We start from the raw sequence: 115,343 nt of genomic DNA, 5'->3' as shown, positions 1-115,343 counted from the left end.
TGCCGTTTCGTATCCATGCCATGAATTCGCGGTCGAATTTGAAATCCGCTCCGCACTGCGCAAGAAGAAAGCGCCGGACATTCTGCGTGTTCCTGTAATGATCATCGACTTGTGTTGCGCGTGAAATGTCTCCACCGTGCCAATCAAATGCCATCGTCAACCTTTCCTCTTATCGAAAACGCCTGCAAAGCCGGTTAACCATAGCGATCAATCGAAAAATCTCATGCCGTCGTAGGGTGCTCGTCTGCATGCTGCCAGTCGCGATGCGAGCGAGCCGACATGCGCCTCCAATTGGTGGCCGTCAGGATCAAGAAAATAGAAGGATTGCCCTTCGCTGCTATTGTTCTGCCATGCCTTCACACCGCAGTCCAACAGCGTATTTCTGAATTCGTCGAAGTCCTCGGGGCGGATTGAAAATGCATAGTGAGTATATTCCGCGGTCTGCTTTGAGAGCGCCTCCTTCGACAGTGAAAGGCATAGCCAGAAATCGCCCATAGTGAGGTAAGCCCCGGTATTCCAGATGGCTTCTGGTTTGAAGCGAAGCAGCGTCGCGTAAAAATCGACACTGCGTGAAAGGTTGCCCACAGAAAGCGTCAGATGGTTAAAACCGGTAAGCATGGAAAACCTTGCTGTGGTATTTACGAAAGCGCTATCTTAACAATGCGCGGGTGACAATGCGCTCGGGCTACGCCAAAACGACTGATATACGCTGTATTCATTTGATCCTTACGCTTTTGGATAGGTTTAACTCTGGGGTGGGAACTGCCCCAGTTGCAGAAACAGGCCGAACCAGTCCTCCATATGCCAAGTGGTGGTGACCAGGCCGTTCGCGACCGTGTGAAACTCATGCAGGCGGAAGCTTACCTTCTTGCCGGTCGGCGCGATGCCGAACAGCGCACCTTCATGGGTACCACTGATTTCAGCGCGCACAGCGACCTTGCCAGGCTGCTGGATGGTGTCATGGATGGTGATATGCACGTCGGGAAAGGCGGCGGCAACCATGCGGATAATGGGTTTGATGCCGGCGGGGCCGGCTTCCTGGCCGGGCGCGAGAGGAATATCGTCCCAGTCAGGGGCCAGCACGCTGTCGACAAGATCGGGGTTCTGTTCGCTGAAAGCGCGGTACAGGGTCATGACTGCGGCAAGCTCAGTCTGCAATTGCCGGGACATATCAGTTGTTGAGGTATGCATGATGATTGTTCAGTAGTGGACGAGCGGCCAGTGTGTGCTTTGCAGTAGAATTCGTCCAACAAATAACCGATATAGATAACTATACGAATTATGGATTTTCATGGTATCGATCTGAACCTGCTCGTTGCCTTTGATGCGCTGATGAAAGAGCGCAACGTCACGCGTGCGGCAACCCAGGTCGGCGTCAGCCAGCCGGCAATGAGCGCGGCCTTGTCGCGCCTGCGTATTTTGCTGGGCGACCCGCTGTTCCAGCGCAGCAGTGCCGGGCTCACTCCGACGGCACGTGCGCGCGACCTGGCGTCGCCGATCGCCGCTGCACTGCGCCAGATCGAATCGGCCATGCTTAGCCAGCCCGACTTTCAGCCCGAGATGGCATCCATCACATTCAAACTGGGCCTGCAGGACTACCCCACGCTGGTGCTGCTTCCGGCACTGCTGGAGGCACTTGAACAAACCATGCCAGGCATTGCATTGAATGTGCTTGCCTATAATGACCGTAATGACGCCGTCGACCTGCTCGATGCAGGGGCAATCGATGTGGCAATTGGCGTGTCGCCGATCAATACAGACGCCCGCATCCTGACGCGGCCGCTGATGCGCGATGAATTTGTCACCATCGTATCGAGCGACAGCCCGGCCGCCAGGCAAGCGATGGACCTGAACACGTATCTGGGCCTCCAGCACGTGCTCGTGTCGCCCGAAGGAAAGCTGCACGGCCTTGTCGATCAGGCCCTCGCGCAACAAGGCAAAAGCCGCAAGCTGGCTTTGACGTTGCCGCAACTGTTTGCCGTACCGGCAGTTGTCGCTCGCACCAGCATGGCGGCCACCATCCTCAAACGGGTCGCGCTGCATGCGCAGGCCAGCCATCGGCTTACCCTGTTTGCGCCACCGCTGGCGCTGCCGGATATTGTTTTTCACCTGATCTGGCACCGGCGCAGCGACCATCACCCCGCTCAGCTGTGGTTCAGGAATTTTATTGCGCAGCAATCAGAAGTTCTGTCATCAGCATCGGCGGATGAAGACATTATTTGAAGACCAGGTACCGGCTTGATGGCACATTCCAGCTGATGGCAACACCGCGCAAGACCTGGCGTGCGGAAAACACCTCGCTGAGGCCATAATGCGCGGTCAAACTTGAAAGGATTTATCCCATGCCGCACATCCCAAACGACATCAGGCTTGAACGTGTAGCCCATGCCGACCTGCCCGCGTTCAAACGCGGACTGCAGGAAGCGTTTGCCGCCGGTATCGCAGCAGCATTCGGCGCACCGCCAGACGAAGCTGTTCCGGCTGAAGAGGATATCGACGAGTCGTTGAACCACCCCGACGCCGTGGCCTGGCACTTCATTGCCGCAGGCGAACCGGTAGGCGGCGCCGTGGTGCTGGTCAATGAACTAACGCAAAAAAATTCGCTCGACTTCTTTTTCGTTTTGCCACGCGTGCACGGGCTGGGCATCGGCTACCGTGCCTGGGTGGCAATCGAGAAGGAGTATTCCGACACCACAGTGTGGGAGACGCACACGCCCTACTTCGACAAGCGCAACATTCACTTTTATCTGAACAAGTGCGGCTTCAAGATAGTCGAATTTCATCATGCGCGTCATCCGGACGCGCATATGCCTGAGCTCGGCATTCCGCCCGGAAAAGAGGACCAGGACGGCATGTTCAGGTTTGAAAAGGTGATGCCGCCAGGAAATGAAGGAGTTTCACCGGCGTAGCGCCAGACAGACGTTCCGGCTGGCAGGCGCCATATCGCGTCCGATGACGCTGGCCCGCACCAGGCGGGCCAGACAGTTCGACCTACTTGCTCATCAGCCAGTCATGCGCCGGGTCGTTCTTGAACTGCCAGATGCGCTTGGGCCCCGCCATCACGTTCAGATAGTAACCGTCGTAGCCATACGGCACGGTGACCGGATGGTAGCCGCGCGGCACCATCACCACGTCGTGGTTTTCCACCGCCAGCGCTTCGTCGAGCGAGCGGTCGTCGGTGTAGACGCGCTGAAACGCGAAGCCCTGCTCGGGGTTGAGGCGATGGTAATAGGTTTCTTCCAGCGAGCTTTCTTCGGGCAGGTTGTCGCTGTCGTGCTTGTGCGGCGGGTAGCTCGATGAATGGCCGCCGGGCGTCACCACTTCCACCACCAGCAGGCCGTCGGCTTCGGCCGTCTGCGGCAAAATATCGCAGACATAGCGCGTGTTAGCGCCCTTGCCGCGCACCGAGCGCGCCATGCTGGACGGTTCGATCAGGCGTGCCGGCCGGTGCGTAGTGGCCGGCGCGCTGCACAGTGCCACTTCGGCCGAACCGCTGGCTGTCACGCTGACGCGCGTTTCCAGCGGCACATACACCGCATACGGCGCGCGCTCTTCGAAGACGCTGCTGCGCCCGCCGATGTCCTGCCAGACCTGGTCGCCTGCCATGACCGTCACAGTGCCGCTCAGCACCACGATACACAGTTCGCGCGCGCCCGTATCGAGTTCGACGGCCTCGCCGGGCGCCAGGCGATGGGCGGCAAAGCCCACGTGGGTCCAGCCGGCCGACTCGGGCGTGACTTCGACGATCTGCCGGCCAGCCTTGCTGGCCTTGACTAACAGGCTCATGCTGCTTCCTTTCCCAGCGACGGGATTTCGCGCACCAGCCGCGCCAGCGTGTCGTAGCCCATTTTCGCGTACTGGTAGCTCGGCGCCACGGCCGGGTCCTGCTCGGCTTCGACTACCAGCCAGCCTTCATAGCCGTGGCGGTACAGCGCCGTCAGGATGGCTGCAAAGTCGACGCTGCCGTCGCCGGGTACGCTGAAAGCGCCATTGATCACCGCCTGCAAAAAGCTCCAGTTGCCGTTGCGCGCCAGTTTCACCACGTTAGCGCGCACATCCTTGCAATGCACATGGCAGATACGGTCCAGATGCTTGTTGAGCACGGTCAGTGCATCGCCGCCGGCAAAGGTGATATGGCCGGTATCGAACAAGAGGCCCACCGACGGGCCGGTTAGCGCCATCAGCTGGTCGACATCGGCCGGCGTTTCCACGTAGGCGCCCATATGGTGGTGATAGGCCAGGCGCACGCCGTGCTTGAGCAGATGGTCGGCAAATACGGTCAGCTTGTCGCAATAGGCCTGCCACTGCTCGCGGCTCTGGAAGCGCGGACGCTTGTAGAGCGGGCGCGGCTCGCCCTGGATGGCGTCGGCCACTTCACCGTACACCATCACGGTAGCGCCGCTGTCGGCCAACAGGCGCAGGTGCGGTCCCACCGCCTCGATTTCCTCTTCGGCGCTGCGATGCGCCAGACGGCCCGAATACCAGCCCGAGATGCAGGCCAGGTCGTATTTGCCCAGCACGGCGCGCAGCGAAGGCGCGTCTTTCGGAAACTTGTTGCCGAGCTCGAAACCCTCATAGCCGATTTCGGCGCCCTCTTTCAGGGCCGTTTCCAGTGGCGTTTCGCCGCCCAGCGATGGCAGGTCGTCATTCATCCAGGAGATCGGGTTGATACCGATGCGCACATTCCATGTAGTCATTTCAGTCCTTTCAATTGCGTTGTTGCAGACGCTCGGTTTCATAGCGGGCACGCGCGGCGCGTACGCCTTCCTGGGTCGATACTTCCGGCACGGCTACCTCCCACCAGCAGCCGCCTTCGCTGGTGGTGCGCTTGTCGTCAGTGTCGATGCAGATCAGGTAGGTGCGGCTGGCGGCGCGCGCGCGCAGCAATGCCTGCTCCAGTTCGGCAATCGAGTCCACATGCTCGGACAGCGCACCGAGCGACCTGGCGTGCAGCGCAAAGTCGATGGCCGGTGCGCCCTCGCCTTCCTGGTAACAGTCGACCAGCATATTGTTGAACGGCGCATTGCCGCAGGCCTGCTGCAGGCGGTTGATGCAGCCGTAGCCACGGTTGTCGAGTACCACGATAATCAGTTTTTTATCGAGCATGACCGAGGTGGCGATTTCCGAATTCATCATCAGATAGCTGCCGTCGCCCACCATCACGATCACTTCGCGGTCCGGTCGGGCCATTTTCACGCCCAGGCCGCCGGCAATTTCATAGCCCATGCACGAATAGCCGTATTCCATATGGTAGCCACCGGGCGTGGCGGTGCGCCACAGCTTGTGCAGTTCGGCCGGCAGCGTGCCCGCTGCGCACACGGCGATATCGTTCGTGGTCGAATTGAGGCTGGAGCGCTGTACGGCGCCGATTACCTCGCCGTCATACGGCAGGCCAGCCACCTCGCGCTTGCCGGTAATGGCCAGCACCGTTTCGCGCCAGCCATGCGACTGCTGCTCGGCGCGCTCGCGCCAGGCCGCATCACTGTGCCAGCCGGTCAACAGCTGCGACAGGCCCTGCAAGCCCAGCGTGGCGTCGGCCTGCACGGCCAGGCCGCGCCGTTTGAGCGCATCGAAACCATTGACGTTGATGCTGACCAGTTCGGCTTTGGCAAACAGCGAATTGGAACCGGTAGTAAAGTCCTGCAGGCGCGTGCCGACCGCCAGCACCAGGTCGGCCTCGAACGCCAGCGCATTGCCGGCTGGCGAACCGGTCACGCCGATGGCGCCCAGTTGCAAAGGATGGTCCCACGGCAAGGCGCTCTTGCCGGCCTGGGTTTCTGCTACGGGCACACCATGCTGCTCGGCAAACGCGCGCAGCGCAGCGCCAGCCTCGCCATACAGCACGCCGCCGCCGGCCACGATCAAAGGCTGCCTGGCCTTTTTGATCAGTGCGGCCGCCTCTTCCAGTTCGTCGGCTACCGGCGGCAGCGCGCGGAAACGCACGATGCGCGGCGCAAAGAATTCCTCGGGATAGTCGTAGGCCATGGTCTGCACGTCCTGCGGCAGCGACAGCGTCACCGGGCCGCAGGCAGCCGGATCGGTCAGCACGGCAATCGCACGCGGCAAGGCCGTCAGCAACTGCTCGGGGTAGACAATGCGGTCGAAATAGCGCGACAGCGGCTTGAACGCATCATTGACCGACACGCTGCCGTCGACCGGATCTTCAAGCTGCTGCAGCACCGGGTCCGGCGCGCGCGACACAAACACATCGCCCGGCAGCAGCAGCACCGGCAGGCGGTTCACATGAGCCAGCGCGCAGGCCGTCAGCAAATTGGTGGCGCCAGGTCCGATCGAGCTGGTGACAGCCATCATGCGCCGACGCATATGCGCCTTGGCGTAGGCAATCGCTGCATGCGCCATGGCCTGTTCGTTATGCGCGCGGTAGGTCGGAAAATGTTCTTTGTACTGGTACAGCGCCTCGCCCAGGCCGGCCACGTTGCCGTGGCCAAAAATGGCAAAGGCGCCGCCGAACAGCGGCTGGCCGTCTTCGACTTTGAGCGCCGCCAGATAGCGCACCAGCGCCTGGGCCATGGTCAAACGGATGGTCTTGCTCATGCTGCACGCTCCAGTTGCACATTGTTCTGACGCGTGCGCTGCCACAGCCCGATCAGCTGCTCGAAATTGGCGCGCACGGCAGCAATCAAGGCTGCGTCGTCGATCTCGCCGGCCAGCCAGCGGCGGCTCGGCTCCTGGAAGATGGTACGCCCGACCATAAAGCCGCGGCAAGTGGTGCTGTGGCGCGCTTCTTCAAAGCTGGCGGCCAGTTCGGCAATCGGCGCATTCAGGCCCAGCAGCACCACGCCACGGCAATACGGATCGCGTTCCTGCACCAGCGCATCAATGGCCCGCCACTGGCTGGAGCTCAAACCTTCGAGCTTCCACCATTCAGGATAGATGCCCAGATTGTACAGGCGCTTGACGGCGCGCAGCACGGTGTCGTCGCCCTGCGGCAGGGACTCGGGGGGAATGATTTCCAGCAGCAGTTCATGGCCGCTGATCTGCGCCGCATCGTACAGCGCCTTGATCTGTGCTTCCTGTTCCAGCCGGTTGGCCACCACATCGTCCGGATGCAGTTGCACCAGGCATTTGATCACGTGCTCCTTCGGCCAACTGACCAGGTGCGAACCGATCGAGCGGCCCCAGTCGAACTGCAGCGGATTCGAGCCTGGCAGCTCGACCGGGCGGCCAATCCACCAGCCGCGGCCGGTTGCGGCATTAAGCGCATCGACGCCATAGCGGCCATCGATCAGCACGCCCGTGCGCCCGGCCAGGCCCAAGGACGTTTCGGTCTGCGCCACGGCTTGCACCAGCAGCTGCTTGAGCGCGGAAATCGACGCTTCGGGCGCGCCGGCCTGCTGCGCCAGCTCAAAAAACTGGGTGCGATGGTCGAACGCAAACACGCACAGTTCGTCCCACTGCTTGCGCGCCACCGTAGTGCGGTGCAATCGCGCCAGCGTGGCGTCCTGATCCGGCTGGGTGAGCCTCGCGGCATGGGCCAGGAAGTAATCGAGTTCTGCCGGCGACGGCATGGCCGGTGCGCAGCCATGGCGCGACACCACCAGCGCGCCGCACGCATTGGCGTAGCGGCAGCAGGCGTCGTAATCTTCGCCGCGCAGCCAGCCTTTGAGAAAGCCCGAGATAAAGGCATCGCCGGCGCCAAGCACATTCAACACGTCGACCTGCACGCCACGGTAGTTGAACGCATCATCGAGCTTGCCCGGAATGGCGCCTTCGATCACGGCGCAGCCGAGCGGGCCGCGCTTGACCACCAGCGTGGCGCCGGAGACCGCGCGCACCGCCTTGAGTGACGCGATAATGTCATCGCCGCCGCCGGCAATCATGAACTCCTCTTCCGTACCCACTACCAGGTCGAACTGCGGCAAGATGCCTTGCAGATGGCGCGTGACGGCGTCGCTCGATACAAAGCGCGTTTCGCCATCGGCCTTGCCCGACAGTCCCCACAGCACAGGGCGATAATCGATATCGAGCACGGTGCGCACATTGTTGGCACGCGCCAGCGCCAGGGCCTGGCTGCTGACGGCGTGCATGGCAGCGCTGGAAAAATGCGTGCCGGTAATCAGCAACGCCTTGCTTGAGCCGATAAAGCCGGCGTCGAACGAGTCCGCCTCGATGGCCATGTCGGCACAGTTCTCGCGAAAGAAAATCAGCGGAAACGTATCCTTGTCCTTGATGCCCAGCATCACCAGCGCCGTCAGGCGCTCAGGGTCGATGGCCACATGGCTGACGTCGCAGCCTTCCTTGCGCAAGGTGTCGGTCAGGAAACGGCCCATATGGTCGTCACCCACTTTCGACAGCATGGCCGATTTGAGGCCCAGGCGCGCCGTGCCGAAGGCGATATTGGCCGACGAGCCGCCCAGGTATTTGGCAAAACTGGTGGCGTCTTCCAGCGTGCTGCCGATCTGCTGCGCGTACAGGTCCACCGCCAGGCGCCCCAGGCAGATCACGTCGAGCGCGCGGCCACTGGCAAAATGTGCATTGTTTTTCATGGGTTTGTCCTTAGATCGTCACACCGTCGAGTTCACTCATCAGCGTTTGCATTTCCGCGCCGCCGGCCATCATGTCGAGCAGCTCGTCCTTGGTGACCGTGTCCTTGGTAAAGGTGCCGAGCGAGCGGCCACGGTTGAGCAGCGTGAACGAGTCGCCCACCGGATAAGCGTGGTGCACATTGTGGGTAATGAAGATCACCGAAATGCCGCGCTCACGCGCCTTGTAGATCAGTTTCAACACATTGAACGACTGCTTGACACCAAGCGCTGCCGTCGGCTCGTCGAGAATCAGCACGCGGGCACCGAAGTGGATGGCGCGGGCAATGGCCAGGCACTGCTTCTCGCCGCCGGACATGGTGCCGATCGCCTGGTGCGGGTCGCGCACCATGATGCCCATTTCGGCCAGTTTGGCGCGCGCCGTGTCGGCTGCGTAATCGATATCCATCACCCGCACCATGCCGAACAGCTTTTTCATCGGCTCGCGGCCCATGAAGAAATTGCGCGCCACCGACAAGAGCGGCACCAGTGCCAGGTCCTGGTAGACGGTGGCCACGCCCATGTCGAGCGCCTCGCTGGGCGAATTGAAGATCACCGGCTTGCCATCGACCATATACTGGCCATCGGTGGGCTTGTGCACGCCGGCCAGGGTCTTGATCAGGGTCGACTTGCCGGCGCCGTTGTCGCCCAGCAGGCAGTGAACTTCGCCTTCTTTGAGGCGCATGGTGACGTTCTGCAGCGCCAGCACCGAGCCGAAACGTTTGCTGACATTTTCCAGTGCAAGTATATGCTCGCTCATGATTACCTCGCTTCCGTGACGCGGGAGCGCACGAAGTTATTGAACAGCACCGCGATCAACAGCATTACGCCGAGGAACACGCGGAACCAGTCCGAGTTGATATTGGTATAGGTAATGCCGATCTGTACCACCCCGAAGATCAGGGCGCCGAAGCAGGCGCCAACTACCGAGCCGTAGCCGCCGGTCAGCAGCGCGCCGCCGATCACCGCTGCAATAATGGCTTCGAATTCCTTCTGCATGCCGCGGTCGGCAGCGGCCGAACCGATATCGCATACCTGCAAGGTGGCAAACAGGCAGGCACAGAATGCAGTAAAGACAAACAGCGAGACCTTGACCTTGCGCACCGGCACGCCGACGTTCTTGGCCGCGTTGGCGTCGCCGCCGACGGCAAACATCCAGTTGCCGGCACGGGTACGCGACAGGACAAACGCCGCACCGGCAGCAAGCGCCACCCACCAGCCGATCACCTTGGGAATGCCTTTGACCAGCGGCGTGCCATCGTCAAGCATGGCGATCCAGCCTTGGCTGCCCATCCAGTGGAACAGGCCGGTGGCGAAATTACCGTGGAACAGCAGGCTGGCCAGCCAGTCCTGGGCTGCCAGTTCGCCCACGCCGGACACGATGGTGCGGTTGGCAAACATGATCGACAGCGCCAGCGTCAGGCCGCGCAGGATAAACAGGAAAGCCAGCGTGACGATAAACGACGGCAGGCGCGTCTTGATCACGATATAGCCGTTGAGCCAGCCCAGCGCCATCGAGCCGGCAAAGGCAAAAATAATCGCCATCCACAGCGGCCAGTGGAAATAAATGGTGGGAATGGCGATCATCATGCCGGCAAAGCCGATCATCGAGCCGATCGACAAGTCGAATTCACCGGCGATCATCAACAGGCAGGCGCCGATGGCGATAATGCCCAGGTAGGAAGCCACCTGCATCCAGTTGACCACGCCATCGAGGTTGAACATGCCGGAGTCGCCGGCGGTAATGATGAAAAACGCGAAGACCAGCACGGTGCCGGAAATCGAAGCAAATTCGGGGCGGCCAAAAAAACGCTTGACCCAGCTGACGCTGCCCACGCGCTCATCGGTGGCGGCGGCGGCAGGCCGGCCGGCTTTGGTGTCTGTCGGGGGCTTGGCGCCGGGGGTGGCCAGGCTGGTTTCGAGCACAGTCATACAATGTCCTTTCTGAGTACCTTGCGCCAGGCGTGCGCGTCCCGCCCGCCGCCCCTGCTACGTGGGCGGCGATGGAACCGGCCTGCATCGCAGGCCGCTGGCAAAGCTGATGGTAAGAGCCGGATTAGCGGTATTGCCCGGCGTACTTCTCGACCTTGGCGATGTTGTCCTTGGTCACGAAGCCTGGGCCGGAGCTGATATGGCGCGGGCCATAGATGGGGGTGAGACCGTACTCAGCCAGGCGAGCCTGGTATTTCGGATTGGCGATCAGGATTTCCTTGACCTTGGCCAGGTCAGTAATCTTCTGCTGTTTCATGATGGCCATCACGGCAACCGGGATATAGCCCTGCAGGTAAGGCTGCTGGTCGATCGCAAACTGGATCGAGCCGTCCTTGATGCCTTTGGTAATTTCTTCGGACAGGTCAAAGGTGGCAAAATACATCTTGCCTTTCAGGCCCATTTTTTCTACCGCGCGCATGGCAGGCGGCGCCGAATCGGGGCCCAGCGCCAGCACCGCCTGGGTTTTCGGATTGCTGCGCAGATAGGCGCTGACCTTGCTTTCAATCACGCCAGGATCGACGCCGTTGGTGTCAAGCGTGGACGACTTGAAGTCCACGCCCAGCGCCTCGGCAAAGCCGCGGCAGCGCTCGAACGACGAGGCATTCATCGCATAGTGATTCACGCACACGAACGACTTGATGCCCGCTTCCTTGGCGCGCTTGCCGGCGCCGTAGCCGGCGTCGTATTCAGGCTGGCCCACGTGCATGATGGCTTTCAGCTGTTCGCTCTGTTGCAGCGTGCCCGAGTTGATGGTCACCAGCAGTATCTTCTTGGCCACCACCGTGCCCAGCGGCTTTTGCAGCACGCTGAAGTCGGCGATGTCGGCGATCAGGCCGTCGTAGTTGCGCGCCGCCGATTGCTCGATCAGGCGGGCCATGTCGGCCAGGTCGCCATTGGGCGGATTGCGGTAGTCGACGGTCACGTTAAAATCGTCGCCGGCCTGCTTGATGGCGTTCTTGATGGTGTTCCACCAGGAATCGGAGTCCGGCGCATGGCTGACCATGACGAATTTCTCGCCCGCTGCATGGCTGACGCCGGCGCTCAGACCGAGACCCAGACCGAGGCTGGCGATGGCCAGGCACTTCAACAAACCCTTGCCTTTATTGCTTTGCATGAATGTCTCCTAAACGGAATAATTTTTATAGTTGCCAGCTTTTATGAAGGGTGACACCGGCTCGCTTGTCAACATGCAAACCGGTGCACTGCGCACAGATTAGTCCAGGTAAAAAGCAAATGCAATGAAAATTTCAAAAATAATTTAAATAGAAAATCGTTTCTATTTTTTCGTTTCACTCCTATAATTCTCGCCATACCAACCCACCTTGCCGTACACCGGATACGCCGTAGGTCGGATTAGCCCACCGGGCGTAATCCGACATGCAAGCAATATGTCGAATCAGCCCAAAGGGCGACATCCGACAAGCAAGCGTTTCGCAGGCACAAAAAAGGATCAGCAGCATATGGCAGCCACCGCCCCCATCGAGCAACTGATGCAGCAGATTGCCACCGAGTACGACAACCTCTCGCGGCAGCTCAAAGTCATCGCCCAATACATCGAAAAACACCGTGCCAGCCTGATGCTCGAGCGCATCAGCGACATTGCCGCCGCCTGCGACGTGCAGCCGTCGGCCATCGTGCGCTTTGCGCAGCGCTTCGGCTACACAGGTTTTTCTGAAATGCAGGATGTGTTTCGCCAGGCCTATACCGAACAGGCTGGCGCCGCGCCCGACTACCAGCAGCGCATCCGCAAGCTCATCTCCACGCGTGACGCCAAGCTGAGCGCCGGCGACCTGACGCGCGAATTTGTCGGCGCCAGCCGCGCCGGCCTCGACGACCTGGCCGCCGGCCTCGACGATGCGCAGCTCGAAGCGGCCGTCAATCTGCTCTTGAAAGCAGACAATATCTATGTGATCGGCGTACGCCGGTCCTTTCCGATCGCCTCCTATATCGCCTACGCGCTCGAGCACACCGCCAAGCGCGTGCACCTGGTGACAGGCCTGGGCGGCATGCACCGCGAGCAGATGCGCAGCGTGCGTGAACGCGATGTGGCGATCGCCATCAGTTTCTCGCCTTACGGCAAGGAAACCCAGCAGTGCATCAAGGTGGCGCAGGACAAGGGCGCCAAGGTCTTGGTCATTACCGACAGCAAACTGGCGCCACTGGCGCGCACCGCCAGCGCGTTGTTGACCGTGACCGAGGGCAGCGCCTTTGCCTTCCGCTCGCTGACCAGCACCATCTGCCTGTGCCAGGCGCTGTTTATCGCCCTGGCCTACAAACTAGAGCTCGACATCGAAGAAATTCATACCCCAGGAGACCAAGATGATTGAAGTAGCGTTGTTCGGTGCCGGACGCATCGGCAAAATCCATGCAGCCAACCTGGCTGCCCAACCAGGCGTGCAGTTCAAGTACGTCGTGGACGTCAACCAGGAAGCGGCCGCCTCCCTGGCCGCCCAGCATGGCGGCAGCAGCGCCAGTGTGGAAGCGGCGCTGGCCGACCCGGCCATCAAGGCCGTGGTGATTGCCTCGAGCACCGACACCCACGCCGACCTGATCCTGCGCTCGGCCGCTGCCGGCAAGGCCATCTTCTGCGAAAAGCCGGTCGACCTCACCATCGACCGTGCGCGCGCCTGCGCCGCCGCCGTCAAGGAAGCGGGCGTGCTGTGCATGCTCGGTTTCCAACGCCGCTACGATCCGACCTTCAATGCCGTCAAGCAGCGCATCGCGGCCGGCGAGATCGGCACACCCGAATTGCTGGTGGTCACCAGCCGCGATCCGGGCCCACCACCGGTCAGCTATATCAAAGTATCGGGCGGCATCTTCAAGGACATGCTGATCCACGACTTCGACATCTTCCGCTGGATACTCGACGATGAAGCGGTCAGCGTGCACGCCACCGGCAGCTGCCTGGTCGACCCGGCCATCGGCGAAGCAGGCGACCTCGACACAGCCGTGGTCACCATCCGCACCGCCAAAGGCCGCCTGTGCCAGATCAACGCCACGCGCCGCGCCGCCTATGGCTACGACCAGCGTTTCGAGGTGCTGGGCGACAAGGGCATGCTGCAGGCCGGCAACCACAAGCCGACCGAAGTGACAGCCTATGGCGCCGTCAATGTCAGCGTCGACAAACCGGAAGACTTCTTCCTGGAACGCTACCGCGTGGCTTACGCCCAGGAAATGGCGCATTTCTTTGACGCCCTGACCAACGGCACGGCGCTGCGCACGACTGTGCACGACGGCCTGAAAGCACTGGAACTGGCCGAGGCGGCCACGCTGTCGTGGCGCGAGCGCCGCGTCGTTGAACTGTAAATAAAAAATAAAAAAGATTGGAGACCTGATGTCATCGCCTGTTTTGAATATCGGCATAGTCGGCCTGGGCCGGCTCGGCCAGCGCCATGCGCGCAACCTGGCCCAGCGCGTGCCGAACGCCCGCGTAGTAGCCGCCTGCAGCCCCCTGCAAACCGAACTGGACTGGGCTGCCGCCACGCTGGGTATCACCAGCACCTATGCCGACTACGACGCCATGCTGGCCCACCCCGGCCTGGACGCCGTCTTTCTCGTCACGCCGACTTCGCTGCATGCGCAGCAGATCATCGCCGCCCTGCGCGCCGGCAAGCATGTATTTTGCGAAAAGCCGCTATCGCTCGACCTGGCCGACTGCCTGGCAGTGGAAGCGGAGGCGGCGCGCCATCCGCAGCTGACGGCCATGATCGGCTTTGTGCGCCGCTTCGACGCCAGCTACCATGACGCGCAGCAAAAAATCGCGCGCGGCATGATCGGCAAGCCCTATCTGGTACGCTCGCAAACGTGCGACCAGAACGACCCGAGCGGCGCCTTTATGCGCTTTGCCCCGACCAGCGGCGGCATTTTCCTCGACTGCAGCGTGCACGATATCGACCTGGCACGCTGGCTCCTGGGCAATCCGGTACCCAAGCGCGTGTATGCGAGCGGCACCAACGCCATCCACAAGGGCCTGCAGGCATTTGGCGATGTCGACAATGGCCTGGCCACGGTCGAGTTTTCCGACGGCAGCATGGCCACCTTCCTCGCCTCGCGCACGCTGGCGCATGGCCATGAAACGCTGACCGAAGTATTTGGCACCGAGGGACGGCTGGCGGTGGGCAACAACCCGCGCCTGAACCGCGTGGAAATTTCCGACGTGCACGGCGTACGCAACGAATGCACGCCCGACTTCTACGCCCGCTTTGCCGACGCCTTCCTGGTCGAAGCCCAAGAATTCGTCGACGCAGCCTTGGGCCAGGGCCAGCTGACCCTGCGCCTGAACGACGCCACCGAAGCCACCCGCCTGGGCCTGGCCATGACGCAGGCCATGCGCGAAGCGCGGATTGTAGAGTTCTGACCTGGCGCATAGCGCAATCACGTAGGTCGGATTAGGCGCGAAGCGCCGTAATCCGACAACATTGTTGGCTTCACCGGTGTCGTCGGATTACGGCCCGAAGGGCCTAATCCGACCTACGCTCATCTGTCCTTCCCCCTACCTTCTGAGCAGCGCCAGCAATCAGCCAAACGTGTTCAAATCGCAATACGTTCCGCACTCCGCGATATGTCATTGTGCTCTACGTACGACTACTTAATTCACAACTGTAAATTACATTTCTGAAATTTAATGTAGTATTTCTACATATTGCACTCTCTTAACAGCCAAAGGAGCATCATGAAAGTCATCGGCATATCGCCGCAGCGACGCAATTTCCTGCGCAAGGCAGTCGTTGCCGTGCCCGCTGCAGCCGTAATCGGCGCGGTCGGTACGGCAGGCACTGTACTGGCAGGCGGCGATCCTGCAGCCAAGCCCTACCAGCCCAAATACTTCACCGCGGCCGAATGGACCACCTTGTGCGCGCTGGTTGATCGCCTGATCCCGGCCGACGCGGAAGGCCCGGGGGCGCTGCAGGCCGGCGTGCACGAATTCATCGACTTGCAGATGAACACGCCCTACGCCTACGGCAAGCTCTGGTATATGCAGGCGCCGTTTGTCGACGCACCGGATGAGTTTGGCTATCAGTTCCATATGGCGCCGCGCGAACTGTATCGCAGCGCCCTGCCCGGCTTCGCGCAGGCAGTCGAAAAGAAAACCGGCAAGGCGTTTGCCGACCTGCCAGCTGCCGAGCGCGACGCGCTGATCGCGCAACTGGAAAAAGGCACGCTGCCGATCGGCGACGTGCCGCCCGCGCTGTTTTTCAAGCAACTGCTGCAGAACACGCGCGAAGGCTATTTTTGCGACCCCGCGCACGGCGGCAACAAGGACATGGCCGCCTGGCGCATGATCAATTTCCCGGGCGCGCGCGCAGACTATATGGACTGGGTGGAACAGTACGGCGTGAAGTACCCGCTACCACCGGCTTCGATTGCTTGAGGATCACATGACAGACATCAAATTGAAACCAGTCGACGTCGTCATCGTCGGCTTTGGCTGGACCGGTGCCATTATGGCCAAGGAGCTGACGGAAGCGGGCCTGAACGTGCTGGCGCTCGAGCGCGGCCCGTACCGCGATACCTACCCGGACGGCGCCTACCCGAAAACGCTCGACGAGCTGACCTATATCCAGCGCAGCAAGATTTTCCAGGACATGTCGAAAAGCTCGTTTACGTTTCGCCACGACGTGAAAGGCAACGCCGTGCCCTACCGCCAGATCGGCGCGTTCAAACCCGGCACCGGCGTCGGCGGTGCGGGCCTGCACTGGTCGGGCCAGCACTGGCGCGTGCTGCCGGAAGAGCTGCAGCTGCGCACTCACTACGAAAAGCGCTATGGCAAAAAATTCATCCCGGAGGGCATGACTATCCAGGATTTCGGCGTGACCTATGAAGAGCTCGAACCGCATTTCGATTTCGTGGAAAAAGTCTTCGGCACCTCGGGCCAGGCCTACAAGGTCAAGGGCGTGATCGTGGGCGACGGCAATATCTTTGAAGCCGACCGCTCCGACAATTTTGCTCTGCCGCCACAGAAGGTGCCGTACACGGCCCACCTGTTCCACCTTGCAGCAAAGGAAGTGGGACTGCACCCGTTCGTTGCCGCCTCCTCCAACGCCTCGCAGCCCTACACCAATCCGTACAACTGCCAGATGGGGCCGTGCAATTTCTGCGGCTTTTGCTCGGGCTTTGCCTGCTATAACTATTCCAAGGCGTCGCCACAGGTCAATATCATGCCGGCGCTGCGCCTGGCGTCGAACTTCGAGCTGCGCGCCAACTGCAATGTGCTGCGCATCAACCTCGATGGCAGCAAGCAAAAAGCTACTGGCGTCACTTATGTCAACAGCGACGGCAAGACGGTCGAGCAGCCGGCCGACCTCGTCATTGCCAGCACCTTTGCCTACAACAACGCGCATCTGCTGCTGGTATCGGGCATCGGCAAACCGTATGACCCGGTCAGCAACGAAGGCGTGGTCGGGCGCAATATCGCCTACCAGACCATGTCGACCATCCAGATGTTTTACGAACCGGGCAAGAACACCAACGGCTTTATCGGCTCTGGCGGCAACGGCGTGGCCGTGGACGACTACAACGGCGACAATTTCGACCATGGTCCGTTGGGCTTTGTCGGCGGCTCGCCTGCCTGGTGCAATCCGGCCGGCGTCAAGCCGATTGCCGGCATTCCGGTACCGGACGGCACGCCATCGTGGGGCGCCGGCTGGAAAAAGGCGGTCAAGGACAATTACACCAGCACCGTGTCGTTCGATGTGCACGGCGCCAATATGGTCTACCGCGACTGCTATGTCGACCTCGACCCGACCTATACCGACACCTTCGGCCAGCCCCTGCTGCGCTTTACCTTCGACTGGAAGGAAAACGACATCAAAATGAGCCGCTATGTGACCGGCAAGATGACGGAAGTGGCCAAGGCCATGAAGCCCAAGTCGATCCATGTGTCGGTAAAGAACTTTGGCGACCATCTGGACCTGCGCAACTACCAGACCACGCACTGGGCCGGCGGCACAGCCATGGGAACCGACCGGCGCACCAGCGTCGTCAACCGCTACCTGCAAAGCTGGGATGTCTCGAACGTCTTCGTGGTCGGTTCCAGCGTCTTCCCGGTTGGCATCGGCTACAACCCGACAGGGCTGGCCACCGCACTGACCTACTGGTCCGCCAAAGCCATCCGTGAACAATATCTGCACGACCCGCGGCCACTGGTCGCTGCCTGAGGACTGTCCTATGAAAAAAACCAAGACCTTCGTGGCCGGCCTGGGCTTGCTGCTGGCCGCCGCCAGCCACGCCGCCCCCGACCCGCAGCAGATCAAGCAAGGCGAATACCTGGCGCGCGCCGGCGACTGCATTGCCTGCCACACTGCGCCCAAGGGCAAGCCATATGCCGGCGGCCTGTCGATGGCTACGCCGATCGGCAAGGTGTATTCGACCAACATCACGCCCGACAAGGAGCACGGCATCGGCAACTGGAGTTTCGAGGACTTCGACAAGCTGATGCGTACCGGCGTGACCAAACACGGTTACACCGTCTACCCGGCCATGCCGTACCCGTCGTACTCGCGCCTCAGCGATGCCGACATGCGGGCGCTGTATGCCTACCTGATGCATGGCGTACCGGCGCAAGCGACGTCCAACCGCGACGCCGATATCCCCTGGCCGCTGTCGATGCGCTTCCCGTTGACGATCTGGCGCTGGGTGTTCGCTCCCAAACCGGCGCCCTACACGCCAGCGGCCGGCGACCAGCAACTGCTGCGCGGCGCCTATCTGGTCCAGGGCCTGGGCCACTGCGGCGCCTGCCACACGGCGCGCGGCATCGGCATGCAGGAAAAAGCCTTGACCGAACTGGACGGCACAGCCTACCTGGCCGGCGGCGCGGCCATCGACGGCTGGGTTGCGCCGTCGCTGCGCAATGAACATGGCGGCGGCCTGGCACGCTGGAGCGAAGCCGATATTGCCGAGTTCCTCAAAACCGGCCGCAACAGCCATAGCGCCTCGTTTGGCGCCATGAACGACGTGGTGGCGCATTCGATGCAATACATGAGCAGCAGCGACCTGGCCAGTATCGCCAGATACCTCAAGTCGCTGCCGCCGGCCAACGCCAGCGCAAAGCCGTTTGTTGGCGACGACAAGGTGGCCAAGGCCCTGTATGCAGGCAAGGTCGACAGCAACGCCGCATTGCTCTACCTGAACAACTGCGCCGGCTGCCACCGTTCGGACGGCAAGGGCTACAGCAAGGCCTTCCCTGCGCTGGCCGGCAATGCGGTATTGCAGACCAGCGACCCGACATCGGCCATCAATATCGTGCTCTCGGGCAGCGCCGTGCCCGCCACGCATACGGCGCCGTCGTCCCTGGTGATGGGCGGCTACGCCAAGACGCTAAGCGACCAGCAGATTGCCGACGTGGTCAGCTTTATCCAGACCAGCTGGGGCAACCATGGCAGCCCGGCCACCGCCGCGCAAGTGGCCAAGCTGCGCAAGACGTTTGTCCCGGTAGCAGGCACGACGGAAGCGTCGTTTGCGCCAGGACGCAGCGGCACTCTGCCGCCGGCGCCAAGGGCCAACGTGGTAAAGCCTTGATAACGGCACTGTAAACAAAAGCCCCCCGCGCCATTTACAGGCGCGGGGGGCTTTTTTTATGTCTGATGCTGAAAAGCTTAGCGGTTGTTGCCATTGCTCCAGTAGCTGCCGCCGCGCAGGCGGTCCTGCTTGCGCATGCGGAACTCCAAGTCATAGCGATCGGTTGCTTCGGCCAGATCCGCATCTTCTTCTTCGCGCTGACGCTCTTCGACACCCTGGGCAAAGAAATTGTGCACGTGCACAATCGCTGCATCGACGGTGGCGCTGGCTTTGGCCAGTACGCTACGCAGGCTGTTGACGGTATTGAAGGCTGGCGATGACAAAAGTGTATGGGACATGATGAGCTCCTGTTAGATAGTGCGCAACAATTGTGTTGCAGTGCAATATCATCATAGCCGTTTCAAGATATAAAGATACTTTCAATTTCAAATACCAGTTATCCGTATCATTGATATTAAAGGCGTCAGCCTCAAAAGAGCCGTGTGTCGCTCATATGATTTACAACAGCGCCAGCCTTGCTATACTGTTTTTTTGCTTCCTAGATGACAAGACCATGAAACTGCCAGCTGCCGCATCCGATTCGCTCGACCTGATTGCCGAACGCTATGTGCGGCTGGTATTGGCCACCGGTCAGCACGATACCTACTATGTCGACGCCTATTACGGTCCAGTCGAGTGGCAGCAGCAGGCGGCCAGCGAACAGCTGTCAATGGCGTCGATTGCCGAAGGCGTCAGGCAGGCGCTGCAACTGCTAAATGAAATAGAAGCGGAAGCAGAAGCGGCCCCGCTGGAGCAAGCCAGCGCGCTGCGCGCCGCCAGTTTGCGCAAGCAACTGCAATCGATGCAGACGCGCCTGGCCATGCTGGGCGGCCTGCGCCTGTCGTTCGAGGAAGAAAGCGCGCAGCTGTATGACGCCGTCTCGCCGCGCCATGAGCGCGACTGGTATGCGTCACTGGTGGCGCAGATCGACACCCTGCTGCCAGGCAGCGATTCGGTCAGCGCGCGCGTGCAGGCGTTTCGCAGCCAGTTCGTGATCGCACCCGAACGGCTGCACGATGTGATGACCGCCGCCATGGATGCCGGACGCAAGCGCACGCTTGAGCATTTTGCGCTGCCGGCAGAAGAAGCGTGCCTGCTGGAATTTGTGACCGGCAAATCCTGGAGCGGCTACAACTGGTACAAGGGCAACTACCAGAGCGTGATCCAGATCAATACCGACCTGCCCATCTATATCGACCGCGCGGTCGACCTGGGCTGCCATGAAGCCTATCCCGGTCACCATGTCTATAACGTGCTGCTTGAACGCGAACTGGTGCGCGGACGCGGCTGGCTCGAATACAGCGTCTATCCGCTGTTTTCACCGCAGTCGCTGATCGCCGAAGGCACGGCCAACTACGGCATCGAACTGTGCTTCTCAGCCGAAGAGCGGCTTCAATTCGAGCAGCAGGTACTGTTCCCGCTGGCCGGGCTGGACCCGGCGCTGGCACCGCAATACGCGCACCTGAACCGCCTGCTGGCCATGCTGGCCTATGCCGACAACGATATTGCGCGCCAGTACCTCGATGGCAGCCTGGACCGCGCAGGCGCACTGGAATGGCTGGCCGAAGCGCGCCTGTACCCGATCGAGAAAGCCGCGCAGCGCCTGCAGTTCTACGACGAAATGGGCGCTTACGTGATCAACTACAACCTGGGCCAGGACATGGTCAAGGCCTATATCGAGCGCCAGGGCGCAACCCGCCAGGCACAGTGGGCGGCGTTTCGCGAGCTGATGAGTTTTCCGCGCGTGCCCAGCGCGCTGCGCTAGTGTGTTCAATCCCTTACGCGCAGCAGCCGACTCCCCCAGCATCGTCATGGCAACAAAATCGGCTGCGCGCACAGGTTCTGCGACAGCCGATGGCATCGAGAAACGCCTGCACTCGCCCGCTTGTCAGCCGCCGTCTGCGCCGCTGCGATCCGCCATTCACGAACGCAGGCGTACCGATGCTGCCGCCCGTGGTTGCCACGCTGGCGCTGATTGCGTTCGCCATTGCACTGGCAGCACTGCGCTTCGCCTTCCCTGCCGGTCACCACACCGGGCAAAAAGGCTGAAGGACTTGCAGTTTGTTTTCAACACAGGGCAACAGGCAAGCATGCGGATAGCCTCGGGCACTGCTTATCCTTTCAAACCAGGAGAAACACCTGACGTTTGCGCGCAGATTGCGTTCCATACAACAGCGTCAAGCGGGATTACTCTTCACCAGTCAATGACGGGTGAGGTGCGAAACCAAAGGACAGAAGACTTCCATTCACTTCCATTGAAATGCCGGGCATTTGAGTGGGCTTGATAAGGCAAAGCTGATGAACTGGAAAAATTGCAATCGTTACAATTGAATAGTATCAATGCTATCGTTATTTCGTAAGATTAGTCCTACACAAGGCAGCAAGTCATGGCTATTCGGAAATGATCCCGCAATAAACGCGGTCAGAAACAGAGCAGTAATGGATCTGTTTTCCTCCTGGCACAGTTTTGTGATGATACATCCCGACGAAATACTTCGACTGAAAGCGATACGACGATGACTGACTTGACACGCGCCAATGCCTGGAGCGAAGGCGGCACCTTCGATAATGCCGACCTTCTGTGGTACGCCAGGGGTGTTGCAAAGATGATGACGCGGGAGCTCAATGACCCGGCCAGCTGGTGGTTTTTCGCGGCCATCCATGGTGAATACGTCAACCCCGCAACTGCCTGGTATCCATCGCCGCCAGCCTATCCTGCGTGGGGGTTTGTCAGCGGCGAACCTGCTGTGCCCACCTCGCCTTTGCCAAGCCAGCTAACCCAGGACAAGTTCTGGAACCAGTGCCAGCACGGTACCTGGTATTTCTTGCCGTGGCATCGCGGTTACCTTTTTGCACTGGAAGCCCAGCTGCGCGTGGATATCGTCAGCCTCGGCGGACCGGAAAGTTGGGCGCTGCCGTACTGGAACTATTTCGGCGGGGTGCAAGGCGCCCAGGCGGCGATGCCGCCGGCATTCAGCGAGAAAACCCTCCCCGATGGAACGCCTAATGCACTGTATGTAACGATGCGTTTTGGCCCTGACGACAATGGCACGATCTATATTCCCACGCCCGACTGGGTTGCGCACCATCCAGACACGCCCAAACACCAGTACAGCGACGTGACCGATATCTGCCTGCAAGAAGATTTGTATACCGGATCGAATGCCGCCACGCCACTGCCTGGCTTCGGTGGACCGGATACCGGCTTTTCGCATCCCGGCGATACACCGCACGGCAATCTGGAAAGCAATCCGCATGACCTGGTACATGTCTACGTTGGCGGAAATGTCAGCAGTCCGGATTATGGCGTGATGGCCGATCCCGGTACGGCGGCGCTTGATCCGATCTTCTATCTGCACCACTGCAATATTGATCGCATGTGGGCAGGCTGGAACGATGCCGGCAACGTCAATCCAGACAATCCTGAATGGCTCAGCGGACCAGCGCAGCAATTCGTGATGCCCATGCCTGGCAGCGAGCCTTGGGTCTACACGCCAGAAGAAGTGCAAAGCATTTCCAGCCTGAACTACGTGTATCAGGAGGCCACAGTGCCGCAGAAAGCCGCCGGCAATCCGCTGGTCAAGCGTCTGCAGACCCTCAATGCGTTCAGCGTCACCGATGGCCTGGCACAGGTGCACAACATCATGCCGCAACCCAGGGCAGCCGAGCTGTTGGGAGCCAACTTTGGCCCGCTTGAAATCTCGAAAGCCGGATCCGCTTCGGTTGACGTGACGCTCCATCCGGTCGTGCAAAAGAGTATGCTGAAAAGCCTGCAATTTGCCTCGGTCAATGCACTGCCGGACCAGTTATATCTGAAACTGGAAAACGTGCGTGGAACCCAGGATGCCACGGTGCTGCGCGTCTATGTCGACCTGCCGCCACAAGCAGACCAGGATACCCGGCGCTCGCAGTTCGTTGGCAGCGTCGGCCTGTTTGGGCTGCGTCGTGCAAGCGTCAAGGATGGTGCGCATGTCGGCGCTGGCCTGACCTTCATTCTCGACATATCGCGCTTTGTCGATACCTTGTTTATTGAGAACAGGTTGTCTGCCGAGACGATCAGGGTCAATGTCGAAACGGCAAGCGGGGCGGCGCAACCAAGCCCGATCGAGGTGGGACGCGTGAGCATTTATCGGCAGCCGATTTAAGCCGCCGCGCTGATGTTCTACAATAAAAACGTAGCCAACAGGATACAGCGGTATCTTTTCGCTGTGAGCGGCGTGGCGTTGCTTGTCATCTTCGCGCCTTCTCTCTGGGCTGGGCCCGAGCCGGTAGCCATCATGTGTGGCTCAGGCTGGATTGCTGGCTCAAAGGCAGACTGGATACTGTCGGCAGGCACGGGCTGGCTGTTGATGGTCGTTGCCATGATGACCCCATTGAATCTCCAGCCCATCCTGCATATTCGTATCAGCTCGTTCAGTGACAGGCAATGGCGTAGCACCCTGATCTTCCTGGCGGGATACCTGGCGATTTGGTTGCTTGGCGGCTACGCCATCAAGGTGCTTGAATTGATGGTGAGCAGAAGCGTCAGGGAGGTATCGGTCCAGGCCGGCGCTTTTGCCTTGATCGCGTGTGTCTGGCAGGCTTCGCCCTTCAAGCAGAAATGCCTGAATGCATGCCATTCGCACCGCCCGCTGGCCGCCTTTGGGCGCGCTGCGGACATCGATGCGCTGCGCTTTGGTCTGGAACACGGCATGTGGTGTCTCGGATCATGCTGGGCGCTGATGCTGTTTGCCGATTCGCTGGTGCAGTGGCATCTTGCTGGCATGATTGCGGTGTCTCTGCTCATGTATTGCGAACGCATGGACGCGCCCGCCTATCCTGCGTGGAAACTGCGGGGATTTCAAGCCGCGTGCCAGCGCCTTCGCCACGGTTTTCAGGTATATCGCCACAGGTCCAGTTCGTCACCTGCCAGGCGCTCCCACTGACCACAAAGCTGCCTCGTGCATCGACCGATATGAACCTGAAAAGCGACACGCCAGAGCCAACATCAACGATGACGCTGGTCGCATACTGCAACGACACAACAACCGTTGGCGCCAGCGGAGTCGAACTGCGCTTGCACATTGCCGATGCAGAGATGGCCAGGCGCATGTTGAGCAGCGCTGTCGCCGGGACGGTACGTCTCTATATTGCGCTTGAGGGCATACGGGGAACTTTCGATGCAGCAGTGCTGCGCGTGTTGCTGCTCTCCTCGGCTTATGCACACGGAAAGGCTGGCAACGAGGAGTTCCTGGGGAGCGTTGCCCTGTTTGGGCTAAGAATGGCCAGCCTGGCTGGTGCTGGCGGGCAACGCGCCGGGATGACGAGCTACCTCGATATCGCCACCAAAGCGGAACGGTTCGAGCAAGAAGCGTTACTGGACAATGCCCATTTCCAGATAGCGATACGTCCGCATAACAAGCTGCCGGAAGGCATCGAGATTTCAATTGGACGGGTGCGTATCTATGCCGAGCCTGTCCCTCATAGATAGGGAACAGCTAAGGTAGTGGCTCAGCATGGTTACACTGGCAAAGCAGTCGCTTTGCCAGTTTTGCATGAGCCATCAATTGTAGTGGTATGTATCAGCCTGCCGGGCGCCTGATGACTGATTCAGGGGCTCAATTTATCCTGAACGCCCCCCCCACACCATCACCAGGAGACGCCATGAAACAGAACATCATCTTCAACCTGCCCGTCCAGGACGTGGAAAAATCCAGGGCTTTCTTTGCCGCCCTGGGTTTTCGACCCAATCCCCGGTTCAGCAACGAACAGGCTGCCTTCATGGATATCGTCGACGGCATGCACGTGATGCTGTCGAGCGAGACCTTTTTCCAGTCGCTGATCAACAAACCGGTGGTCAATGCCAGGCAAGCAAACGAAGTCGTGATCTGCCTGAGCTGCGACAGCCGCGAGGAAGTCGACAGCCTGATCGCCAGGGCTGCTGCCGGCGGCGCGCGCATTGCGCATCCGCCGGAAGACCACGGTTTCATGTACGACCAGGGCTTTGAAGACTTGGACGGCCACTTGTGGAATCTGGTGTGGGTCGAGGCCAGGGACTGACAGCGCTTCAGCACGGCTGCGCTGGCAGCCCCAAGCGCAACGGCTGCCTCGACATTGCGCCGGCCAGGTCGGCTTGTGTTTGACGATGCCTTGCCAAGCACATAATAACAAGGCACGCAGAACAACCATGCGTCGCCTTAAGCTGTGTCAGTGGCAGGGCCGAAAGCCTGACGCTTGCGCCAACGTCGTCTAGTTTGAAATGGTACCGGCCTCACCGCCGTGATCAATTCATCCTGTTCCGCGAGGCGATAATGAAACGTCTGAACCGTTTTTTGTTGGGCTTGCATCTGGTCGCCGGACTGCTGTTCGGCACCATCTCGCCGGTTGCGCTGGCGTGTCCCGAATGCCAGTACGAAGTCTGTATCTTTGGCGCCTGCGCCTGCGTGCCAAAAAGCGGATGCATAGTCGGCCCTAACCTTCCCGATCCCGGCGTGCTGACCGAGCGGGTCAAGAAAGACCCCATCGGCGCCGCCATCAACCCGCTGGGCACCTACAATCCTACCGGCATACCACAGCTTGGCGATGTGGTTGAATTTTCGATCAAGCATCCTGATCAGCTTTTTGAAATGGCCAGCGACCCGGGAAAAATTGCCTATGCCCCCGTTATCGCTGCAATCATTGCCGGGCGTAACGCCGTTATTGCCAACAATGGCCGCCCGATCCCCGAGCACATCAAGCCGTTCCTGCTGCGCTGGCACACGCCGGAGCTGATCGATTCCGTACGCTGGACCAGCAACTGGGGGCCATTGAATCAGACGCTGCAGGCAGCACAGATGCGGTTCAATCACAATACGCGGGCCATTGCCCTGCTCAACGCCGTGGTGTTTCGCGACGCTGCCGCAGCCAATGATCCGGCCTTGTGGGCGCATGAAATGGTCCATATCCAGCAGTATCGAGACTGGGGCGTCGCCGATTTTGCGCGGACCTGGGTCAACGACTCCTCTGACGGTGGCCCCGTCGAGTCGCCGGCCTACCGGCGTGGCGAAGAAGCCAACGCGGCGTTGAATGACGCCGGTAATGGCAACCATGCGAATAGCATGATCACGCAAGCGAGCGCCAGTCAGAAATTCCCGCCAGGTTTCATGCTGGGGCAATGCGGCTGCTGGGGCGCAGTCAATGCCAGCGCCATGGCACCCGCCCCCATGTGCGCCTCCGGCATGGAAGGCCCCGTCGCCTGCGGCCCGATGGGCCCATGCAACGGCGGCGCCCCGTGGGCCCGCGCCTGCAAATAAGGTAACAAGTATCAGCACCCCGGCGCAAGCGGCCCGCCCCGAACTGGCCAGGCTGCTCGCCTGGTCGGCGACGTCATCCAGCGCACCGCCGGCATCCTGGCGCCGAAGAAATACTGGCGCTGGCCGGCGCGCGCGCAGCCGCGCCGTTGCAGCATTCGAGGAAATGGTGCGATGTTGCACCGCCCCGACAGGTCATCAAGTTGACATATTTCCCCGTTAGCATGTCCGCACTTTTTACAAGACACCACGGGAAAACCATGCAACAGCCTCAACGCGCCTTCGCAAGCCACTGTATTCGCACCACCCTGTCGATTTCGCTGGCCCTGATGCTAGGTACCAGCCTGGCTGCCTGCGGCGGCAGCGACAACCACGACAACGCCAGCGAGCCGGTGGCGTCGGCGCGCATCATCAGCGTGGTGGCGGCTACCGGCAAGGCCGTTGCGGGCACCGTCGTGACCGTGTATGACGCCAACAAGGAAAAAGTCGGCTTCAGCGCCACCGCTGCCGACGGCAAGGTCAATATCGCCATGACGGCCGGAGCCAAGGCGCCGTTCCTGATCGTCGGCAGCACCGCCAGCGGCACGCCGCTGTACGCCGTCACCCTGCAGGAAAAATCGGTCAACCTGACCCCGCTCACTTCGCTGATCGCCACCCAACTGCTGGGCGCTGCGCCGGCCAGCGCCACGGCGGCCAGCCTGGCTGCCATCGATGCGGCCAAGCTACAGGCAGCGCAAACCCAGCTGGCCACGGCGCTGGCGGCCCCGCTGAAAACACTGGGCCTGGCGGCCAACTACGACTTCATCAACGGTCCCCTGACGCCTGACAGCAAGGATCCGGCTGACGTACTGCTCGACAATATCCAAGTCAAACAAAGCGGCACCGATATCGACCTCGTCAACGCCAGCGGCAACATCGTGGCGCAAAGCGTGGGCGGCGCAGCCCTCATCGCCACCGGCAAGACCGTGCTGGAAACGGCGCCGGTGCCAAGCGCGCGCCAGCAGGAACTGATGGCGACGGTAGCCGGCACCGACGCCACGCCGAAGTTCCTGCAAGTGTCACTCGACGAACTGCATCCGACCCAGCCGGCCATCGGCTACGACCAGGTGTACTACAAGCTGGGCCGCTACAGCGCCGAAGACCTGATCATGGCCAAGACCAACAAGCCGAAGAAATTTGCCGAACTGTGCGAGGCGAACGGCCAGGACGACGTGGTCAGCAAGAGCGCCAATATCGACGGTGCGATTTTGAGCAATCCGCCGAAAACGTTTGAATGCAAGTCGCCCGTAGGCACCAAGGCCGGCGACATGAAAACGGTGGTGATCGGCCCGAACGGCACGCTGTACCTGACCGATGGCCACCATACTTTCAGCGCCTTCTGGGATGCCGACAGGGGCCAGAACCACCAGCTCAAAGTGTGGGTCAAGGTGACTGACAATTTCAGCAACCTCAATGAATACGATTTCTGGGCGCAGATGAAAAAGGCCAACAAGGTCTGGCTGAAAGACGGCGCCAACAAGGCTATTGCCACCAGCCAGTTGCCCGCCTCGATCGGCCTGAAGTCGCTTGGCAACGATCCTTACCGCGCACTGGTCTACTTCACGCGCGACGCCGGCTATGTGGTGCCGTCGACGGCCACCGAATTTCTCGAATTCTACTGGGCCGACTGGCTGCGCAAGCAGGGCTCAATCGACCTGGCCAAGGTCGACACCACCGATGTGAGCAGCTATCTGGCCACCATCAAAACCGCTTCGCAGGCGATGGCGGCGCTAAAGGCGACCGATGTCGTCAGCGGCGGCGTCACGGCGCAGACGCTGGGCTGGACCGGCGTGTTCGACCAGGCAGCGCTGGACGACCTGGTCAAGCCGACCGGCAAGCTGACGTACTCGATCGCCTACAAGAAATCGCTGGGCAAATAGGCGGCATAGCGCCGGGGCCATGCCTGCTATTATTCAGTCGTGATGTTGTTCAGTCGTCCTGACGCATCAGCACCCAGCGCACCGAGAGGCCGCCCAGCGCAAAAGGCATGCGCTGGCCTTTTTTGCGTATCTTGGTGTAGCTGCCTTCGGCCTCAAGCAGCCAGCGCCCGCTGGCGGGGGCGGCAGCACCGCTCCAGGCCCAGGCCGGCCCCCCGTCGCCTGCCGTTGCCGAACTTTCAGGGTGCGAATGGCGCGGATCGATAAATTCATAGTGCGCCTCCTCTTCCGGCACCACGCCATCGCGGTAGCGATCCTCTTGCCACAACAGGCGCCAGGCCATGTGCAGCTTTTCAGCAGGATGGGCACTGTCGCTGTCGCGTTCCAGGCTGATGGCAGGCGCGAAAGAACGGTTGTTGAAGTAGCACATGGGGCCTACGACGACGAACGGCGCAGCCGGCTTCCAGGCACCGGTAAAACGGTCGATCAATGAACTGGCCGGTGCAGCAACCGGTTCCCAGATGCCAGCGCAGGGCACGATGCGGTCGGGCCGTGCAAAGCGGTTGACCTGCGGGTCGGGCACCGCCGGCAATATTGAAGGCGCGGGCGAAACAGGCAGGTCGCGGCGCAGCGCCAGGTTGTAATACCAGAGGCCACCAGGAAAATAGCCACGTTGGGCAAGATGAATCGAGCACTCCTGCCACACGTCATGGGCGTCCGACATGGCCTCGCAATACTCCTGCCACAATGGCGTGTGCGCCTCGTTGATGCCGTTTTCGCCATCGTCGATGCGCCCCAGCACGCTCAACTGGATGCCCAGGCGCCTGCGCGCCTCGGACAGTTCAAGAAAAGGCGGCGTATCGAACTGCTTGAAATTATCCTTTTCCATGATCGCCAGGGCCTTGTCGAACTCGGCCAGCCCCCCGCTGACGTACTGGAGCTCCGATGCGGGCAGCGATGTGGTCAGCGCCCAGCCCTGTTTGGTCGCTTCCTGCAAGCTGCGCTTGGTTACGTCGACCCAGACCTTGTAGTAGGCATGGGCACGGCGCCAGGCGGTGATCGAACTGATTTTCCTGAGCAGGTAAAACAGCTGTTGGCGCTCCGCCTGGTTCGGCACCAGCAGATCCTGTGGCGAGATGGTGTCACTCAAGGTGCTGGCTGCGTTGCTGTTCGAGCGCACGGTTGACCACTCCCGCAAGGTCGGTCAGCTGGAATGGCTTGCGCAGGACCGCGTTGCTGCCGATAACATGGTCGATGGCTTCCATGTCGGCGTAGCCGGTAGCGATAATCATCGGCAGGCCGGGAAATTCGCGATTGGCCAGGCTGACCAGTTCGGCACCGGTCATGCCAGGCATCAGGTAATCGGTAATCATCAGGCTCGGTAGCTGCTCGCGCAATTGCTGCAAGCCTGCTTCGCCATTGGCGGCCTGGCTGACCTGGTAGCCCAGTGCCTGCAGCGATTCGACCATCAATTGTCTGACGGCGTTGTCGTCTTCCACCACCAGAATATGCTCGCCTGCGCTGGCCGCTTCGAGTGGTGCTGCTGGCTGCGCGGACGGCTCCTGGTTCTGATCGGCCAGCTTGAGCCAGATTTCAACCGTCGTGCCTGTGCCGGGCTGGCTCAGGATGCGCGCCGTTCCGCCAGACTGCTGCGCCATCCCATAGACCTGGCTCAGGCCCAGGCCGGTGCCTTTACCGACGCCCTTGGTGGTAAAAAATGGCTCGAACACCTTGCCCAGCAGTGCTTTTTCAATTCCCTGTCCGGTATCGGTGACGGCAATCACCCCATAGCTGCCTGCTGGTAGAACACCTTCGGGCGCTTCGTCGCAACGGGCACTGACGCGCAGCGTACCGCCGTCCGGCATGGCGTCGCGTGCGTTGATGGCCAGGTTAAGCAGCGCCATTTCCATCTGGTTACGGTCGGCCATCACCTGGCAGGACTGGGCGACCTGGTCGTCCAGTTCAAACTCCAAGATAATGCCCGAACCGAGCGAGCTGACCATCAGTTCCCGGACCCCGTCAAACAGGCTGGACACGTCGAGCGCTCGCAGGTCGAGCCGCTGGTTGCGTGAAAACGCCAGCAGCTGGCTGGTCAGCTTGCCGCCGCGCTCGCAGGCGCGGCGCGCCACCTCGGCCTTGCGCCTGGCATTCTCATCTTTGGACAGGTACAGGATCAGATCCATGCTGCCCTGGATCACATTGAGCAGGTTGTTGAAGTCATGCGCAATGCCGCCCGTCAGGCGCCCGATCGCTTCCATTTTCTGCAGCTGCACCAGCGCCTGCTGCACGCGCTCGCGCTCGAGCACCTCGTTCATCAGCCGGTCGTTGGCCTGCGCCAGCGCGCGCGTGCGCTGCTCGATGCGCGATTCGAGCGTCTGGTTCAGCTGCAGCAACTGCGCCTGGCTCTGGCGCAGGGTTTCGGACGCGGCAACGCGCTCGGCCAGGAAATCGCGCGCCTGGTACTGGCGCCGGCGGCCACGCAGCGCAGCGGCTGCCGCGCTGCACAGGGTTTCTGCATTCAAGGGACGCTCCAGCAGCACCACATTGCCCAGCTGGTCGAAGGTGCTGCGCGCGGCGCGCGCGCCGGCGCCATGGCGTTTTGAAATCAATACGACAAAGGGAAAATCGGACCATGGCTGCTGCGCGCGCAGCCATGCCAGCAACTGCAGCACGCCCGGGTTCTGCAGCGCCTCCTCGGCAATCACACAGGCGCCGGCACCGGCGTCAAGTTCGCCTGTCATGTCTTCAAAACCAGCCAGGATCGTGCCCGCAAAGCCGTTGCGCGCCAGTACCTGATGGATCACTTCGGCATCGCGGCCATGCGGTGCCAGGATCAGCATGCGTTCGTCGTGCGCGCTGCTACTGTTCATCATCGCCAACTGCCACCATCATCGGGGTGGCGCCGCGATACGTTGGCAGCCCTGTCAATACACCTTCAAAACCTTCGAGTGCCGCACCGATCACAATGCCGCCAGCGCCCAGTTGCAGCTCATGGATGGTCGAGGCATGGTTTCTGGTGCGGCTCTTGATCACGGTAATGGCGCGGCGCAGTTTGCCGTTCGATTCGAAAAAGCGCAGCAGCACGGTGCTGTCGCTCAGGTAGCTGAGGTCGACATCGGTGCGCACCTCGCCGACCAGGCCGTGCTGTGCCAGCACCAGCATGGTGGTCACGCCTTTCTGGTTCAGGTAGGCCAGCAGTTCGTGCATCTGCAAGGTCAGGTAGCGCTCACCGGGCATCGCCTGCAGATAAGCGTTCAGGCTGTCGATGACGATAAAACGCACGCCCTCGAGCTCGACACCGTCGCGCAGCATCTGGGCAAACTGACCCGGCGCCAGTTCGGCCGGATCGATATGCTGGACGTTGAGCTGTCCGTTCGCCACATATGGCTGCAGGTCCATCTGCAGCGAAGCGGCGCGCGCAAAAAATGTCGCCAGCCCTTCGTCGAACAGGTAGAACGAGGCCTTTTCACCGCGTTCAAGCGCCGACAGCATGCAGCGCGCGCAGGCGGTCGTCTTGCCGATGCCGGACGGGCCGACGATCAGGGTATTGGTGCCGGCAGCGAGCCCGCCGCCGAGCAGCGCATCAAATGCCGGCGATCCGGTCGAACTGACATGGGCGGCGAAGTTGCCGGTATGTTCGGCTGCAATCAGGCGCGGAAAGAATCGCAGGCCGCCGGTGTCGAGCGTGTAGTCGTGAAAACCGCCGCGAAATTTGATGCCGCGCATCTTGATGATATTGACGCGGCGACGCTCCTTGCCAAACTCCTGCGCCATCTGCTCCAGGCTGATCACGCCATGGGCGATGCTGTGCAGCTGCTGGTCGGGCGCGTTCGATTTGTCGTCGAGCAGCAGCACGGTGCAGTCGCGTGCCGAGAAAAACTGTTTCAGCGCCAGGATCTGGCGACGATAGCGCAGCGGGTCCTGCGCCAGCAGGCGCATCTCCGACAGGCTGTCGAACACGATGCGCAGCGGCTTGAGGCGGTTCACTTCTTCCATCACGCTGCTGGTGGTTTCACCGAGTTCAAGCTCGGAAGAATGGAACACGGACTGCTGTGCATCGGGGTCCAGTGTGCCGTCGCTGGCCAGCTCGAATACCGAAATCGCCCCGATATCCCAGCCATGACTGTCGGCGACTGCGTCGAGCTCATCGGCCGTTTCCGACAGCGTGATATAAAGACCCGGCTCGCCACGCGCCACGCCGTCGAGCAAAAACTGCAACCCGAGCGTGGTCTTGCCGGTGCCGGGCGTGCCTTCAACCAGATACACACGCTGGGCGGTCAGGCCGCCGCACAGAATATCGTCAAGACCCTCGATGCCGGTCGACATGCGGGTGGTGGGCTTGCGCGCTGGGCGCTCGTTGGCTAAAGGCGTTTTATCAGTCATAGGTTGTCAACTTCAAGGAACAATAAGGCATCGATGGGATAGATGTCGAGTGTCACTGCATTGTTCAGGGAGTGTGCGCTGACCGCTATTGGTAAGCTTATTCTAGGCGAACACCGCAAAAAAGAGTGTTCGGCAGCGAACATAGCTAATTGAAAAGCCATAAAAAAGGCCCGGCGCTGTGCAGCAGCCGGGCCATGTCGCTACGTGATCAGCGCAATCAGGCGATGCGCTCGCCGCTGGCAGGGTCAAACATTGCCGCTTTCGACAGATTGAACGACAGCTGCATGGTCTGGCCCGGCAGCACGGCTTCCTTCGGATGCGTACGGCAGGTCACAGCTGCGCCGTTCAGACGGGTCGTCAGCAGCGTGTCGGGACCGGTCGGCTCGACCAGGTCGATCAGGCAGCCCAGCTCCTGGCCCACGTCGCCATGCGCGCTGCTGATGTCGGTAATCTGCTCCGGACGCACGCCCAGGACCACCTCGCGCCCGACATGGCTGCGCAGCTTGTCGGCTGCGAACGGCAGCGCCAGGCGCATGCTGTTGCCACCATTCTCGATTGCCGCAAACACCTCATTGCCTTCGATGACAGGCTTGACGGTGATGAAGTTCATCGACGGCGAGCCGATAAAGCCGGCCACGAACAGGTTGGCCGGATTGTCATAGATGTCCTGCGGCGTGCCCAGTTGCTGCACCACGCCGTCCTTCATCACGGCGATCAGGTCGCCCATGGTCATCGCTTCGATCTGGTCGTGGGTGACGTAGACGATGGTGGCCTTCAGGCGCTGATGCAGCAGCTTGATCTCGGCGCGCATTTCCACGCGCAGCTTGGCGTCCAGGTTCGACAGCGGTTCATCGAACAGGAACAGCGACGGCTTGCGCGAGATGGCGCGGCCCATGGCCACGCGCTGGCGCTGGCCGCCGGACAATTGCGCCGGACGGCGGTCCAGCAGGTGCGTGATCTGCAGCGTTTCGGCCACCCGTGCAACGATTTCCTGCTGCTCGGCTTTCGGCACTTTCTTGACGTTCAGGCCGAAGGCGATGTTTTCGCGCACCGTCATCGACGGATACAGCGCATACGACTGGAACACCATGGCGATGTCGCGGTCCTTCGGCGGCAGGTCGTTGACCACCTTGCCGTCGATCAGGATCTCGCCCGAGGTGACGCTTTCCAGGCCGGCCACCATATTGAGCAGGGTCGACTTGCCGGAACCGGAGCCGCCCACCAGGATCAGGAACTGGCCATCCTTGATTTCAATGTCGATGCCCTTCAGGACTTCGGCGCCGTTCGGATAGACCTTGCAGATATTGCGTATCGATAAGCTAGACATGTTTTTCCTTAACCTTTGACTGCGCCTGCGGTCAGGCCGCGCACAAAATAACGGCCTGCGACCAGATAGACCAGCAGGGTCGGCAGCGCGGCAATGACTGCCGCGGCCATGTTGACGTTGTATTCCTTGACACCGGTGGAGGTGTTGACCAGGTTGTTCAGGCCGACCGTGATCGGCTGCGACTCGCCGGCGGCAAACACGATGCCGAACAGGAAGTCGTTCCAGATCTGGGTGAACTGCCAGATGATGCAGACCACGAAAATCGGGCCCGAAATCGGCAGCACCACCTTGCGGAAGATCAGGAAGAAGCCTGCACCATCGATGCGCGCTGCCTTGATCAGCTCTTCCGGCACGCTGGTGTAGTAGTTACGGAAGAACAGCGTGGTAAACGCCGTGCCATAGACCACGTGCACGAACACCAGGCCGGTGGTGGTATTGGCCAGGCCGAATTCACCGAGCAGACGCGCCATCGGCAGCAGCACGACCTGGAACGGAATGAAGCAGCCGACCAACAGGGCCGCAAACAGGATTTCCGAACCGCGGAAGCGCCAGTGCGCAAACACGTAGCCGTTGAAGGCGCCGATAAAGGTCGAGATCAGCACGGCCGGCACGACCATCTCGATCGAGTTCCAGAAGAACGGCTGCAGGCCGTTGCAGGTCACGCCGGTACAGGCCGAAGACCAGGCCTTGCCCCACGATTCGAACTGCCATACGTGCGGCAGCGCCAGCAGGTTGCCGCTGCGGATTTCATCGAGCGACTTGAACGACGTCGACAAGGTTACGTACAGCGGCACGATGTAGTACAGCGCGAACAGCACCAGCAGCAGGTACAGGACCACCCGTCCGAGGGTGAGGCGATTATTGCGTGTCGGTGTCATCTCATTGCCTTTGCGCTGCGTGTTTCCAGGTACATCAGCGGCACCAGTACCGCCACGATGGTCGCCAGCATCATCATGGCCGACGCCGAACCGAGGCCGAGCTGGCCGCGGGTAAACGAGAACTGGTACATGAAGATGGCCGGCACGTCCGAGGAGTTGCCGGGGCCGCCCGAGGTCAGTGCGATCACCAGGTCGAAACTCTTGATGGCGATATGCGACAGGATCAATATCACGCTGAAAAACACCGGACGCATGGCCGGAATAATGATTTTCCAGTAAATCGTTGGCAAGGACGCGCCGTCGATCTGTGCTGCCTTGATGACTTCGTCATCGATGCCGCGCAGGCCAGCGAGGAACAGCGCCATCACGAAGCCCGACGACTGCCAGACACCGGCGATCACCACCGTATAGATCGACATGTCGGAGTTGACCAGCCAGTCGAACGTAAACGACGTCCAGCCCAGGTCGTGCATGACCTTTTCCAGGCCCAGGCTCGGATTGAGCATCCATTTCCAGGCAGTGCCTGTGACGATGAACGACAGCGCCATCGGATACAGGTAGATTGCGCGAAGAAAGCCTTCGCCGCGGATTTTCTGGTCGAGCAAAATGGCCAGGAACAGGCCGATGGCAATCGACAGGCCGATAAACAGGACGCCGAAGATGCCAAGATTGGTCAGCGAAGTCCACCAGCGTTCGTTCTCGAACAAGGTATGGTATTGCGTCAGGCCGGCGAACTCGAAGTTCGGCATCATGCGCGATTCGGTCATCGACAGATAACCGGTCAGGAAAATGAAACCATAGACGAATACCAGGCTGGCCAGGAGCGTGGGCCCCAGTACCAGTTGTGGTATCCATCGGTCAAAATGCTTGCTTATGGACATAGGACAGCCGTAGAAGTAGAACTGCGTATGGCGCCCGTCCGGGCTGATGCCGGAGGGGGCCTGCGTTACATGCTTTGCATGCGGTGCATGCAGCGCCGGCGGGGAGCCGGCGCTTCGGTGATTACTTCACTTTGGCGGCTTTGGCCAGTTCGGCAACAGCGTCTTTCGAGCTCATGTTGGTGTTCATGAACTTGGCGATCACGTCGGTGAGCGCGCCTTGCGTGGCCGAAGGCACTGCCATGCCGTGCGCGAACGATGGCACCAGGCCGCCGTTTTTGCTCGATGCATCCATGTCTTCCATCGACTTCAGTGCGCAAGCGTCAAACTTGTCTTTCGACACGCCCGAACGCACTGGAATCGAACCCTTGTTCAGGTTGAAGATCGACTGGAACTTCGGATCCATGATGGCCGTTGCCAGGGCCAGCTGGCCTTTCTTGGCGTTGGCATCTTTTTGCGTGAACATCGCAAACGAGTCGATGTTGTAGGTGTAGGCTTTTTCGCTGCCTGGCGCGGCCACGCACAGGTAGTCCTTGCCCGGTACTTTGCCAGCGGCGGTAAATTCGCCTTTGGCCCAGTCACCCATGAACTGGAACGCTGCCTTGTTGTTGATGACCATCGCCGTTGCCAGATTCCAGTCACGGCCAGCTGCATCCTTGTCGATGTAGGTCTTGACCTTGCCCAGGGTGTCGAACACCTTGATCATGGTCGGACCGGTCAGCTCTTTCTGGTCCAGCTTGATGATGGCTTTCTTGTAGAAGTCAGCGCCGCCGACGCCGAGCGCCACCGATTCAAACACGGTGGCGTCCTGCCATGGCTGGCCGCCATGGGCGATCACGATGGCGCCCGATTTCTTGATCTTGTCTGCGGCTTCGAAGAACGCTGGCCAGGTGGTCGGGGTGGTGGTCACGCCGGCTTTTTTCAGTACTTCAGGGTTGACCCACATCCAGTTCACGCGGTGCACGTTGACTGGTGCGGCAACATAGTGACCTTTGTATTTCATGCCGTCAGCAACCACTTTCGGCAGCACGGCATCCCATTTGCCTGCCTTGGCGGCTTCATCGATATTGGCCAGCACGCCTTCTGCGCCCCATTCCTGGATCGATGGGCCCTTGATCTGGGCTGCCGTCGGCGGATTGCCGGAAATGACGCGGGTTTTCAGCGCGGTGGTGGCGTTTTCGCCGGCGCCGCCTGCCACTGCAAAGTCTTTCCAGCCAAAGCCGGCTTCCTTGACCATCTGTTGCAGCTGACCTACCGACTTGGCTTCGCCGCCCGAAGTCCAGTAATGCAGCACTTCCACGTCAGCGGCGAAAGCGTTACCAGCGAAAGCAATGGCGGTCAGTGCTGCCAGTTTGGATAATTTCAATTTCATCTCCACATTCCTTTTTTTATCAAGCTTTTAGGGGGCATCGGCGAAAGTGCCGAAAAGTTCAGATTGCGCCTGTCTCGGCACTCTTTAGTCGATGTCAAACTGGCGCCACGGCCCATGTTCATGGCGTGGCGCCTTCCAACGCATCGCGAGGATGCGTCAGCTTACAGCATTACTGCATCAGAACCAGGTTTCAACCTGGAAACCATACGACGTGCCGCTGGTATTGTTGTTGTAGATCGGGCCGCCGTTGTTGGACGCGTTGACCGACGCGGTTGCCGCATCGTTCCATTTGCCGTAGGTCACAAAGGCGCGCAGTTCAGGACGCGACCACAGGCCAGGACCGGCCGAGATGGTCGGTGCAATGGTCAGCTTGGTCAGGCGCTTGGCCGGGCCACCCGATTGCGTCACGCGGTCGGTGCCGATTTCACCAACGAGCTTGAAGTTGTTGGTGAAAGCGTACACAGGACGTGCACCGATCGAAGTCCAGGTCGACGAACCGGTGGCGTTCGATTCGTCTTTTTGCCACAGGGCGACGAATTCCATGCCGAAGTTTTCCATTGGCTGGATCGCCATGTCATTGAACACGCGGGTACGCTTGCGGTCCGAACCGTATGCGGTGTCGCCTGCTGCGCCCATCTGGCCGCCGCCGTCCTTGCCGATGCCAGGGCCAACGCCGTATTGCACGCCGAAGGTATTGCCGCCACCAAAGACCTTGCCTTGACGATGGAAGGCCGATACTTGCCAGCCGTTATGTTTCGGGCCGTAGATATCGGTATCTTTGCCTTCGCCGATGATGTAGGTGGCAGCCAGGTCCAGCGTGCCGTTGGCGTTGACCGGAATGTCGCCCCAGATAAAGTTCTGGCGCACGGCCGATTTGGTGCCAAGGATCGCGCCGGTGACCGGATCGCGCGAGTTGATGTCGTTGTCCTTGAAGAAGGCGTACGAGAATTTGCCTGGGCCCATCGGAATGCGGTCCAGACCGGCACCGGTACCGTTCATGTTGATGTACTGCAGGTCCAGCATATGGATGTCAGGACGGTAGTAGAAACGCTTACCGATCCAGGCCGTGCCGCCGTTCAGGAAGTCCAGGCCTTGTGCTTCGACGTAGGCTTTGACGATGCCCAGTTTGTTGTCGCCGAAGTCCGAGTTCGGTGCGTAGGCATTGACCCACACGGTGGCCAGGTAGTTCACGTCGCCGACTTTGGCGACCGACTTGGTGTAGCCGAATTCTGCGTAGGCGTCGCACTCGTTACCGAGGCGGTATTTCATGGTGTTGCCGCCCAGGCCGAAGCAGCCTTGCGAACCGCCGTCACCGGAGGTGTTGCTGCCGGCGCCAGCGCGCAGGTAGCCGTGGAAGCCTTCGGAGTCGGATGGGTACATTGGGTCTGCCATAGCGGAACCGCTGGCAATGGCTAAAACGATGGCAGCAGGCAGCGCTTTCAAAGCGGCCTTCATCATGGTGCGATGCAACATGTAAGTCTCCTCAGTATCGATTGTTTTTATCTAGTTATTCGTGGCCGAATCAACTGGCCAGAATTTGTTCCAGCAGGGACATAGTAACTATACTACGAACAAATATCAACATATTATGTTGTAATCCTACGACTGATTTTTTCGCTCTTTCATCGCCTGCTTTTCACTGGTATTTTCATTGCATGCACAGCGCAGCGTATACTCTTTACAATTCCTGCTTTCACCATAACGACAGTTGCCCGGCAACGACCGAGCACACAATACGAGACCGGCATTACCATGAGAATCGATGAAAGAACAGAAGTAGCGGGCGGCGAAGCGGCCGACCGTTTCAGCGACGGCCCGCGCCTGCTGGCCGATATCGGCGGCACCAACGCCCGCTTTGTACTGGAAACGCGCCAAGGCCATCTGGAAGCGATATGCGTGCTGCCCTGCGACGACTATGCTTCGCTGCTCGACGCCATCAACGCCTATATGCACAGCGAGGACGCGCGCGCCGCCGGTTCGGCCCGCGTGCGCCACGCCGCCATTGCGATTGCCAATCCGATCGACGACGACACTATCCGCATGATGAACCACCACTGGTTCTTCTCGATCGAAGCGATGCGCGAGGCGCTGGGCCTCGATACGCTGCTGGTGGTCAATGACTTCACGGCGCTGGCGATGGCCCTGCCCTACCTGCGCGCCGACCAGCGCGTGCAGATCGGTGGCGGCATGGCGCGCGCCGACAGCGTGATCGGCCTGCTCGGCTCGGGCACGGGCCTGGGCGTATCGGGCATGATCCCGGCTGAAGACCGCTGGATTGCGCTGGGCAGCGAAGGTGGGCATGTCAGCTTTGCGCCGTGCGACCAGCGCGAGATGGACGTGCTGTCCTACGCCTGGCGCGAACTGTCGCATGTGTCAGCCGAACGGCTGGCCTCCGGGCGCGGCCTGGAACTGATCTACCGCGCGCTGGCCGAGCGCGCCGGCCAGCCCGATGCGCAGCCGCTGCTGGCCTTTGAGATCACCAGCCGCGCCTTGGCGGGCGACTGTGAAATCTGCATCGAAGCGATCGACTGTTTCTGCGCCATCCTCGGCTCGATTGCCGGCAATGTCGCCATGACGCTGGGCGCGCTGGGCGGCATCTACATAGGCGGGGGCATCGTGCCGCGCCTGGGGCCGCTGTTCGAACGCTCGCAGTTCCGCGCCCGCTTTGAACAGAAAGGGCGTTTGAACGAATACCTGGCGCAGATTCCCACCTTCCTGATCACGGCCGAACTGCCGACTTTTCTCGGTATCGCCGCGATCCTGGCGCAAAAACTCAAACGCGCCAATTCGGGCGCGCCGGTACTCGAATCGGTGCGCCAGGCGCGCGGGCGCATGAGTCCTTCGGAATGCAAGGTGGCCGACTGGGTGCTGAAAGAGCCGAACGCCATGCTGACCCTGCCGATTGCCGAAATCGCCCAGCGCGTGGGCGTCAGCCAGCCCACCGTGATGCGCTTTTGCCGCTCGATCGGCGTGCAGGGCCTGGCCGACTTCAAGCTCAAGCTGGCCTCGGGCCTGACCGGCGGCGCCATTACGGTATCGCACTGCCATGTCGAGATATCGGACACCGATGCCGAACTGGCGCGCAAGGTACTGGGCAACAATGCCTCGGCCGCGCTGGCCATGCGCGACATGCTCGACGTGAAGGCGCTGACCGAAGCGATCGAACTGCTGCGCGGCGCCAACCGGGTGGAACTGCTGGCCGTGGGCAGCGCGCGCGTAGTAGCCGACGACATGCAGCAAAAGCTGCTCAACCTGGGCATCGTCAGCAGCTTTTTTGCCGATCCGCAGGCGCAGGAAATGAGCGCGGCCATGCTCAAGCCGGGCGATGTGGCGCTGGTCATTTCGCGCTCGGGCGCCCTGCCCGACCTGCTGCGTACGGTCAAGGTGGCGCAGGCCTGCGGCGCGCGCGTGCTGGCCATTACCGCCAGCGGCTCGCCGCTGGCGCGCGTGGCCGATGTGCTGCTCACGCTCAACCACCCGGAAGGCAGCCTCAATTTCGTGCCGATGATCGTGCGCCTGCTGCAGCTGATGGTACTCGACATCCTGTCGGTCGGCCTGGCGCGGCGCGATACGGCCCACCGTACCAGTGCCAGCACCAGCGCAGCCCTGCCCGAAGCGGGGCAACTGCACGGCATGCGCATCAGCGGCAAGCTGAAATTCGGCGGACACCTCGAATAAATGACGGCGCCATCGACTCCCGACACCCCGGCCAGCGCCACCGTGCACGACGTGGCGCGCGCCGCCGGCGTGTCCGCCATGACGGTCTCGCGCGTGATCAATGGCCGCGCCAGCGTCAGCGACGCCACCCGCAGCAAGGTCGAAGCGGCGATTGCCGCGCTGCGCTACGAGCCGAACCTGGCAGCGCGCGAAGCGCGCACCGGCACGCTGCGTATTGGCCTCTTGTACAGCAATCCGAGCGCGTCGTTTCTCAGTGAATTTCTGGTCGGCGCGATGGAGCAGTGCCGCCGCGGCGGTGGGCAGTTGATGCTCGAGCGCTGCGACGACCTGGCCAGCCAGCTGGCCGCCATCGACAGCCTGGTCGAGTCCAGCGTGGACGGCATGCTGGTGCCGCCGCCGCTATGCGACGATCCGGCAGTGCTGGCGCAGCTGAAGCAGCGCGGCATTCCGGTAATTGCCGTGGCCACCGCGCGCCCCTCGCCCGGCGCCTCGGCCGTGCGCATCGACGACTACCAGGGCGCGCTGGCCATGACGCGCCACCTGCTCGATCTGGGGCACCGCGATATCGCCTTTATCCAGGGCGACCCGGCCCATACGCCGGCGCTGCTGCGCCAGCAAGCGTTTTGCGACGCCATGCGCGAAGCGGGCATCGATGTGCCACCGGAACGCATCGCACAAGGCTATTTTACTTACCGCTCGGGACTCGATGCGGCGCGCCAGCTGCTGTCGGCACAGCCGCTGCCGACGGCGATCTTTGCCAGCAATGACGACATGGCCGCCGCCGCCCTGGCCGTGGCGCACGGCATGGGCCTGCAGGTGCCGCAAACGCTGAGCATCTGCGGCTTCGACGATACGCCGGTAGCGACCATCGTCTGGCCCGAACTGACCACCATCCGCCAGCCGATCGCCGACATGGCGCGCGCCGCCGTTACCCTCGTGCTCAATGAAATCCGCCAGCGCCGCGCCGGCGAACACCGCCCGGCCGTGCATCGGCTGATGGAGTTCAGCCTGGTCGAGCGGGCGTCGACGGCCACAGCACCACGTAGGTCGGATTAGGCCCTTCGGGCCGTAATCCGACAATACCGCTGACGCCAACACCTCATGCGCCAACAATGTTGTCGGATTACGCCGCTGCGCGGCCAATGGCAGCACCTCATTCGCCAACAATGTTGTCGGATTACGGCCCCCTTTGGGGGCCTAATCCGACCTACGCGCCCTACCCGACCGCATCGCTGGTTATCCCAGCAACTGCTCGATCAACGCCACCGACGGCGGCGCCGCACCGGCTGCAAGGCAGGCGCCGGCGCCGGCCGCCACGGCAAAGCGCAGGTGGCCTTCGCCGTCCTGCTCTGGGCGGTACATCAGGCTGTAGAGCAGGCCGCCGATGCTGGCGTCGCCGGCGCCGACGGTGTCGACTACCGTGATCTTTGGCGGCGCGGCCTGCCACACCTGCTCGCCCCGGTACAGCGCGGCGCCCTTCTCGCCACGCGTGTACAAATAAGTGGCGTCCGGGTTCCAGCTGCGCAGGGTGGCAAAGGCGCTGTCGATATCGTCATGGCGGAACAGGCCGGCCAGGTCTTCGTCGGACACTTTCACCACGTCGGCCAACGCCGTCATGCGCACCAAAGTGGCGTCGTAGCGCTCGTCCATCATCACGCGGAAGTTCGGATCGTAGCTGATCTTCACGCCGGCCGCCTTCAGTGCTTCGGCCAGGGCGACCAGTTTGCCGGCCAGCGGTTCGCGCGCCAGGCTGATGCCGCCAAAATGCACCCATTGCGCGCCCGCCATCCAGCCTTCGGGCAGTACGCTGGCGTCGAAATGCAGGTCGGCGCTGTCGTCGCCGATAAAGTAGTACGTCGGCGGGTGCAGTTCATGCACGATGGCCAGCAGCGGCGACCTGGCATAGCGCTGCAGGAAACGCCCATCAAGACCGGCAGCATCGTTGGCGGCGGCCAGCGCATCGCCAAACACGTCCAGGCTGACGGCGCCGGCAAAGGCGCTCGGCACGCCCAGGCGCGCCATCACGCGCGCCACGTTCCAGGTCGAGCCGCCAACCTGGCTGCTCCACTGGTCGGCGCCTGTCCTCAGCATGTCGGTCAGCGCTTCGCCGGCCGAGACGAAACGCGGGAAGGTGACTGGCGCGTTCATGCTGCACCGCCGATCACGTTCAGCACTTCATAGCAAGCGCCCATGGTGTGGTAATCGGTCTTGCCGGCCGGGCTTTTCTCGTTGCTGATCTTCTGGTTGTCGGGCGTGAGGATGCGGTACCAGGCGCCATGGTTGTGGTCGACAAAATGCTGCCAGCTGTAGCCCCATATCTTGTCATAGCTCTGCCAGTAGCCCTCTTCGCCCGTGCGCGCGGCCAGCACGGCAGCGGCGGCAAAGCTTTCGGCCTGCACCCAGAAATATTTGTCGCCATCGCAGATTTCATCCTGGGGACCGAAGCCGTAATGGATGCCGCCATGCTGGCCGTCCCAGGCCTTGGCCAGCGCCGTATCGAACAACTGGCGCGCGCGCGGCAGCAGCCAGTCGGACGGGCCGGCCATGAATTTGGCGTGGCGCTCCATGATCAAAAGCAGCTTGGCCCACTCGGTAAAGTGCCCGGGCTGGTAGCCCCACGGACGGAAGATATTGCTCTTGTCGTGCAGGTTGTAGTCCCAGTCGATCGACCAGTCGGGACGGTAGTGTTCCCAAATCATGCCGTCAGCCAGGCCAGCCTGGCGCACCGTGATATTGTGCGCCAGCGTTTCGGCGCGGTGCAGATAGCGCGCCTCGCCGGTCGCCTCAAAGGCCGCCAGCATCGCCTCGCAGGCATGCATATTGGCGTTCTGGCCGCGATAGCCATCGAGTTCAGACCAGTCGGCGCTGGCCACGTCGGCATACAGGCCATGCTCGGGCAGCCAGAAGCGCTGCTCCATCAGTTCAAACGTTTCGTCCAGATAGGCGCGCGCTTCCTGCATGCCGGCCGCCAGCGCATGGGCGTAAGCCAGCAGCACGAAGGCCAGGCCGTAGCAGTGATTGGCGCCGTCCGTTACCGTGGCCGCACCATCTTTCCAGCTCAGTTGCCAGGCATAGCCGCCGGTGTCGGCATTGCGGTGCGCGTCGCGCAAAAAGGCCACGCCATGGCGCAGCGCGGCCTGGTAATCGTCGTCGCCGAACTGGCGGTAGGCCATCGCATAGTTGAACACAAAGCGCGTGCTGCTGACCAGATGGCGCGTGCTGGCGTCGTAGACGCTGCCATCGTCGAGGAAAAAATGATAGAAGCCGCCGCTCGGATCGATCGCGCGCGGATGGTAAAAGCGCATGGTATGCAAGATGTGCTCGGTGAGCATGCGTTTGGAGCGGAAATCAGGTGTCATGGTGGCGCGTGTCTCTGGTGTTGTGGCGTGGTTTGTTATCGATAACAGCGCGAACATCATAGCATGCCGCCTTGCGCCCGTCTGCGCGCCAACGGGCATTTTTACTGCGTTTTTTGCAGCAGTTTGCTCTGCCACAGGCGCGCCTGGGCCGCATCGGCGCTCTGGCCCAGCTCACCGTTCCGATAGACCTTGACCAGCCGTTCGATGGCCTCGGTATCGCCCTGCTGCGCCGCCAGCAGATAGAGCGCGAATGGCGCTGGCGCCGGCCCCTGGCGCGTGGGCCCGCCACGGCCCTGTTCGAGCAGGCGCGCGAGGCCGGTCTGGCCCGGCGGGCTTTTGGCAATCGCCGCCAGCTCGTACCAGCCCAGCGCCGCCTCGTCGCTTTGCACCACGCCCTGCCCCACTTCGTAACTGTAGGCAACGTTGTTCAGGCCAGGTGGATCGAGTGCCTTGGCCGCCCTCATGTACCAGCCAAACGCTTCCTTGCGCTGGGCATCGTCGCGGGCCGTCAGCATCAGACGATAGCCAATTTCATTGTAGGCGGGGATAAAGCCGTGCTCGGCAACCACCTTCAGCCAGTGCAGCGCATGTGCCTGTTCCTCGGGGCTGCTGTCGATCGACTCGTAATGCATGGCCAGCGTGGTGTGCGCCAGCTCGATATCCTGCGCTGCACCCTTGCGCGTCCAGTACTCGCCCAGCTGGCGGTCCTGTGGTGCGCCGTTGCCCAGCGTATAAGCGGCGCCCAGGAAAGCCTGCGCCGGGCCATGGCCGTTTTGTGCCGACCTGGTCAGCCAGGCCAGCGCCTGTTCGCTGCTGCGCGCAACGCCGACGCCGTTGCCATACAGCTGCGCCAGATCCTGCTGCGCTTCGGCATTGCCACCTTGCGCCAGCTCAAGCGTCTGCCTGAAGCGGGCGACGCTTTCCGGCGACAGGTCATCGGGCCGATTGACGATGGCGTCGACCCTGGCGCGCATCGCGGCCAGATCGGCCTTCACCTCGGAACTGGCGTCAAGCAGCGCCGGATGCTGCTGGGCCAGCAAAGGCAGGTGCAGGGACAAGGGCAGCAAGGCCAACAAAGCAATTTTTCTGAACATGAGGACGGCAAAAAAACAGACTGGCAGCAATGTTAGCGCATGCAGCCACTGCAACAGCGCACAAGCGCATTTGACAGTGTGCCGCCGGCCAGCTTACATTGCCATGGCCTACCCCACGACAAGGACTGCCATGACACGCCATACCCGCCTGGCCCTCGCCTTTACACTGTGCCTGTCTGCTGCTACCGCCAGCAGCGCCTCGGCTGCAAGCGAACTGGCCGGCTGCGCCGCCAAGCGCGAAAGCATCCGCAGCGAACTGCGCGACGCGCAGCAGATGGGCAATACCAACAAGGTTGAGGGCCTGTCGCGCGCGCTCGACGAAGTCAACGCCAACTGCCGCGACGACCGCCTGGTGCAGCGCCACAACGAAAAAATCATCAAGGCGCAGGCCAAGGTCAACCAGACCGAACGCTCGCTGCGGCTGGCGCAGGAAGCCAACAAGGAACCGAAAAAAATCGCCAAGCTCGAAGGCAAGCTGGAAAAAGCCAGGGCAGAGCTGGCGGCGCTGCAGTCGAAACAGCCCTAAGCCACCGTCTGCCGCCAATGCCGCTAAGTTAGCGTCCTAGCGCCACCAGCACACCAGTAAGGCGACAATAGTCCAGACGCCGGCAAAGGAGTTTCGGGCCAAGCGAGCCTGAAAAATGTCGAGGGCAAGGCGCAGCGACGAAGACAGTACGCCAGTACGGCGAGGAGCTGCAACGCCGCCATCGGCATTTTCTCAGGCTCGCGTCTCCGGCCCGCCATTTGGTCGACTTGCGACTTCCAATGCTTGAAAAAGCTCAACTTAGCGCCATTACCGTCAGCCAGCACGTTCGAGCGCCTGGCAGGTGGTACACACATACGCCAGGCGCAACGCGTGGGCAGCTCCCGGGCGCGCCAGATAGGCGTCGAGCAGCGCGGCCGGCAGGTCCAGTCCCAGCGCACGCAGGCTGGCGCCATGGCGCGCCAGTTCGCCCGCCATTCCGGCCTCGAGCCGTGGCCGCCCGCTGCGCGCCTGCAAGGCGAGCCGGTCCAGCACACGGGTCAGCAGCAACGCTGCCTGCGACGGCAGCGTCAAGGTCAGTGGCGCCGGCTTCCTGCCTGCCAGGCTTTTGAAAAAGCGCGCCAACGCCGACGGCAGCGTGCCGGCGCCAAGCTCGAAGTCGAGCGACACCACCAGCAGCGCACTATTTTTGGCGATCAGCAGCGATACCGGCTGCCAGCGATCGCTGTCGTCCGGGTCGCGCCGCGCCAGCACGGCGCGTATATCGGCGCCGTCGCTGACCGCCTGCTGCAACCGCGTGATGCGCTCGCGCTGTTCGAGCAGCGCCGGCACCGTCAGTGTCCATGGCGCTTCGTCACGGTCGAACAGCTGCCAGGCCAGCGTCTGCGTCACTTCATCGATCTGCGGCGCCGACACGGCCTGCGGACGCAACACGATGCAGTCGATGCTGTCGGCTGCCAGGCCCACGCTTTGCCTGATATGGCCAGCCAGCGTTGTCCAGTCATCAAAGCCCAACTGCTGCCAGCGCGCATCGTCGAGCGGCCATAAAGGCAGGCTGCTGGCCTCGACCTGGCCGCCCTGCGCCAGGCGGCCATCAGCGGACAGCGCCGCGCCGACCAGGCGCAGGCCCTGCCGGCACAGGCGTTCGGCGCTGCCGCCGCCCTGCCACAGGCTGACCGCATTCCAGGCCGACTCGCGCGTGAAGGAACGATCGCTGCCATCGGGGCGTGCCAGCACGGCCTGCACGATGCGCGCATCCACATGGTCCCAAAACGACAGCGTCAGCCCGCGCGCGCCGCCGCGCGTTTCCCACCAGTAGGCGCCCAGCGGCAGCAGGTCCAGCGCATCATCCTGGCCGGCATCGCCTTCGCGTGCATCGCGTGCATCGCGTACATTAAAGCGCCGCCGGGTGCGCCCGCGCAGGCGCTGCAAGGTATCGCCTTTGGCGCATTCGAGCGCCGCGCACAGCGCATGGATGGTGGCCATCTCGTCAAAGGCCTGGCGCTCGCTGGCCTGGTAGTCGCGCTGCACCAGCAGCTCTAACGTGCCGCCCAGGGAGCGCAGCAGCGCGGCCAGGCGCGGCAGGTCTTCCGCGCGGGCCGACATGTTCAGCGCGCGCAGCATGGCGCCGGTAATCGCGCTGGCGTGCGACAGGCCGTTGTCATACAGCTCACCGAGCAAACGCTGCACTTGGGCCACGAACAGCAGCTCGCTGCTGCTCAAGCCATCGGGCGCCTCGGACAGCGCCGTTTCCAGGCCAGATGGCCACGGCAGTTCCTGCCCATGCGCGCGCCATACGCAGGCCAGCGCAGTCAGATGCAGCGCCTTGCGCATGGCGGCCGGCACGTCGGACACCATGCCATCAAAACCGGCGCCGCGCACATAGCTGCAGGCCAGTTTCAGCGCCGGCAGTTCGATCTGCAAGCGGCCGCCGATCACCTGCACCTGCGCCTCGGCGCTATCGGCCAGCCAGGCCAGCGCCTGGCGGCAAGCCGGCTTGCCGGCCTGCTTGCACAGCGCCGCGCCATCCTGGGCCAGCACTTCGTCGAGCACGCTGGCCGCTGCAGGCGGCGCTTGCGCGTCATCAAGCGGCAGCTGGCGCAGCCACACGCTGGCGGCCAGGATATGCTTGCAGATGCCGGGCGCCGGGCAATCGCAGCGGCCCTTTTGCGGGCCGCCGCCATCGAGCAGCACCTGCTGGCCATCGGCGCGCAAGGCGCCGCCAGGCTCGCCCTGCCAGCCAACTTTGCCTGCCTCGACATCTTTCATGGCGCGCCGCAGCAAGCCGGCATTGGCCAGCGTGACCAGGCTGTCGTCATCGAAACTGCGGTAGACATCGTGCCAGCTCACGCCATCACCTCGGCCAGCCACTGCGCAAAATGCTGGGGTGTCAGCGCCGCCACGTGCATGCCCTGGTTGGCCAGGCGCTGCGCCATGCCCTGGTCGTAGACGGGCTGCGCGCGCTCGTCGAGCGCGGCCAGGCCCAGCAAGGTTACGCGCGACTCGGCCAGGCGCTTCAGGCACGCCAGCAGCGGTCCTGGCGGCGCGCCCTCTTCAAAGTCGCTGATCAGCGCCAGCACGGTGCGCTGCGGATTGCTCACCAGCTGTTCGCAGTACTGGACGGCGCGGCCGATATTGGTGCCGCCACCCAGCTGCACCGTCAGCAGCACTTCGACCGGGTCGCTGGCCAGGTGGCTCAAGTCGACCACGCTGGTATCGAACACCACCAGGCGCACATTGACGCCCGGCAGGCTTGAGAGGATGCCGGCCACCACCGCTGCGTAAATCACCGAATCCATCATCGAGCCGCTCTGGTCGACGCACAGGATCACGTCCCATGGCAGACTGCGCTTGACGCGCGCATTGAAGTACGGACGCGCAATCACCAGGCGGCCGCTGGCCTGGTCATAGTGCTTGAGATTGGCCGCTATCGTGGCGCGCCAGTCGAAGTTCTGTGCGCTTTTGACCTGCGTGCGGCGAAAACGGTTGCGCCGCCCGACAATCGCATTGACAAAGTCCTTGCGCAGTCGCTCGGTCGCTTCCTCGACCACGCGTTGGATAATGGCGCGCACCGCATCGTGCATATTGGCGCTGAGGCGCCCGCGCATGCCGATCAGCGCCTTGGCCAGCGCCTGGTTGGGCTCCAGGCTGGCCAGCACGGCCGGATCGCGCAGCAGGCCGCTCAGCTCGTAGCGCTCGATCGCGTGGCCCTGCACCCGCTCGTACACCTCCTGCGGAAACAGTTTTCTGGCCTGCTGCAGCCAGTCGATGGCGCGCAGCTGGCTGGGATCGAGCGAGCCGCCGCCACCGGCGCCGCCACCGGCGCGCAGCATGCCCTTGCGCTCGTATTCGCGCCCGTACAGATAGTCGAGACTGGCGTCCATGCGGCCATCGTCCTGGCTCCAGTCTCCGGTTTCAAGCGGCTTCGCATAGCGTCCCAGCACCAGGCGCCAGCGGCGCAGCAGTTGGTCGGCGTTGTCGGTGTCAGCCATGGGGCGTTTCCTGTTTCAAATCGGTCAGCCAGGCGCCCAGTCCATCGCGCTGCAGGCTCGCTGCCAGCGCCAGGTTCAGTTGGCTGCCGGCCAGCATATCGGTTTCACTGACGTCGTATTGCACCTCGAGCTGCAGGGCGTCGGGCGCGGCGCCGTTCAGTACCGCCAGCGTTTCGGCCAGCTCGCTCGTTTCCTGCGGCTTCAAGCCCGTAAAGGCCAGCCGCAGCTCGGGCAGATAGGCGATAAAGCTGCGCTCGTCCCAGCTGCCCAGCATGCGGTTGAAGCTGCGCCGCAGTTGCGGCTGCGTCAGCAGCAGTTCGGGCGCCGCCGCCATCAGGCCCGACAAAAAGCGCACGGCCTGGTCGGGCTGGGCGCCAACGCCGAAACGCTGTTCGAGCAGCTGCGCCAGCTGGTTTTCGTCCCAGGCGCCATCGAGAAACAGCAGCGCGCAAGCGGCACCGGCGATACCCGGGGCGCCGTCGCGCTGCGTCGCCAGGCCAGCCAGATGGGCATGCAGCTGTTCAGCCTCAAAGGCCAACCCGGCCTCGCTGTCCGGCAAGGCACTGCGCGCCGCACGGCCGAATTCACGCAGCGACAGCAGCTGCGCCACCTGCGCGCTTTCCGCCTCGGCGCTGCTGTTGGCCAGCGCCGGCAGCAGAAACAGGGCCGCCGGCCAGACGGCGCGCATCAACGCCAGCACCTGTGACTGCACTTCTGGCGCATCGCGCACGCCCAGCGGTTCGCGCGCGCGCCACAGCGTGACCAGTGCATGGCCGCAGGCCAGCACCGACACCAGCTGCGGGTCTGCATTGAGATGGCGCGACAAATGGCCGAGCAATGCAGGAAGGCGCTCATGCAGGCCGACCAGGCAGGCGCGCACCAGCAGGGCAGCAGCACCGCCGGCCGAACCGGCCTGGCCCTGCTCAAGCAGCGCCTGCTCGTCGCGCAGCAGCCGCGCCAGCGCGACTTCTGCCAGGCTGGCGCCGTCGGCAGAGAGCTCGATCAGACGCGCTTCGACCAGCGGCGTCCATGCATAAGTCCACTCCTCGAACAGCAGTTCAAGACCGCTGCCGGCCAGGAAATCAGGGCCGGACTGCCAGCGCGCCATGCCGCTGCCCAGGTAATGCATCAGGTGAAAATAGCGACTGCGCTGGCGGTGCCGGTCCTTGCGGTACAGGTCGAGGCGCGCCGTGCGCCGTTCGCTGTCATCGAGGCGCAGGCCATGGCGGCGCGCCAGCGCGCGCGCGTCTTCCACCAGCGGCGGAGAGCCGGCCGAGGGTGGAATGTCGCCCAGCCGGCTGCCCGTCAGCAGGCGCCGCATATCGTCCAACAGGCCCTGCGCGCCATCGTCGATGGCGCCCTTGACAAAGCACGACTGCATGGCGTCGAGCAGGTCCTGGCGTCCCGGCCCGGCATGGCCGCGCAAGGCCGCCAGGCGCGCCGCCTGCAGCACGGCCGCCTGCACTTCAGCCGTCGAGATGCGCTGCTGCAAGTCGCGCGCGCGGCTTTGCTGCGCCAGCGTTGTCAGGGTGTCGAGCGCAACATGGTGCAAGGCGCTTTGCGGCCTGGCCTGCAAAGACTCCCACATGGCCTGGTAATAGGCCGGCGCCGGCATGCCGGCAGCATAGCCATTGAGGGCGTCGAGCCGCTCGAAGCTGTAGCGTATCAGCCAGCCCGGCGCATCTGCCGATGCCCGCTCTGCTATCGCCTTGTGCTTGCCCTTCGTCAGCAAATCGATCAGCGCGCTGGTATGAAAGCCGCCGGTTACCACCACGATGGGCCCGTCGATCTTGGCACGCCAGTGGGCGATATGCGCAGCCATATGGCGTTCGCGCGGCAGGCTGCCTTCGGCCTCCAGCACGGCCGGCTCGTAGTCGAGCCGCGCCATCGCGCAATAGGCAAAGACGTCGCCGAACAGCGCGCGCCAGTCGGCCAGCCGGGCAGCGTCGCGCACCTCGAACAGATGGTCCCACAGCTCGTCGTGGTCGCGGCAGCCGGCGCGTGTCGCCAGCGCATTGAGATAGCGGCTGTGCGCGAGATAGCGCTCGGCCATCAGGCTGTCCGCCTGCTCGCCGTCGCTGCCGCCATGCTGGCGGTCGCGGTCAGCGCGCGCCTGCCACGGCAGGTCGATAAAGGCCACCTGCGCGCCGAGCGCCGCACCTTCGCGCAGCGCCACCCATTCCGGGCTGTAGTGGCAGAACGGGAAAAACGCCGACTGCGTGCGCGGCGGCTGGCCGGCTACACCGGCCGGCAACGTCGTCTGGCTCAGCAAGGCTACCGGCGGCTGCGTGCGTTCGTCCAGCAACAGCGGCAGCATCTGCGTAAAACCTTCCGGACCTTCGATCAGCACGGCGGCCGGACGCAATTCGCGCAGCATGGCCTGCAGCGCAAACGCGCAGGCCGGGCTGTGGTGGCGCAGCGGCGCAAAGTACACCTGCGGTCCGAACAGCTGCGCGCGCGCCGCCTGCACGCTGGCCGGCAAGGCGGCCGCCTGGCCCGGCGCTACAGCCACAGCTTGCGCGCCGCGTCGTGGAAATCTTTCCACAGATCGTCGCGGCGGCCGCGCTCGCGTACCACCGTGTCGAAATAGTGGCGCACGCGCTTGATGTCGTCGGCGTTATCCTTCAGCACCACCCCCTGCAGCTGATTGGCCAGTTCGCGCGGACGCAGCGTGGCGTCGCCGAAATGCAGCGCTTCGAGCGAAGCGGCGTACACCAGGTTGACCGCCTCGGCGCTCGACATCACCGCGTCCGGCGTCTTGATGGCCGTGCCTTCGCGCGTCTGGCCGGCACGCAGGTCCTGGAAGGTGGTGACCAGCAGCTCGACCACGTCGCGCCCCACCGTCACGTTGGCGCCGATGGCGGCCAGTTCGCGCTGCAGCTGCTGCATCACCAGCTCGACTTCAAAGCCATGGTCGCGGATCGGCTTGACGGTTTCAAAGTTGAAGCGCCGCTTGAGCGCCGACGACATCTCGTGTACGCCACGGTCGCGCAGGTTGGCGGTGGCGATAATGTTGAAGCCGCGCCGCGCATGCACGCGCGCATCGCCCCCCAGTTCAGGCACCATCATCTGCTTTTCCGACATCAGCGAGATCAGCACGTCCTGCATCTCGGGCGCGCAGCGCGTGATTTCCTCGAAGCGCACCAGCCGGCCCTGCTCCATCGCCTGGTACAACGGCGACGGCACCAACGCGCGCCGGCTCGGCCCTTCGGCCAGCAGCAGCGCGTAATTCCACGAATACTTGATATGGTCTTCGGTGGTGCCGGCCGTGCCCTGGATCGCCAGCGCCGAGTCGCCGCTGATGGCCGCGGCCAGCAGTTCGGACAGCAGCGACTTGGCCGTGCCGGGCTCGCCCACCAGCATCAGTCCCTGGTGCCCCATCAGCGTGACAATCGCACGGTCGACCAGCGGATCGTCGCCGTAGAATTTGCGACTCACCTGCAGCGCCGCGTCGCCCAGGATAAAGCGGCGCACCGCGCGCGGCGACAGTTGCCAGCCCTCGGGGCGCGGATCGGTATCGACCTCGCGCAGTCGCTGCAGCTCTGCCGCATGGCGCTGTTCGGCGCTGTGGCGCACTGCGTGTTCCTGGCCGCCTTCGCTGCTGGTCTGTTCAGTATTTTTCATCTCTTTCCTTGCTTAAAAGGCCACCGTGCTTTCCCAGTCCTCGTCATGGCCGCCGCACACTTTGGCTACCGCATGATAATCCGCATAGGCCTCGGCCAGCAACACGGGTGGCACCGTCGACAGCGCAACCGGGTGACCATCGGGCAGGCTCTGGAAAGCCAGCGTCATCAGCGCTACCGGCCGGCGTTCCTCGGGCAACTGGCTGCCGGAAAAACGCATGCGCACGCACAGCGCGCCGCCGGGAAAATCCTTGCAGTAGGCCTCAAACACGCCGCCGTCGCCCGCCGCTTCACGCGCATAACCACGCTTGCCGAAGGCGGTGCGCAGCGTGAAACTGTCGCTGAGCCAGCCCTGCCGGTCATCGATATGCGCCCCCGCGCGCAGTGCTGCCGGCGGCAATGCGTGCTGCAACTGTTCAAACAGCAGCTTTTGACGATAATCGCCAAGGTGGCGCTTCCAGGCCGCCACTTGCGCCGCCGTCAGCAAGATGGCGTGCGCCAGGCGCACTTCGCTGTCGGCGGCCAGCGCGATTTCCTGGTCGTCGGCGTCGAGCAGGCTGCCGTCTTCGACAGGCCGGAAAAGCTGACGCTCGGCGCCATCAGGCCCCAGTTCCTGCCATACCAGTTGCTGCAGCAGGCGGCTGGCGACCGGATGGCGCAGCAGGTCGTCGCGCCAGTCCGCCACCGACCAGCGGCGCCCCAGGCACATGGCTTCGTAGAGGCGCGCCGTTTGCAGCACGAGGACCTGCTTCACCTCCTTTTTGCAGTTCGACAGGCGCTGCCTGGCCTCCTTGATGCTGACCGGCGCATCATGCTCGCGCGGCTCGGGCAAGGCGGCCACCAGCTTGCCTTCGGCATTGTGCAGCACCGGCTTGATGGCGGCATCGAGCGTGACACGGTACGGGCGGCCGGCATAATCGAGCATCAGCGCGCCGCTTTCATCGAGACCGCCGGTGGGCAAAGTGCGGTCGGCCAGTTGCCAGGCGCTCCAGCCCTTGTCGGCGGCGACCTGCTCGATCAGCAGCCGCGCCTTGTCCTGCACCGACGCCGTGCGGTAACGGCGCGCCACGCCCAGCAACAGCTGCACCAGCGCCGTATCGCTACCAGCGGCCAGGCATTCCAGCAGCGCCTCGATCTGCGCGCGGCGCAAATAATGGTCGCGCATATAGGTCTGCAGCAGTGCGACGGCGCGTTCGCCTGGCGCATGGCAGGCCAGCGCCAGGATGCCCTTCTGGCCAATTGCGCTGCCGGTGCAGTCACCGAGCGCTTCGAGCCGCAGCTCTTCAAATACCCTGTCCATGCTGCGCGTCCCCAGGTAACCGTAAGCTTCCGGATATTCACGCGCCAGTTGCTGGTACTGCCCGTGGCGCTGCACATAATACTGATTGGCGTGCGCGATCGCCGCGTCGGGATCGGCACCTTGCGTGTCGTGCGTAATAAACTGGCGCAGCACGGCCAGTCCCAGCGCCGCGCGGCTGTCGGGATGCAACAAGTCCAGGTAGCGCATCAGCATGGGATTGGCGCGCGGCTCCTTGAGCTTGCAGGCCAGCACCACCCACCAGCGCAAGATCTCGGGCGCCAACGGCGAGCCAGTGCCCCAGCAACAATCGGGCAGCGCAGCAAAATCAAACCACTCCAGTCCTGCCGGCATCTTCGCTTGCAAGCCCTTGCGCGCTTCAGCGAGCAGCTTGTCGGGGGCCAGCAGGGGCGCGATATCTTCGCCCAGACGCTCCAAAGCTGACAGCAACGCCGCGCTGACCGTCTCGCGGCGCTCGCGCTGGACGGCGCCATACAGCGCCGGCACGACCGCCGGGTCGCCAAGTTCACCTAACCACCGCGCTGCGCGCATGCGCACTTCCTGGCGGCCCGACGCCAGGCTGGCCGCGACCTGGCCGGCGATATCGGGCGACCTGGCCAGGATGCGCTGGGCGGCAATGCGCTGCGGTTTGAGGTCGCCCAGCGCAAAATCGAGCAGTGCAGGCAGCCAGCGCTGCGGCAGCTGCCGATACGTTTGCAGTACATCGAGCGTGTAGTCGAGCCGGAGCCGGTCATAACCTGAACGCGGGTCGGGCGCCAGGCCCAGACCCTGATCGATCAATTCGGGCCGCTGCTCGAAAAATGGCCAGACGCAGTCTGGCGGCAATACCGCCTGCGGCCGCCGGACAAAGCTGCCCCAGTCGCTCAGGCAGGCCAGCGCCACGCCGTCGCGCAAGTCGCCTGCTTCGCGCAGGGCGGCATCCAACTGGCGCAGATCAACGCTGCCGGCAGGCTGGCGCGCCAGCCATATTTCAAAATCGTCGTCATGCCAGAAGCGATGGCCATATTGCACCTTGGTCGATACCCAGCGCGCCATGTGCAGTACGTCCACGCCAGAGAAGGCGGCCAGCCGCCCCTTCCAGCTCAGTACGCGTGACCCCTGCGGCAGCGCAAAGCAAGCTGCCGCCTGTACATCACCGCTCTCGAACCAGCGCGACAAGGCGCTCAACTGCGCGTCGTCCAGCGCGGCGCACTCGCTGAGCGCCTGCTGCGCGCTGTGCGAGACAAACCTGGCGCTGAGGTTTTTTTCCGCCTCCGCCTGCGCCTCCTTCTGCAGTCTTTGCAGCAGCTCGCGCTGATTGCTGCGCAGCAGTTGCAATACTTCTTCGCCCAGCGGCCTTACCATGGCATCTTGCTTTCCCACTGCGGATCGTAGCCGCCGCATGTTTTGGCCACGGCCAGGTAATCGGCATAGGTTTCAGCCAGCAGCACCGGCGGCACTTCGGTCAGCAGCATGGCTTCGTCGCGCCAGTTGCGCGGCAGCTGGTAGAACGACAGCGTTTTCAGCGCTGCGGCCATCTGCTCTTCCGGCAGGCTGCTGCCCGAGAACTCGATCACGGCGCGCAGGCCGGCGCTGGCAAAGTCCTTGTGGTACTCGGTAAAGACGCCGCCGTCTTCGGCCTGGCCGCGCAGGTAGCCCTGCTTGGTGAACGCGCCGCGCAAACCGTAGGTGTCGCCCACCCAGCCCAGGCGGTCGGCGATCTCGCGGCCCGCCATCAGGGCGCTGTCGGGCAACTGGTGCGACAGCTGCTCGAACAGCGGCTTGACCTTGTAGTCCTTCAGGTGGCGGTGCCAGGCGGCGATCTGCGCGGCGTCAAGCAGCGAGCCATGCGCCAGGCGCAGGCGGCTGTCCGCGGTTAGGCTGACTTCCTCGTCATCGATATCGAGCAGGCTGCCGTCGTCGCCCGGGCGCAGCAAGGTCGTGCCGCGATCGTCTTCGGCGATCCAGACCAGCTGCTGTACCAGGCGCCCGGCTATCGGATGCTGCAGCAGGTATTCGGTCCACTCCTGCTGCGGCCAGACGCGGCCGGCGCACATCGCTTCGTACAGGCGCGCCGTCTGCAGGGTGATGACCTGCTTGAGTTCCTTCTTGCACACCGACAGCTGCTGTTTCGCTTCCTTGGCCTTGTCGGGCGACTCGTCCTGGCGCGGCTCGGGTAGCGCCTTGATTTCCTTGCCTTCCGGGTTATGCAGCACCGGCTTCATGGCCGCGTCGAGCGTGACATGGAAGGTGCGCGCGCCGTAGGACAGCTCGAGCCGGCCCGCTTCGTCGAAGCCGGCAGTGGGAATGGTGCGGTCGGCCAGCTGGTCCTGGCTCCAGCCTTTGCCTTGCGCGATGCGCTCGACCAACAGGCGCGCCTTATCCTGCACCGAGGCGGTGCGGTAGCGACGCGCAATGCCCAGCAGCAGCTGGATCACCACCGGATCGGCGCCATCGGCCAGGCCGTCGAGCATCGCTTCGATCTGCGCGCGGCGCGGATAATGGTCGCGCATATAGGCCTGCAGCAGCGACACGGCCACATGGCCGGGCGTACCGGCCGCCAGCGCCAGGATACCTTTTTCGCCGATGGCGCTGCCCAGGTATTCGGCCAGCTTTTCGCGGCGCACTTCATCGAATACCTGTTCGGGCGTCAGCTTGCCCTGCTCGCTGTAATACTGCGGATAGCGTTTGGCGCTGTCCTGGTAACTCTGGTAGCGGGCCGGCGCGTTGGCCTGCGCATGCGCAGTCGCTTCGTCCAGGCTGGGGCCGCGCACATCCTGCTCGATAAACTGGCGCAGTACGATCTCGCCCAGCGCGGCGCGGCTGGCCTCGTCGAGCAGGCCCAGGTAACGCAGCAGCAGGCCGTTGCCGCCCGGCTCCTTGAGCTTGCAGGCCAATACCACCCACCAGCGGATAATCTCAGGCTCGACCGGGCTGCCATCGCGCCAACGGCAGGCCGGCAGCAGCTCCGGCTTGAACCACGCCAGGCCGCTGGGCGCCTTGCCTTTCAGGCCCTTGCGGGCAGCGGCCAGCAGCACCTCGGGCGACAGGCGCGGACTCAGGTCTTCACCGAGCCGCTCCAGCGCCGTCAGGTAAGCGGCAATGGCGGTCTCGCGCGTTTCCTTGTCCAGCGCCTGGTACAGTGCCGGCACGCCGGCGCGGTAGTCGAGGTCGGCCAGCCAGCGCGCCGCGCCGATGCGCATTTCCTGCTTGCTAGAGGCGAGTGCCTCGACCACGCGCTTGCCGATATCGGGCAGCTTGGCCAGCATCTGCTGGGCGCTGGCGCGGTGCTGCTTGCCCTCGCCCAGCGCAAACTCCATCACGCGCGGCAGCCACTGCGCTGGCAGCACCGGGAACAGCGCCACAATTTCCAGCGTGGACGCCAGCTCGGGCGCATTGCGCTGCTTTTCAGCGGCGCGCAGGCCAAGCCCCTGTTCGATCAAGTCGCGCCGCTCGGCAAACAGCGGCCATACCTGGTCGGCGGCCAGCATGTGCTGCGGCTTGACGCCCCACCAGTTATTGCCCAGGCACACCAGCGCCACGCTGTCGCTCTGGTCACCCGCCTCGCGCATGGCGCGGTCGAGCAGACGCAAGTCAAAATTGGCCAGCGACTGGCGCGCCAGCCATTGCTGGAAGAAGCTGTCATGCCAGAAGTGCGCGCTGTTGTGGCGCGTGGCCACCAGCCAGCGCACCATCTGCGCCAGGCCGAATTCGGGCAGCGCCAGCAGCTTGCCCTGGTATTCGACCGGCACGCGCAGCTGGCTGTTGCGGGCGCGCTGCAGGTCGTCTTTCTGCCCTTCGCCATTGAGCACGCGGATGGCGCCAGCGAGATATTCTGGCTTGACCGCCTGGAAGCTTTTCAGGCGGTGCTGCTTCCATTTATAGGTATGCTTGCCGGCCTGGTTTTCATCGCTTTCTTCGCGCGCCTCGGCGCTGAATTTTTCCAGCAGCGCGCTATAGCTGGCCTGCAGCAGCTGCAGCGCATCGTCGCCCAGGCGCGATGGCGGCGGCGATGCAGGCAGCGGCACCTCGGGCAGTTCGCTGGCGCCGGCGTCGCTGGCCGCGCCCAGCCAGGACAGCGCATTGCGGATCGCCGTCTGCACCGTCTTGCTGCTCTCCTGCGCCAGCGCTTGCTCCAGCAACGCGCCGTGCTGCGGCGCCATCGCGCGCCCCAGCAGCTCGGCTGCCTGCACCCGTTCTTCGGTCTTGCCGGTCAGCAGACACTCCTGCAGCAAGGCCGTGCGGCGTTCGGCCGGCAGCACAGACAGGCAAGGACCGGCTACCGCCCTCACCGTCTTGCCGCTATCGACGGCCAGGCGCACCAGCGGCGCAGCAAACGCCTGGGCCAGCGCGGGCGCCGCGCCCAGGCGGCGGGCCAGCACGACCTTGCCGCTCGCTGACAGGGTCGCAGGCAGCGCCTCGACCTGGCCGGCATGGGCCAGCATATAGTCGTCCAGCGCGCCGGGCGCCAGCAGGCGTGGCAGGCAGCGCTCACGCTGGTAGTCATCGATTTCACGTCGTTCGAATACCAGTTGCAGCGCGCCTGCGCCCGGCTCGCCTTCATGTTCGAGCAGTGCGGCCAGCAAGCCGGCGTCCCAGCCGCGCCGGTTGGCGACGGTTGCATCGGCGCGGGTATCGGCAAAGCTGGCATGCAGCGCATCGCTGACCAGATAGTCGAGCCACTGCGGCACCTGGGCGCCGGTACGTTCAAGCGATGCGCCCTGGTCGGCTGCCAGCAGCAGCTTGCCCAGGCGGATCAGCACCACCGGCGCGATGTCGGCGGCATCGAACTGTGCGTAGAACTGGTGGCGGTGGCGCAGGCTTTCCCTGGCCAGCGCTCCGTCCTTCTTGTCCATGTCGTAGGTATGAAAGTGGCTGCTCAGGCGCCCGGGTTTTCCCAGCAATACGCCACCGCGCGGTGCGCTGGCCTGCAGCTCAAGCAGCACGCCTTCCTGCGTACCTTCGCAGACAAATTCGCAGGCGCGCTGCCACAGCGCTTCATCGATCTGCGACAGGCCGCGCAGGCCTTTTTTCAGTTGCGCGTAGTCGTCGTTACCCAGCGCGTCTGTACCCAGCGCCTGCTGTGCCAGTGCCACTATCTTTTTGAACATATACGCTTCCGTCTTCTGTCGTTAATTGATTATCCATCAGGGCATTTTGCTTTGCCAAGATGGGGCGACGCCGTCGGATGCACGGCATCGACCTGACTCGATCAGTTGCGGAGTGTATATTGTTACCTTTAAAACATGCGACACGATAGGGATGGCGCCCGGTGACACAGTGCGAAAGGCCTGATCGGACTTCTGCGGATCCTCAGGAGCCGGCCTGGTCCAGGCGGTAGATGCTGGAAAAATCCAGCCCTCCCGCCCCCGCCTGGCTGTGGCGCGCATACAGCGCCTGCGCCAGTTCGCCCAGCGGCACGCTGGCGCCCGACGCGCTGGCGCTTTCCACCGCCAGCCCCAGGTCCTTGAGCATCAGATCCACGCCAAAACCACCGGCATAGTCGCGCGAGGCCGGCACGTTGTCGGCCACGCCGGGGCAAGGGTTATACACTTCCAGCGTCCAGTTGCGCCCCGAGCTCTTGGCCATCACCTCCGACACCACCTTCGGATCGAGACCATTGGCCATGCCCAGGCGGATCGCTTCGCTGGTGCCGATCATCAGTATCCCCAGCAGCATATTGTTGCAGATCTTGACGGTCTGGCCGCTGCCGGCCGGGCCGGCGTGGAAGATATTCTTGCCCATCTGCTCCAGCAAAGGCCGCGCACTGGCCAGATCTGCTTCAGCGCCGCCCACCATAAAGGTCAGCGTGCCGGCCGCCGCGCCCGCCGTGCCACCCGACACCGGCGCGTCGATCATGCGCAAGCCTCTGGCCTGCGCTGCGGCAGCCACCTCGCGCGACACCTCCGGCGCGATGGTGGAGCAGTCGATCAGCAGCGCACCGGCCCTGGCGCGCGCCACGATTCCGTGCTCGCCCAGATAGGCGCCCTGCACATGGCGGCTGGCCGGCAGCATGGTGATAATGATGTCGGCCTGCGCCACGGCAGCGTTCAGGTCGGCGCCAGCCAGGCCGCCGCCATCGACAAAGTGCTGCACGCTGGCCGCTACCAGGTCAAAGCCGGTGACGCCATGGCCGGCGCGCACAAGATTGTGCGCCATCGGCAGGCCCATATTGCCCAGGCCGATAAAAACAATTTGCTCACCCATGGCAGCTCCTTATTTCATGGCGATGGTGGTATTGACGCCGCTGCCGGCGTCGTCCGGTGCAAACCAGCGCGCCGTCACCGTCTTGGTCTGGGTCCAGAAATACAGCGCCTGCTTGCCGTTCGGCCCCAGGTCACCCAGCTTGGAGGCGCGCGAACCGGTAAAGCTGAAGTACGCCACCGGCACCGGAATGGCCACGTTGATACCGACCTGGCCCACATCGATCTCGTTCTGGAACTTGCGCCCGGCCCAGCCTGACGAGGTAAAGATCGAGGTGCCGTTGCCGTTCGGGTTGGCGTTGATAAAGGCAATCGCTTCGTCGAGCGTCTCGGTCTCCACCACGCACATGGCCGGCCCGAAAATCTCTTGCGTATAGATCGAATTGCCAGCCTGCACACCTGAGAAAATCGTCGGCCCCATAAAGTTGCCGCCTTCAAAACCCGCCACCTTGTGGCCACGCCCGTCAAGCAGAAGCTGCGCGCCTTCGTCCACGCCGGCCTGGATCAGCTTTTCGGCGCGCTGCAAGGCGGCTTTCGACACCATCGGCCCCAGGTCCGCTTCGCGGTCGCTGCCCGGGCCAACCTTCAGTGCTTTCGAGCGTGCCACGATCTCGGGCAACCACGAGCGCGCCTCGCCCACCAGCACCACCACCGAATTGGCCATGCAGCGCTGGCCGGCCGCGCCAAAGGCGGCGCCGATCAGGTTGTTGATGGCCTGCTCCTTGTTGGCGTCGGCCAGCACCACGCAATGGTTTTTCGCGCCCATCATCGACTGCGCGCGCTTGCCCGCTTCGCTGGCGCGGCGGTACACATGGGTGCCGACATGGGTCGAGCCGATAAACGACACCGCCTTGATGTCGGGATGGTCGCACAGCATATTGACCACCTCGGCGCCGCCATGCACCACATTGAGCACGCCGGCCGGCAAGCCGGCCTGGTACATCAGCTCGACCAGGTACATGGTCGACGACGGGTCCTGCTCGGAGGGTTTCAACACAAAGGTATTGCCGCAGGCAATCGCGATCGGGAACATAAAGCACGGCAGCATCACCGGAAAATTGAAGGCCGTAATGCCGGCGCCCACGCCCAGCGGCTGGTAAATATTGTAGACATCGACGCCATTGGCGGCGTTTTCGGCAATCTCGCCCAACTGCAAGGTGGCGATCGAGCATGCATGTTCGACCACTTCCAGGCCGCGCATGACCTCCCCTTCTGCGTCGGGCAGGGTCTTGCCATGTTCGCGCGTAATCAGTTCGGCCAGTTTGCCGATATTTTCGCGGATCAGTTGCTGGTACTTGAGCATAATGCGCATGCGCGCGGCCAGCGGCGTATTGCGCCAGGTTTTGAAGGACGTTTTGGCGGTGGCAACAGCCAGGTCGACTTCGTCACGCGTGGCAAACGGCACGCGCGCGACGACTTCCTGGTTGGCGGGATTGATCACGTCGCGCCATTCGGTGGTGGCGGAGGCGTGGTGCTGGCCGGCGATATGCAGGGCGATGGTGTTCATGATGACTCCGTTGTTGGGTACTTGAAATCGCAAATTTATTTTTTGACCAGGCTGCAGGCCGCCGCATCCATCGGCTTGAACGCCTGCTCGGCCGGAATGGTCGACAGCACTTTCAGGTAGTCCCACGGACCTTTCGATTCGGCCGGGGTTTTTACCTGTACCAGATACATATCGTGAATCACGCGCCCGTCGGGGCGGATCGAGGCGTTGTTCATCACCGCATCTTTGATTGGCAGCTGGCGCATTTTTTCAGCGACGATTTTCGAGTCGTCGCTCTTGGCCGCGGCCACCGACTTCAGGTAGTGATAGGTGCTGGAATACACGCCGGCCTGCACCATGGTCGGCTTGGCGCCCTTGTTGAGGGCCTCGAAGCGCTTGGCAAAGGCGCGGCTGCGCTCATCGAAATCCCAGTAAAAACCGTCGGCATACACCAGCCCCTGCGCCGTTTCCAGCCCCAGCGCATGCACATCCGACAGGAACACCAGCAAGGCGGCCAGGCGCTGGTCCTTGCCGCTGCCGATACGGAATTCGCGCGCCTGCTTGATGGCCGAGACGGTATCGGCGCCGCCGTTGGCCAGGCCGATCACCTGGGCTTTGGAGCCCTGCGCCTGCACCAGGAAGGACGAGAAATCAGAAGCGTTGAGCGGATGGCGCACCGCGCCCACCACCGTGCCGCCGTTCTGTTTGACCACCTCGCTGGCGTCTTTTTCCAGCGAGTGGCCGAATGCATAGTCGACCGTCACGAAATACCAGGACTTCTGTCCCAGCTTGGTCAGTGCGGCAGCCGTGCCGGCGGCCTGCGAGTAGGTGTCGAACATCCAGTGAAAGCCGTTGGGCGAGCAGTCTTCATTGGTCAGGCGACCGGTGGCCGGGCCGCTGAACATGGCGATACCGCCCTTCTCTTTCATCAGCTTTTGCACCGACAGCGCCACCGACGAATTGGTCAGGTCGACAATCGCATCGACCTTGTCGCGGTCTATCCATTCGCGCGCCTTGGAGGCGGCGATATCGGCCTTGTTCAGATGGTCGGCCGACACCACCTCGATCTTCATGCCCTTGCATTCGGCCTTCAGACAGTCTTCCACGGCCATCTGCGTGGCCACCACCGAGCCGCGCCCGCCCATGGCCGAATACGGGCCGGACATATCGGTCAGCACGCCGACCTTGACAACGCCGTCGGAAATTTGCGCCTGGGCGCAGGAGAAGGAAAGCGCGAGCGCAGCAGCGCCCACGGCCAGTACGGTCTTTTTCATGCAGTGTCTCCTGGTAAGGATGGTCTTTCTTATAGGTGTGACTGCATTCTTGCATGTGTAAAAATAGTCATACAAGCGGAATTAATGCATAATTCCTTTGCAAAAATGCACAAGAGGAGTTGGCAATGCTGGACTGGGACAATGTGCGCGTCTTTCTGGAACTGACGCGCAGCGCCGGCCTGGTCGATGCGGCAAAGAAGCTCGGCATCGATCATTCCACCGTTTCGCGGCGCATGCGCAAGTTCGAGGAGCAGGTCGGCACGCAGCTGTTCGACCGCAACTACGTGGGCTACCAGCTGACGCCCGAAGGCCACCGCCTGATGGAGTATGCCGAGACGATGGAGGCGACCGTGTTTGCCGCCACCGAAGAATTGGGCGAGCATAACCGGCTGCTGTCGGGCCAGGTGCGCCTGGGCGCCACCGAAGGCTTTGGCGCGGTGGTGCTGGCGCCGCAACTGGCCAACTTTTGCGGGCGCTACCCGCATATCAGCGTCGACCTGATTGCCGTGCCGCGCTTTGTCAGCCTGTCCAAGCGCGAAGCCGATGTGGCCATCTCGATCGAGCGGCCCGCTTCAGGGCCGTATGTGGTGACCAAATTGTCGGACTACCGCCTCAAGCTGTACGCCACGCCGGCCTACCTGGCGCGCCATGCGCCGATTACGCGGGTGGCGCAACTGGCCGAGCATCCAATCATCGGCTATGTGGACGACCTGGTATTCAGCGCCGAACTGCGCTATATGGACCATGTGGCGCCCGAGTCGCTGCGCGCCTTTCGCAGCACCAGCGTGATCGCGCAATACCATGCGGCGCGCGCCGGCCAGGCGCTGGCGATCCTGCCCTGCTTCGTTGCCCAGCAGTCCAGCGAGCTGGTGCCGGTACTCGACGGCGATATCGATCTGCTACGCTCGTTCTGGATGGTGTCGCCGAGCGAGCGGCGCAATATTGCACGCGTGCGCGCACTGTGGAATTATCTGCGCGATGCGATCGCCCTCAACCACGGCTACCTGATGGGCGACAACACCACGCCTGTCTGGTTGCCTCACGACTAAGGAAACATGATGCTGATGGATGCACAACAAGCGGTACTGGTGATCGTCGATTTGCAGGGCCGTCTGATGCCGGCCATCGACGACGGGCAGCAGGTGCTGGAACAGAATCTGCGCCTGGCGCGCATTGCGCACCTGCTCGATATTCCCGTGCTCGGCACCGAGCAGAACCCCGACAAGCTGGGACCGAATGCCGACATGGTCAAGGCGCTGTGCCGGCAAACGCTGCACAAGATGCATTTCGGCGCCTGCGCCGATGGCCTGCCGCAACTGCTGCAGGAGCTGGCGCCGGGACGCAGGCAAATCGTGGTCACCGGCTGCGAAGCGCATGTCTGCATGCTGCAAACGGCAGTGGGCCTGCTGGAACGCGGTTATGACGTCATCATCGCCATCGACGCCGTAGGCTCGCGCCAGGCTACCAGCCGCGAGGCCGCACTGGCGCGCCTGGACAAACTGGGTGCGCAGTTGCTGACGGTCGAAATGCTGGCCTTCGAATGGCTGCGCGACTGCCGCCACCCGAAGTTTCGCGACGCACTGGCGCTAATCAAATAAAACCTGGGGTCGGTCATTGCTACCCAGTGCTTGCGTAGGTCGGATTAGCCGGGCCGCGCAGGCCGCGTAGCGGCGTAATCCGACAACATTGTTGACGCATGATAAAAATGCGGCCAACACCGTTGTCGGATTACGCGCGTAGCGCTAATCCGACCTACGCCAATGCCGCCACCCGCGTTTAGGTGAAGCGCTGGCGTTGTTCAAATAGCGTGGGCTCAGAATTGATAATGGGCGTTGACCGTCACTGTGCGCTCGGCACCCGGCGCTACCCACAGCGGGCTGTAGGAGCTGGCGTAGTAGCGGCGGTTGAACAGGTTGTCGACCGTCAGGCCGAAGCGCAGGCGGGTAGTGGGCGAGTACGAGGCCAGCAGGCGCGCGACGGTGTAAGCCGGCAGCGTGAACTTGCTGCTGACGGCCACGTCGCCCAGGCGTTCGCCCATATATTGCACGCCGCCGCCCAGGCTGGCCGTGCCGGAAGCGAGTGCAAACTGCTGGGTGGCGACCAGGTTGGCACTGTGGCGCGGCACGTTGGCAAAGCGCGAGCCGGTGACGATGGTATTGTCGCCACGGGTGACGGTCGCATCGGTATAGGCATACGAGGCCGAAGCGCGCAGCCCGCGCGCCAGTTCGCCCGACACGTCGACTTCCAGGCCGCGGCTGCCTACTTCACCGGCGGCGATGGCAAAGTCGGTATTGGCCGGATTGGTGGTCAGCACGTTCTTTTTGTGGATATCGAACAGCGCCACGGTACCGGTCAGCTTGCCCGTTTCCAGCTTGGCGCCGATCTCGTACGAGCGGCTTTCTTCGGCCGGAAACGCCTGGTTGTCGATGCTGATGCCGCTGTTCGGCCGGAAGCCCCTGGCCGCGCTGGCATACAGCGACCAGGCTTTTGATGGCTGGTAGACCAAGCCGGCGCGCGGACTGGTCGACGACAGCGACTGGCTGTTGCTGACGTTCAGGCGGTTGTTGGCGACGTCCTGATGGTAGCTGTCGTGGCGCACGCCGACCAGCGCCTTCCAGTTGGCGCCCAGGTCCAGCTGGTCCTGCGCATAGAGGCCGGTGGCGCGCTGGCCTTCCTGGGTGTTGATCGACAGCGCCAGCGGATCGGCCTTGCCGCCATACACGGGCGCATAAATATCGATGGCGTACGCGTTGGCAGCCGACGGATTGCGGCGCAGTTGCACGCGGTGGTCGTCAAAATGGTAGGTATCGACGCCGACCAGCACATCGTGCGCCAGCGCCCCGGTCGCAAATTTGCCCAGCAGCTCGATGCGACCCGACTTGTCGGTCGAGGAAAAATCGCGGTGGCGGCGCTGGCGGCGCAAGGTGCGACCATCGGCCAGCAGGTTGTTCGCTTCGCTGGAATAACCGGTCAGCTCGCTGTCGCGGTAGGACAGGCCGGCCTGCATGGTCCAGCTGGCGGATAAATCATGGTGCACAAACACCTGGTGGCCAATCGATTTGACGGTCATCGGGCCATCATCGGGTTCACCCAGGAAGCGCGACACCGGCAGCACGCCCAGCTTGCCGTTGACGGCCAGCACGCCACGGTCGAACGGCACGCGCTGGCGCACCGCTTCGATTTCATATGAAATGGTGGTGCTGTCGCCGAGCGCCCAGATAAACGACGGCGCAAACAGGCTGCGCTCGTACTTGAGCGTATCGCGAAAGCTGTGCCCTTCTTCATGCGCAGCATTGAGGCGGTAGGCAAACGCGTCATTCAATGGCCCGGTCAGATCAATCGCGGCGCGCCGCATCTGGCGGCTACCCACCGAGAAGTCCGCACTGTATTCCGGCACGAACTTCGGCTTCTTGGTGGTGATATTGACGGTGCCGCCCGGCTCGCCACGGCCATACAGCGCCGACGCCGGCCCCTTGAGCACTTCCACGTTCTGCGTATTGGCGCCGTCGCGCATGCCGTTGTAGCCCCGGCTGGAACTGAAGCCGTTGACCATGTAGTCGGAACCAAAGTTCGGATCGCCCGTAAAACCGCGCATGGCGTAGCTGTCCCACAGGCCGCCCAGCGGACTCTGGCGCGAAATGCCGCTGGCCAGATCGAGCGCGCCGGCCAGCGTGGTCACGCCGGTATCGCGCAGCAAGTCCGCCGTGATCACGCGCACGCTTTGCGGCAGATCCATCAGCAAGGCGTCGGTCTTGGTGGCAGCGGTGGCCGACAGGCTGTGATAGTGCTGGCGTTCGGCCTTGACGTTGACCACCTCGGGCTTGTCGTCCGTGCTGTCGCTGACGGCCGGTTCGGCCGCCAGGGCAAGTGGACTGGCAGCGGCCAGCAGCAAGGCCAGCGGCGGAGAAAAAGTGCGCAAAATTGAACGGGACATGATTTCCTGGAAGAGAGCCATAATGCAATGGATTTGCATTATAAATGATAATTAACTCTCATTAAAGGCTTAATTCCATGCTGTGCCAACCGCATTTTACGTAGGTCGGATTAGGCCCTTCGGGCCGTAATCCGACAACACCACAGGTGCCAACAATGTTGTCGGATTACGCTGCGCTACCCAACAATGCTGTCGGATTACGTTGCGCTAGCCAACAATGTTGTCGGATTACGCAGGGCTTTGCCCTGCTAATCCGACCTACGATCCCCGTCACTTTGCGGCTCGCTCCTTCGACAGCCGTTTATCCAGAAACGCTGTTGCAGCGTTGGCATAAGCACGGCAAGCGCCAGTATCAATCAGGGGATCGCTGCTGGCCGTACGCCTGGCCGCCTTTTCCAGCAAATCCACCTGCCCGGGATGCACGGGGATCATGATGTCACACGGCAGCGCCGCCACTTTGGCGATGCTGGCGCGAAACGACGCGGTGATGTCGGGCGTTTTGCCATTGCCGCTGAAGGCAAAGTCGCCGCTGGCATAGGCGTTCAGGCTGTCGGCGTACACGATATCGCGGCAGCGCCCTGCTTCGCAGGACTGCCAGGTCCAGGTGGTGCCGCCCGTGGTATGGCCGGGCGTCATATGCGCCGTCAGCTGCAACGGCCCCAGTTTGACCACTTCGCCGTCCTTGATCAGCGTGACCTGCGCCACCTTGGGCACGTGCACCACGGGGTCAGCCTGGTATTGCGGATCATCAAGGGTATTGGTTCCGCTTTGCAGGGCGCGCGCGCTCGATGCGCTGGCCAGCACGGCCGCACCGCTGGCGCGCTGCAGGGCGGCAATACCACCAGCATGGTCCCAATGCGCATGCGAATTGAGGATCAGCTTGACGTCTTCCATGCGAAAGCCGAGGGCGCGGATATTGGCCTCGATCAGCGGCGCCGACTGCGGCAGGCCGCCATCGAGCAGGATATGGCCTTGCGGCCCGGTCACCAGCACTGCCGACACGCCGGCCACGCCCACATACCAGCTGTTGCCGTACAGTTTGAACGGCTGAACCGGGACATTCCATTGCTCGCAGCTATCGCAGTCGACTGCGCCGGGGTTCGTTTCGTGTGCCTGTGCCAGTATCGGGCTGGCCATGGCTGCCGCCAGCACCAGCATGAATTGCTTCATGATGCTCATTGTTGTCTCCAGTGGGTATAAATCTAAATCGGTGTGACAGCCAGTGCTGCGCGGATGCGCTGGGCGTCCTGTGAACGGTGTTGCGAATTTTCGGCGTCGAGCAGCACCACGGTGACGTGGCGCGCGCCATTGCCCATCAGCATGCGCATGGTCACGCAGCTGCCGGCGTCCTTGCTGCTGCCGGTTTTCGACAGTGAAATCTGCCAGTCCTGTTGGCCCACCAGCGCATTGGTGTTGTGCAGCAGATGCGACCTGCCCTGCACCTGCACGCTGGCCTGGCGTTCGCTCGACAGGCGCGCTATGTCGGGGTAGCGCGCCGCGGCGGCAACGATCACCGCCACTTCGGCTGCGGTCGAGGTATTGCCGGGTGACAGGCCTACAGCGTCTTGCAGGTGCGTGCGCCGCAGGCCCAGGCTGGCGATCTTGCCCTGCAAGGCCTGCAGAAATGCAGCCTGCCCGCCAGGATAGGTGCGCGCCAGGGCCGCCGCAGCGCGGTTCTCGGACGGCAGCAGCGCCAACTGCAGGGCCACGCCACGCGGCACGACCGCGCCGTCGGGCAAGACGCTCTGGCCGCCGCGCCGGCCATCGGCCGCGATGATTTTGACGGGCGCTTGCAGATCCAGTCCGGCCTCGAGCACCACCATGGCCGTCATCAGCTTGGTAATCGAGGCGATCGGTACGATGGCGTCGGCATCCCTGGCCATCAGCACGCGGCCCGTATCGTCGAGCACCAGCATATGGCGCGCGCTCAGGCTCAGGGCGGGCAGCTGGGCCAGCTTGGGCAAGGCTGCTTGCTGCACGATCTGCCTGGCCGGTTCGGTGTGGCCGTGCACCTGCATTGCCACGGTGGCGCAGGCGACCAGCAGCGCCGGCATGGCCAGCTTCCAGGCAGGCGTGGCAGGCTGCGGTGCCAGCAACTGCTGTATGCGCGCCAGCAGCAAGCCGCCACGCGCCGACATCAGCAAACCATGGCGCACCGGCGCCGGCTGTTGCGACAGGGCGTGCAGCGCATGGGCCAGGCGCTGCGGGTCCTGCAGGGCCACCGCCGCCAGCTCGTCGGCCACCAGTTCGCGTTCGATGCGCATGCGCCCGGACAGCCACCATACCACCGGATGAAAAAACAGCAGCGCCTCGGCCACGCTTTGCAGCAGATTGACCAGATAATCCCAGCGCCGCACATGCGCCAGTTCATGCGCCAGCAAGGCTTCGAGCAGCGGCACCGGCATGCCCGACAGGAGTGAGGCCGGCAGCAGCACCAGCGGGCGCCAGAAGCCCACCGTGACCGGTGTCGACAAGCCCGCATGCAGCTTGAGCGTGATGGCGCGTTGCAAGCCCATGCGCTGCGCCAGCGCGTCCAGGCGTTGCTGCCACAGCGGCGGCGCCGGCTCGGCCTGGCGGCGCAACTGACCAACCCAGGACAGGCCAAACAGCAGCCTGGCTGCCATCACCGCCACGCCGGCGCTCCAGGCCAGCACCAGTGTCGGCAGCCAGGCCTGTAACAGCAGGGCCGAAGGCACCGGCGCAGCAGCGTGCCCGCCCTGCCCCAGCAGATAGCCCAGATGCAGCGCCGGCATGGCCAGGCACAGCAGCAGCGCCAGCGCACAGACGCCATAACGCCAGCGCGCGCTGGCACCGCGCAACAGGCGCAGCAGCACGGCCGCGCCCAGTCCAACCAGCAGCGCCTGCCAGACAAAATACAGCAGGCTCCAGCCCAGTGCGGCGGTTACAGTGGCGATCATTTTTTTGCGTCCTTGCTGCGCAGCAGGCGTTCGATTTCGCCGCGCTCGTCGTCGCTCACATGCTCGCGCAGCGCGGTCAGCACCAGCGCCTTGCCGGAACCGGAAAACACCTTGCCGATCAACTCCTTGAGCAAGCTGGTCTGCATGCTTTCCTGCTGCACAGCCGGCGCATACAACTGCGGGCGCACGCTTTCGTCACGGCTCAGCAGGCCCTTGCCGTGCATCAGCTGCAGCTGGCGCAGCACGGTGGCGTAGCTGGCGTCGTTACGTTCCAGCATCAGCGCTTCATGAACGGCCCGGGCGTCGGCCGGGCCGACACGCCAGAGGATGCGCAGCAGGTCGAGCTCGGCTGCGGTGGGATGGGGGATGGTCGCTTGAGTATGCATGCGACCAGAATAACAGTTCTAGAACTTTTTATCTAGAACTTTATTTCTATATCTAAAAATCGCGCAAACTGTCCATCAGGTCAAGCAGAGCTGCTTCATCGAACTGCAGGCCCTGCTCGCGTAGTTGCCTGAACAAATCAACCAGTACGCAGAAAATTTCTTCGCGCTCGACGGTTTCAATAATGCCGCTACGCTCCATTTTGTTAAACACGGCAACATAGTCGCGCACCATGGCTTCCAGCACAGCCTGCGTATTGGGCCCGTCGATGCTGCGCGTGGCCGCCAGCATGGCCTTGTAGGCCTGCGCTGCTTTTTTGGCGTTGGCGGCGGAAATCTGCTCGCGCCCGTCCCAGTCGCGAAACGGATTGAGCAGGTTTTCAGCCAGCCATTCGGGCTTGCGCGGCTGCCTGATCGACATGTCCAGCCCAAGCGCTGCCGCCTTCTTGTAGCCGGCCTTGATGGCCTTGGCCGCCTCGGCCGGCAAGCTGCTCATCCACAGCGAGGACAGATGCGGCAACTGTTCGGCTTTGGGAAAATCGTTGCCATCAAAACCAAACATGTCGTACGTGCTCAGCATCTGCAAATGCTCCAGCCGCGCCAGCGCGCCCAGATTGCTGACGGTACCCGGTTTGCCCCAGAGCCGCAGCTGCGTCAGTGCGGGAAAGCGCTGCACCACCTGCTCCACGTCCAGCGTCTCCACGCCGGTCAGCGACAGGCCGTCCAGGCGATTCAAACCCGTCAGCTTCGGCAATGCCCGCACGCTCTGCAGCGTCAGCAAGCGCCCGGCATCGGCCGCCTCGACCTGCAAGGCAGCGGTCGGCAGGCTGGTCAGCGACAGGAAGTCCAGGCTGTCGTTGAGTTTTACATTGGTGATGCCCTGCGGATCGAGCACCAGGCGCGTGAGATTGCTGCTGCGCAAATCGAGTTCCGGCATGCTGTCGGAGTGCCAATGCAGCTCGTGTACCAGCGGGCGGCGCAGCAGATAGGCCAGCAGCTCCGGCGTGCCATGGCGCGTTTCCACGGTCATCATGCACGGCAACTGGTCAAGCTCATCGAGGCTGCCCAGCGACTGCAGTATGTCGTCGGTCACGCGGGTGGACGTCTGGCGCATGCCATGCGCGCCCAGCGCCACTTCCACCTCGTCGGAAGCACTCTTGAAGCGCTCGCGCGCCACCGGGTCGAGCTGCTGCCAGCGCCGGTGGCGCGCCAGGCTGTCGCCGACATTCCAGGTGCTGCCATAGGTGTTGACTTCGCGCTCGACCAGCGGTGCGATATTGGTGATCAAGACATGGCCGGTCGGCACATTGGCGGTCAGGTAGAGATGATCGTATTTTTTATTCCAGAAATAGTAATCGCACAGCAAAGGCTGCATCGCGGCCGCCTCGGCAGCGGTGGGCAAGGCGTCGCCGCTCCAGTCGAGCTCCAGCACGGCCGCCAGTGGCGTGTCTCTCGGCGACGATGCCAGTTTGATGTGCGTGACCTGGCAGGCCACATACTGCTGCAGCAGCGGCGAAAACACACTGTAGATATCACCAACCTTGGCCAACATGCGCATTCCTTTAAAAACATGAAGGCAGAAAGATAGCAAAAATCTACAATTGCTGGCGCTTAACCACGCTTAGTCGGCATGCAGCTTGTGATGCATGCGCCGCAAGCTTAGCCAGACGCCGGCCGCCACCACCGGTACCAGCGCGCCGACCAGGATATCGGGATTGACCGGCAGGCCCAGCACCTTGGCAGCCTTGCCGCCATAGCTGAACAGGCCGATCACATAGTAGGAGATGGCCGCGACCGACAGCCCTTCCACGGCCTGCTGCAGCCGCAGCTGCTGCGCGGCGCGCGCATTCATCGACTGCAGGATCTGGCGGTTCTGCAATTCCTGCACGATGCCGACGCGCGTGCGCAGCAGATCGTTGGTGTTGGCGATGCGCTGCGCCATCGCTTCCTGGCGGCTGGCCATCGCTTCGCAGGTGCTCATGGCCGGCGTCAGGCGCCGGTCCATGAATTCCTCGATGGTCGGGATGCCTTCGATGCGCACTTCGCGCAGCTCTTCGATGCGCGCCCGCACCAGGCCCATATAGGCCTTCGAGGCGGAAAAGCGGTAGCTGTTGTCGAGCGACAGTTTTTCAATGCGCGCGGCCAGGCGCGTAATGCGGTCCAGCAGCGCCTGCTCGGAAGCGCCGCCATCGCCGCCCGCATTGTCGGTATCGACCATGGCCGCCGCCAGCAGCGCCAGTTCGTTTTCAATATTGTTGAGCGTGGGCGCCGCCTGCATCGCGTAAGGCAAACCCAGCAGCGCCATCATGCGGTAGGTCTCGATTTCCAGCACGCGCTGCACCAGCCGGCCCGACTGCTGGGCGCGCATGCCGGCGTCGCGAATAATAAAGCGGCTGAAGCCATCGGACTGTATCGTAAAGTCGGTCCACAGCTGGCCACCCTGCAGCACGTCGCTGCCCACCAGCGTATTGCCCTCAAACACCTCCGGCAGCTGCTGCATAAAGGCATCGACCGGCACGCTGGCGTGTTCGAGCAACACGTGCGCGGCCACCATCAACTTGCCCTTCAGGCTGGCCAGCCACTGCTGCGGCAATTGCTCCAGGGGCATGCGCTCGAAGGCCTGCGCCAAAGGCACGGGCGTGCCCGGGTGCTCGGCAAAGGTAAACGTGGCAAATTCGGTATGGCATTCCCACTTGAGGCGAAAGCGGCCAAAGTCGTAATAGAAATACTTCGCTTCCGGTGCAGGCGGCGCCACGCCAAAGTGCGCACACAGTGCGGCAAGCGTGGCATGCTGCAACTGCATATTGGACGGCCCCGTGGCGGCATCGTCATCGCGATAGACCGCCAGGTGGGTGATGAGTTCGGGTGCGTCTAGCTTCAGGAAAGGCCGCGAATGGATTTCCGCGGCCAGCGGCACGCGCAGCGCGTGGTTGAGGCTGGAGTTAATCAGGTGCATGGTTGCCAGGATAGAGTGTCAAAAGCTGCTGGCCCGGCATCGCAAGAGTCGCAAAAGGCCGGGCTCAATTGTGACAGTGTAGCAAAGCAGGAAGCATGCCTGACATTTAGCTGCGCGATGTTGCACTGCAGCGACTGCCCAGCCACCAGAACAGCGTCGCCAGCACCACGGCCGAGGCCTGCCCCAGCGCCAGCTTGAAGGCGCTGTCGAACAGCAGCGGCGCGATAAAGCCCGACACCAGGGCAAACAGCAGCATCTGCACAAAGTTCTGCAGGGACGCCGCCAGTCCGCGCATCTGCGGGAAAATATCGAGGGTGGACATGGTCATCCCCGGCAGCGCCAGCGACATGCCGAACGCATACAGCGCCACCGGCGCTACCGCAAACGGGATGCTGGCGACAAAAAAATGGTTGTAGACGATATTGAGCAAGCCGGTGGCGCCCATAAACAGCAGGCCCCAGCGCACCATCACGGTGGTCGCCACGCTATGGGCCAGCTTGCCGCAGACGGCCGAACCGAGCACCAGGCCGGCCACCATCGGCACGAACATCCAGCCGAACGCCGTTTCGGGCAGATGCAGCAAGTCGAGGATAAAGTGCGGCGCCGAGGCGATATACAGCGCAAAGCCACTGAACACAAACGCCACCGCCAGCGAGCGCAGTAAAAACTCCTGGTGCCGCAGCGCGCGCCAGTAATTGCGTGCGATGACGCCCGGATGAAACGGCTGGCGCTGCGCGGCCGGCAGGCTTTCCGGCAAACCTTTCAGGCAGGCTAGCAAGAGCAGCACCGTCACCGAAAACGTAAACACAAACGTCGACTGCCAACCATAGGCCACATGCAGCCAGCCGCCGATAATCGGTGCAATCGCCGGCGCAATGCCGAACACCATCATGATATTGGCCAGCATCTTTTGCGCCGCAGCTCCCTGCAACGTATCGCGCACGATGGCCTGGCCGATCACCCTGCCCGCCCCTGCCGAGGCGCCCTGCATGCCGCGGAAAAACAGCAGCCAGCCAAAGCTGGGCGCAAACGCGGCGCCGATCGAGCCGATGCCGAAAATCAGCAGGGAGACCATGATCACCGGACGGCGACCGAAGGAGTCCGACAACGTACCGTAAAACAAAGTCATAAACGCATAGGCGGCCAGATAGACACTGAGTGTCTGCTGCACCAGCACGCTGCTGACATGGAAGTGCGTGCTGATGGCCGGGAACGACGGCAGGAAGGTATCGGTGGCGAACGGACCCAGCATGGCCAGGCCGGCCAGTACCAGCGTCAGGTTGCGCGCCGCCTTCATGGCGCTACCGCCTTCTGCGCTTGCAGGCCGGCCAGGGCGGCCAGCGTAAAGTCGGCAATATGCTGCGCAATGGCGGCAATGCCGGCGTCGTCATAGGTGATTTCCGGCGCCACCAGCTCATGCACGCTGCGCGAGCGCGCATAGAACACCACCTGTCCGATCGCGCTGAGCACGCATTTCTGCACCACCTCGGCCGGCAGGCTTTGCCCCACCACGCCACGAATCAGGCGAGTAAATTGCGCGTGCTGCGGCAAGACATGATGCTCGGCCAGCCGGGCCATGGCGGCGGTTGGTTCGAGCAGCTCGCGCGCCACCAGCCGCGCAAACAGCGACGACGGCCCCGAACTCAACATGGTCAGCACCAGTTCGCTGATTGCCTGGCGCAATTGTGCTTCAGGCGAACCTGCAGCGCTTTCGTCTGGTACCAAAGCGGCAAGCAGGCGCGCATGCTCGAATGCCGCCAGATGCAGTTCTTCCTTGCTGTGAAAATAATAATTGACCATCGCCACATTCACCTGCGCCGCCTCGCAGATGGCGCGCACCGATGTGGCCTTGTAGCCGTGATCGGCAAACAGCTCGGCGGAGGTTTGCAAAATGCGCAGGCGCGCTGGTTCGATATCTTGTTGTTCAGTGATTGTCATTAATTTTAAACGGCTGTTTAATTCAGGATCAGATTGTATCAAACAACCGTTTAACTTTCAAAGAAACGAAAAAAAAGCCGGCCCCTCAGGACCGGCTTGAGCCAGCGCAGTATCAGTGCTTCATCGCCGGCATATTGCCCGCCCCCAGCGCGCGCGCCTCGGCCATCACTTCGATCGTTTCGCGCTGTTTGTTGTCACCTTCGACCACCAGCGTCAAAGGCACCTTGTCGCCGGCCTTGACCTGGCCCTTGAGCTCCATCAGCATCACATGGTAGCCGCCCGGTTTCAGTTCGACCGCCTTGCCAGCCGGCAGCGCGATGTCCTTGACCTGGCGCATGCGCATCATATTGTCGCTCATGCTCATTTCATGGATTTCAGCCACGCCAGCCACCGGCGAGCGCACTTCGAGCAGGCGCATCGGTTTGGTGGCAGTAATTTGCATAAAGGCGCCGGTGGCCTTTTGCTGTGGCACGGTGGCGCGCACCCACGGTTCGCTGATCTTGACGCCGCTGTCGGCCAGGGCCGAGAACGACAGCACGGCGAGGGAGATGGCGGCAAATGATTTCAGATAAGTCATGATGGTTCCTTGTCAGAGTGTGTACTTCGAGGTCATTAAAGTCTTGATGTCCTGCGCGCATTCATCGGCCGTCATCTGGTGCTTGAGGCCCAGGCGCATGCGCCCCTGCGTATCGAGCACATAGGTAATGGCCGTGTGGTCCATGGTGTAGGAGCTGCCGCTGGCCACGCGGCGGTAGAACACCTTGTAGTTGAAGGCCGTTTGCGCCGTGTTCTGCGGGTCGGTGCGCAGGCCCAGGAACGTGGGATCGAAGGCGCGCATGTATTCAGCCAGCAACTCGGGCGTATCGCGCTCGGGGTCGATGCTGATAAACACCACCTGCACTTTGTCGGCATCGGCGCCCAGCTTGCTGCGGATTTCCACCGCGCGCGACAGCGCCGTCGGACACACGTCCGGGCATTGAGTAAAGCCGAAAAACACCATCACATACTTGCCCTTGAAGTCGGCCAGCGTATAGACGCGGCCGTCCGGGCCGCTCAGCTTGAAGTCGGGCTTGTAATCGCCACCGGTCAGATCCAGGCCGATGTAATGGGGTTTCGGTTCGCGCTCGCAGGCGGCAAGCGTGAGCAGGCCGGCCGTACCGGCGAGCAGAAAGAGACGACGTTTCATATATTTCAGGCCCGATGGGCGTAACAGAATGAAAAAGGTGCGCAAGGCCGGCCTGTGCCAGCCACGACGGCGCCACCCACAGCATGGTTCAGGCCGCTTGCGGCGGGCCGCGCGGCTGCGCCTGCTGCCATCCCGGCAGCGGCTGCGGCGACTGGTAAAACAGCGCTGGATAGGCATCGTGCCCGCTGACGACGACCAGCGGCGTCAGCGCTGGCGGCAGGCCGGTGCTGCCGGCGTGGCCCAGGCAATACGGACAATGCTTGAGGTGATGGTCGATGGCGCCGGAAGACGCACCATCAAGACCGAGTTCGGCTGCAGAGTAGACGGCGCCGCTCGATGAGCAGATATCGCCTGCTGGGTTGCTGGCTTGATGGGAGACAAACGCATACGACAATGCCGGCGTGAGCGCATTGAGCAGTATCGCCAGGCAGGCGAACCACAGCTGCCACGACCATCGTTGCCGGCGTTGTTGAAAAGATCCCATGCCGCGATTATAGCGGACGATGGCCTGGGCCCGCCGGCTGGCCGAGCAGCCAGGCCGGGCGCAGGCCCGCCACCTCGTTGCAGGCGTCGCAAAACGCCGGTACCGAAGCAAAGCCGGAACCGGCCGCCAGTTGCGCCAGGTCGCGCTGCGCAGCGCCGCCCGGCTGCGCCGCCGCATGCAGCGCATGGGCAAGGCGCTGCTCGCGCACCAGGCTCAGCAAGGCCTCACCTTCGGCAAACAGGCGCGCCCTGGCCTTGTGCGGCGGCACCTGCCACAGCGCGGCCAGGCGCGCTGCCGTCCATTTGCCCTGCGGCGCCTGGAAGATATGCTGGGCCAGCGCGCGGCTCCAGCGCTTGCCGCCGGACGGCGCGTCGGCCTCGTCATGTTCCAGCGCCAGCGTGAATTCGGCCGGCTGCACGCGGCCCGGCATCACGTCGCAGGCAAAACGCAAAAAGGCCGGCACCACGAAACTGTCGCCGCTGCCCAGCTTGCGGCTGGCAATTTCATTGTGCAGGGTAACGTGGCCGTGGCGCACGGTCACGCGCAGCCGGCGCGGAAAACGCAGGCCGAGCAGGAACAAGGGATGGTGTGCAATCAGCGCCATGCAAAAACCGGATCAAGGAAGCAGACGCCAGCATGCCATGAAACACCGCGCCACACTGTCATTACAGCGACGCTGTGCCATACAAACGCAAACCATCGAGGTCGACCACGCTGATGGCCTGGTAGGCAATGCTGACCAGGCCCAGCTCGGCCAGATGGCGCAAGGCGCGGTTGACGCGCTGGCGCGAGATGCCGGTCAACAGGCCGATCTCTTCTTGCGACAACTCAAGCACCTTGGACGTGCGCGGGCATAGCATGGGGTGGAACAGCTGCGCGATGGCCTGCGCTACCTGCGCGTCCACGCTGAGCAGGCGCTGGTTCTGGATGGCGGCAATATACTGGCCCATGCGCTCATTCAATTGTTGTATCACAAAGGCATTGAACGACAGGCTGGCAGCGAGCAGGCGATGAAACAGGTCGGCCGGCACCAGCACGATGATCGAATCGCGCACGGCCACCACATCATAGCGGCGCGCTTCGCGTTTGAGCACGCTGCCTTCGCCGCACCAGCTGCCGGCAGGCACGCCGGAAAACGTGGCGCCGCGCCCGTCGGCATTGCCGACCGCTAGCTTGATCAAGCCCGATTCGACGCCGATCCAGTACAGCGACGGCTCACCGCGGCGCGCCACATGGGTGCCGGCCGCAAACTGCTGCACGCTGGCGCCATCGCGCAGCCATTGCCGGTGGACCGGGGCCAGTGCCTGGAACCAGGCATGGCCGGACAGGTCGATGGTGCTGTCGTGCAAATCCCTCACTGTGCTGGCATCTTTCAAAAACGCAATGATTGATTTTACATTATCCCACCCGTCCAGCACGATGTCGCCTCGGTGACAGTAATTTCCACTACCCGGTGCTATGCTGGCCCAAACATTCAAGGAGACCAGCAGCATGACGCCCGACTTCAACAGCGGCCTTGGCAAGAACCAGGCCAATTACGCCGCCCTCACCCCGCTCGACTATATTGCCCGCGCCGCCGACGTGTATGGCGACCGGCTGGCAATTGCTCACGGCCCGCTGCGCCAGAACTGGCGCGACACATACGAGCGCACGCGCCGCCTCGCATCCGGCTTGCGCCAGCTCGGCGTGGGCAAGGACGATGTGGTGGCGGCCATGCTGCCCAATACGCCTGCCATGGTGGAAGCGAGCTTTGGCGTGCCGATGGCCGGCGCCGTGCTCAACGCGCTCAATATCCGGCTCGACCTGCCCACGCTGATATTCATGCTGCGCCATGGACAAGCCAAGGTCTTGCTGGCCGACACCGAATTTGCCGAGCTGGCGCGCCAGATGACCGAGCAGTTGCCCGAGCTGCGCGTGATCCAGGTCAACGACCTGCTGGGTCCGCAGGTCGGACCCTTTGCCGAACTCGACTACGAGACCCTGCTGGCCGGCGGCGACCCGGCCTACGCCTGGCAGGCCCCGGCTGACGAATGGGATGCAATTGCGCTTAACTACACGTCCGGCACCACCGGCGACCCGAAAGGCGTGGTGTATCACCACCGTGGCGCTGCGCTCAATGCGCTGTCCAATATCCTCGAATGGGACATGCCCAAGCACGCCGTCTACCTGTGGACGCTCCCCATGTTTCACTGCAATGGCTGGTGCTTCCCCTGGTCGATTGCAGCGCGCGCCGGCGTCAATGTGTGCCTGCGCAAGTTCGAGCCCAAGCTGGTGTTCGACCTGATACGCGAGCTGCGCGTGACCCATTACTGCGCCGCGCCCATCGTGCATGCGGCGCTGGCCAATGCACCGGCCAGCTGGCGCGATGGCATCGACTGGACCGTGCGCGGCATGGTGGCTGGCGCACCGCCGCCGGCGGCCATGCTGGCCAGGATCGAGGCGATGGGTTTTGACCTGATCCATTCCTACGGCCTGACGGAAGTGTATGGCCCGGCCTCGATCTGCGCCGAACAGGAAGACTGGGCCAGCCTGCCGCAGGATCAGCGCGCTGTATTGAAGTCACGCCAGGGCGTGCGCTACCACTTGCAAAGCGCGGTGGCTGTGCTGGACCCGGACACCATGCAGCCGGTGGCGGCCGATGGCCAGCAGATCGGCGAGATCATGTTTCGCGGCAATATCTGCATGAAGGGCTACCTGAAAAATGAGAAAGCCACGCGCGAGGCGTTTGCCGGCGGCTGGTTCCATACGGGCGACCTGGGCGTGCAGTATCCGGACGGCTATATCAAGCTCAAGGACCGCAGCAAAGACATCATTATTTCCGGTGGCGAAAATATCTCCAGCGTCGAAGTTGAAGATGCGCTGTACCACCACCCACAGGTGCTGGCAGCGGCCGTGATTGCCCAGCCCGATGAAAAATGGGGCGAGACGCCGTGCGCGTTTGTCGAGCTGCGTGAAGACGCCAGCGTCACGGCTGAAGAGCTGATAGCCTTTTGCAAGCAGCATCTGGCCGGCTTCAAAGTGCCCAAGGCCATCTACTTCGGCCCGCTGCCGCGCACTTCGACCGGCAAAATCCAGAAGTTCGAACTGCGCAAGCGCATGCACTCAAGCAAGGCCATCGACGTCTAGTCCGGCGCCCTACACGGCTTTCGGCGTCACCGCCAGCCGTGAAAAGCTGGCGATGCTGGCCACGGCGGCAAAGCCGGCGGCCAGCCACAGCGAATAGGTCGCGCCACCGGTCACCGAGACGGTAAAGCAATACGCCACCAGCGCTGCGCCGCTGGCCTGGCCTATCAGGCGCGAAGTGGCCACCACCCCGCTGGCGCCGCCGCTGCGGTGCGCCGGTGCGCTGCTCATAATGGCTTTCAGGTTGGGCGCCTGGAAAAAACCGAAACCGATACCGCACAGCGCCATGCGCCAGCCGATATCAAGCACGCTGGCCTGGTGCGGCAGCCACACCAGCGTCAGCAACCCCGCCGCCAACGCCGCCAGGCCGATGCCGCCCAGCACGCCGGGTGAATAACGGTCGCTCAGGCGCCCGGCGATCGGCGCCATTACCGCTACCAGCACGGCCCATGGCGTCATCAGGAAACCGGTTTGTATCGGCGAGCGGCCCAGCGTGGTCTCGAAATAAAACGGCAGCGCCACAAAGGCCAGCCCCTGCGCAGCAAAGGTGCAGATGGCCGTCAGTGAAGAGAGCAGGAACAGCGGCCGGCGAAACAGGTCGATCGGCAGCATCGGCGCCTGATGCCCGGCCTGGCGGCGCAGCAACAGGACAAAAAATACGATCACGGCCAGCAGCTCGGGCAACAGGGTGGTCAGCGCGGCATGGTGGGCGGCGTCGCCAAACAGCAAAATCAACAGGCCAAACGCACCCACGTTATAGATGGCCGTGCGCGCATCGAGCCGGTGCGCGGCCAGCGGCGTGGCCGGCAGCATGCGGCTGGCCAGGAAAAAGCCAAGCAAGCCCAGCGGCACGTTGATCGCAAACAGCCACGGCCACGATGAGGTGGCCAGGATCAGCGAGGCGGCCGTCGGGCCGATGGCAAACGCCACCGCCACCACCAGCGCATTGTTGCCAAATGCGCGTCCAACCAGGTGCGGCGGATACAGCGAACGCAGCATGGCGGTATTGACGCTCATCATGGCGCTGGCCCCCACGCCCTGGAACAGCCGCGCCAGCACCAGCGACGGCAGCGACCAGGCCAGTGCGCAGGCGAGCGAGGCCAGTGTAAAGAGGAACATGCCGCTGATAAACACGCGCCGGTAGCCGACGATTTCTCCCAGCGCCGAAAACGGCAGCAAGGTCGCCACCATGGCCAGCTGGTAGACATTGACGATCCAGACCGACGCCGCTGGCGTCGTCTGCAGTTCGTTGGCAATGGCTGGCAAGGCCGTATTGGCAATGGCCGTATCGAGCGAGGCCATGCCCACGCCGATGGCCAGCGACAGCATGGCCCAAACACGCGCGTTCGGGGGCAGGCCGTCCGGGCCGACCATGGTGGGGGTTGATTGCTTGAACATTTTATGATGTTGAATGACAGGATCGTAGGTCGGATTAGGCGGGGCCGCCGAGGCCCTTCGGGCCGTAATCCGACAACATTGTTGGCGCGTGCGGTGTTGCCAGGTTACGCCAACAATATTGTCGGATTACGCCGCTGCGCGGCTAATCCGACCTACCCGACCTACCGTTGGCAATCGATTACCTTGAAATCCTTCGAATAACAAATCCGCAACTCGCCGCTATGGTTTTCATAGCCCAGCCACTTGTCTTTCAGCTGCGGGTTGTGCTGCTTTATCCATTTGAACAGCTCGTTTTTCGACATGGCGGTATCGGGCAGTTTCAAGGCCTGGAACAGCTCGCGCTCTTTCTCGAAATACTGTTTGGCGGTATCGAAGTCGCAGGCGCCGTGTTTTTCCCACTCGCCCTGCAGCAGCGCTTCACCGGGCTGCATGCACATATAGGGCAGGATTTCGGACGGCGCCAGTTTGGGCAGGTTGCCCTTGCAATAGCGCGGGTGCAGCTCGGTCTTGCGCGGCGGCGTCACGGAAATGTCGTCGCAGGTGGCCGGATTGGCCGACTGCGCCCACAGGCCGTGCACGATCCAGCCGAAATGGTTATTCTCCGAACACTGGAAGGCGGCCTTTTTGGAAATCTCGCCGCGGCGGCGCTGGCTGTCGCAAAAACCGGGCGACCACGACAGCGCCAGCATAAAGTAATCGGTCGGCACGTTGGTGCTCTGCTTGTAGCAGGTGTTGCGCTCGTCGGACGGCTTGACGTCGTAGTCGGCATAGGTGACGTTGCGCGGTACGGCGCACTGCGCTTCGGCTGCATGGACGGCGCCGGCAGACAGACTCAGCATCAGGGCGGCCAGGGCTGGCACAAAGGTTCTCAGGGACATGCGATTCCTCGGGATAGAAAAACGCCGGCAACTGGGTGCCGGCGCAGGTTCAAACAGTATCCGACTTAGCAGACCTTGTGCATCCAGCCCTTGGTATCAGGCACGGTGCCATGCTGCAGGCCCAGCAGCGCCTCACGCAGCGCCAGCGTGACGGCGCCGTTTTCGTTGTTGTTGATGGTCATCTCGAAGCCGTTGGCCTTGGCCACGCCCACCGGCGTAATCACGGCAGCGGTGCCGCAGGCAAATACTTCGGTCATGCGGCCGGACGCAATATCGTCGCGCCATTGCTGTACCGACAGTTTGCGCTCTTCGGTGGCATAGCCCAGTTCGCGCGCCATTTCCAGCAGGCTGCGGCGGGTAATGCCGGGCAGCAGCGTGCCGGTCAGTTCCGGCGTCACTACCGTGACTTTGTCGCCGTCCTTGTAGACGAAGAACAGATTCATGCCGCCCATCTCTTCGATGAATTCGCGGTGTACTGCGTCCAGCCAGACCACCTGGTCGCAGCCTTTTTCCTGCGCTTGCGCCTGCGCCATCAGGCTGGCCGCGTAGTTGCCGGCGCACTTGGCTTCACCGGTGCCGCCTGGCGCAGCGCGTACGTAGTCTTCGCTGATCCAGACCGTGACTGGTTTGACGCCTTGCGGGAAATAGGCGCCGGCTGGCGAAGCAAACAGCACGAACAGGTATTCTTCCGATGGACGCACGCCCAGGAACGGGTCGGTCGCGATCATCAGCGGACGCATGTACAGGCTCTCGCCGGTCTTGCCCGGCACCCATTTACGGTCCAGCGAAATCAGCGCGTCGCCCGCTTCCAGGAACAACTCGACCGGAATGGCCGGCATGGCCAGGCGCGCCGCGCTGCGGTTGAAGCGCTCGGCATTCTGTTCAGGACGGAAGGTCTTGATGCTGCCATCCGGCTGGGCAAACGCCTTGTAGCCTTCGAAGATGGCCTGGCCGTAATGGAGCGACGAGGCCGACGGGTCCAGCATCAGAGGGCCGTAGGCTTTCAGTTCGCCCTGCTGCCATTTGCCGTCGCGGTAAGGAATGACCACCATATGATCGGTAAACACGCGGCCAAAGGCCGGCTTGTTCATGCGTTCGGCGCGCTCGGCGTCGGACAGCGGATGGGCGGATGGCGTGATGGTGATAGTCGGAGTCGTAGTCATAGGAGATCGAAGGCAAATTAAGACAGTGCGCTATTGTAGTCCTTCCTGCCGCCATCAGCTGACTTGGCATGCAGGAAACGTGGCATGCAGTATGCATGGCAAAGCCGGTCCAGACAAGCAGCCATTCCGCGCCGAATATTGCGAATCATTCTCATTTGCGCTTATTTTTGCTATGATGCGCTACTTTGCTGTTTTATTCTGCCATACCGCTTGCCGGAAGATGCCTTGAAAAGCCGACCATGACCAGTCACACCATCGCTACCGGCCCGCAGCAGCGCGCCGCCAACGCGCCCAGCGCCGACACCGTCCAGCACCCCGCTCCGCCGGCAACCCGCCGTGCACCGCCAGCCTGGCTGCCCAGCTGGAAACAGGTCTGGTTCCAGCTGCACTGGTTTATCGGCATTACGGCCGGCACCGTGCTGATGATTATCGGCCTGTCGGGCGCCACCATTTCTTTCAAGGACGAATTGCTGGATCTGATGAATCCGGGCGTGCGCCATGTGCCGGTGGAAACGCGCGCCGCGCTGACGCCGGACCAGCTCAGCCAGGTGGCCGCTGCCGCGCACGGCCAGCGCGTGGCGTCGGTCACAATGTATGCCGAAGCGGGCGCCGCGCCGCGCGTGTTCTTTGCGCCCAAGCCGGGCGAACGCCGCGGTGAGTCGGTCTATCTGCACCCTTATACCGGCGCCATCCAGCCCGAGATGCAGGGCGCGCACTTTTTTGAATGGGCCGAGTCGCTGCACCGCTGGCTGCTGCTGCCGCGCGCGCCGGGCCGCCAGGTGGCCGGCGCACTGGCGCTGTGCCTGCTGGGACTGGCCCTGTCGGGCCTGTACCTGCGCTGGCCGCGCCGTCCGCTCGACTGGCGCACCTGGCTGACGTTCGACCCGGCCCTGAAAGGCCGCTCCTTCCTGTGGAACCTGCATGCGGTGGCCGGCACCTGGTGCCTGGTGGTGTATGTGATGCTGACGCTGACCGGCCTGTACTGGAGTTACGACTTTATCCGCGATAATGTCGACGCCTGGGCCGGCCGGCCGCCACGCGTGGCGCAGGCACCAAACCAGGGTGGCAAGGGCAAGAAAGCACCAGCACCGCAAGTCGAGCTGGCCACGGCCTGGCGCAGCTTCAACCAGCATGCACCGGGCTGGACCTTGACCACTATGCGCCTGCCGACCCGCGCCGGCGAAACCGTGCAATTCACCTGGGTCGCAGCAGACGCGCCGCATGAACGTGCGCGCAGCAGCATGGCGATTAATCCGCAGGACGGCAGCGTGACAGAAAACAAGCCGCACGCCAGCCAGGGGCTGGGTTCGCGCCTGGTCAGCATTATCTATCCGCTGCATATGGGCACCTATTTCGGCCTGGCCGGACGCATTATCGTGACCCTGGCCAGCCTGGCCCTGCCGCTGTTCGGCATTACTGGCTGGATGCTGTACCTCGGCCGGCGCAAGGCCAAGCGCGCCGTGAAAGCCCAGCGGGCGATGCTGGGCGGCGGCGAGGTGCTGGCCGCCACCGGCATGCCGACCCTGGTGGCCTACGCCAGCCAGTCCGGCCAGGCCGAACGGCTGGCGCTGGAAAGTGCGCGCGCGCTGCAGCAGGCCGGCGTGCCGGTCGCCGTGCGTGCGCTCGACCAGATCGATCCAGGCGAGTTGCGCCAGTATGAACAGGCGCTGATCGTGGCCAGCACCTTTGGCGAAGGCGAAGCGCCGGACGGCACGCGCCGCTTTGCGCGCCTGCTCGACGAGGCCGCAGCGCCATCGTTGGCAGGACTGCAGTTCGGCCTGCTGGCGCTGGGCGACCGCCACTACACGCAGTTCTGCGGCTTTGGCCATGCACTCGATGCGCGCCTGCGCGCGCTGGGCGCAACGCACCTGTTCCCGCTGATCGAAGTCGACAGGCACGATCCGGTGGCGCTCGATGCGTGGTCGCAGGCACTGGCGCGCACCAGCGGCAGCGCGATCGACGCCATCGGCCGCCAGGAAGAAGCCTCGTATGACAGCTGGCGCCTGGTCTCGCGTACGCTGCTCAACCCGGGCAGCCAGGGCGGCGCACTGTTTGAAATCGCCCTGGCCGGCCCGGCCGAAGTCGACTGGCAGGCCGGTGCGCTGGCTGAAATTATTGCCTGCAATGCCGATGGCAGCGAAGGCGAAGACGGCAGTACGCCGCATGCGCCGCGCAGCTATTCGCTGGCCAGCCTGCCGCGCGACGGCCAACTGCAGCTGCTGGTGCGCCAGGAACGCCATGCCGGTGCCAGCAACGGCGGCTATGGCGTGGCGTCCGGCTGGCTGACGCAGTTTGCGCCGCTGGGTAGCGCCCTGCGCCTGCGCCTGCAGGCCAATCCGGCCTTTGCACCGTGCCTGGACGACCTGCCGTGCATCTATATCGGCAACGGCTCGGGCCTGGCCGGCCTGCGCTCGCACCTGCGTGCGCGCCAGCACGCTGGCCTGGCGCACAACTGGCTGCTGTTTGGCGAACGCCAGCAGGCAGTCGACAGCCTCTGCGCACAGGAACTCGAAGGCTGGCTGCACAGCGGCCACCTGGCACGCCTGGACCGCACCTACTCGCGCGACGGCGACGCGCATGAATACGTACAGCATCGCCTGCGCCAGCAGGCCGGTTTGCTGCGCGACTGGCTGGCGCAAGGCGCGTTGATTTATGTGTGCGGCAGCCTGCAGGGCATGGCGGGCGGCGTCGACGCCGTGCTGCTCGAGGTGCTGGGACAGGACGGACTCGACGCTTTGACGGCGCAGGGACGCTACCGCCGCGATGTCTATTGAGGCCCCATCTGGTGCAATGCATCACAGCAAGTTGTTGACCTTCTGACCAACTGAACTGAACTGCAAGCATGGTGTGACACAAGTAGGACCTGACCGGCAGGCGCCGCAACTGCGCGCCGCCACCGGCTCACCGGGAGACTGCCATGTTGACGCTTAAAGTGCTTGCCTGCCTTGCTCTTTCCACCCTGCTGCTGGCGCCGCTGGTTCTGCGCCAGGCCATGGCGCCCTCCTCCCTGCAAACACTGGAAATGCCGCAGGTTCATGCCCAGGCCATGTGGGAGCGCTGGGCGCAGCGCTGACAACGGGTCTGTGCCGCAGCTTTGATCCAGATCATGGATTTTCATCGGCAGCACGCTCACACTGGTGAGGCCTGGCGCGCCGCGACGGGCTTGAACCGTCCTGCACAGGATGCTCACCGGGAGCCGAGCATGTTGAACAATCAATGGAAAGACGAGATGGCGCTGGGTGTACCGGCCATCGACGCTGCACACCGGGCGCTGTTTGAGGAGCTGGCGCGGCTCGAACAGCTCGATGACCGCTATTTTCACGCCGGCTTTGGTGAACTGATCGCCGCCGTCGAGCGCGATTTTCGCGAAGAGGAAGACCTGATGGAGGAAATCGGTTTTCCGTCGCTGGCCAACCACCGCGAGCAGCATGCGCGCGTGCTCTCGGGCCTGCATCATGCCTGGGCCGCCGTCGATGAAGGCGACCTGGCACAAGGCCGCCATGCCCTGAACCTGCTGCCGCAATGGCTGCTGTTTCACCAGGCCACGATGGACCTGGCGCTGGCCGCCGCACTGGAGCTGCTGCAGCGCCAGCCCGGCTGAACCACCCTACAGTATTAGTACGCTGGCCTCGTCCGGCATCACCAGGCGATACTGGCCCGGATACTTGTCTTCGCCATCGAACATCTTGCAGTACACGGGCTGGTTGATATCGTTGACGGCCGCCTCGCTCATGGGCAAGGTGGCAATCAGCTGCTCGCCGTCTTTCAGCTGCAGGGCGCTGCCGCGCTCTGGCGCGCAGAAAGCCAGCGACTTGACCTCGCTTGAAAACCAGCGCTTGTACCAAGGGGTGATGGCGCGCACCGCCAGGCGCGCGTCGCGCAGTACGTGGGCCACACGCTCCAGGGTCCAGGCCTCGCGCGCCACAGCCGGCTGGATCACCATGCTGGCGGTCAATTCACCGCGCCCTTTGTTGACCAGGAAGACGCCGTCCTGCGCGGCGATCTCGTCATTGATCGGCACCACGAACACGCCGCCTTCGGTGACCCGCACCGAGACTGGCGCGCCATTGCCCTGCAGCGCCACGCGTACATCGTCGATGGTGCCGCTGACCTTGGCCGGTATCAGGCGTAGCGCCATCACTACATTGCCGCGCGACACTTCCCATACTTTTTTGGCCGTTTCATAGCTGTCGCGATAGGCGGTAAAGCGCACGCGCGGCGGCGATGCGTCGCTGCTGCCCTTGACCGTCACGGTCTGTGGCGCCTGGAGCGGCGTGGCCGGCTCAACCGTCTCTACAGGCTGATGCGCTGGTTCAGGCGATACGGCTGGTAAAGCCGCCTGTGCTTCTGGCTTGCGCTCGGGCTGCGCTGGCTCGGGTGTGGCATCCTGCACGGCATGTTGCGCTGGCGTCTGCATTGTTGCATTCGAAGCCGGCGTCATTGCCTCCTGCGCAGACGCCAGCGCCACCACGCAGAACCATGCCGTACAGCCTATCCATTTACGCATGCCTTATCCATTAGTAAGCTATTCACTTTTTCTATTATCGCAGATGCGCCGTCTTTGGTACGGCTGCCCAGCGGCGCACACAATTGGTGCAAGACTTGAGTAATTTGGCAACTTGCGTTATATTGATAATGATTCTTATTTACAAAAAAGAAATCACAAACTCAAGCCAGACGGAACCATCCACCAGCCAGAGGAGCATACCCATAAAAAAACGCCAGGATACTCATGCACCCAACCCCGACCCTTCGCCTGCTGCCGCAATTGCTGCGCACCGCCTTGCTTGCCCTTGCCACCAGTGCTACCTTGCCTGCACTGGCTGCCGACACCACAGATAACACCAGCGCTGCTGGCACCGCTGCTACCGATAATGCGCAAAGCCTGCCCGCCATCACCATTACCGGCCAGGCGCCCGGCGCCACCGAAGGCACCCGTTCCTACACCACCGACGAAATGCGCAGCGCCACGCGCATGGATTTATCGCTGCGCGAAACACCGCAATCGGTCAGCGTCATCACGCGCCAGTTGCTCGACGACCTGGGCGCCATCAGGCTCGACCAGGCGCTGGGCATGACCACCGGCATTCAGGTCGGCCAGCAGGACAGCGAACGCACAAGATACTATGCACGCGGTTTTGGCATTAACAACATCCAGGTCGACGGCATGCCGACCGGCTCAAATTCGCCGCTGCAGGACACAGTGCTGTACGACCGCGTGGAGGTGGTACGCGGCCCCAACGGCCTGATGGGCGGCACCGGCGACCCGTCGGCCACCATCAATATGATACGCAAGCGCCCTACCAAGACCTTCCAGGCCAGCTATGGCGTCTCGCTGGGCCGCTGGGATAACCACCGCGTCGAAGCCGATATCTCCACGCCGCTCACGCAAAGCGGCAGCGTGCGCGCACGTGCCACTGCCGCCTGGCAGGACCGCGATTCGTACTTTGACATGTATCACGAACGCAAGACGGTCGGCATGGCCATCGTGGAAGCCGATCTGCAGCCCGGCACGCTGCTGACAGCCGGCGTCGACTTCCAGGACAACAAGCCGACCGGTGCCACCTGGGGCGCCGTGCCCTACTGGAACGCCGACGGCAGCCTGGCCAACCTGCCGCGCAATACCAGCTTGACCACGCCGTGGAGCACCTGGGCCAACAAGCAGCATACGCTCTTCACATCGCTCGACCATCATCTGCCTGGCAACTGGAAGCTGCACCTGGGCTATGCGCGCACCGAAAGCAGCAACAGCACCACCGTGGCCTATGCCGGCTCGGGCTATCCGAACCCGCAGACCGGCGCCGGCATGAGCTTGTGGAGCGGCGTATGGGGCAAAGGCACCAGCACGGCGGACAATTTCGACCTGTACGCCAGCGGCCCGTTTACGCTGCTCGGGCGCAAGCATACGGCCATTATCGGCTGGAACGGCGGCAATACCGACGCCAAATCGCTCGGTGGCGACGCCATCGTCCTGTACCCGGCCAAGGTACCCGACTACCGCACATGGACCGGCAATATTCCCAAGCCGACCTTCAGGCCCGATGGCACTTCCAGCCACGACCTGACGCGCCTGGCCGGCGGCTATGTGGCAACCCGGCTGAGCCTGGCCGACCCGCTGCATGTCATCATCGGCGCGCGCACCAGCACCTACCGCACCGAAACGCGCGCTTATGACGCGCGCGGCGTGCATACCGGCACCAGCAATTTTTCGGAAACGCGCAACGAGGTCACGCCCTATGCCGGCCTGGTATGGGACCTGAACCGCCAGTATTCGCTGTACGCCAGCTATACCGAGCTGTTCAATCCGCAGTCGAGCAAGGACCGCAACAACCATTTCCTGCCGCCCGAGACGGGCGACAACAAGGAACTGGGCATCAAGGGCGAATTTTTCGAGGGCAAGCTCAACGCCTCGGCTGCCGTATTCCAGACTAAAAAGAAAAACCTGGCCGAACTCGACACCACCGTGCCGCAGGGCTTCTTGCTGCCTGACGGCGGCCAGGCCTATGTTGCCAACGGCGAAGGCATTACTGCCAAGGGGGTCGAATTCGATGTATCGGGCCAGTTGGCGCCGGGCTGGAACGCCAGCGGCGGCTACACCTATCTGCACGCCGAGGAAGCCGATGGCGCACGCGCCGTACCGAGCCAGCCGCGCCACCTGCTGCGCCTGTCGACCTCCTACCGTTTCGACGGCGCGCTGCAGGGCCTGCAAGTGGGCGGCAGCGCCACCGCGCAAAGCGCCACCTACAGCGAAACCTGGTACGGCCGCCCACCGGCGCGCGACCGCACGGCACGCATCCCACAGCCCGGCTACGCGCTCTATAACGCCATGGCCAGCTATGCATTGACGGCAAAAACCAGCGTGCAGCTGAACGTCAATAACCTGCTCGACAAGAAGTACTACCGCAACGTGGGCTTCTACGACAGCGTGTTCTGGGGCGAACCGCGCAATGTGACCGTCAGCCTGCGCGGCAAGTTCTGAGCGCTGCCATTGCATGACCCGGCGCCGGCTGCTGTTACACTGGCAGCCGGTGCCAGAACCATGGCGTACAGGAGTCAAGCATGCAACACCGTTCGATGCGCATCGCCTCGCCCGTGGGCGAACTGACACTGGTGGCGCGCGGCGCGGCGCTGGCCGCCGTGCTGTGGCAGGACGACCTGCCTACTCGCGTACGCCTGGGTTCGCTGCAGGAAGTGGCTGACTGCGCCGTGCTGCACGAGACGGCGCGCCAGCTGGCCGAGTATTTCGCCGGCACGCGCCAGCAGTTCACACTGCCGCTCGATTTTGCCGGCACGCCCTTCCAGCAGGAAGTGTGGCAGGCGCTGCTGACCATTCCGTTTGGCCAGACCCGCAGCTACAGCGACATCGCGCGCCAGATAGGCCGTCCGGCCGCCGTACGCGCAGTCGGCGCGGCCAACGGCAAGAACCCGATCTCGATTATCGCCCCCTGCCACCGCGTGATCGGCGCCAGCGGCGCCCTGACCGGCTTTGCCGGCGGCCTGCAGGCCAAGGAGACGTTGCTGCAGCTCGAAGGCATCACATTGTCAAGCGACAAGGAAGCGCGCAAGAAAGGCCTGGCCACGCGGCGCGCCATGCAGCCTGATGTGAACCAGGGGTGCTTGTTCTGAGGTAACCGACGCGGGCAATCACTCCCCAAGCAGGCGCAACGACTCGAGCCAGGCCGCTTTCCACTCCCTAAGCAAGGGCTGGGTCGCAAACGCCTTTTTCAGATGCGCCATCGGCACCCGGTGCACATCGTGCAACCCGAACGCCAGCGTCACAGGCTGCCACAGATAGTTATTCTTGCCGCCGCGCGAATTTTTGCGTACGCGCGCGCCGTCGTCACCAAAAATGCCCGTGCCGGCCAGCATGCCCTGCTCCAGGTTAAGCTTGCCGATACCGGCAAAAGCGACCAGAACTTCCTCGCGACTCAAACCCTTGATGGCGTTTTTCATCACCGCTGGCGGCGCTGCTTCGGCAGGCGGATTGAGCAAGTGCTGCACCAGGCGCAGCAAATCGCGTTCCTGGAAATGCAGGCCGTCTTTCGCCACCCGCATACCCGGCTCGTCCAGTTTGCGCGGCAGGCCGGACGAGTCGCGCGTCAGGCGCAGCCAGACATCGCTGCTGCCTGCAGCCAGGTATTGCTTGTCTTCGATAAAGACCACTGGCGCCGCATAGCGCGTCACGCCGTCGTGGAACAGCTCGGCCCAGGCTTCGGAATACTCGATCCACACAAACGGCAAGCCGCCCTCTTCCAGCAGACGCGCCAGCGTCCACGGCGTACCCGTTTGTTCGGCAAGCCAGGCACAGGCTTCTGCAGGCGTGGCGCGGTATGGCAGGGTCAAAGTGGACATGCTTGCTTTCAAAGGCCAAAGGAGCGCAGTGTAGCAGAGCGCACGCGGGCATTTGACAAGCTGGCTGCAGCATTTTGCCCGCCATGCTACCTTGCGTTGATCAAGATTTTACAGAGGAGCTCACCATGCACGCCCATGCCACCCCGAAAGACGCGCCCAAACCGGACTTGCCGGAAGAGCGCGATTCACCCACGCCCGCATCGGAAGACCATGAAGAAGAAGTGCTCGACGAGGCGCTCGATGAGAGCTTCCCGGCCAGCGATCCGATTGCCATCCCCTGATCTCGGCACACCGTAGCTGCAAATTTCAGAAACTGGTTTCGCCCTGAAGCGCCCCTTCAGGGCTGAACTGAACAAGAATTTGCTTCGACGGTCAAATGCAAAAAATTTAGCGCCGGGACTTCGACATCAAAACGCCCATCACAACGCCAATGGCAATCCCCGGACCTATGCCCAGAGCAAGGTTACCAATGGCGACGCCGATCCCACATCCGATCGCTACGCCAAGACAAATTCCAATACCGATGAATCTGGCATCTTTTTTATCGGGTGAATCGCTCATAGTATCCTTTTATGTAAAAGCCGGAAGGCCGCTTTTGACCGAGCCCGCTCGTTCGGCCCAGCATAGCAGGTTACCAGAGTGAAAATCTAGCGGCTGTGTCGTCAGGCTGCATTCGCTCCAGAACGGCCATCTGTTAAAGTAACGAAGGCAGTCCCGGCCGGATTTCAGCTATCGCATAAATTCGCGGCCCTGACTGTAATGACAGGATGCATTCATGAACAACCAAACCTCTACCGTATTACGTACCGAGCATACTGGGCTGACAGTCGCATCGATAGATGGCGTACTTGATTTCTGGACTGAAGTTCTCGGCTTTCAACTCGTTTACCGCAAAGAGCTTGGCGGTAGGCACGCGATGGAACAAGTGGTCGGTGTGCCCGGGGCTTATTTAAGAAATGCGCTCCTACAAGGCCCCGATGGATACAAAATTGAGCTGCTTGAGTACGATTCACCAGAAGACCGCTTGATTTTAAAGCAACGTCCATGTGATGTCGGTTCGGCTCATTTGACGTTTGCCGTGACCGATCTGCGCGCAATGCTAAATCGCATGCGCCCTTATGGATGGACGGCAACCGGCGAACCGCAAACCACGCCTGGCGGAACAATCCTGGTTTATACCCGAGGACCTGACGGCCACACTATTGAACTTATGCAGCATCCTGAGTGAACTGCCTGTCACTAAATACTTTATTTTAATTGCTATCTGTCCTCTCAATCAGGAACCCGTAGCGAGACGGCGGTGCGCATATGTGCCGATCGTGCACACGAAAGCTGAGCAGCTCACCCAAAATATGTTACCGAATCGATCGTCCGCAAACGGCCAAGAGCAGACGTTCGCAAACGCGCGAACGTAGCTCCTATTCATCTGTTTGTATCTTTCACAGACATTCTCAACCAGAAAATGCCGGTTGGCTTTTCACACTCTCTCGAGTCTTCATCCGTTCGAACCAAGCGAGCAAGGCCTCACATTCTTGGGGCACGTCCAGCTTGACGATTGCGGCGAATACAAGTCCACCGATGACGGTAATGTCGGCCATAGAGAATTTTTCGCCAGCAATGAAAGATTGTCTCTGAAGCAACTTATCGAAATAATGCATGCCGCGTACTGCCTTGTCGCGCTGGCGAAATCCCCATTCCGGATTCTGGTAAAGCTCCACCGAAGGCCCTAACCCTGGTGTGCCGTGGTGAAAGTAGGTGCTGATGGCGTCGAGCATTTCAATTTCCGCCCGTTTGCTCATCATATGAATGGTCCCTTGTTCTAAGGGGCTAGTGCCAGTAAGGCTGGGCGAGCCGTCGAGTGTATCGAGGTATTGAGTGATGGCAGTGCATTCAGCGATGAGTGTCCCGTCTGCCAACTCGAGAACGGGTAGCGTTCCCGAGTAGTTTTTCTGCTCGATGAAATCTGGTCTCTTGTGTTCCCCTTTATAGAGATCAACCATCTCAAATCGAACTTTGTCTTGGAGATTCTTTTCCGCGATGGCGATCCGGACGCGCGTTGGGTAGGGCCCAACCGGGAAATCGTAGATGGTCATACTTTGGAGGTTGCTGGCCTCAATGTTTGCAGCGAGTTCCGACATGGCATGCTCCTAAATCGTGGGAAGGGACAAACGTAGGCTGATTTTTGGCTACCTAACGTTTGTTAGGTTAACAGTATTGCGTTATACTTTGCTTGTCAATGCCTTTTTAGCAGGAGTGAGCATGAAAATCGAAGCGGAAGCAAGTTCGAGGGCCAAGATCCTGTTTGAAGCCACCAGGATCGCGCAGGCACATGGTTATAGTGGATTGAATTTACGGAACCTAGCCCAGCAAGTGGGCATCAAGGCAGCAAGTCTCTACTACCATTTTCCAAGCAAGGCTGATTTGGCCGCTGCGGTGGCGCGGCGATACGCAGAAGATTCAGTAGCAACGCTGGAGGCCCTATCGTTAGAAGCCAGCGACGCTGAAACCTGTCTGCGGCGCTATCCAGAAACATTTCGAAGGTCGCTAGAAAACGGTAACCGTATTTGTCTTTGCAGCTTCATGGCGGCCGAGTACGACGACTTGCCGTCAGAGGTTCAGACAGAGGTACAGGCGTTCGCAGATGGAAACATTGCTTGGCTCGGAAAGATGCTGCAATTGACAGGAATGAAGCGTCAACATGCTCAAACGCGTGCGTACGCAATTTTTGCGGCAGTCTCCGGAGCACAATTAATGGCGCGAGGGCGAGCGGATATTGGGTTATTCGATTCAATAATCGAAAGCTACCGTGTAGCGGGATTGCTTCGTGGAGAGAATACGACTTAGCGGATAAAGTACAGGTTTGGTCAATCTAGATGACCTCGACAAACCTGGCATTCGACCACATGTCCGCTTTGGGGCGGATGCTGTCGTCCGTCACCACAGCATGAGTACGCCAAAATGAGGTCCGATTCCAAAGGAGGACCTCATGAAACCGAACACGCAGACGCCGGCACTTCAAGCCGCTTGGAACAAGGGGAAACTGATTGGGCAGAAGTCCCCGTTGAAGTTGAAAGAGATATGGGCAATCCGAATCCGGCTCCAGCTATCCGAAAAAATTAGGGACCTTGCTTTATTTAACTTGGCCATCGACAGTAAGCTTCGCGGCTGTGACTTGTTGAGCTTGAAGGTTAACGATATATCACAGGGGCGCAGCATCATGCACCGTGCGATCGTAATGCAACGTAGACACACCGCCCGGTTCAATTCGAGATCACGGACATGACTAGACATTCCCTACTGCCTGGATCGAACATGCCAAGCTTTCGAATAACGGGTATCTGTTCCCAAGTAGGATCGCAGAGTCGCCGTACTTATCAACGCGCCAATATGCACGCATTGTCAGGCGGTGGGTGGAGTCCATCGGACTCGATATCGCGGCCTATGGTACTCATACGCTGCGGCGAACGAAAGCGACGCTAATTTACCGAAGGACCAAGAATCTTCGTGCGGTTCAGCTTCTTCTGGGGCATACCAAGCTTGAAAGTACAGTAAGATACCTCGGCATCGAAGTCGATGATGCACTTGAGATCGCCGAACAGACTGAGGTATAGCTTGTCACCGCCGGCCGAGGGGACGGCGGTCAACTGTCGGCCAAATGCCGACATTGGGCCACCGAACTTGAAAGGATGTTAGTGAAAAAACGATTGGTTTTTTGCGGTTTGTTTGTCTTTGCTTTGCACGCAGCAGCTCGTCAACCTGGCTGTGAGAATGTCGGCGCGCATCTAAACGAGCTGGCCAGTGCAGACCAGCAAATCCGACAAGAGTCCGAGGTGCTTGAGCAAGACCCCAATGCCACTACCACCCAGAGGGATGCTCTACAACAGCGCTGGCAAATTATCGATAGTGAAAATCTAAAGCAATTCAAGCAAATCATTGCAGCATGCGGCTGGCCGAAAACGAGCAAAGACAGTCACAGCGCTTGGTTGTTAGCTCAGCACGCAGATAGCGACTTGGTGTTCCAACGCCTTGCGAGGGGACTTTTAGACGCATCTGTCAAAGCTGGTATTGCAGCACCACGTGATCTTGCCTATCTGGCTGACCGCATCGCGGCCAACGAACACCGTCCACAAGAATATGGAACACAATTCTCACGGACTGATCGCTGCCATTTAGGGCTTGACCAGGTAGATGACCGAGCGTTGGTCAATCATCGCCGCCTGGCGATTGGACTACAGAGCCTTGAGGAATATGAGGCAGAAGCACGTAGGCATCTTATTCCGCCCGACTGTCCGCCGGGTGAGCGCAAAATCAAATGACTGCTTTGGGGCGCAAGCCGCCTGTCAGCATCGAGTCACTGCAGCCATCAACTCTGATGACGAGTGCTGATGCAAAATGACAGCGAATGATGTGAATGGGTGGCGGCGGCGATAAGAATTCTCACCCTTCCCGCGAGGTTTTTTTGGGGCCAGTTGCATCCAAAGCAGGCGCTGCTGCGTATAGCTTGCATCTGGTCAGCAACGGGAGCGTCCATCATGCATCACTACAGCAAAGCAGCCGACACAGTCGAACGCCATGTGTACATGGCCAACCGCATGGATCTGGCGTTCGAGCGCTTGCGCCAGCATGACAACCCGCAGGCACGGGCGCGCTGCGCGCAGTGGGTGACGGCGTGGGCGGTGGCGGCCGGCGCCGATGCGCCGCGCGGCATGAAGCTGCGCATACGCGGCGAGTTCGTGTTGTTGTAGGTCGGATTAGGCCCCGAAGGGGCCGTAATCCGACAACATTGTTGGCGTCAGCGGTGTTGTCGGATTACGCCGCTATGCGGCTAATCCGACCTACCATCCGGCGTGGTGTCGCCGTCTGCCATTTCGTACCACATTGCATTCAACACGGCGAACATGGCCGCCAGCGGAAGGCCCAATATCCAGGCGAAATACCACATGATGTTTCCTTTCAGGTAGCTGATTGATTAATAGGCGTGGCCGCTGTCGTCGGCAATCGCCTGGCTGTCGACCTTGCCCCACAACACTTTGTATACCCAGCTGGTATAGGCCACGATGATCGGCAGGAACACGGTGGTTACCACCAGCATAATGAACAGCGTCATATGGCTGGACGACGAATCCCATACCGTCAGGCTGGCGCGCGGATCGAGCGACGACGGCAAGATGAACGGGAACATGGCCGCGCCGACGCTGAGGATAATGGCGGCAATCGACAGCGCACTGGCCAGCAGCGCTGGCACGGCGCGGCGGGCGCGCAGGAAGGCCAGCGCCAGCAGCGGCGAGAGCAGGCCCAGCACAGGCGCAGCCCAGGTCCACGGATGCGCGGCAAAATTGGCAAACCAGGCGCCGCTGGCCACTGCCGCCGTCTTGAACATCGGGTTCGACGGGCCATCGACCGGCACCACGCTGGTCAGCCGATAGCCATCGACGGTCAGCCACAGCGCCACACCGGCAGCGCCATACAGCAGCACCGTCAGCACGGCGGCCACGCTGCCGTAGCGGCGCGCGCGCTCAGCCACCGGGCCATCCGCCTTGACCTGCAGCCAACTGGCGCCATGCATGACCAGCATCGCCAGCGAGACCAGGCCGCACAACAGCGCAAACGGATTAAGCAGGCCGAAGAAACTGCCTTCATACAGGATATGCATGTCGTCGGTAAAGCGGAACGGCACGCCTTGCAGCACATTGCCCATGGCCACGCCGAAAATGAGCGCCGGCACGAAGCCGCCGATAAACAGCGCAGCATCCCAGCGCGCGCGCCAGCGCGGATCTTCGCGCTTGCTGCGGAACTTGAAGGCCACCGGACGCATTATCAGCGCCACCAGGATCACGAACATGGCCAGATAGAAGCCCGAGAACGATACCGCGTAGAGCTGCGGCCAGGCGGCAAAGATGGCGCCGCCGCCGAGGATCAGCCAGACCTGGTTGCCCTCCCAGACCGGGCCGATGCTGTTGATAATGACGCGGCGCTCGAGGTCGGTCTTGCCGGCAAACGGCAGCAACATACCGGTGCCCAGGTCGAAGCCATCGGTAATGGCAAAACCCACCAGCAGCACGCCGATCAGCAGCCACCAGATCAGGCGCAGTGTTTCATAGGAAATCAGTTCATGCAAAATCACGACAATACTCCTTGAGCGTTAGGCAGTTCGGCACTGGCAAGCGATGGTTCATCCGGGCCCTTGCGTATGGTTTTAAGCATCAGTTTCATCTCGACCACCAGCAGCACCGTATAGATGGCGGCAAAGCCGGCGATGGTGATCAGCAAGGTCGTCACGCCCAGGTTCGACACTGCCACGGCCGTCGGCAGCACGCCTTCGATGACCCACGGCTGGCGGCCCAGTTCGGCCACGATCCAGCCCGCCTCGGCAGCAACCCACGGCAACGGAATGGCAAACACAGCTACCTTGAGCAGCCAGCGATGGGCGCCCAGCGTGCGGCGCACCGACAGCACAAAAAAAGTACCGGTCAGCAAAATAAAGAACATGCCCAGGCCCACCATCACGCGAAACGACCAGAACAGCGGCGCCACCGACGGCACGGTGTCCTGCGCGGCCTGATGGATTTGCGCAGCCGTGGCCTGGCGCGGATCGTCGACATAGCGCTTGAGCAGCAAGGCGTAGCCGAGCGACTGGCCTTTGGACTCGAATATCGCCTGCGCTTCTTCCGGCACGGCGCCGTTGGGGCCGGCAGCGCGGATGGTCTGCAGCGCGTCGTAGGCCTTGATGCCGTCGCGTATCAGCAGTTCGCTGCGTTCGGTCAATTGCGCCAGGCCCGGAATTTCCGTGTCAAGCGAGCGCGTGCCGATCAGGCCCATCACCATCGGAATATGCAGCGCATAGTGGGTCTCGCGCGCGGCCTGGTCGGGAAAGCCGATGGCCGTGAAGGCGGCTGGCGCCGGTTCGGTTTCCCACATCGCTTCAATCGCCGCCAGCTTCATTTTCTGGTGTTCCGAGGCAAGATAGCCGCTTTCGTCGCCGAGTACGGCGACCGACAGCGAGGCGGCCAGACCGAACGAGGCAGCGACCGTCAGCGAGCGCTTGGCCAGCTGCACATGGCGCCCCTTGAGCAAGTACCAGGCCGATACGCCCAGCACGAAAATGGCCGCCACCGTATAACCGGCCGACACCGTATGGACAAACTTGGCCTGCGCCACCGGATTGGTCAGCACGGCGCCAAAGTCGGTCACTTCCATGCGCATGGTCTGCGGATTGAAGGCGGCGCCGACCGGGTTCTGCATCCAGCCGTTGGCAATCAATATCCACAGCGCCGAGAAATTCGAGCCGATCGCCACCAGCCAGGTAGTGACCAGATGGGCGCGCTTGGACAGCTTGTCCCAGCCAAAGAAGAAGATACCGACAAAGGTCGCTTCGAGGAAAAACGCCATCAGCCCTTCGATGGCCAGCGGCGCACCGAAGATATCGCCCACATAATGGCTGTAATAGCTCCAGTTCATGCCGAACTGGAATTCCATCACGATGCCGGTGGCCACGCCCATGGCAAAATTAATACCGAACAGCACGCCCCAGAATTTGGTCATGTCGCGCCAGATGGTGCGCCCGGTCATCACATACACCGTTTCCATGATGCCCAGCATCACGGACAGGCCGATGGTCAGTGGAATAAAAATAAAGTGGTACAGCGCGGTCAGCGCAAACTGCAGTCTTGATAATGCAACAATATCGAGGTCCATGGGATTTCCTTGGTGTTTCCTGTTATGACTTACCAAACATCTGATGCCAGTTCAACTTGCTTGTAACAATCATCTATTTCCTTTCAGATTAATCGGGTCGCAGCAGCGCCAGCACAGCCGCGTATGCCGGTGTGCCGCACCGTGCTTCGCCAACGATGCGCCCGGCGCGCACCGTCAGCAGGCGGTCGGCCAGTTGCGCTTCGCGCCGCAGATGGGTGGCGATCAAGACGCTGCGCGTGCTGCTGCGCGCGCGCAGGCGCTGCAGTACATCGTGAGCGGTAGCGGCATCGAGCGCTTCGGTCGCTTCGTCAAGCAGCCACAGCGCGGAGTCGTGCAGGAACAGGCGCGCCAGCGCCAGGCGGCGCGACTGGCCGCCGGACAGACCCAGGCCGCCCTCGCCCAGTTGCGTATCGAGCCCAGCGGCCAGCAAACGCACCTCCTGCGCCAGGCCGGCCGCCTGCAAGGCATCCCACAACTGCTCATCGCTGGCGGCCGGATTGGCCAGGCGCAGGTTGTCGCGCAGGCTGTCCTGGAACAGTTCGGTTTTCTGCGTCAGCAGGCAGGCGCGCGGCGCCGTCACATTGCCGGACAGCGGTGCGATCTCCCGCGCCGCCAGCGCCAGCAGGGTCGACTTGCCGGCGCCGCTGGGGCCGACCAGCGCCACCGTTTCGCCGGGCGCCAGCATCAGGCTGACGCCATGTACGATGGGCTCGCTGCTGCCTGCCTGCGCAGCGCTGACCCGGTCGAAGCGCAACGCCGAGCCGGCCGGCAGCACTGCCGACATGCCCTGCCCCTGCTGGGCACGCGGACTCAGGCGGCGCAGCGCCAGCAGCATGCGCCCCGCTTCCAGCGCGCCGCGGCGCAGGCCGGCAAACGGTTCGAGCGCCGTCAGCGCCACCAGCACCGCCAGCGCGGCGGCCGGCAGGCCAATCTGCTGATGCCCTGCCAGGAATGCTGACGCCAGCAGCACGCCAGCGAGCGTGATGCTGCCGGCCACGCCATAGGCGGCGCTGGCGCGCGTTTCGAGCCGCATCAAGGCCAGGTCGGCGCGCGCCAGCGACTGGTCGATCTGCACCAGCTGGTCGACCTGGGCCTGCACGCGGCCGGCCATCACCAGATCAAGCTGGCCGGCGACCAGGTCGATGGCACCGGAACGCAGTTGTTCGGTGGCGCGCGAGCGCACGATGGCATGGCGGCGCGCGCCGCGCAGCAGCAAGCAGCTGATCGCGCCGCCGCTGGCCAGCAGCCAGACGGCCAGTCCCAGCCCCAGCCACCAGTGCACCAAGCCCAGCGCCAGAGCGGCCAGCAGGGCTGCCGCGCAAGCCGTAAAAGCCGGCACCAGCAGGCGCAGATACAGCGATTCCAGTGCATCGATATCGGCCGTCAGGCGAAACAGCAGCCTGGCCGGCTGGCGCAGCAGACGGCTGGCCGCGTCGGCACTGGCCCAGCCGCGAAACAGGCGCACGCGAATATCGGCCAGCGCGGCAAAGGTGGCGTCATGCGTGACCAGCCGTTCGGCGTAGCGCGAACCGGTGCGGCCGATGGCCAGCAGCCGGATGCCGGCCGACGGGCCGAACACATCGAACATCAAGGCGCTAGACGCTTGCAGGCCGGCAATCGAGGTGGCGGTAATAAACCAGCCGGACAGGCCCAGCAGCGCCATGCCGGCCACCGCCGTCAGGGCCGCCAGCAGGGCGCCGCCCAGCATCGTGCCCGGTTGGGCCATCAGCAGTTGGCGCAATAGTGGATGGGAAAGCATGGTCTTCATGCGGCCGCTCCTGTTTGTTGCGCACCGGCGTCGATACTGACGCTGCGATGCAGCCGCGCCGCCAGCACCGGATCATGGGTGGCCACGATCATGGTCTTGCCACGCGCCAGTTGCAGCAACGCCTCGGTGACGCGCTCTGCCGTCTCGCTGTCGAGATGGGCGGTCGGCTCATCAACCAACAGCAGTCCGGCCTGCGGCATTACGGCCGCGCGCGCCAGCGCCAGACGTACCGCTTCGCCGCCGGACAGGCCATGACCGCCATCGGCCAGCATCACGTTCGGTTGCGCCTGCGCCACGTCTGCAAGCTCGGCCAGTTGCAGCGCCGAGTTGAGCTGCGCGCCATCGGCGCCGCAGCGCCCCAGCGTGACGTTGTGGCTGACGGAGGCGGCAAACACATGCGGACGCTGGCCCATCCAGGCCATGCGCTGGCGCAGGCCGTTGACGCTCGCATCGTCAAGCGCCACGCCGCCGATCACGATCTGGCCGCCGCCGGCTGGCAGCAATCCTGCCAGCAGCGACAGCAAGGTCGACTTGCCGGCGCCGCTGGCGCCCAGCACGGCCAGGTGTTCGCCGGCGCGCACCTGCAGGTTGAAGCCGTCAAACAGCGGCGCCTCGCCGGGATGGCCGTAATAAAGCTGTTCCACGGTAATGGCTGGCGGCACAACTGGCACCGGGACAGGCTTTGGCAATGGCATCGCCGCGCCGGGCAGGCGCACACCAGCGGCCGACAATTGCTGCAAGCCGTCCAGGCCGGCAACACCGGCGGCCTTGTCGTGCCAGACTGCCGCCAGTTCGCGCAGCGGCTCGAAAAAAGCCGGCGCCAGCAGCAGGATAAACAGGCCCTGCCCCAGGTTGAGCGTTTGCCCCCAGGTACCGAAATGAAACGTGCCCAGCAGTGAAAAGCCGATATACGCTGCTACCATCGCCACGCCCAGCGCTGAGAACAGTTCCAGCACGGCCGACGATAAAAAGGCGATGCGCAGCACGCGCATGGTGCGCCGGCGCAGAGACTGTGCGCTGGCGTCGAGCCGGCGCGCCGTTGCCTCGACCGCATCGAGAGCGCGCAGCGTGGCCAGGCCGCGCAAGCGGTCCAGCAGAAAGGCATTCATGCTGCCCATTTCCACCATCTGCGCGCGGCTGGCCGCCTGCGCGCCCATGCCCACCAGCACCATAAAGACGGGGATCAGCGGTGCGGCAATCAGCAGCACCAGCGCCGCCACCCACGACAGCGGCAGCACGACGGCAATAATGAACAGCGGAACCACCAGCACTTTCCAGCGTGCCGGCTGATAGCGCACCAGATACGGCACCACGGCTTCGGCCTGTTCGGCCAGCATGCTGGCGGCCTGGCCAGACTCGGTGCGCTGGCGATCCAGCGGCGAGCGCTGCGCCAGGGCGGTGGCCGCATCGCGCCGCAACCGCGACAGATGCCCGCGCGCCGCTGCATACATGCGCCGCGCGCCCCATGCCTCGGCCAGCGCACGCAGCACGCCCAGCAACAGCACGGCCGCTGCCGGCAGCCAGGCCGCCTGCCATGCCTGGCCGTCCAGCAACGCCTGCAACGTCCAGGCCAGCAGTGCCGCCTGCGGCAGCCACAGCAGGGCGGCACCACCCTGCACCAGGCTGGGCAGTCGAGGAAGGGAAAATCTGGGCAGGGAAACAGTCTGGCTTGTCATAATACTTGAACTTATTGAGTTTTCAGAAAATTCTGTAAATTCGATTATTTGTATAATACTGCGAATCGTGACGTATATCAATTGACCGGCACAAAAATGCGTGCAAAACTTTCAGATAATTATGAAAACTCAAAACATTGAAATGACGCCGCTGATCCTGACCTTTGTCAGTCACTTTGGCGAGATGGGCAGCCGTTGGGGCTTCAACCGCACGGTCGGCCAGGTGTATGCACTGCTGTTCGTCTCCGAGCAGCCGCTGCATGCGGACGAGATTGCCGAACACCTGAGCTTTTCACGCTCGAACGTCAGCATCGGGCTGAAGGAACTGCAGGGCTGGGGCTTGATACGCCAGTCGCGCATTCCGGGCGACCGGCGCGAGTATTTTTCGTCGCTGGGCGATGTCTGGCAGATTTTCCGGGTGGTGGCAGCCGAGCGGCGTCGGCGCGAAGTGGCGCCCACGCTGACGGTGCTGCGCGAGTCGCTGATGGCGCCGGCAGTTGAACCGGGCGACAAGTTTGCGCAGGAACGCATGCGCGAGATGTATGAACTGGTGGACCTGGCCAATACCTGGTTTGACGACCTGCAGCGATTGTCACCGGAATCGATGGCGCAGCTGATGAAAATGGGCGCGAAAGTGCAAAAACTGCTCAACGCCAAGGATCGGCTGTTTGGCAACAGTCAGACTGAGGAATAACGGGGAATAAGCGATGCAGGCGGCGCCGTCGAACGATGGCGCCAGGGTAATGGCTGAGGCTGGTCCGCCCAGAGGGAATCGAACCCCCATTCACGGTTTAGAAGACCGTTGTCCTATCCGTTGAACGATAGGCGGAATGAAAAACATGCTGTGACACAGATACTGCCACACAATAGAAAACGGGCTGTCATTTCTGACAGCCCGCTTATATTTTGGTCGGAGTACAAGGATTCGAACCTTGGACCCCCTGGTCCCAAACCAGGTGCGCTACCGGGCTGCGCCACACTCCGAAGACAAGATAATAACGCCTCGCCACAATTTCGTCAATTGCCAGAGGCAAATCAGATGAAAATAACTATCGCTGCTTTCGCGTTAACGCCCTGCTCCACAAGCATATCAACAGAACTCATTAAAGCTGCATGCGTCCGCACAGGCTCACCGGGCCAAGCGAGCCTGAAAAATGTCGAGGGCAAGGCGCAGCGACGAAGACAGTACGTCAGTACGGCGAGGAGCTGCAACGCCGCCATCGGCATTTTCTCAGGTTCGCGTTTCCGGCCCGCACTATCAATGCCTCAGCACTGTCCGCGCTGCACACCTGAACGCAGATCGATCAAGCAGCCAGCTTGTCGGCAATCCGGCGCGCCATGCTCGCTGCCGAATCCTTGTCCTTCGCTTCCACCATCACACGTATTAACGGTTCGGTACCCGAAGCGCGGATCAACACGCGACCTGTGTCGCCCAGTTCAGCCTCTACGGCTGCCTTCTCGGCCACCATCGCGGCATTCTGCTGCCAGTCGGTACCCGGCGCCACGCGCACATTGATCAGCGTTTGCGGGAACAGCACTAATTCGGCCAGCGCATCCTTGAGGCTCTGGCCACTGCGCTTGAGCGCCGACAGTACCTGCAGCGCCGACACGATGCCGTCGCCTGTAGTGTGCTTGTCCAGACACAGCAGATGGCCCGATCCTTCGCCACCGAGCAGCCAGCCCTTCTCTCTCATGACCTCCAGCACATAGCGGTCGCCGACTTTGGCGCGTGCAAAACCGATGCCCTGCTCTTTGAACAGCACTTCGAGCGCCATATTGGTCATCAGCGTGCCCACGGCACCGGCGACCGGCCCCGTGGCCAGACGATCCTTGACCATCACGTACAGCAGCTCGTCGCCGTTGTACAGGCGACCGGTCGCATCGCACATGATCAGGCGGTCTGCATCGCCGTCGAGCGCGATACCCACATCGGCGCCATGCTCGACCACGGCGGCGGTCATGGCGGCAGTGGCAGTGGCACCAAAACCGGCATTGATATTGAAGCCGTCAGGCGTATTGCCGATGGCAATGACTTCCGCCCCCAACTCGTGGAAGACATGCGGTGCGATATGGTAGGCGGCGCCATGCGCGCAATCGACCACGATCTTCAGGCCATGCAGGTCCAACTCGGTCGGGAAAGTGCTCTTGCAAAACTCGATATAGCGGCCCGAAGCATCGTCAAGGCGAGTGGCGCGCCCCAGCTTATCGGACGACACGCAGGACATCGGCTCGTCAAGCGCCGCCTCGATTTCCAGTTCCAGGCTATCTGGCAGCTTGGTGCCCATGCTGGAAAAGAACTTGATGCCATTATCGTGGTAGGGATTGTGGGAAGCGGAAATAACCACGCCGGCAGCCAAACGCAGCGCGCGCGTCAGGTAGGCAATCGCCGGGGTCGGCATCGGGCCAGCCAGCATCACGTCCACGCCGGCGGCCGACAGGCCCGCTTCCAGCGCCGCTTCCAGCATATAGCCGGAAATACGCGTGTCCTTGCCGATCAGTACAGTCGGCCGCGTCTTGCCGCCCTGCGCCTTGGCCAGCACCTTGCCGGCCGCATAGCCGAGGCGCATCACGAAATCAGGCGTGATGGGTGCAACGCCAACCAGGCCGCGCACACCATCGGTGCCAAAATACTTGCGTGTCATAATGTTTCTTCTTTTATTGTTAATAATAAATTATATAATGTTAGTGCGCACTTCGCCATATCTTTAGTGCATCCGCAGTTTCCGCCACATCATGCACGCGCACAATCTGCGCGCCTTGCGCTACCGCAGCCAGTGCGCCGGCCACGCTGCCGGCCAGGCGCTGCTCGACCGGACGACCAGTCACCGCACCGATCATCGACTTGCGCGACAGGCCGGCCAGTACCGGCAGGCCCAATGTATCGCGCAGCTGGCTCGTGGCGCGCAGCAGTGCATAATTCTGCTCGACCGTCTTGCCAAAACCAAAGCCGGGATCGATGCACAGACGCTCGCGCTCGATGCCGGCGTCTTGCAGCGCAGCGATGCGCTCTTGCAGAAATTCAATGACTTCCTTTACGACATCCGTGTATTGCGGGCTGTCCTGCATGGTCTGCGGCACGCTCTGCATATGCATAATACACAGGCCGCAGTCACTGTCGCGTACTGCTTCGATTGCACCTGGCGCGCGAAAGCCGTTGATATCGTTGATCATGTCGGCGCCGGCCAGCAGCGCCTCGCGCATCACTTCGGGCTTGTAGGTATCGACCGACAGCGGCTTGCCACAGTCGCGCAGCGCATACAGCACCGGCATCACGCGCGCCAGTTCGTCGCGCAAGGGCAACGGCGGCGCTCCCGGGCGGCTCGATTCACCACCGATATCGATCAGGTCAGCGCCGTCGGCGATCATCTGTTCGGCGCGCGAGACGGCAAACTCGAGTCCCTGGTACTGGCCCGCATCGGAAAACGAATCGGGCGTGATATTGAGTATGCCCATCACCAGCGCCTGCTGGCTCTCGCTTTGCAGTTGAAAGCCGAAACGGCCGCATTGTAAATAATGTCGCATTAAAACAAATCCATGAAATTAAAAAAAGGGCAAGGATTGCTCCTTGCCCTTCTCTAGCAGTGGCCCTGACAGGCCATCACATTCAGGCTGGTGCCGTCGCGTTAGGCGAGATGCCACCGGCGCCGTTATCACCGGCATTGCGGCGCGGTGGAATGGTCTTGGGCGGACGCGGCTCCAGGCCGGCCATGATGTCGTTGATCTGCTCGGCATCGATGGTTTCCCATTCCAGCAGGGCGCGGGTCATCACTTCGACCTTTTCGCGGTTCTCTTCCAGCAACTTGCGCGACAGTGCGTATTGCGTGTCGAGGATGCTGCGGATTTCAGCGTCAACCTTTTGCTGGGTCGCTTCGGAAATAGTCTTGGTGGCGCCACCGAAGAAACCTTCATTTTCGCTGTCTTCGTAGACCATCACGCCCATGCTGTCGGACATGCCGAAGCGCGTCACCATCGAGCGTGCCAGCTTGGTGGCGCGCGAGAAGTCGTTCGAAGCACCGGTCGACATCTGGCCGACGAAAATCTCTTCAGCAATACGGCCGCCAAACAGGATCGAAATTTCTTCCAGCATCTTGTCTTTGTAAGCGGACAGATTGTCGTGCTCAGGCAGCTGCCAGGTCAGGCCCAATGCCCAGCCACGCGGCATGATCGTGACCTTGTGTACCGGGTCAGCTTTTGGCAGCAGTTTTGCTACCACCGCGTGACCGGACTCATGGTAAGCGGTATTGCGACGCTCTTCCTCGCGGATGATCATCGACTTGCGCTCTGGACCCATGTAGATCTTGTCTTTGGCGTCTTCGAAGTCCGACATTTCCACCAGGCGCTTGCTGCGACGCGCGGCAAACAATGCTGCTTCGTTGACCAGGTTGGCCAGGTCGGCGCCGGAGAAACCAGGCGTGCCGCGTGCCAGGATATCGGCCTTGACATCGGTGCCGATCGGCACTTTGCGCATATGCACGTTAAGAATCTGTTCACGGCCGCGGATATCGGGCAGGCCTACCGACACCTGGCGGTCGAAACGACCAGGGCGCAGCAGCGCTTTGTCGAGCACATCGGCACGGTTGGTCGCCGCCACCACGATCACACCCGAGTTCGCTTCAAAGCCATCCATCTCGACCAGCAACTGATTCAGCGTCTGTTCGCGCTCGTCATTGCCGCCGCCGGTACCGGCGCCGCGATGACGGCCGACTGCGTCGATCTCGTCGATAAAGATAATGCAAGGCGAATGCTTCTTGGCGTTTTCAAACATGTCGCGCACGCGGGAGGCACCCACGCCAACAAACATTTCCACGAAGTCCGAACCGGAGATCGAGAAGAACGGCACCTTGGCTTCGCCGGCAATGGCGCGTGCCAGCAGGGTTTTACCGGTACCTGGAGGGCCGACCATCAACACGCCGCGCGGAATGCGGCCGCCCAGTTTCTGGAATTTGCTCGGGTCTTTCAGGAAGTCGACCACTTCGTTGACTTCTTCCTTGGCTTCATCGCAACCGGCCACATCGGCAAAGGTCACAGTGTTGCTGGCTTCATCCATCATGCGTGCTTTCGACTTGCCGAACGAGAATGCCCCGCCCTTGCCGCCGCCTTGCATCTGACGCATGAAGAATACCCATACGCCGATCAACAGCAGCATTGGGAACCAGGAAACAAAAATAGTTTGCAGGAACGACGCTTCCTCAGGCGGGCGCACATCGAAATGCACGCCATTGTCGCGCAGGTCGCCGATCAGGCCCCTGTCGAGCGAGGTAGCGGTAGTGCGTACCTTGGTATCGTCCATCAGCTTGGCCGTGATCGAAGAACCTTCGATCACCACATCCTTGACGCGCTTGGCTTTGACTTCATCCAGCAAATCGGAATAAGCGATGGGCTTGCTGCCGCCCGTGGCGCCATGGCTGTCAAACTGCTTGAACAGCATGAACAGCAGCAGCAGTACGACTACCCAGATGGCAGATTTGGAAAACATGTTATTCACGAAGACTCCTTGGATGCAGTACGCATCTATTTTACCTGTAGCTGAAAACGCGATGTGAAAGCACGATTTTACTCGCAATAAGCAGGCCGTGCCAAAGCCTGGCTATCCGTACGCAGGCAGCCGGCCCCGAGATTCCGGCGCCGCGCCTGTCGCGTGCAGTATAAACAATTTAGGCTAATCTACCACCATCGTCACTACACTTCTCGTCCTCATGTATGGATCACCTGTCAAATATCAAGAGCATCGTCATCATCTTCTGCTACGGCAATCTTGCCCGGGTTCTTGAGACCGCGCCCCATCAGGAAAATTTCCGATGATTTATCGCGGCTGGCCTTGGGCTTTTTCTGCACCACGACCTTGAATTCGCCACGGAATTTTTCCACAATCTGGCTGAAACCCATGTCCTTGAAGCATTTCACCAGCAGCACACCCGATGGTTTCAGGTGCAACTGGGAAAATTCAATGGCCAAATCGATCAGATGCTCCATGCGCGCCGCGTCAGCGGTGGCGATGCCCGACAGGTTGGGCGCCATGTCCGACAGCACCAAATCGACCTTGCGTCCTTCGAGTACCACTTCAAGCTGGCGCAGCACGCGCGCTTCGCGAAAATCCCCCTGGATAAAATGGAAGTCGGCAATCGGCTCCATTTCAATCATGTCGAGGCCAATGAGCGTACCATTGACACCACCTCCGTCCTTGCCAGCGAGCTTGCGGCGCGCATATTGCGCCCAGCTGCCAGGCGTACAGCCAAGGTCGACAATGACCTGGCCATGCTTGATCAGTTTTTCATCTTCATCAATCTCTTTGAGTTTGTATGCTGCCCGGGCACGATAGCCCTCTTTCTGCGCCAACTTCACATATGGGTCATTAATGTGGTCGTGCAACCAGTTTTTGTTTAATTTCTTCTTTGCCATTCGCGTAGAATACTGCTTTTAAGGGAATTACTAAAAATTATTATGCTAAAACTTACACCCGTTGAGCGCAGCGCACTGCGCGCCGAAGCACACGCGCTGAAGCCTATCGTCATCATTGGCGAAGCGGGCTTGACACCTGCTGTACTCAAGGAAATCGACCTGGGCCTCGATTCGCATGGCCTGATCAAGGTTCGCGTATTCGGCGACGACCGCGAAGCGCGCGTTGCCATGTACGAAACCATCAGCGAAAAGCTCGATGCGGCGCCGGTACAACACATCGGCAAGCTGCTGGTCCTGTACCGTCCGAAAAAAGAAGTCGTGAAGGAAAAGGTCAGCTCCGGCAAAGGTCTGCGTGAAGTCACCATCGTCAAGGCCAGCGCCAGCGGCACCAAACGCCCAACCGTGACCAAGGTCATGATCAAGGGTAACGAACGCGTGACCGAAGGCGGCACCATCAAGCGTGCCAAGCCACGTCAGAAGAGCGCCAAGAAAAGCGCACTGGGCAGCAAGTAGGTCGGATTAGGCCCCAAAGGGGCCGTAATCCGACAACATTGTTGACGCCTGCACCGACAACATCGTTGGCGCATGCGGTGTTGTCGGATTACGGCCCTGCGGGCCTAATCCGACCTACGACTGCTTCCAGATCAACACACCAGCCAGCACGCTCTGCACGCCAAACACCAGCGTCGAGACGCCATGCAGCATGCCAAAGCGGCTGCGCAATTCGCCGTCCATGATGCCTGACGGCGCCTGCGCCTTCAGTTCGGCCATCAAAGGGGTAATACCAAAGTAGCTGACCAGCGTACACACCAGCATCGACAGCACCAGCGCGCCCAGCAGGCGGCGGCGCTTCAAGGGCAGCTCGCCCGCACCCCACTGCAGCAAGGCCAGCAGGATCAGCGCGCACGCCATCGACAGCCACGCTTCGGCACGGAACATGCTGCCGGCAATATTGCCAGCCAGCACGCGGTCGCCCAGCGTGCCGAACAATGTCGGCGCCACCACGAAACCGATGGTCCACAGGCTGCCGGCCCACAGGGTGGCAACCAGGATGCGTACGCGGTTCAGCATCAGATGTACAGCACTTCCAGGATTTCGTATTCGCGCGGGCCGGACGGCGCCTGCACTTCTACCACGTCACCGGCATACTTGCCGATCAGCGCGCGGGCGATCGGCGAAGTCACCGATACCTTGTTCAGTTTCAAATCGGCTTCATCGAGGCCGACGATCTGGTAGGTGACTTTCTGGCCCGACTCCAGGTCTTCCAGGTTAACGGTCGAGGCAAACACCACGCGCCCTTCGGCGTCGAGCGTGGCCGGGTCGATAATCTGCGCAGCGCTCAATTTGCCTTCGAGTTCGGCAATGCGGCCTTCCACGAATGCCTGGCGTTCCTTGGCGGCGTCATATTCCGCATTTTCCGACAGGTCGCCGTGCGAGCGCGCTTCGGCGATGGCATCGATGACGATGCGGCGTTCCTTGGTCTTCAGATGATGCAACTCTTCTTTCAGGAGGGTGGCGCCGTATATGGTCAGTGGGACTGTGGTCATATTCTCTCTACTATCTGCTAAATGTGTGCTCAGTGCTCAGTGATCGCTGATCGCTAAACCGGTCTGACAAGTGAAAACCACAGAGGCCGCGCGGTGCTCTGCGCGAAACTCTGTGGTTCGTGTGCCTACAGTGTACTGCCTAACAGCAGCAACTGCAATCCGATTACGCCAGCGTTTTGTGCAGGCCTTGCAGATCGTAGACGCGCAGCTCATCGAGGTGACGAATACCTTCGACCGCCGCTTCCGCGCCGGCGATGGTGGTATAGGTCGTCACGCGCGAAGCCAGGGCCGAGGTGCGGATGGCCCGCGAGTCGACGATGGCGCTGCGTTTTTCTTCGACGGTGTTAATCACCAGCACGATCTCGTGGTTCTTGATCATGTCGACCACGTGCGGACGGCCTTCGATCACCTTGTTCACTGGCGTGACCGGAATGCCGGCCGCCGCGATCACGGCAGCGGTGCCCTTGGTGGCCACCACCGAGAAACCGGACTCGACCAGATCGCGCGCCACTTGCACGGCGCGCGGCTTGTCCGATGATTTCACGCTGATAAAGACCTTGCCCGACTTCGGCAGGTTCACGCCGGCGCCCAGCTGCGATTTGACAAACGCTTCGCCAAAGGTCAGGCCCACGCCCATCACTTCGCCAGTCGATTTCATTTCCGGTCCGAGAATCGTATCGACGCCCGGGAACTTGACGAACGGGAATACCGCTTCCTTGACGCTGTAGTACGGCGGCGTCACTTCTTCGGTCACGCCCTGCGAGGCCAGGCTCTGGCCAACCATGCAACGCGCGGCGATTTTTGCCAGTTGCAAACCGGTGGCTTTCGAGACGAAAGGCACGGTACGCGAAGCGCGTGGATTGACTTCCAGCACGAACACCACGTCTTTGCTGACGCCGTCGACTTCCTGTTTCTGGATCGCAAACTGCACGTTCATCAGACCGACCACGTTCAGGCCCTTGGCCATCAGCGCGGTCTGGCGTTTCAGTTCGTCAATCGTTTCAGCAGCCAGCGAGTACGGCGGCAGCGAGCAAGCCGAGTCGCCCGAGTGCACGCCAGCCTGTTCGATATGCTCCATCACGCCGCCGATAAACGTCGTTTCGCCATCGGAAATGCAGTCGACGTCGCACTCGATGGCGTCGTTCAGGAAGCGGTCGAGCAGCACTGGCGAATCGTGCGAGACCTTGACCGCTTCGCGCATATAGCGTTCGAGGTCGCGCTGCTCGTGCACGATTTCCATGGCGCGTCCGCCCAGTACGTACGAAGGACGCACCACCAGCGGGTAACCGATTTCCTGGGCCAGCGCCAGCGCGTCGGCTTCGGTACGTGCAGTGCGGTTAGGCGGCTGGCGCAGGCCGAGTTTATGCAGCAACTGCTGGAAACGCTCGCGGTCTTCGGCAGCGTCGATCATGTCTGGCGAAGTACCGATAATCGGTACGCCGTTCGCTTCCAGGTCCAGCGCCAGTTTCAATGGAGTCTGGCCGCCGTACTGCACGATCACGCCGACCGGTTTTTCCAGTTCGACGATTTCCAGCACGTCTTCCAGCGTCAGCGACTCGAAATACAGGCGGTCCGAAGTGTCGTAGTCGGTCGACACGGTTTCCGGGTTGCAGTTGACCATAATGGTCTCGTAGCCGTCTTCGCGCATGGCCAGCGCCGCGTGCACGCAGCAATAGTCAAACTCGATACCCTGGCCGATACGGTTCGGGCCACCGCCCAGCACCATGATCTTTTTCTTGTCGGTCGGCGCCGATTCGCATTCCTCGTCGTACGTGGAATACATGTAGGCGGTGTTGGTGGCAAACTCTGCCGCGCAGGTGTCGACGCGCTTGTACACAGGACGGATCGCCAGTTCATGACGGCGCGCACGTACCAGCTTGGCTTCGGTCTGCAGCAGGAAAGCCAGGCGGCGGTCCGAGAAGCCTTTTTGCTTGAGCTTGTAGAGCGTGGTTTTGTCCAGCTGCTCGAGCTTTTGCGTATCGAGCCACAGTTCCAGATCGACGATTTCCTTGATCTGGATCAGGAACCACGGATCGATCTTGGTCAGTGCATGCACTTCTTCCAGCGTAAAGCCCTGTGCAAATGCATCGCCCACGTACCAGATACGCTCTGGACCTGGCTCGCCCAGTTCCTCTTCGATCTTCTCGCGGTCCTTGGTTTTTTCGTTCAGGCCGTCAACACCCACTTCCAGGCCGCGCAGCGCTTTCTGGAACGATTCCTGGAACGTGCGGCCGATTGCCATCACTTCACCAACCGACTTCATCTGCGTCGTCAGGTGATGGTCGGCGGTCGGGAATTTCTCGAACGTAAAGCGCGGGATCTTGGTGACCACATAGTCGATCGATGGCTCGAACGACGCTGGCGTGGCGCCACCGGTAATTTCATTGCGCAGTTCGTCGAGCGTAAAACCCACAGCCAGCTTGGCGGCGATTTTTGCAATCGGGAAACCGGTGGCTTTTGAAGCCAGCGCCGACGAACGCGACACGCGCGGATTCATCTCGATGACGATCATGCGGCCATCAGCCGGATTGATCGAGAACTGCACGTTCGAGCCGCCGGTGTCGACACCGATCTCGCGCAATACCGCCAGGGAGGCGTTGCGCATGATCTGGTATTCCTTGTCCGTCAGCGTCTGTGCCGGCGCCACGGTGATCGAGTCGCCCGTGTGCACGCCCATCGGGTCGAGGTTTTCGATCGAGCAGATGATGATGCAGTTGTCCGCCTTGTCGCGCACCACTTCCATCTCGTACTCTTTCCAGCCCAGCAGCGATTCTTCAATCAGCAGCTCGTTGGTTGGCGATGCTTCCAGGCCGCGTTTGCAGATGGCCTCGAATTCTTCTTCGTTGTAGGCAATCCCGCCACCGCTGCCGCCCATGGTGAACGATGGACGGATAATGGTCGGGAAGCCGACCTGCTTTTGTACCGCCCATGACTCTTCCAGCGAATGGGCCACGCCGGAACGGGCAGAGCCCAGGCCGATCTTGGTCATCGCATCCTTGAACTTGGAGCGGTCTTCGGCCTTGTCGATGGCTTCCGGGGTCGCGCCGATCAGCTCGACCTTGTATTTGTCGAGCACGCCATTGCGGTGCAGGTCGAGTGCGCAGTTCAGTGCGGTCTGGCCGCCCATGGTCGGCAGAATCGCGTCAGGACGCTCCTTGGCGATGATCTTTTCAACGATCTGCCAGGTGATCGGCTCGATGTAGGTCACATCGGCCATCTCCGGGTCGGTCATGATGGTGGCCGGATTGCTGTTGACCAGGATGACTTTATAACCTTCTTCGCGCAGGGCCTTGCAGGCCTGGGCGCCGGAATAGTCGAACTCGCAGGCCTGGCCGATAATGATCGGGCCAGCGCCAATAATCAGAATACTTTTGATATCTAAACGTTTAGGCATTTTTCTTTTTCTCCTCCGCAGCCATCAGATTGATGAAGCGGTCAAACAGGTAAGCAACATCGGTCGGGCCCGGCGACGCTTCAGGGTGACCCTGGAAGCAGAACGCCGGCTTGTCCGTGCGGGCAAAGCCCTGCAGGGAGCCGTCAAACAACGATTCGTGGGTCACGCGGCAGTTGGCTGGCAAGGTCTTGGCATCAACCGCAAAACCGTGGTTTTGCGAGGTGATCAGCACTTGCTTGCTGTCGAGATCCTGCACCGGGTGGTTGGCGCCGTGGTGGCCGAACTTCATCTTCAGCGTTTTCGCGCCCGAGGCCAGTGCCATGATCTGGTGACCGAGGCAGATACCAAACACCGGGATGCCCTTCTCGATCAGCGTTTTGGTGGCGGCAATCGCGTAATCGCATGGCTCCGGGTCGCCAGGACCGTTGGACAGGAAGATGCCGTCAGGATTCAACGACAGCGCCTCTTCGGCCGTGGCCTGCGCCGGCAGCACCGTCACTTTGCAGCCGCGCTCGGTCAGCATGCGCAGGATATTGCGCTTGACGCCGTAGTCAAAGGCCACCACGTGGAATTTCGCGTCGGCGTCAACCAGCTGGCCATAACCTTCGCCCAGTTTCCATTCCGTTTCGCGGAACTCGTAGCTGTCCTTGACGGATACGACTTTCGCCAGATCCATGCCGGCCAGGCCAGGGAAGGAACGCGCCAGGTCCAGCGCCTGTGCGGCCGATGGCTCATTGCCTTGCGTGCCGACCAGGATGGCGCCGCCCTGCGCACCTTTTTCACGCAGGATACGCGTGAGCTTGCGGGTATCGATGCCGGCGATGGCAACGATATTGTCGGCTTTCAGGTAGTCGGACAGGGAAACGGTGGAGCGGAAGTTCGATGCCAGCAGCGGCAGATCGCGGATGATCAGGCCAGCGGCGTGGATTTTGGAAGACTCGACGTCTTCCGGGTTGGCGCCCGTATTGCCGATATGCGGATAGGTCAGGGTAACCATCTGGCGGGAATAGCTGGGATCGGTCAGGATTTCCTGATAACCGGTCATGGAG

At 62.1% G+C, this 115,343-nt stretch carries 97 protein-coding genes, 2 tRNA genes and 1 pseudogene (2 of these 100 cut by a window edge); 34 read left to right on the top strand and 66 right to left on the bottom strand.

The features are described from left to right. The 3 genes from GCM43_RS26065 to GCM43_RS04150 all read right to left on the bottom strand — a co-directional run. Window positions 1-154: the 5' portion of a DUF6434 domain-containing protein gene (locus GCM43_RS26065; RefSeq protein ID WP_152242253.1), read on the bottom strand. The gene continues 62 nt to the left of window position 1, outside the view; the window shows 154 of its 216 coding nt (coding positions 1-154); the start codon lies at window positions 152-154; its stop codon lies beyond the left edge, outside the window. Window positions 155-207: 53 nt separating this feature from the next. Beyond that, window positions 208-618, bottom strand: coding sequence for a VOC family protein (locus GCM43_RS04155; protein ID WP_152242252.1), 411 nt, complete (start codon window positions 616-618; stop codon window positions 208-210). 126 nt (window positions 619-744) lie between these two features. Beyond that, entirely contained in the window at window positions 745-1,170 is a 426-nt protein-coding gene (locus GCM43_RS04150) for an ester cyclase (RefSeq protein ID WP_226929311.1), read from the bottom strand. A gap of 111 nt (window positions 1,171-1,281) precedes the next feature. Here GCM43_RS04150 and GCM43_RS04145 point away from each other — a divergent pair, with 111 nt between their 5' ends. Beyond that, complete coding sequence (locus GCM43_RS04145; RefSeq protein ID WP_152242250.1) at window positions 1,282-2,223, top strand: LysR family transcriptional regulator; 942 nt, start codon at window positions 1,282-1,284, stop codon at window positions 2,221-2,223. A 119-nt stretch (window positions 2,224-2,342) separates the two neighbouring features. Next, window positions 2,343-2,909, top strand: coding sequence for a GNAT family N-acetyltransferase (locus GCM43_RS04140; protein ID WP_152242249.1), 567 nt, complete (start codon window positions 2,343-2,345; stop codon window positions 2,907-2,909). 82 nt (window positions 2,910-2,991) lie between these two features. Here GCM43_RS04140 and iolB read toward each other — a convergent pair whose 3' ends face one another. From iolB to GCM43_RS04105, 7 genes are all read right to left on the bottom strand, one after another. Continuing rightward, window positions 2,992-3,786 carry a 5-deoxy-glucuronate isomerase gene (iolB, locus tag GCM43_RS04135; RefSeq protein WP_152242248.1) on the bottom strand — a complete coding sequence of 265 codons (795 nt, stop codon included), beginning with the start codon at window positions 3,784-3,786 and terminating at the stop codon, window positions 2,992-2,994. Then, window positions 3,783-4,697: a myo-inosose-2 dehydratase gene (iolE, locus tag GCM43_RS04130; RefSeq protein WP_152242247.1), complete on the bottom strand. Its 915-nt coding sequence runs from the start codon at window positions 4,695-4,697 to the stop codon at window positions 3,783-3,785. The genes iolB and iolE overlap by 4 nt, the downstream gene beginning before the upstream one ends. A gap of 10 nt (window positions 4,698-4,707) precedes the next feature. Next, window positions 4,708-6,555 carry a 3D-(3,5/4)-trihydroxycyclohexane-1,2-dione acylhydrolase (decyclizing) gene (iolD, locus tag GCM43_RS04125; protein WP_152242246.1) on the bottom strand — a complete coding sequence of 616 codons (1,848 nt, stop codon included), beginning with the start codon at window positions 6,553-6,555 and terminating at the stop codon, window positions 4,708-4,710. Then, window positions 6,552-8,507 (bottom strand): bifunctional 5-dehydro-2-deoxygluconokinase/5-dehydro-2-deoxyphosphogluconate aldolase, encoded by a 1,956-nt coding sequence (locus GCM43_RS04120; RefSeq protein ID WP_152242245.1) that lies wholly within the window; start codon window positions 8,505-8,507, stop codon window positions 6,552-6,554. Before GCM43_RS04120 ends, iolD begins: the two co-directional genes overlap by 4 nt. Window positions 8,508-8,517: 10 nt before the next feature. Next, complete coding sequence (locus GCM43_RS04115) at window positions 8,518-9,303, bottom strand: ATP-binding cassette domain-containing protein (protein ID WP_152242244.1); 786 nt, start codon at window positions 9,301-9,303, stop codon at window positions 8,518-8,520. A 2-nt stretch (window positions 9,304-9,305) separates the two neighbouring features. After that, window positions 9,306-10,475, bottom strand: a complete 1,170-nt coding sequence (locus GCM43_RS04110; protein WP_152242243.1) for an ABC transporter permease — start codon at window positions 10,473-10,475, stop codon at window positions 9,306-9,308. Between the two features lie 124 nt (window positions 10,476-10,599). After that, a complete protein-coding gene (locus GCM43_RS04105) occupies window positions 10,600-11,649 on the bottom strand; it encodes a sugar ABC transporter substrate-binding protein (RefSeq protein ID WP_152242242.1) in 1,050 nt (349 codons plus the stop codon). Window positions 11,650-11,995: 346 nt separating this feature from the next. Here GCM43_RS04105 and GCM43_RS04100 point away from each other — a divergent pair, with 346 nt between their 5' ends. The 6 genes from GCM43_RS04100 to GCM43_RS04075 all read left to right on the top strand — a co-directional run bounded on the left by GCM43_RS04100 (window position 11,996) and on the right by GCM43_RS04075 (window position 19,052). After that, window positions 11,996-12,862, top strand: coding sequence for a MurR/RpiR family transcriptional regulator (locus GCM43_RS04100; protein WP_152242241.1), 867 nt, complete (start codon window positions 11,996-11,998; stop codon window positions 12,860-12,862). Next, window positions 12,855-13,841, top strand: coding sequence for an inositol 2-dehydrogenase (iolG, locus tag GCM43_RS04095; protein ID WP_152242240.1), 987 nt, complete (start codon window positions 12,855-12,857; stop codon window positions 13,839-13,841). Before GCM43_RS04100 ends, iolG begins: the two co-directional genes overlap by 8 nt. Before the next feature lie 28 nt (window positions 13,842-13,869). Further along, the gene (locus tag GCM43_RS04090; protein ID WP_152242239.1) at window positions 13,870-14,892 is read left to right on the top strand and encodes a Gfo/Idh/MocA family oxidoreductase; all 1,023 of its coding nucleotides are present in this window, start codon (window positions 13,870-13,872) and stop codon (window positions 14,890-14,892) included. Between the two features lie 315 nt (window positions 14,893-15,207). Continuing rightward, entirely contained in the window at window positions 15,208-15,906 is a 699-nt protein-coding gene (locus tag GCM43_RS04085) for a gluconate 2-dehydrogenase subunit 3 family protein (RefSeq protein WP_152242238.1), read from the top strand. A gap of 7 nt (window positions 15,907-15,913) precedes the next feature. Beyond that, on the top strand, window positions 15,914-17,692 hold the full coding sequence (locus GCM43_RS04080) for a GMC family oxidoreductase (RefSeq protein ID WP_152242237.1): 1,779 nt from the start codon (window positions 15,914-15,916) through the stop codon (window positions 17,690-17,692). A gap of 10 nt (window positions 17,693-17,702) precedes the next feature. Beyond that, window positions 17,703-19,052 carry a cytochrome c gene (locus tag GCM43_RS04075; RefSeq protein ID WP_152242236.1) on the top strand — a complete coding sequence of 450 codons (1,350 nt, stop codon included), beginning with the start codon at window positions 17,703-17,705 and terminating at the stop codon, window positions 19,050-19,052. Window positions 19,053-19,129: 77 nt separating this feature from the next. On the opposite strand, the gene GCM43_RS26060 is transcribed toward GCM43_RS04075, so the two are convergent. Continuing rightward, window positions 19,130-19,297 (bottom strand): DUF3563 family protein, encoded by a 168-nt coding sequence (locus GCM43_RS26060; RefSeq protein ID WP_226929329.1) that lies wholly within the window; start codon window positions 19,295-19,297, stop codon window positions 19,130-19,132. A 308-nt stretch (window positions 19,298-19,605) separates the two neighbouring features. Here GCM43_RS26060 and GCM43_RS04065 point away from each other — a divergent pair, with 308 nt between their 5' ends. The 7 genes from GCM43_RS04065 (at window position 19,606) to GCM43_RS04035 (ending at window position 28,278) form a co-directional block, all read left to right on the top strand. After that, window positions 19,606-20,856, top strand: a complete 1,251-nt coding sequence (locus tag GCM43_RS04065) for a hypothetical protein (protein ID WP_152242234.1) — start codon at window positions 19,606-19,608, stop codon at window positions 20,854-20,856. Window positions 20,857-21,607: 751 nt separating this feature from the next. Further along, a complete protein-coding gene (locus tag GCM43_RS04060) occupies window positions 21,608-23,236 on the top strand; it encodes a tyrosinase family protein (protein ID WP_226929310.1) in 1,629 nt (542 codons plus the stop codon). Between the two features lie 12 nt (window positions 23,237-23,248). Then, on the top strand, window positions 23,249-24,016 hold the full coding sequence (locus tag GCM43_RS04055) for a DUF2182 domain-containing protein (RefSeq protein WP_152242233.1): 768 nt from the start codon (window positions 23,249-23,251) through the stop codon (window positions 24,014-24,016). A gap of 29 nt (window positions 24,017-24,045) precedes the next feature. Beyond that, complete coding sequence (locus GCM43_RS04050; protein ID WP_152242232.1) at window positions 24,046-24,561, top strand: DUF7868 domain-containing protein; 516 nt, start codon at window positions 24,046-24,048, stop codon at window positions 24,559-24,561. Between the two features lie 173 nt (window positions 24,562-24,734). Continuing rightward, complete coding sequence (locus tag GCM43_RS04045; RefSeq protein ID WP_152242231.1) at window positions 24,735-25,130, top strand: VOC family protein; 396 nt, start codon at window positions 24,735-24,737, stop codon at window positions 25,128-25,130. Between the two features lie 251 nt (window positions 25,131-25,381). Then, entirely contained in the window at window positions 25,382-26,362 is a 981-nt protein-coding gene (locus GCM43_RS04040; protein ID WP_152242230.1) for an eCIS core domain-containing protein, read from the top strand. 257 nt (window positions 26,363-26,619) lie between these two features. After that, window positions 26,620-28,278: a ParB/Srx family N-terminal domain-containing protein gene (locus GCM43_RS04035; RefSeq protein ID WP_152242229.1), complete on the top strand. Its 1,659-nt coding sequence runs from the start codon at window positions 26,620-26,622 to the stop codon at window positions 28,276-28,278. Between the two features lie 49 nt (window positions 28,279-28,327). Here GCM43_RS04035 and GCM43_RS04030 read toward each other — a convergent pair whose 3' ends face one another. The 8 genes from GCM43_RS04030 to GCM43_RS03995 form a co-directional block, all read right to left on the bottom strand. Continuing rightward, window positions 28,328-29,455, bottom strand: coding sequence for an Imm71 family immunity protein (locus tag GCM43_RS04030; protein ID WP_193315530.1), 1,128 nt, complete (start codon window positions 29,453-29,455; stop codon window positions 28,328-28,330). Then, on the bottom strand, window positions 29,418-31,145 hold the full coding sequence (locus GCM43_RS04025; RefSeq protein ID WP_152242519.1) for a response regulator: 1,728 nt from the start codon (window positions 31,143-31,145) through the stop codon (window positions 29,418-29,420). The genes GCM43_RS04030 and GCM43_RS04025 overlap by 38 nt, the downstream gene beginning before the upstream one ends. Further along, the gene (locus tag GCM43_RS04020) at window positions 31,135-32,658 is read right to left on the bottom strand and encodes an ATPase domain-containing protein (RefSeq protein ID WP_152242227.1); all 1,524 of its coding nucleotides are present in this window, start codon (window positions 32,656-32,658) and stop codon (window positions 31,135-31,137) included. Before GCM43_RS04020 ends, GCM43_RS04025 begins: the two co-directional genes overlap by 11 nt. A gap of 217 nt (window positions 32,659-32,875) precedes the next feature. After that, window positions 32,876-33,985 carry an ABC transporter ATP-binding protein gene (locus tag GCM43_RS04015; protein WP_152242226.1) on the bottom strand — a complete coding sequence of 370 codons (1,110 nt, stop codon included), beginning with the start codon at window positions 33,983-33,985 and terminating at the stop codon, window positions 32,876-32,878. 8 nt (window positions 33,986-33,993) lie between these two features. Beyond that, window positions 33,994-34,863 (bottom strand): carbohydrate ABC transporter permease, encoded by an 870-nt coding sequence (locus tag GCM43_RS04010; protein WP_152242225.1) that lies wholly within the window; start codon window positions 34,861-34,863, stop codon window positions 33,994-33,996. Beyond that, window positions 34,860-35,744 carry a carbohydrate ABC transporter permease gene (locus GCM43_RS04005; protein WP_152242224.1) on the bottom strand — a complete coding sequence of 295 codons (885 nt, stop codon included), beginning with the start codon at window positions 35,742-35,744 and terminating at the stop codon, window positions 34,860-34,862. The genes GCM43_RS04010 and GCM43_RS04005 overlap by 4 nt, the downstream gene beginning before the upstream one ends. Window positions 35,745-35,865: 121 nt before the next feature. Continuing rightward, entirely contained in the window at window positions 35,866-37,113 is a 1,248-nt protein-coding gene (locus tag GCM43_RS04000; RefSeq protein ID WP_152242223.1) for an ABC transporter substrate-binding protein, read from the bottom strand. Window positions 37,114-37,290: 177 nt separating this feature from the next. Continuing rightward, window positions 37,291-38,493: a maltoporin gene (locus tag GCM43_RS03995; RefSeq protein WP_226929309.1), complete on the bottom strand. Its 1,203-nt coding sequence runs from the start codon at window positions 38,491-38,493 to the stop codon at window positions 37,291-37,293. Window positions 38,494-38,865: 372 nt separating this feature from the next. Here GCM43_RS03995 and GCM43_RS03990 point away from each other — a divergent pair, with 372 nt between their 5' ends. Together GCM43_RS03990 and GCM43_RS03985 are read left to right on the top strand one after the other, a co-directional pair. Next, window positions 38,866-40,791 (top strand): glucokinase, encoded by a 1,926-nt coding sequence (locus GCM43_RS03990; protein ID WP_152242221.1) that lies wholly within the window; start codon window positions 38,866-38,868, stop codon window positions 40,789-40,791. Beyond that, entirely contained in the window at window positions 40,792-41,847 is a 1,056-nt protein-coding gene (locus GCM43_RS03985; protein WP_152242220.1) for a LacI family DNA-binding transcriptional regulator, read from the top strand. 180 nt (window positions 41,848-42,027) lie between these two features. On the opposite strand, the gene GCM43_RS03980 is transcribed toward GCM43_RS03985, so the two are convergent. The 3 genes from GCM43_RS03980 to GCM43_RS03970 form a co-directional block, all read right to left on the bottom strand. Beyond that, window positions 42,028-42,939 carry a carbohydrate kinase family protein gene (locus GCM43_RS03980; RefSeq protein ID WP_152242219.1) on the bottom strand — a complete coding sequence of 304 codons (912 nt, stop codon included), beginning with the start codon at window positions 42,937-42,939 and terminating at the stop codon, window positions 42,028-42,030. Further along, a complete protein-coding gene (locus GCM43_RS03975) occupies window positions 42,936-44,150 on the bottom strand; it encodes an AGE family epimerase/isomerase (protein ID WP_152242218.1) in 1,215 nt (404 codons plus the stop codon). Before GCM43_RS03975 ends, GCM43_RS03980 begins: the two co-directional genes overlap by 4 nt. A 101-nt stretch (window positions 44,151-44,251) precedes the next feature. Further along, complete coding sequence (locus tag GCM43_RS03970) at window positions 44,252-45,244, bottom strand: tetratricopeptide repeat protein (RefSeq protein WP_152242217.1); 993 nt, start codon at window positions 45,242-45,244, stop codon at window positions 44,252-44,254. Window positions 45,245-45,374: 130 nt separating this feature from the next. Between GCM43_RS03970 and GCM43_RS25760 the strand changes: the two genes are divergently transcribed. Next, window positions 45,375-45,770, top strand: coding sequence for a DUF1090 domain-containing protein (locus tag GCM43_RS25760; protein ID WP_193315529.1), 396 nt, complete (start codon window positions 45,375-45,377; stop codon window positions 45,768-45,770). Between the two features lie 273 nt (window positions 45,771-46,043). Here the strand turns inward: GCM43_RS25760 and GCM43_RS03960 are convergent, their stop codons facing one another. The 9 genes from GCM43_RS03960 to GCM43_RS03920 all read right to left on the bottom strand — a co-directional run bounded on the left by GCM43_RS03960 (window position 46,044) and on the right by GCM43_RS03920 (window position 63,102). Further along, complete coding sequence (locus tag GCM43_RS03960; protein WP_152242215.1) at window positions 46,044-48,077, bottom strand: SWIM zinc finger family protein; 2,034 nt, start codon at window positions 48,075-48,077, stop codon at window positions 46,044-46,046. After that, entirely contained in the window at window positions 48,074-49,219 is a 1,146-nt protein-coding gene (locus GCM43_RS03955; RefSeq protein ID WP_152242214.1) for a VWA domain-containing protein, read from the bottom strand. Before GCM43_RS03955 ends, GCM43_RS03960 begins: the two co-directional genes overlap by 4 nt. Beyond that, on the bottom strand, window positions 49,212-51,731 hold the full coding sequence (locus tag GCM43_RS03950) for a DUF5682 family protein (protein ID WP_152242213.1): 2,520 nt from the start codon (window positions 51,729-51,731) through the stop codon (window positions 49,212-49,214). Before GCM43_RS03950 ends, GCM43_RS03955 begins: the two co-directional genes overlap by 8 nt. Next, window positions 51,722-52,843 carry an AAA family ATPase gene (locus GCM43_RS03945; protein ID WP_152242212.1) on the bottom strand — a complete coding sequence of 374 codons (1,122 nt, stop codon included), beginning with the start codon at window positions 52,841-52,843 and terminating at the stop codon, window positions 51,722-51,724. Before GCM43_RS03945 ends, GCM43_RS03950 begins: the two co-directional genes overlap by 10 nt. Window positions 52,844-52,855: 12 nt before the next feature. Next, window positions 52,856-55,504 (bottom strand): DUF4132 domain-containing protein, encoded by a 2,649-nt coding sequence (locus GCM43_RS03940; RefSeq protein WP_152242211.1) that lies wholly within the window; start codon window positions 55,502-55,504, stop codon window positions 52,856-52,858. Beyond that, window positions 55,498-59,250 (bottom strand): DUF4132 domain-containing protein, encoded by a 3,753-nt coding sequence (locus tag GCM43_RS03935; protein WP_152242210.1) that lies wholly within the window; start codon window positions 59,248-59,250, stop codon window positions 55,498-55,500. The genes GCM43_RS03940 and GCM43_RS03935 overlap by 7 nt, the downstream gene beginning before the upstream one ends. Window positions 59,251-59,452: 202 nt before the next feature. Further along, entirely contained in the window at window positions 59,453-60,346 is an 894-nt protein-coding gene (gene mmsB / locus GCM43_RS03930; protein WP_152242209.1) for a 3-hydroxyisobutyrate dehydrogenase, read from the bottom strand. Between the two features lie 9 nt (window positions 60,347-60,355). Next, a complete protein-coding gene (locus GCM43_RS03925) occupies window positions 60,356-61,849 on the bottom strand; it encodes a CoA-acylating methylmalonate-semialdehyde dehydrogenase (RefSeq protein ID WP_152242208.1) in 1,494 nt (497 codons plus the stop codon). 35 nt (window positions 61,850-61,884) lie between these two features. Then, entirely contained in the window at window positions 61,885-63,102 is a 1,218-nt protein-coding gene (locus GCM43_RS03920; protein ID WP_152242207.1) for an ABC transporter substrate-binding protein, read from the bottom strand. Window positions 63,103-63,227: 125 nt separating this feature from the next. Between GCM43_RS03920 and GCM43_RS03915 the strand changes: the two genes are divergently transcribed. Next, window positions 63,228-64,151: a LysR family transcriptional regulator gene (locus GCM43_RS03915; RefSeq protein ID WP_152242206.1), complete on the top strand. Its 924-nt coding sequence runs from the start codon at window positions 63,228-63,230 to the stop codon at window positions 64,149-64,151. 15 nt (window positions 64,152-64,166) lie between these two features. Continuing rightward, window positions 64,167-64,700, top strand: a complete 534-nt coding sequence (locus GCM43_RS03910; RefSeq protein WP_319636934.1) for an isochorismatase family protein — start codon at window positions 64,167-64,169, stop codon at window positions 64,698-64,700. A 215-nt stretch (window positions 64,701-64,915) separates the two neighbouring features. Here GCM43_RS03910 and GCM43_RS03905 read toward each other — a convergent pair whose 3' ends face one another. The 13 genes from GCM43_RS03905 to GCM43_RS03850 all read right to left on the bottom strand — a co-directional run bounded on the left by GCM43_RS03905 (window position 64,916) and on the right by GCM43_RS03850 (window position 78,250). Next, on the bottom strand, window positions 64,916-67,036 hold the full coding sequence (locus GCM43_RS03905; protein ID WP_193315528.1) for a TonB-dependent siderophore receptor: 2,121 nt from the start codon (window positions 67,034-67,036) through the stop codon (window positions 64,916-64,918). A 270-nt stretch (window positions 67,037-67,306) separates the two neighbouring features. After that, window positions 67,307-68,215 (bottom strand): subclass B3 metallo-beta-lactamase, encoded by a 909-nt coding sequence (gene bla / locus GCM43_RS03900; protein ID WP_226929308.1) that lies wholly within the window; start codon window positions 68,213-68,215, stop codon window positions 67,307-67,309. 23 nt (window positions 68,216-68,238) lie between these two features. Beyond that, the gene (locus GCM43_RS03895) at window positions 68,239-69,954 is read right to left on the bottom strand and encodes a M56 family metallopeptidase (RefSeq protein ID WP_152242205.1); all 1,716 of its coding nucleotides are present in this window, start codon (window positions 69,952-69,954) and stop codon (window positions 68,239-68,241) included. Further along, entirely contained in the window at window positions 69,951-70,340 is a 390-nt protein-coding gene (locus GCM43_RS03890; protein ID WP_152242204.1) for a BlaI/MecI/CopY family transcriptional regulator, read from the bottom strand. Before GCM43_RS03890 ends, GCM43_RS03895 begins: the two co-directional genes overlap by 4 nt. Window positions 70,341-70,392: 52 nt before the next feature. Then, window positions 70,393-71,889 carry a leucine-rich repeat domain-containing protein gene (locus GCM43_RS03885; protein WP_152242203.1) on the bottom strand — a complete coding sequence of 499 codons (1,497 nt, stop codon included), beginning with the start codon at window positions 71,887-71,889 and terminating at the stop codon, window positions 70,393-70,395. Window positions 71,890-71,958: 69 nt separating this feature from the next. After that, window positions 71,959-73,293 carry a DUF3422 family protein gene (locus GCM43_RS03880; protein ID WP_152242202.1) on the bottom strand — a complete coding sequence of 445 codons (1,335 nt, stop codon included), beginning with the start codon at window positions 73,291-73,293 and terminating at the stop codon, window positions 71,959-71,961. 106 nt (window positions 73,294-73,399) lie between these two features. Next, the gene (locus tag GCM43_RS03875; protein WP_152242201.1) at window positions 73,400-74,590 is read right to left on the bottom strand and encodes a multidrug effflux MFS transporter; all 1,191 of its coding nucleotides are present in this window, start codon (window positions 74,588-74,590) and stop codon (window positions 73,400-73,402) included. Then, window positions 74,587-75,231 (bottom strand): CerR family C-terminal domain-containing protein, encoded by a 645-nt coding sequence (locus GCM43_RS03870; protein ID WP_152242200.1) that lies wholly within the window; start codon window positions 75,229-75,231, stop codon window positions 74,587-74,589. The genes GCM43_RS03875 and GCM43_RS03870 overlap by 4 nt, the downstream gene beginning before the upstream one ends. 112 nt (window positions 75,232-75,343) lie before the next feature. Continuing rightward, window positions 75,344-75,808 (bottom strand): copper chaperone PCu(A)C, encoded by a 465-nt coding sequence (locus GCM43_RS03865; RefSeq protein WP_152242199.1) that lies wholly within the window; start codon window positions 75,806-75,808, stop codon window positions 75,344-75,346. A gap of 12 nt (window positions 75,809-75,820) precedes the next feature. Then, the gene (locus tag GCM43_RS03860) at window positions 75,821-76,417 is read right to left on the bottom strand and encodes an SCO family protein (protein ID WP_152242198.1); all 597 of its coding nucleotides are present in this window, start codon (window positions 76,415-76,417) and stop codon (window positions 75,821-75,823) included. An 88-nt stretch (window positions 76,418-76,505) separates the two neighbouring features. Further along, window positions 76,506-76,901, bottom strand: coding sequence for a DUF2946 domain-containing protein (locus tag GCM43_RS03855; protein WP_193315527.1), 396 nt, complete (start codon window positions 76,899-76,901; stop codon window positions 76,506-76,508). A gap of 7 nt (window positions 76,902-76,908) precedes the next feature. Further along, a complete protein-coding gene (locus GCM43_RS25755) occupies window positions 76,909-77,505 on the bottom strand; it encodes an AraC family transcriptional regulator (protein ID WP_193315526.1) in 597 nt (198 codons plus the stop codon). A 61-nt stretch (window positions 77,506-77,566) separates the two neighbouring features. Next, window positions 77,567-78,250 carry a Crp/Fnr family transcriptional regulator gene (locus tag GCM43_RS03850; RefSeq protein WP_413770923.1) on the bottom strand — a complete coding sequence of 228 codons (684 nt, stop codon included), beginning with the start codon at window positions 78,248-78,250 and terminating at the stop codon, window positions 77,567-77,569. Between the two features lie 142 nt (window positions 78,251-78,392). Here GCM43_RS03850 and GCM43_RS03845 point away from each other — a divergent pair, with 142 nt between their 5' ends. Next, window positions 78,393-80,027 (top strand): acyl-CoA synthetase, encoded by a 1,635-nt coding sequence (locus GCM43_RS03845; RefSeq protein WP_152242195.1) that lies wholly within the window; start codon window positions 78,393-78,395, stop codon window positions 80,025-80,027. A gap of 9 nt (window positions 80,028-80,036) precedes the next feature. Here the strand turns inward: GCM43_RS03845 and GCM43_RS03840 are convergent, their stop codons facing one another. The 3 genes from GCM43_RS03840 to GCM43_RS03830 all read right to left on the bottom strand — a co-directional run bounded on the left by GCM43_RS03840 (window position 80,037) and on the right by GCM43_RS03830 (window position 83,463). Continuing rightward, a complete protein-coding gene (locus GCM43_RS03840; RefSeq protein WP_152242194.1) occupies window positions 80,037-81,422 on the bottom strand; it encodes an MFS transporter in 1,386 nt (461 codons plus the stop codon). 161 nt (window positions 81,423-81,583) lie between these two features. After that, window positions 81,584-82,300: a ribonuclease T2 family protein gene (locus GCM43_RS03835; RefSeq protein WP_226929307.1), complete on the bottom strand. Its 717-nt coding sequence runs from the start codon at window positions 82,298-82,300 to the stop codon at window positions 81,584-81,586. A 65-nt stretch (window positions 82,301-82,365) separates the two neighbouring features. After that, window positions 82,366-83,463 carry a branched-chain amino acid aminotransferase gene (locus GCM43_RS03830; RefSeq protein ID WP_152242193.1) on the bottom strand — a complete coding sequence of 366 codons (1,098 nt, stop codon included), beginning with the start codon at window positions 83,461-83,463 and terminating at the stop codon, window positions 82,366-82,368. Window positions 83,464-83,702: 239 nt separating this feature from the next. On the opposite strand from GCM43_RS03830, the gene GCM43_RS03825 reads away from it, so the two are divergent. The 3 genes from GCM43_RS03825 (at window position 83,703) to GCM43_RS03820 (ending at window position 87,064) form a co-directional block, all read left to right on the top strand. Further along, complete coding sequence (locus GCM43_RS03825; RefSeq protein WP_152242192.1) at window positions 83,703-86,237, top strand: PepSY domain-containing protein; 2,535 nt, start codon at window positions 83,703-83,705, stop codon at window positions 86,235-86,237. A 143-nt stretch (window positions 86,238-86,380) separates the two neighbouring features. Next, window positions 86,381-86,536, top strand: coding sequence for a hypothetical protein (locus GCM43_RS25750; protein WP_193315525.1), 156 nt, complete (start codon window positions 86,381-86,383; stop codon window positions 86,534-86,536). Between the two features lie 129 nt (window positions 86,537-86,665). Next, on the top strand, window positions 86,666-87,064 hold the full coding sequence (locus GCM43_RS03820; RefSeq protein WP_193315524.1) for a bacteriohemerythrin: 399 nt from the start codon (window positions 86,666-86,668) through the stop codon (window positions 87,062-87,064). Window positions 87,065-87,070: 6 nt separating this feature from the next. Here GCM43_RS03820 and GCM43_RS03815 read toward each other — a convergent pair whose 3' ends face one another. Continuing rightward, window positions 87,071-87,970 carry a hypothetical protein gene (locus GCM43_RS03815; protein ID WP_152242190.1) on the bottom strand — a complete coding sequence of 300 codons (900 nt, stop codon included), beginning with the start codon at window positions 87,968-87,970 and terminating at the stop codon, window positions 87,071-87,073. A 225-nt stretch (window positions 87,971-88,195) separates the two neighbouring features. On the opposite strand from GCM43_RS03815, the gene GCM43_RS03810 reads away from it, so the two are divergent. Beyond that, window positions 88,196-90,442 carry a TonB-dependent siderophore receptor gene (locus GCM43_RS03810; protein ID WP_152242189.1) on the top strand — a complete coding sequence of 749 codons (2,247 nt, stop codon included), beginning with the start codon at window positions 88,196-88,198 and terminating at the stop codon, window positions 90,440-90,442. An 80-nt stretch (window positions 90,443-90,522) separates the two neighbouring features. After that, the gene (locus GCM43_RS03805) at window positions 90,523-91,089 is read left to right on the top strand and encodes a methylated-DNA--[protein]-cysteine S-methyltransferase (protein WP_152242188.1); all 567 of its coding nucleotides are present in this window, start codon (window positions 90,523-90,525) and stop codon (window positions 91,087-91,089) included. Between the two features lie 18 nt (window positions 91,090-91,107). Here GCM43_RS03805 and GCM43_RS03800 read toward each other — a convergent pair whose 3' ends face one another. Further along, entirely contained in the window at window positions 91,108-91,815 is a 708-nt protein-coding gene (locus tag GCM43_RS03800) for a hypothetical protein (protein WP_152242187.1), read from the bottom strand. A 125-nt stretch (window positions 91,816-91,940) separates the two neighbouring features. On the opposite strand from GCM43_RS03800, the gene GCM43_RS25745 reads away from it, so the two are divergent. After that, complete coding sequence (locus GCM43_RS25745) at window positions 91,941-92,096, top strand: hypothetical protein (RefSeq protein WP_193315523.1); 156 nt, start codon at window positions 91,941-91,943, stop codon at window positions 92,094-92,096. Between the two features lie 106 nt (window positions 92,097-92,202). Here the strand turns inward: GCM43_RS25745 and GCM43_RS25740 are convergent, their stop codons facing one another. Further along, window positions 92,203-92,376, bottom strand: a complete 174-nt coding sequence (locus GCM43_RS25740) for a hypothetical protein (RefSeq protein WP_193315522.1) — start codon at window positions 92,374-92,376, stop codon at window positions 92,203-92,205. Window positions 92,377-92,590: 214 nt separating this feature from the next. On the opposite strand from GCM43_RS25740, the gene GCM43_RS03795 reads away from it, so the two are divergent. Next, window positions 92,591-93,043, top strand: a complete 453-nt coding sequence (locus GCM43_RS03795) for a VOC family protein (protein ID WP_152242186.1) — start codon at window positions 92,591-92,593, stop codon at window positions 93,041-93,043. A 223-nt stretch (window positions 93,044-93,266) separates the two neighbouring features. Here the strand turns inward: GCM43_RS03795 and GCM43_RS03790 are convergent, their stop codons facing one another. After that, complete coding sequence (locus tag GCM43_RS03790) at window positions 93,267-93,953, bottom strand: glutathione S-transferase (protein ID WP_152242185.1); 687 nt, start codon at window positions 93,951-93,953, stop codon at window positions 93,267-93,269. Between the two features lie 121 nt (window positions 93,954-94,074). On the opposite strand from GCM43_RS03790, the gene GCM43_RS03785 reads away from it, so the two are divergent. The 4 genes and pseudogenes from GCM43_RS03785 to GCM43_RS03770 all read left to right on the top strand — a co-directional run bounded on the left by GCM43_RS03785 (window position 94,075) and on the right by GCM43_RS03770 (window position 96,560). Next, window positions 94,075-94,659: a TetR/AcrR family transcriptional regulator gene (locus tag GCM43_RS03785; protein ID WP_152242184.1), complete on the top strand. Its 585-nt coding sequence runs from the start codon at window positions 94,075-94,077 to the stop codon at window positions 94,657-94,659. Window positions 94,660-94,801: 142 nt separating this feature from the next. Then, window positions 94,802-95,426: pseudogene (locus GCM43_RS03780) on the top strand (tyrosine-type recombinase/integrase). Window positions 95,427-95,507: 81 nt separating this feature from the next. Then, window positions 95,508-96,131, top strand: a complete 624-nt coding sequence (locus tag GCM43_RS03775) for a DUF6624 domain-containing protein (RefSeq protein WP_152242183.1) — start codon at window positions 95,508-95,510, stop codon at window positions 96,129-96,131. Window positions 96,132-96,347: 216 nt separating this feature from the next. After that, window positions 96,348-96,560 (top strand): hypothetical protein, encoded by a 213-nt coding sequence (locus tag GCM43_RS03770; RefSeq protein ID WP_152242182.1) that lies wholly within the window; start codon window positions 96,348-96,350, stop codon window positions 96,558-96,560. 80 nt (window positions 96,561-96,640) lie between these two features. Here GCM43_RS03770 and cydX read toward each other — a convergent pair whose 3' ends face one another. The 5 genes from cydX to cydD form a co-directional block, all read right to left on the bottom strand. Continuing rightward, window positions 96,641-96,757, bottom strand: coding sequence for a cytochrome bd-I oxidase subunit CydX (gene cydX, locus GCM43_RS03765; RefSeq protein WP_152242181.1), 117 nt, complete (start codon window positions 96,755-96,757; stop codon window positions 96,641-96,643). A 27-nt stretch (window positions 96,758-96,784) separates the two neighbouring features. Next, window positions 96,785-97,939: a cytochrome d ubiquinol oxidase subunit II gene (gene cydB, locus GCM43_RS03760; protein ID WP_152242180.1), complete on the bottom strand. Its 1,155-nt coding sequence runs from the start codon at window positions 97,937-97,939 to the stop codon at window positions 96,785-96,787. After that, window positions 97,936-99,510, bottom strand: a complete 1,575-nt coding sequence (locus GCM43_RS03755; protein ID WP_152242179.1) for a cytochrome ubiquinol oxidase subunit I — start codon at window positions 99,508-99,510, stop codon at window positions 97,936-97,938. The genes cydB and GCM43_RS03755 overlap by 4 nt, the downstream gene beginning before the upstream one ends. Before the next feature lie 88 nt (window positions 99,511-99,598). After that, a complete protein-coding gene (locus tag GCM43_RS03750) occupies window positions 99,599-101,278 on the bottom strand; it encodes an amino acid ABC transporter ATP-binding/permease protein (protein WP_152242178.1) in 1,680 nt (559 codons plus the stop codon). Beyond that, on the bottom strand, window positions 101,275-102,954 hold the full coding sequence (gene cydD, locus GCM43_RS03745) for a thiol reductant ABC exporter subunit CydD (protein WP_152242177.1): 1,680 nt from the start codon (window positions 102,952-102,954) through the stop codon (window positions 101,275-101,277). Before cydD ends, GCM43_RS03750 begins: the two co-directional genes overlap by 4 nt. Window positions 102,955-103,075: 121 nt before the next feature. On the opposite strand from cydD, the gene GCM43_RS03740 reads away from it, so the two are divergent. Further along, window positions 103,076-103,648 carry a GbsR/MarR family transcriptional regulator gene (locus GCM43_RS03740; protein WP_226929306.1) on the top strand — a complete coding sequence of 191 codons (573 nt, stop codon included), beginning with the start codon at window positions 103,076-103,078 and terminating at the stop codon, window positions 103,646-103,648. A 60-nt stretch (window positions 103,649-103,708) separates the two neighbouring features. Here GCM43_RS03740 and GCM43_RS03735 read toward each other — a convergent pair. The 6 genes from GCM43_RS03735 to GCM43_RS03710 all read right to left on the bottom strand — a co-directional run bounded on the left by GCM43_RS03735 (window position 103,709) and on the right by GCM43_RS03710 (window position 109,353). Continuing rightward, window positions 103,709-103,783, bottom strand: a tRNA-Arg gene (locus GCM43_RS03735). A 78-nt stretch (window positions 103,784-103,861) separates the two neighbouring features. Continuing rightward, window positions 103,862-103,938 (bottom strand) — tRNA-Pro (locus GCM43_RS03730). Window positions 103,939-104,258: 320 nt separating this feature from the next. Further along, window positions 104,259-105,596 (bottom strand): phosphoglucosamine mutase, encoded by a 1,338-nt coding sequence (gene glmM / locus GCM43_RS03725; RefSeq protein ID WP_152242176.1) that lies wholly within the window; start codon window positions 105,594-105,596, stop codon window positions 104,259-104,261. A gap of 40 nt (window positions 105,597-105,636) precedes the next feature. Continuing rightward, window positions 105,637-106,476 carry a dihydropteroate synthase gene (gene folP / locus GCM43_RS03720; RefSeq protein WP_152242175.1) on the bottom strand — a complete coding sequence of 280 codons (840 nt, stop codon included), beginning with the start codon at window positions 106,474-106,476 and terminating at the stop codon, window positions 105,637-105,639. An 82-nt stretch (window positions 106,477-106,558) separates the two neighbouring features. Next, entirely contained in the window at window positions 106,559-108,439 is a 1,881-nt protein-coding gene (gene ftsH, locus GCM43_RS03715) for an ATP-dependent zinc metalloprotease FtsH (RefSeq protein WP_152242174.1), read from the bottom strand. A 227-nt stretch (window positions 108,440-108,666) separates the two neighbouring features. Then, window positions 108,667-109,353, bottom strand: coding sequence for an RlmE family RNA methyltransferase (locus GCM43_RS03710; protein ID WP_152242173.1), 687 nt, complete (start codon window positions 109,351-109,353; stop codon window positions 108,667-108,669). A 42-nt stretch (window positions 109,354-109,395) separates the two neighbouring features. Here GCM43_RS03710 and yhbY point away from each other — a divergent pair, with 42 nt between their 5' ends. Next, window positions 109,396-109,866, top strand: coding sequence for a ribosome assembly RNA-binding protein YhbY (gene yhbY, locus GCM43_RS03705; RefSeq protein WP_152242172.1), 471 nt, complete (start codon window positions 109,396-109,398; stop codon window positions 109,864-109,866). A gap of 114 nt (window positions 109,867-109,980) precedes the next feature. Here the strand turns inward: yhbY and GCM43_RS03700 are convergent, their stop codons facing one another. From GCM43_RS03700 to carA, 4 genes are all read right to left on the bottom strand, one after another. Next, window positions 109,981-110,424, bottom strand: a complete 444-nt coding sequence (locus GCM43_RS03700; protein WP_193315521.1) for a DUF4149 domain-containing protein — start codon at window positions 110,422-110,424, stop codon at window positions 109,981-109,983. Beyond that, window positions 110,424-110,900, bottom strand: coding sequence for a transcription elongation factor GreA (greA, locus tag GCM43_RS03695; protein WP_152242170.1), 477 nt, complete (start codon window positions 110,898-110,900; stop codon window positions 110,424-110,426). Before greA ends, GCM43_RS03700 begins: the two co-directional genes overlap by 1 nt. A gap of 163 nt (window positions 110,901-111,063) precedes the next feature. Beyond that, window positions 111,064-114,294 (bottom strand): carbamoyl-phosphate synthase large subunit, encoded by a 3,231-nt coding sequence (carB, locus tag GCM43_RS03690; protein ID WP_152242169.1) that lies wholly within the window; start codon window positions 114,292-114,294, stop codon window positions 111,064-111,066. Further along, a protein-coding gene (carA, locus tag GCM43_RS03685; protein WP_152242168.1) for a glutamine-hydrolyzing carbamoyl-phosphate synthase small subunit crosses the window boundary here: on the bottom strand, window positions 114,287-115,343 show its 3' portion. Its footprint extends 122 nt past the window's final position; only the last 1,057 of its 1,179 coding nucleotides appear in the window; the start codon falls outside the window, past its right edge; it ends in the stop codon at window positions 114,287-114,289. Before carA ends, carB begins: the two co-directional genes overlap by 8 nt.

Source organism: Janthinobacterium aquaticum, assembly GCF_009208565.1.
Lineage (GTDB): Bacteria > Pseudomonadota > Gammaproteobacteria > Burkholderiales > Burkholderiaceae_D > Janthinobacterium.
The sequence above is the reverse complement of the archived record's forward strand: the minus strand, read 5'-3'. Positions and strand labels throughout refer to the sequence as shown.

Excerpts from the sequence above, each read along its gene's own strand:
- GCM43_RS03970 (WP_152242217.1), bottom strand. The coding sequence starts at position 45,244 with ATGTTCAGAAAAATTGCTTTGTTGGCCTTGCTGCCCTTGTCCCTGCAC.
- GCM43_RS03865 (WP_152242199.1), bottom strand. The coding sequence starts at position 75,808 with ATGACTTATCTGAAATCATTTGCCGCCATCTCCCTCGCCGTGCTGTCG.
- GCM43_RS04065 (WP_152242234.1), top strand. The coding sequence starts at position 19,606 with ATGAAACTGCCAGCTGCCGCATCCGATTCGCTCGACCTGATTGCCGAA.
- GCM43_RS04085 (WP_152242238.1), top strand. The coding sequence starts at position 15,208 with ATGAAAGTCATCGGCATATCGCCGCAGCGACGCAATTTCCTGCGCAAG.
- GCM43_RS04100 (WP_152242241.1), top strand. The coding sequence starts at position 11,996 with ATGGCAGCCACCGCCCCCATCGAGCAACTGATGCAGCAGATTGCCACC.
- bla (WP_226929308.1), bottom strand. The coding sequence starts at position 68,215 with ATGAGCATCATGAAGCAATTCATGCTGGTGCTGGCGGCAGCCATGGCC.
- GCM43_RS03750 (WP_152242178.1), bottom strand. The coding sequence starts at position 101,278 with ATGAAGACCATGCTTTCCCATCCACTATTGCGCCAACTGCTGATGGCC.
- GCM43_RS03740 (WP_226929306.1), top strand. The coding sequence starts at position 103,076 with ATGAAAACTCAAAACATTGAAATGACGCCGCTGATCCTGACCTTTGTC.
- GCM43_RS03895 (WP_152242205.1), bottom strand. The coding sequence starts at position 69,954 with ATGATCGCCACTGTAACCGCCGCACTGGGCTGGAGCCTGCTGTATTTT.
- GCM43_RS04050 (WP_152242232.1), top strand. The coding sequence starts at position 24,046 with ATGAACCTGAAAAGCGACACGCCAGAGCCAACATCAACGATGACGCTG.
- GCM43_RS04035 (WP_152242229.1), top strand. The coding sequence starts at position 26,620 with ATGCAACAGCCTCAACGCGCCTTCGCAAGCCACTGTATTCGCACCACC.
- GCM43_RS25750 (WP_193315525.1), top strand. The coding sequence starts at position 86,381 with ATGTTGACGCTTAAAGTGCTTGCCTGCCTTGCTCTTTCCACCCTGCTG.
- GCM43_RS03885 (WP_152242203.1), bottom strand. The coding sequence starts at position 71,889 with ATGTTGGCCAAGGTTGGTGATATCTACAGTGTGTTTTCGCCGCTGCTG.
- GCM43_RS04015 (WP_152242226.1), bottom strand. The coding sequence starts at position 33,985 with ATGTCTAGCTTATCGATACGCAATATCTGCAAGGTCTATCCGAACGGC.
- GCM43_RS04140 (WP_152242249.1), top strand. The coding sequence starts at position 2,343 with ATGCCGCACATCCCAAACGACATCAGGCTTGAACGTGTAGCCCATGCC.
- iolE (WP_152242247.1), bottom strand. The coding sequence starts at position 4,697 with ATGACTACATGGAATGTGCGCATCGGTATCAACCCGATCTCCTGGATG.
- GCM43_RS03700 (WP_193315521.1), bottom strand. The coding sequence starts at position 110,424 with ATGCTGAACCGCGTACGCATCCTGGTTGCCACCCTGTGGGCCGGCAGC.
- GCM43_RS04000 (WP_152242223.1), bottom strand. The coding sequence starts at position 37,113 with ATGAAATTGAAATTATCCAAACTGGCAGCACTGACCGCCATTGCTTTC.
- GCM43_RS25760 (WP_193315529.1), top strand. The coding sequence starts at position 45,375 with ATGACACGCCATACCCGCCTGGCCCTCGCCTTTACACTGTGCCTGTCT.
- cydD (WP_152242177.1), bottom strand. The coding sequence starts at position 102,954 with ATGACAAGCCAGACTGTTTCCCTGCCCAGATTTTCCCTTCCTCGACTG.
- GCM43_RS04115 (WP_152242244.1), bottom strand. The coding sequence starts at position 9,303 with ATGAGCGAGCATATACTTGCACTGGAAAATGTCAGCAAACGTTTCGGC.
- cydX (WP_152242181.1), bottom strand. The coding sequence starts at position 96,757 with ATGTGGTATTTCGCCTGGATATTGGGCCTTCCGCTGGCGGCCATGTTC.
- GCM43_RS03890 (WP_152242204.1), bottom strand. The coding sequence starts at position 70,340 with ATGCATACTCAAGCGACCATCCCCCATCCCACCGCAGCCGAGCTCGAC.
- GCM43_RS25755 (WP_193315526.1), bottom strand. The coding sequence starts at position 77,505 with ATGGCGCTGATTGCACACCATCCCTTGTTCCTGCTCGGCCTGCGTTTT.
- GCM43_RS03985 (WP_152242220.1), top strand. The coding sequence starts at position 40,792 with ATGACGGCGCCATCGACTCCCGACACCCCGGCCAGCGCCACCGTGCAC.
- GCM43_RS03975 (WP_152242218.1), bottom strand. The coding sequence starts at position 44,150 with ATGACACCTGATTTCCGCTCCAAACGCATGCTCACCGAGCACATCTTG.
- GCM43_RS03820 (WP_193315524.1), top strand. The coding sequence starts at position 86,666 with ATGTTGAACAATCAATGGAAAGACGAGATGGCGCTGGGTGTACCGGCC.
- GCM43_RS03870 (WP_152242200.1), bottom strand. The coding sequence starts at position 75,231 with ATGACAATCACTGAACAACAAGATATCGAACCAGCGCGCCTGCGCATT.
- GCM43_RS03770 (WP_152242182.1), top strand. The coding sequence starts at position 96,348 with ATGCATCACTACAGCAAAGCAGCCGACACAGTCGAACGCCATGTGTAC.
- GCM43_RS04110 (WP_152242243.1), bottom strand. The coding sequence starts at position 10,475 with ATGACTGTGCTCGAAACCAGCCTGGCCACCCCCGGCGCCAAGCCCCCG.
- GCM43_RS03785 (WP_152242184.1), top strand. The coding sequence starts at position 94,075 with ATGAAAATCGAAGCGGAAGCAAGTTCGAGGGCCAAGATCCTGTTTGAA.
- GCM43_RS03755 (WP_152242179.1), bottom strand. The coding sequence starts at position 99,510 with ATGGACCTCGATATTGTTGCATTATCAAGACTGCAGTTTGCGCTGACC.
- GCM43_RS03955 (WP_152242214.1), bottom strand. The coding sequence starts at position 49,219 with ATGGCTGACACCGACAACGCCGACCAACTGCTGCGCCGCTGGCGCCTG.
- GCM43_RS04040 (WP_152242230.1), top strand. The coding sequence starts at position 25,382 with ATGAAACGTCTGAACCGTTTTTTGTTGGGCTTGCATCTGGTCGCCGGA.
- GCM43_RS03860 (WP_152242198.1), bottom strand. The coding sequence starts at position 76,417 with ATGAAACGTCGTCTCTTTCTGCTCGCCGGTACGGCCGGCCTGCTCACG.
- GCM43_RS04080 (WP_152242237.1), top strand. The coding sequence starts at position 15,914 with ATGACAGACATCAAATTGAAACCAGTCGACGTCGTCATCGTCGGCTTT.
- GCM43_RS04010 (WP_152242225.1), bottom strand. The coding sequence starts at position 34,863 with ATGACACCGACACGCAATAATCGCCTCACCCTCGGACGGGTGGTCCTG.
- GCM43_RS03835 (WP_226929307.1), bottom strand. The coding sequence starts at position 82,300 with ATGTCCCTGAGAACCTTTGTGCCAGCCCTGGCCGCCCTGATGCTGAGT.
- GCM43_RS04025 (WP_152242519.1), bottom strand. The coding sequence starts at position 31,145 with ATGAACAGTAGCAGCGCGCACGACGAACGCATGCTGATCCTGGCACCG.
- GCM43_RS03925 (WP_152242208.1), bottom strand. The coding sequence starts at position 61,849 with ATGAACACCATCGCCCTGCATATCGCCGGCCAGCACCACGCCTCCGCC.
- yhbY (WP_152242172.1), top strand. The coding sequence starts at position 109,396 with ATGCTAAAACTTACACCCGTTGAGCGCAGCGCACTGCGCGCCGAAGCA.
- GCM43_RS04120 (WP_152242245.1), bottom strand. The coding sequence starts at position 8,507 with ATGAAAAACAATGCACATTTTGCCAGTGGCCGCGCGCTCGACGTGATC.
- GCM43_RS04145 (WP_152242250.1), top strand. The coding sequence starts at position 1,282 with ATGGATTTTCATGGTATCGATCTGAACCTGCTCGTTGCCTTTGATGCG.
- carB (WP_152242169.1), bottom strand. The coding sequence starts at position 114,294 with ATGCCTAAACGTTTAGATATCAAAAGTATTCTGATTATTGGCGCTGGC.
- greA (WP_152242170.1), bottom strand. The coding sequence starts at position 110,900 with ATGACCACAGTCCCACTGACCATATACGGCGCCACCCTCCTGAAAGAA.
- GCM43_RS03905 (WP_193315528.1), bottom strand. The coding sequence starts at position 67,036 with ATGTCCCGTTCAATTTTGCGCACTTTTTCTCCGCCGCTGGCCTTGCTG.
- GCM43_RS03880 (WP_152242202.1), bottom strand. The coding sequence starts at position 73,293 with ATGCACCTGATTAACTCCAGCCTCAACCACGCGCTGCGCGTGCCGCTG.
- iolG (WP_152242240.1), top strand. The coding sequence starts at position 12,855 with ATGATTGAAGTAGCGTTGTTCGGTGCCGGACGCATCGGCAAAATCCAT.
- GCM43_RS03910 (WP_319636934.1), top strand. The coding sequence starts at position 64,167 with ATGGATGCACAACAAGCGGTACTGGTGATCGTCGATTTGCAGGGCCGT.
- iolB (WP_152242248.1), bottom strand. The coding sequence starts at position 3,786 with ATGAGCCTGTTAGTCAAGGCCAGCAAGGCTGGCCGGCAGATCGTCGAA.
- GCM43_RS03940 (WP_152242211.1), bottom strand. The coding sequence starts at position 55,504 with ATGGTAAGGCCGCTGGGCGAAGAAGTATTGCAACTGCTGCGCAGCAAT.
- GCM43_RS03810 (WP_152242189.1), top strand. The coding sequence starts at position 88,196 with ATGCACCCAACCCCGACCCTTCGCCTGCTGCCGCAATTGCTGCGCACC.
- GCM43_RS03855 (WP_193315527.1), bottom strand. The coding sequence starts at position 76,901 with ATGGGATCTTTTCAACAACGCCGGCAACGATGGTCGTGGCAGCTGTGG.
- GCM43_RS03825 (WP_152242192.1), top strand. The coding sequence starts at position 83,703 with ATGACCAGTCACACCATCGCTACCGGCCCGCAGCAGCGCGCCGCCAAC.
- GCM43_RS03980 (WP_152242219.1), bottom strand. The coding sequence starts at position 42,939 with ATGAACGCGCCAGTCACCTTCCCGCGTTTCGTCTCGGCCGGCGAAGCG.
- GCM43_RS03805 (WP_152242188.1), top strand. The coding sequence starts at position 90,523 with ATGCAACACCGTTCGATGCGCATCGCCTCGCCCGTGGGCGAACTGACA.
- GCM43_RS03875 (WP_152242201.1), bottom strand. The coding sequence starts at position 74,590 with ATGAAGGCGGCGCGCAACCTGACGCTGGTACTGGCCGGCCTGGCCATG.
- GCM43_RS04005 (WP_152242224.1), bottom strand. The coding sequence starts at position 35,744 with ATGTCCATAAGCAAGCATTTTGACCGATGGATACCACAACTGGTACTG.
- mmsB (WP_152242209.1), bottom strand. The coding sequence starts at position 60,346 with ATGGGTGAGCAAATTGTTTTTATCGGCCTGGGCAATATGGGCCTGCCG.
- GCM43_RS03790 (WP_152242185.1), bottom strand. The coding sequence starts at position 93,953 with ATGTCGGAACTCGCTGCAAACATTGAGGCCAGCAACCTCCAAAGTATG.
- GCM43_RS03830 (WP_152242193.1), bottom strand. The coding sequence starts at position 83,463 with ATGACTACGACTCCGACTATCACCATCACGCCATCCGCCCATCCGCTG.
- GCM43_RS03710 (WP_152242173.1), bottom strand. The coding sequence starts at position 109,353 with ATGGCAAAGAAGAAATTAAACAAAAACTGGTTGCACGACCACATTAAT.
- GCM43_RS04155 (WP_152242252.1), bottom strand. The coding sequence starts at position 618 with ATGCTTACCGGTTTTAACCATCTGACGCTTTCTGTGGGCAACCTTTCA.
- GCM43_RS25740 (WP_193315522.1), bottom strand. The coding sequence starts at position 92,376 with ATGAGCGATTCACCCGATAAAAAAGATGCCAGATTCATCGGTATTGGA.
- GCM43_RS04090 (WP_152242239.1), top strand. The coding sequence starts at position 13,870 with ATGTCATCGCCTGTTTTGAATATCGGCATAGTCGGCCTGGGCCGGCTC.
- GCM43_RS03800 (WP_152242187.1), bottom strand. The coding sequence starts at position 91,815 with ATGTCCACTTTGACCCTGCCATACCGCGCCACGCCTGCAGAAGCCTGT.
- GCM43_RS03990 (WP_152242221.1), top strand. The coding sequence starts at position 38,866 with ATGAGAATCGATGAAAGAACAGAAGTAGCGGGCGGCGAAGCGGCCGAC.
- GCM43_RS04045 (WP_152242231.1), top strand. The coding sequence starts at position 24,735 with ATGAAACAGAACATCATCTTCAACCTGCCCGTCCAGGACGTGGAAAAA.
- GCM43_RS03815 (WP_152242190.1), bottom strand. The coding sequence starts at position 87,970 with ATGCGTAAATGGATAGGCTGTACGGCATGGTTCTGCGTGGTGGCGCTG.
- GCM43_RS03845 (WP_152242195.1), top strand. The coding sequence starts at position 78,393 with ATGACGCCCGACTTCAACAGCGGCCTTGGCAAGAACCAGGCCAATTAC.
- folP (WP_152242175.1), bottom strand. The coding sequence starts at position 106,476 with ATGCGACATTATTTACAATGCGGCCGTTTCGGCTTTCAACTGCAAAGC.
- GCM43_RS03995 (WP_226929309.1), bottom strand. The coding sequence starts at position 38,493 with ATGTACCCATCCGACTCCGAAGGCTTCCACGGCTACCTGCGCGCTGGC.
- glmM (WP_152242176.1), bottom strand. The coding sequence starts at position 105,596 with ATGACACGCAAGTATTTTGGCACCGATGGTGTGCGCGGCCTGGTTGGC.
- GCM43_RS25745 (WP_193315523.1), top strand. The coding sequence starts at position 91,941 with ATGCACGCCCATGCCACCCCGAAAGACGCGCCCAAACCGGACTTGCCG.
- iolD (WP_152242246.1), bottom strand. The coding sequence starts at position 6,555 with ATGAGCAAGACCATCCGTTTGACCATGGCCCAGGCGCTGGTGCGCTAT.
- GCM43_RS04150 (WP_226929311.1), bottom strand. The coding sequence starts at position 1,170 with ATGTCCCGGCAATTGCAGACTGAGCTTGCCGCAGTCATGACCCTGTAC.
- GCM43_RS04060 (WP_226929310.1), top strand. The coding sequence starts at position 21,608 with ATGACTGACTTGACACGCGCCAATGCCTGGAGCGAAGGCGGCACCTTC.
- GCM43_RS04105 (WP_152242242.1), bottom strand. The coding sequence starts at position 11,649 with ATGCAAAGCAATAAAGGCAAGGGTTTGTTGAAGTGCCTGGCCATCGCC.
- GCM43_RS03935 (WP_152242210.1), bottom strand. The coding sequence starts at position 59,250 with ATGTTCAAAAAGATAGTGGCACTGGCACAGCAGGCGCTGGGTACAGAC.
- GCM43_RS04075 (WP_152242236.1), top strand. The coding sequence starts at position 17,703 with ATGAAAAAAACCAAGACCTTCGTGGCCGGCCTGGGCTTGCTGCTGGCC.
- GCM43_RS03840 (WP_152242194.1), bottom strand. The coding sequence starts at position 81,422 with ATGTTCAAGCAATCAACCCCCACCATGGTCGGCCCGGACGGCCTGCCC.
- GCM43_RS04055 (WP_152242233.1), top strand. The coding sequence starts at position 23,249 with ATGTTCTACAATAAAAACGTAGCCAACAGGATACAGCGGTATCTTTTC.
- GCM43_RS03945 (WP_152242212.1), bottom strand. The coding sequence starts at position 52,843 with ATGAAAAATACTGAACAGACCAGCAGCGAAGGCGGCCAGGAACACGCA.
- GCM43_RS03915 (WP_152242206.1), top strand. The coding sequence starts at position 63,228 with ATGCTGGACTGGGACAATGTGCGCGTCTTTCTGGAACTGACGCGCAGC.
- GCM43_RS03920 (WP_152242207.1), bottom strand. The coding sequence starts at position 63,102 with ATGAAAAAGACCGTACTGGCCGTGGGCGCTGCTGCGCTCGCGCTTTCC.
- GCM43_RS03795 (WP_152242186.1), top strand. The coding sequence starts at position 92,591 with ATGAACAACCAAACCTCTACCGTATTACGTACCGAGCATACTGGGCTG.
- GCM43_RS04020 (WP_152242227.1), bottom strand. The coding sequence starts at position 32,658 with ATGACTGATAAAACGCCTTTAGCCAACGAGCGCCCAGCGCGCAAGCCC.